The organism is Rickettsia akari str. Hartford, assembly GCF_000018205.1.
GTDB lineage: Bacteria > Pseudomonadota > Alphaproteobacteria > Rickettsiales > Rickettsiaceae > Rickettsia > Rickettsia akari.
On sequence record NC_009881.1, the window covers coordinates 403,700 to 519,042 of the forward strand.

The window sequence follows — 115,343 nt, forward strand, 5'->3', positions numbered from 1 at the left end:
CATTGCGATGCAAAACTGTCAGTTTTGACGAAGCAATCCAGTAAAAATTCTAATGTACAGAAATTTTTATTGTTTTTCTTGGTTGCCATGCAGTCTACGACTGTTCATGATGACGTGGTGGTATCCGCGCAACAACTCCGCAACTGTAAGCAGCGTGGCAATTTCATGAAATTAAAACTAGATTGCAGAAAAGCTTCGCTCTTTGCAATGCCAATTTTTAGTATCCATAATGGCAATGCATACGCATGAATGACATAATTCGCATTTAATAAATAATATGAATAATAACTTAATAGCCGCTTTAAAAGATTTAATTATTAATACCGGCAAGGTTGCACTAGATATAAAAAAGGCAGGAATATTGACTGATATTAAATCAGATGGGTCAGTAGTTACTAATGCCGATAAGGAAATTAGTAAAATAATTTATCAAACTTTACGAAGCTTAACCTCTCAAATAGCGATAGTATGTGAAGAGCAGCCGCTACCTATATTAAGCAGTGATACTTTTTGGTTAATCGATCCTATTGATGGGACACGGAGCTATGTAGACGGTAAAAGTACATATACGGTAAATATAGGGCTTATTGAAAACGGTTTTCCAACCATAGGCTTGATATATCACCCTGAAACGGCAAAGCTATATTATACCGATGTGAACGGTCGGTTAAAAATCGAACAGAATTCTAAAGAAATATTTGTTAATCATGAACCAAAACATGAAGAGCTTAATGCGGTAATAGGTTTTTATAATTCAAATAAAGCTACTAAAGAATTTTTAAGTAAGTATTCATTCGGTCAAATAAATGAAATAGGCAGTTCAATTAAATTATGCTTAATTGCTGAAGGGGCAGCTGATATATATCCACAATTCAGTCAAACTATGGAATGGGACATAGCTGCAGGTCATGCTTTAATTAAAGCCGGCGGCGGTAATATTTTAGATACACATGGACAAGAAATTACTTACGGTAAAGAAAATTTCGCTAATCCTAATTTTTTCGCTTGCGGTAAATATTGGTTGGAAAAGTATCCAGCCTGTAATACCTTGGCTTGACCACGGTATCCATTAGAAACATTTGTAGTAGTTCAATATTACTGGATACCGCGATCAAGTCGCGGTATGACAATACAGACTACTGAATCCATGCTTTCGCAGGAATGAGATCTTAAGCTAACTTCTTCAACTCATAAATCAACTCAAGTGCTGCTTTAGGGGATAATTGATCAGGGTCGATAGTTCTAAATTGTTCCTCTAATTTACTTCTTATAGTAGTTTGATTATGTTCAAGATTGAACAAGCGCAAATTATTTGATTCCGTTGATAAAATATTTTTTCCTTTACCGGTAGAAGTTTTCTCAAATTTAAGCAGAATCTGCTCAGCTCTGTTTATAACGCTAGCAGGGAGTCCTGCTAGAGCTGCAACATGAATACCGTAAGATCTATCAGCAGCACCTGATATAATATTATGTAAAAATAGAATATCTTTACCTGACTCCTCAATAGCAATAGTATAATTTTGCAAAGCCGGCAGGAAATTATTCATAACAGTAAGTTCATGATAGTGCGTAGCAAACAAGCAGCGACATTTTAGCTTATCATGGATATATTCAAGCACCGACCACGCTATAGATACACCGTCATAAGTGGATGTGCCTCTACCTACCTCATCCAGTATTATTAGTGAGTTTTTTGTAGATTGAGCAAGAATTGCTGAGGTTTCAAGCATCTCTGCCATAAAGGTTGATTGTCCCTTAATTAAGTCATCAGCAGCACCTATTCGGCTAAATATTTTATCGACTACCCCTATTTTGGCACTTTTAGCAGGCACAAACGAACCTATTTGAGCAATGATTGCAATAATGGCGTTTTGACGTAAAAAAGTACTTTTACCTGCCATATTAGGACCGGTAATTAACCAAATACGCTTAAGTTCCGATAAATGACAGTCATTATATACAAAGCTTTTGCTTTCTCGTTGTAGTACTTTCTCTACTACAGGATGCCGTCCTTTAACGATATCAAAGCTTAAATCATCGGTTAATTCAGGCTTAACATAATCATATTCATCAGCGATGTAAGCAAAATTACAAAATACGTCAAGCACGCTTAAGGAGCTTGCAAGCATTCGTAAATAGGCAGCTTTTTTGATTACTTGGCTACAAATATCGGCATATAATGCTTTTTCCAAGCTTATTACTAAGGTTTTAGCGTTGACTAACTCGCTTTCAAGCTTTTGTAGTTCAGTAGTAGTGTAACGGACATTATTAACCGTTGTTTGACGATGAATAAATTTGGGATCAAGGATTTTATTAACATTTTTAGCGGTAATATCGATAAAAAGCCCTATAACATTATTATGAGATATTTTTAAACTGTCTATGCCAGTTTCTTTGCGATATTGATCTTTTAGCTTTTCAATATGTAACTTTCTGTTATTAATTAAATCATGTAATTGAGCTACTTTCGGATGGTATTCATGTTTTATTATACCTCCGTCATTTAAATTATTTGGTACATCTGCTCTTATGCTCTCGTCTATTAAATGATATAATTCTGCATCGCCTGCGAGAGGTTTGATGATTTTTTCGATAAAATCAGGTAAATTAAAACCGTAAGCGTCAAAAAATACTCCTTTAATAATCGTTGCAGCTTCCAAGGTATATTTAATACTAAGTAAATCACAACCTGAACTTCTGTTCATTGTAATACGTGTTAGGCAGCGTTCTATATCACTAGTTTTTTTTAGAAGTTCTCTAATCCTTTGTACTATTTCTAAGTTAGAATAAAAGAACTCGGTAATATTTAAACGATGATTTATTTTAGCAATGTTGGTTAAAGGACTGGAAAGAAAATTATATAGTAAACGTCCACCTTGTTTAGTAACCGTATGATTGATGGTGTTTAGTAAACTTCCGTTCGAGCTGCCTTGCGAGTTTATTACAATTGCAAGGTTGTGTCTAGTAGAGAAATCAATAGTCATATAGCTATGAAAATTGATAATTCTAGGGATTGGTAAATGAGGGATGTTTTGTTTTTGCGTTAACGATAAATATTCTAAAATGCTGCCTATGACACAAATTTGACTGCTAGATATCTCACCGATTCCTTTAATATCTTTCATTTTATAAAAGTCTAAAATGATTTTTTTGCATTTATTAATCGCAAAACAACTATCAACCTGATATGTAATACGAAAATTTAATTGTTTGAAAATACTATCCGCAAGATTAGAAGATCTTAAATTTTCGCTAACTAGAATTTCACGAGGCTTTAAACGAGCCAGCTCATTCAGAATTTCCGCTTCCGGCACATTAACTACAAAAATTTCGGAAGTAGAAAGATCAACATAACAGATGCTAGCCGTTTCTTTATTTTGCGGTATTACGAGACTTGCTAAATAATTAGGTTCGGCTGAAGCAATTAAATTTTCTTCAATTATAGTTCCCGGAGTTATAATACGTGTAACGTCTCTAGTAACTACCGCTTTATAGCCGCCTCTATTTTTTGCATCTTCAGGGGTTTCAAGCTGGTCACAAATAGCAACCTTATAATTTGCTTCGATTAGTTTAGTTAAGTAATGCTCAAGAGCATGATAAGGCACTCCGCACATCGCAATTTCTTCTTCACCGTTTTTACCTCTTTTTGTTAAGGCAATACCTAAAACATTGCTGGCTAAGATTGCATCATCATAGAACATCTCATAAAAATCACCCATTCTAAATAGTAGTAAACAATCTAAATGAGCAAATTTAATGTCTAGATATTGTTGCATCATTTTCGTTGCAACATCGTAATTATATTTTTGTTTAAACTCTTGAATATTCATATTAAGCAGTATTATTCATATTATGGTTTATCGAATATATAATAATGTTTCATCAAGTTAAATATATATCTTTATAGGAAATTTAATTATAATGCTGCATTATTAAATTATTTCTGTTATTATTAATTTATACTGAAAATATTTACAATTAGATCATTATGAAAGCACAACTTGTATTTCTCAATCATAGAGTGTAAATGACAATTCCGAGTTATATTAGGGAGAAATGAAATTTATCTACAAGAAGTAAGTTAGAGCTGATAGTGCAAGATAATGCTTTTATGGTAATACCTATAAATAAATCAGTTGAAAACTTGAAACATATTTTACCAAAACCTAAAAAATACTATAACTATAGATGAAATGAATGAAATTATTAAAGATTCTTATGATAGGAATTGATACAAATATTCTCATTCGTTACTTAATCTGGGACGATAAAGTCCAAAGCATTCAAGCTATAGAATGAATAGAAAGATATTTCGGTCAAGACAATTCAATATTTATAAATAGTATAGTTATATGTGAATTAGTGTGGGTATTAGAAAAAGGCTATAAATATTCAAAAGGTCACATAATTTCGCTATTAAAGGCAATATTTAGTACAGTTGAATTTAGTTTCGAGAATCAACAAGTCTTATGGTTATCTGTTTTAGAATATGAAAATTATAAAACATATTTTTCTGATATATTATAATAGGTAAGCTGAATATATTTAATGATCGTAATTATACTGTTACTTTTGATAAAGCTGCAAGCGAATTAACAATGTTTAGGCTTGTGCCCGCTATTTGCTCTTAGAGGCTATTTAGAAATCATACGCAGAACCATAGCTGCAAAGAACTACATTATCGGTTAAAATTTGTTTACTAGAATAGCATCTTAATATCGTCAATATTAATAGCTTATAACGTGTCGCTTTTCCTTGTCCAAGACGCTCTAAACGTTTTAAATTAGATAATTTTTTATTATAGACTCAACAGTTCGTTCAGGAAAACCAAGTGCATTTACAGCGTCTTTACGACTAAATTCGTTAATTTATTTTGTATTAATCCAATTCCACATCATTAGTTATTTTGCAGATAACCAATACTCTATATTATCATTTTTAATTATTGATAATGCCATAGTACTTTATGATTTAACCACATTGAAAAAATCAACCAAGTGGTAATATCTTCTGATTTTGTCTTCCATGTAGCTTGAGTTTTATTAAGTGCAATGTAACAATCAATTTTCTTTGCTTCGATAATGTGTTCATGAGAAATAAATCACCATGCTTTAAAAGCAATAAATTAGTTAGTAATCTACTTGTTCTACCATTTCTGTCCTGAAATGAGTGAATGGCTCAATACTCGAAAATAAAATTAGCAATAATGATTACAGGGTGCTTAGTTTTACTATCACCCGTCCAATTGTACTAATCTATTAACTCCTGCATTTCGTTTTTTACTAAAGAAGGTGGAGTTGGATCAAATATTGTACCGACTACATTGCCATTAGGATCTTTTGCTTCTACACGATTTGGTCCAAATTTATAATTTCCTTTATGTCTTGCGTCTTTTTCACTATGAACCAACATATAATTGTGTAACTTTAATATAAATGATTCCGTAATACTAATTTCTGCATAATTATTCAAGATAAATTCAAGGTACTTTAAATATCCAACTATTTCCTGCTCCTCATGAGTCTTAAATTTTTTAACACTTAGATTTTTGTATAGACTTTCGACTTGCTAATCAGTAAGTTTATGACATTCAATACGATTGGAGGAGCCGGTTGAAATGATAATTACTGAACGTGTAAGATGATCTAGTGTGTAAAGTAAGATTTGTTCCGTAATATAGCAACTATTTGTTACTCCTTCAATTGCAGAAATTGTTGTATAAATTTCTGCAATTACTAGAGGATTAAGATTTAGTCTTTTATGTATATGAAAATCTTGTCGATTCATTTCATTATTTTTACATGAGTACTATGTGAAACATAATTAGATAATGTGAGTAACGTCAATATATTTTTATTTTATTTTTAACAATCTAACGTTATGTCTACCGCCTTCAAATTTAGTGGTTAAAAACTTATCTATAATATCAAACACTATTTTGTGATCTATGGTTTTTGCTCCGAGTATTAAGATATTAGCATCATTATGAGCTTTAGCGTTTTCAGCGGTTAACATATTATTGCACAAAGCTGCTCTTATTTCCGAGCTACGATTAGCGGCTATAGACATACCAATTCCTGTATCACTAATTAAAATACCGATAGGAGCTGATTTTTCAATAATAATATCTACTACTTTCTTAGCATAATCAGGATAATCGACGGTTTGCGTATTATTCGTTCCGCAGTCACAAACCTTTAAAGATTTCTGTTCTAAATAATTGATAATTTCAGACTTAAGCTCATAACCTGAGTGATCACTAGCTATGACAATATTATAAGTTTGCATAGTTAATTTTTTGATGGAAAATAATAACAAAAATTATATACTATGTCAGATTTGTTTTCTAATGTAAATAATAGTTTTGTTCAATATATGAAATATCCTGTTGTACTTAGTATCGTTATATGTTTTTGTTTAGTTGCTTGTGTTGAACAGCCGCCTGCTCCAATTGAGTATAAAGTAGGAGATGTAACTGCAAATAATAATTCTACCGCATTAGAACACGATGAGGGGTTGATAGTTCAAAGAACTATGGAAGACGATACCGTATCAGAAAAAGTTAGCGGTATACTCGAAGAACCAAAGGCGAAAATTATAGAATGTTATAATGATGATATTGAGATTCCTATATCTCGGAATGAATATGAAGAAGAGATAGAGCAGTCAAACTTTGTAAAACCGTTAAACGGTGTAATGCTTACCGAGTTTAAAGACGGTAAAAGTAAAGGGATAGATATTGCAGTTAAAGAATATAGCGACGTTAAATCGATAGCCGCAGGAACGGTAATATATTCAGGTTTTAATAAACAATTTGGTAATTTAGTAATAGTTAAGTTAGATAAAGACGATTTAGAAGTAGCATATGCGAGTTTAGATGATTTGTTACTTAAAAAAGGTGATAAAATTACTAAAAATAGTGTTATCGGACATGTAAAACATAAGTTATATTTTGCAATGCGTAGAAATAGAATAGCGGTTGATCCGAGTAAATATATAGAATTTTAAATGGAAGATATTATTATTCTTACTAAATACTGTGAACCTCAAAATGTTATAGTAAGAAGGAGTGGTAAGGCTAAAAATATAGCCATACGAATTACGCCTAAAGGTGCAGAGCTTGTATTGCCTCTTAAGTCAAAGTTAGAGAAAGGTTATAATTTTCTGTTAAGTAAAGAATATTCGGTTAGGCAAAAATTACGTCGTAATGTAACTGTGATACCAAAGTATGCAGATAAGATTTCTATTTTGGGTAAATCTTATGAAATAATACATATTGATTCGTCTAAAAATCAGATAAAACTAAATGATTCTACGTTAAAAGTATATTGTAGTACGGTACTAAAAAACTTAGTATAGCAGTATTTCTTAAAAAGACATTATTAGCAGAAATAAAAATAATAGTAGAGAATATATCTAAAAAACGTAATTTAACTTATTTCAATATTAGAATAATGGAACATGTTACTCGCTGGGGAAGCTGTTGTAGCAAAGGGAATCTTGCTTTTAATTGGCGAGTAGTTCTTGCTCCCTTTGTAGTACTGAAATATTTAGTAGCTCATGAAATGGCACATTTAAAAGAAATGAATCATAGTGAAAATTTTGGGGAGCTAGTTGAGGATATATATCCTGAATACCAACCGGCAAAATTATGGCTAAAAAGAAACGGTAAAAATTTATATAGTTATTTATCTTAGAGTTTATCAATTAAAATAAAAAGGTAAAATATATGCATCATTTAGTTACAAATGAAAAATCTAAATATATAAATAAGCTAATTGATGAAGTTACGCTATATCATCAACCAACTTTAATAAAAAGAAATAATGCTGTATTAATTTCTGAAGAAGATTGAGAAGATATACAAGCAATTTTACTAGTATCGTCAAATAAAAAATCAAGTTAGTCTTTACTTAAAGGCAAAAATACCCCTTACTCTGAGTGTAGTACAAAATTAGATTAGTTATAGTTTATACATTATATTGTACGCATGATGTGAAAAAGGATTTTAAGAAAATTATAAAATCAAATCATAAAGAGCTTTGCTTACAGTTTTTAGATTTAATAGCTCAAAATCCTTTTCAAACTCCACCTCCATATAAAAAGCTTTTAGGAGTACATTTAGGGATATATTCACGAAGAATTACAACATAGATTATTTTAGGAAGTTGATGAAAAAAAATAAAAGAATAAAAGTATTAAAAATGTGAAATCATTATTATGATAATTAAAGAATACAGAGGATAGAATGCACAACACCACGAAAAGAGTAACAGTTCCGGCACTTGAAGAAATCTTATACGAGCCTATAAAAGTGTTAGATCATGGCTTTATTAGAGTGATCGACTATATGGGGGATGATAGTGCTATAGTACAAGCGGCTCGTGTTTCTTACGGTAAGGGTACGAAGCAGTTGAACCAAGATAAAGGGCTGATAAACTATTTGCTTCGTCATTATCATACCACTCCTTTTGAGATGTGTGATATCAAGTTCCATATTAAACTACCAATATTTATTGCAAGACAATGGGTTAGGCATAGAACAGCTAGTGTTAACGAATATTCGGCAAGGTACTCTATTTTAGGCAACGAATTTTATTTACCAGAACCGGCAAATATTGCTTCCCAATCTGTCGTAAATAAACAATGTAGAGAATGTGATAGCTTACCGAAAGAAGTGGCCGAAAAGGTCCTTGCAATCTTAGAGGAAGATGCTAGACAGTGCTACGTGCATTATAAGGAGCTGATGAATGCTGATGAAGATGGTAATATGATAGATGAGAATACCACCGGAATAGCAAGAGAGCTTGCTCGTATGAATTTAACTTTAAATTATTATACGGAATGGTATTGGAAAATTAATTTACATAATTTGCTTCATTTCTTAAGATTGCGTGCTGACACTCACGCACAATATGAAATTAGAGTTTATGCCGAAAAAATGCTTGAGATAGTCAAAGCTTGGGTTCCTTTTACTTACGAAGCTTTTGAAGAATATCGTTTGCGAGGAGCAAATATTTCACGTAAAGGTTTATGCGTAATTAAAAGAATGATAAACGGTGAACAAGTGACTCATAAGAGTAGTGGTATGACTAAAAGAGAGTGGGAAGAATTAATGAAGATATTTTGTTAGTTCTATGTCACTCCCGCGTAGGCGGGAATCCACTGCTTTCCTTTGTGTCATCCAATGATTTATTCACGGGGTGACAACAAAAAATTTGGATTTCTGCTCCCGCAGGAATGATATATAATAACCATAACGGAATTTGATAAAAAGGAGTATTTTGAGTGAGAAATATTATATATTTTATACTATTACTATTATTTAGCTTTAAAGGTTATGCACTTGAAACAATAAATATTGAGCATGGGCAAGCTGCTCCTACGCCTATAGCAGTTAATAAATTTAATATCGATAGTTCTGCTGATTACGTACTGGGTAATGATGTGGTTAAAGTTATCTCTAATGATTTAAAGCTTTCGGGGGTATTCTGTCCTATTTCTTCTGCATCTTTTATAGAAGAGAGGACAGGAATAGAATATAAACCGCTTTTTGCTGCATGGCGTCAAATTAATGCTAGCCTTTTAGTAAATGGTGAAATTAAAAAACTAGAAAGCGGTAAGCTTAAAATTAGCTTTATATTATGGGATACATTGCTTGAAAAACAGCTTGCCGGCGAAATTCTTGAAGTACCAGAAAATTTATGGCGAAGAGCAGCACATAAAATTGCTGATAAAATTTATGAAAAAATTACCGGTGATGCCGGTTATTTTGACACCAAAATAGTGTATGTATCAGAAAGCACTTCTTTACCAAAAATAAAAAGAATTGCTTTGATGGATTATGACGGTGCTAATAATAAATATCTGACCAATGGAAGGTCACTAGTATTAACCCCAAGATTTGCTCGTTCAGCGGATAAGATTTTTTATGTTTCATACGCAACTAAAAGAAGAGCTCTTGTTTATGAAAAGGATTTAAAAACAGGTAAAGAAAGCGTAGTAGGTGACTTTTCTGGTATATCTTTTGCTCCTAGATTCTCACCGGACGGTAGAAAAGCCGTAATGTCAATAGCTAAAAACGGCTCAACTCATATTTACGAAATTGACCTTGCTACTAAACGGCTGCATAAATTAACTGACGGATTCGGTATTAATACCTCTCCTAGCTATTCACCGGACGGTAAAAAAATTGTATATAACTCCGATAGAAACGGTGTGCCTCAATTATATATCATGAATTCGGACGGAAGTGACGTTCAGCGTATTAGTTTCGGTGGAGGTTCTTACACTGCTCCTAGCTGGTCGCCTAGAGGAGACTATATAGCATTTACTAAGATTATTAGAGGAGCTGAAGGAAAAACTTTTAATATTGGAATTATGAAAGCATACCCCCAAGATGATGAGAATCGTGAAAGGATAATAACAAGCGGATATTTAGTCGAAAGCCCTTGTTGGTCACCTAACGGACGAGTCATTATGTTTGCTAAAGGTTGGCCGTCTGGAGCTAAAGCTCCGGGGAAAAACAAAATTTTTGCAATTGATCTAACAGGTCATAATGAAAGAGAAATTATAACACCGGAGGATGCTTCTGATCCTGAATGGTCAGGAGTGCTGAATTGATGTTACTTCTGTGAAAGCATTGTTACGTGGATCATTTTATGTCATTCCCGCTTCCGCGGGGATGACATAAAGTAGGTTTTTCGATCTATGCAGCCCAATGGCATATCAAGACACTGGATTACAATCCAATAAGGCTTAAGCTACTTCTCTACTATGGTTTAAAATAAACTTCTTTATTTTTTCAAAAGCAGTATTTTCTATTTGTCTAATACGTTCCTTAGAAATATTATACTCATTGCTTAAAATATCTAAAGTTGTAGGAGTATCCGTTAATTTACGCTCTGTTAAAATACGAAGTTCCCTATCGTTTAAAATCTTCATAGCATTAGCTAATAACTTCCTTTTACTGGTAAAATTTTGCTTATTAATAGCCATAGCTTCTGGAGTAGGGCGTGTTTCTGGTAATAGTTCTATCAGTTCTCCTGATGCTGCATCATCACTATTTATAGAGTTATTTAATGATAAATCAGGACCTGAAATTCTAGTATTCATCTCGGACACTTCATTAACCGAAACGCCTAATTCATCTGCTATTTTTGCAAAATCATCGGTAGTAATAGCCCTTGAGTATAAATTAGTAATTTTATGCTTAACTTTATTAAGACTAAAAAATAATTTTTTTTGTGCAGCCGTTGTTCCCATCTTTACTAATGACCAAGATTTTAATATATATTCTTGTATGGCTGCTTTAATCCACCACATCGCATATGTTGACAGGCGGAAACCAAGTTCGGGATTGAATTTTTTTACTGCCTGCATTAAACCTATATTACCTTCCGAAACCAATTCGGTAATAGGAATGCCGTAAGTCCTATAGCCGCTTGCAATTTTTGCCACAAGCTTAAGATGACTCGTGACTAATTTATGTGCAGCTTGTAAATCATTCTCTTCTAAATAGGATTTCGCTAATAAAAACTCTTCTTCTTGCGTAAGTGAAGGAATGTTATTAATTTTCTGTAAGTAGTTATAAAACCCTGACTCGCTAGAGATTGCTAATGCATTAATATTATTCGTCATACCAACCTTACTATTTTTCTTTATACTAACACATATATGATCTAAAATAAACTTTGTCTAGAGTATTTTTAAATAAAATCACATAATGTCTAAAAAATCCAATAAAAATCTAGCTTTTTCCTTGCTTGGATTAATAATGAGTATGGTGTTACTAAGTTTTGCTTCCGTACCTATCTATAATTTATTCTGTAAAGTGACAGGATATGGCGGTACTACTGCAAAAGAAACGGTGAGTGTATATTCTAAGGTAAAAGGCACTAAACCTATAATTATCGAGTTTGATGCTAATGTTGATAAAGATTTACCTTGGCGGTTTATTCCAAGGCAGCAAAGAGTGCAAATTGTTCCAGGGCAGAATACTCTAGTGTTCTATGAAATGGAGAATCTAAGCAATAACGATATAATAGGCACTTCCGTATATAATGTGACTCCCAATAAAGCAGGAAAATATTTCATAAAAATTCATTGTTTTTGTTTTGAAGAACAATTATTAAAAGCCGGAGAAAAAGTCTTAATGCCGGTTACATTTTATATAGATAAGGCTTTTGAGCTTGATCCTGAAATGCAAGACATTAAAGTACTTACCTTATCTTATAGCTTCTTTAAAGTAAGAGAGCTATATACTCGCTGAATTTGCAAAATTGGCAACGTCGTCTTGTAAGTCCTACGGTCCTAACGTATTCAGTATACGCTGCGGTCCTCGGCTTACAGCCTCCTTGCTCTTTTCCAAATTGAGCTTCGCATTACCAACTCTTCATTTACTTAAAGTATAGCTGTTACCTAGTTCGCTTGACCACAGTATGACAACGGAGCCTTTTGCAAGAGCCATGCAGACAAAGCCCATCATTGATGTTCTATAACCCACTTACGTAGCCTCACAATCGGCGGAGTGTTTATAAGAGCAGTGGAAGGTAAAACTTTACCGTTAGTATTAAAATGAATTATAGGATCTATACCGTATATGCTATACCATGGCTTTAATGGTGAGCTATTTGAATATTTACGGTGAAACCAAGATAATAAAGGTGCTGTTTCCGCATATTCTATTACTTTAACCGATTGTGGATTTTTGTGATATATAAGGCTAAGTACCGATTGGTCGGAATGATGCCATTTATATTCATCATAATTAGGATGAATATTATAATCTTTGCCTGAAAGAATTCTAATATCTTCACAATTTTTTAGCCATTTTTCAATAAAAGAACGAGAAAGCTTGGTATTACGCACAACAATAACGGCACTCCAAATATGATCGTCATTTCTGCATTCTTCGGTTAGACAATCCATTAAGGCAAAGGTTTCACCTTTAATAAAACTACCGTTTTTACGATCGCGATCATGTACTAGTAATATATCATTATCGCCTAAAAGATTTGTTAAACTACTGATATGCTTTTTAATAACAAAAGCCGAATCTAAATATACTATAATAGCTCCTTCTGGTGCTTTTTGCATTGTTTTAAGTATAATATAAGGTTTCCATATCCATAAACCAGCTCCTGCAAGCTCATTAAAAATTTTTTGATTTTTCTCTATAAACACTTGAGGTATATGCTTTTTCTTATAGTTCAATATGAAATCTATACCTTTATTAATTGCATAATGAGTGGTTACATTTTGATTACGATAAATATACTCCGGACCATCGGCATAGGAAACTAAATAGATAGGTTCTTTTATAGAATTATGAATAGATAAATCTACTTTTTGTAATGATAAATCATTAATAAAACCTTGATGTGCATATTCTAAGATAATAAGTAGAAAATAAATTAGAGCTAATGTAATAATCGTTTTATATAGTATTTTAAATAACATATGATTTTTGAGTTCTTTAGTCTATGTCATTGTAAGGAGGTATTGCCTATATGAGCGAAAAAACTGTGCGATATCATTCCCGCGTAAGCTGGAATAATATCGGAGTGTTAATCAATCTTACCAAGCAATTCTTTTGAGACAACGCCGATTATATCAATAATAGCAAATAATAGCATTTTAATATATTAAAAGATAGTGTTGTAATTTAATTATAAATTTAGTACAATTTGGTGTTTGTTTAAGGTTGATATGATTAATTTAGGTGATAAGCATTCTACTATAGTTGTTGCCATGTCCGGCGGGGTTGATAGTTCGGCAGTTGCCGCAATGCTGCACGAGCAGGGACATAATGTTATAGGTATCACCTTGCAGCTATATGATCACGGTATGGCAGTAGGGAAAAAAAATGCCTGTTGTGCCGGTCAGGATATTTACGATGCTAAAATGGTAGCAAATAAGCTAGGTATTCCACATTACGTACTTGATTATGAGAGTAAATTTAAAGAGTCGGTAATAGATAATTTCGTCGATAGCTATTTACAGGGCGAAACACCGTTGCCATGTGTGCAATGTAATAACTCGGTAAAGTTCAGGGATCTAATTAAAACGGCTAGAGAGCTTGGAGCATCTCAGCTTGCTACCGGTCATTATGTACGCAAAGTAAGCGGCGATAACGGAGTGGAGTTGCATACGGGACTTGATCCGGCAAAAGATCAAAGTTATTTTTTATTTACGACAACTAAAGAGCAATTGGAATATTTAAGTTTCCCTCTAGGATGGTTTACTAAGGATGAAACACGAAAGCTTGCTAGTAAATTTGGGCTTGAGGTAGCATATAAGCCCGACAGCCAAGATATTTGTTTCGTACCTGACGGAAATTATAAGAGCGTAATAAATACAATACGTCCAAATGCCAGTGAAAGCGGTAAGATTATTCACATAAACGGGTTTGCGCTAGGAGAGCATAGCGGTATAATTAACTACACTATAGGGCAACGTCGTGGGCTTGGTATAGCTTATAACGAGCCCTTATATGTAGTAAAGATTGATCCTAAGGACAATATAGTGTATGTAGGACCTGAGGCTGCATTACATGTGCAGGAATTTATAATTAAAGATGTGAATTGGCTTGCAGATGAGATTAAAGATAACAAAAAGCTAGAAGTAGCCGTTAAAATCCGCTCAACAAGACCGCCTCGTTTAGCCGCAATAAGTAAACTAGGTGATGATAAAATGAAGATCAGATTTTTATCAGCAGAAAAAGCCGTCGCCCCTGGGCAGGCATGTGTTATTTATGCTGGTGAAAGAGTACTCGGCGGCGGGTGGATTACTAGAGATATAAGGTAGATTATACATTGTTGTATGGCGGATGTAATTCCAACTACGCTGGAATGATAGATCACTCACTAAAACGGGAGAAACTAATGAGTTTTTTAAGGAAGAAAAGTTTTGAATCAGTAAAAGAGATAGGTAGCTCAAGCGGTCTTAGTAAGACGCTTGGAGCATTAGATTTAATATTACTAGGTCTTGGTGCAATGATTGGTACTGGCGTATTTGTCGTTACCGGTATAATTGCAGCTAAATATTCAGGACCTGCGGTAATGTTATCTTATGCGATTGCAGGTATTACCTGTATCTTTGTAGCACTTGTTTATACTGAACTTGCTGCAATGCTTCCAACTTCAGGAAGTATCTATACTTATTCCTATGTAGCATTCGGCGAAGTATTTGCTTGGATGATTGGTAGTGTTATAATATTGGAGCTAGGTGTTGCTGCAGGAATAGTAGCTGCAGGCTGGTCTGGCTACGTACAAGGAATATTAGCAGCAGGCGGAATCAATTTACCGAAAGAATTAACGACCGTACCGACAAACGGCGGTATAATAAATTTACCGGCATTTTTAATCTCGGTATTTATTGGATTTATTTTATATTTAGGGACTAAAGATAGTAAGCGACTGAATGCAATTTTAGTTTTCATAAAAATGGTTGCAATATTTGTATTTATACTCGCTGCTGCTCCTCATTTCGATGTTACTAACTGGAGTAACTTTATGCCTTTCGGCTTTAGTAATGTTCTAGTGGGTGCATCTATTTTATTTTTAGCTTTTACGGGATTTGGAACGATTGCAACTGCAGCTGAGGAATGTAAAAATCCAAAACGTGATATAATGATCGGTATTATCGGCTCGCTTGTTCTAACTACTATAGTTTATGTAACAATGGCAGGGCTTGTTACCGGTATTGCACATTTTGATCAATTAAATAACGACCAACCGCTTGCTTATGCTTTAACTATCAATAATAGCAAGATTGGCTCTGCTATCGTGGCAACCGGTGCGGTTTGCGGTATGATGACGGTGTTGATGATGAATATTTACGGTACTTCTCGTATTTTTTATGCTATTGCACGTGACGGTTTACTACCGAAAAGTTTTGCAAAGCTGCACCCAAAATATGACAGTCCGTATATTACAATTATAATATTTGCTTCTTTATCCGCTATCCTTGGAGGATTTTGTTCTACGGAATTATTAACGCAATTCACTTCAATGGGAGCATTAATTGATTATATAACAGTTACAATAATAGTAGTATTATTTAGAGTAAAGCTACCTGACGCTCAAAGACCTTTTAAATGTCCTTTAGTATTTATTATTGTACCGTTTATTTTAATTGCTTGTGCATATTTACTATTTATTCAAATATATGACGGTGAATTTAATATATTAATGGCAGGTCGTGCATTAATATATTGGTTTATTACGATATTTATTTTATATATTATAAGATCGTTTTTTATGACGAAGGAATGAAGTTAGTATTTTTCAGTGTCATCACGCGACTTGATCGTGGGATCCAGTCTTTTTTAATTTTTTTTGGATACCGTGTTCAAGCCACGGTATGACACCGAGCGGTTTTTTCGCTACATGCGAGATGACATTAATAAAACCATAAAATTAGCCAAATGACTGAAAAGCTGCAGCCACTTCGAGGAATTAAAGATCTATTGCCGGATGATTATAAAGTCCACGACTATATAATTAGCAAAGCAAGAGATGTTGGAGTATTGTACGGCTATAAGCAAATGAGTACTCCAATACTCGAGTATACCAAGGTTTTTAACCGTTCGATGGGTGAAAGTTCTGACGTAATAAGTAAAGAAATATATAGTTTTCTAGATAAAAGCAATGAATCTGTAGCTCTTAGACCTGAATTTACAGCCGGTATTATAAGAAGCTTCATCTCAAATGGTTTGCAGCACAAGCTACCTCTTAAACTTTTCTCTACCGGTCCTGTTTTTCGTTATGATAGACCGCAAGCAGGGCGTCAACGTCAATTTCACCAACTGAATTATGAATATATTGGAGCTAAAGGAGCTATTACTGATGCTGAAACTTTGAAGTTAGCGATAGACATACTTAAAGCACTCGCAATAGAGCAGGATACTCTCTTGGAGCTTAACTCTCTTGGATGTAGTGAATCAAGAAGTGCTTATAAACAAAAGCTGGTAGAATATCTAAGTGATTTTAAAGATCAATTATCGGAAGAAAGCAAAATAAGGATGATTAAAAATCCAATGCGAATACTTGATTCTAAAAGTGAAATTGATCAAAAAATAGTTGCTTATGCTCCGATTTTATCTGAATATTACACTGATGAATCCAAAGAATATTTTGATGAGTTAATAAAGTATCTCGACATTTTAGGTGTGAAATATAGCATAAATCCACGTTTGGTTAGAGGGCTTGATTATTACTGCCATACTGCTTTTGAATTCACTACAAACAAGCTTGGGAGTCAATCTACTATTCTTGCCGGTGGTCGATATGACGGGCTTAGCCGAATCATGGGTAATAATGATGATGTTCCGGCTATCGGTTTTGCTGCCGGTATTGAGCGTATTGCTTTGATGCGAGAATATGATATATCTGAAGTAAAGCCTGTATTTGTATTACCTATAGGCGACAATAATATTACTTACGCTTTAGAAATTGTAGATAAATTGCGTGCACAAAATATTGCTACTATTGTAGAACCCTTAGGTAAAATAGCTAAAAGGATGCAACGTGTTCTTAATGAAAATGCTAAATTTATTATTTTTATAGGTGATGAAGAACAAGAAAATAATAGCATCAAACTTAAAGATTTAGAAAAACAAGAAGAATATATAGTAGATTTTGCAAAAGCTTTTGAGTTATTGAAGAAGTATTAAATATTTATAACTTTTCTAAAACCTTTTCAATTATTCCTGAATTTAACCACGACATCTAAAAATATGATTATTATAAACGATTTAGCCATGAGTTATGGTACAAGAAGACTATTTACTGATGTAAATTTGTATATTAAAAATAATAAACGATATGGTTTAGTAGGTGCTAACGGAGCAGGTAAAACAACTTTTTTCAAAGTTTTAACTAAGGAAGGAGAGCCAGCTTTCGGTGATATTAATATACCTAAAAACTCTAAAGTAGGTTGTTTAAAACAAGATCAATTTCTTTATGAAAATACTAAAATTATAGATACGGTAATAGCAGTAAATAATGAGTTATGGAAAGCTTTACAGGAAAAAGAAGCGATATTAAAGCGGCAAGAATGTAGTGATGAAGATTGGTATAAGCCTGGTGAACTTGAATAGGTAATATACGATAATGATGGTTATACTGCTGAAATTGTTGCGGCTAACTTGCTTGTAGGTCTTGGTATAGCCGCAAAATATCATTATGAACCGCTTTCTGCGTTGTCATAGTATTATTGATTGGCTTAAAAAGCAATCTGAAAAGGCCACGGAAAATACTATTAGAAATACGCTTGGACAAGTATTATTCCGTAGTGATGAAGTAAATAAAAATATTTTAAATCTAAGCGGCGTGGAGTGTACAAGGTTATTACTTGCTAAAATGATGCTAGAAAAAAGTAATATTTTGGTTCTTAAATGAACCGACAAATCACCTTGATATAGAGTCACGCGAAGCTCTTAAAAAATCTCTAATTGATTTCGATGGTACGGTAATCTTAGTAACACATGATCATGATTTTGCAAAATATATAGTAACAAGCATTATTGCTCTTTCCCATAGGAAAAATATTGTTGATTTTAAAGGTAAATATGATGACTATATTGCGAAATACGGTAATGATTATTTAAGTTTTGCTATTAAATGATTCTAAGTTTTAGGATTGTCATCGCTAGGAGGCATTGTTGCGTGAACGCTGATGTCATTCCCGCGTAGGCGGGAATGACATTGAAGTGCTAAACTACCTTACAAAACAATGCCTATTCAAATCCTAATCCAGCGCAATATTTATTAAAATATCTGGTATCATGACTGATAACTTTAACTTTATCATTAGAATAAAGTGATTCAGATTCACTGTATATGGTTGTGCCGTCATCCATATAGCGAATAGAATAAGATGGGAGACCATATAATACATTCCCGTTCTTTTTCACTTAAGTAATGTAATATCACAATCAATGGCAGAAATAATGAAGGAATAAGCTGAACAAATCTCTCATAACAATGTGGATTCGTGAACAAATTACCATTAATAACAAAGTTTTTATAATAAGCTTTTAAATATTTATATGCACTAAAATGGTAAAAATTATTATTTAGAGTTATTCACTTAAGGAAAGCTTACCTTCTCTAAATCTTTGCTTATTACTTTTCAGCAATTGATGTTTTACCAATTTCGCATAAATTTTACAAAATTCATCGACCATATAGAATATTGTAGTATATTTACACATGTTATTAAACCTTTATTTTACTCCTTCAGTGTCCTATTATTTATATAAGGTTTAATAAGTCTTGCAACCTTCCTGCCTCTCTATTCCTTATCCATAATCGGGGTTATCAACACTCTTCCTAACAACAACGAAAATTTTGCACATAACCTAATGACAAAAGTACAATATGAATATATTATTTAATTTTAGAATAATTAAATAATATACATTCAATGAGTGCAGATACTAATATTAGCGATAGCTTAGAAATTGTTACGCAAGATCATTTATCACTTTTTGCTTTAATAAACTCCTCCGACATTATCGGTAAGTCAGTTATGTTGATGCTGCTTATTACTTCCATTTGGTCATGGGCTATTATTTTGGATAAAATATTTAAGCTAGCGCAAGTGCAGCGCAGAATGAAGGATTTTGAAAATGTATTTTGGTCCGGTGGAGTATTAGAGCAATTATATGACAGCATAAAAAGGTCGGTTAATAATCCGCTAGCTTTGATATTTGTCTCGGCTATGGATGAGTGTAAGAGTTTAAGTACTAAAGGGCTTTCCGATGCATTAAAAAACAACCATAAGGAGCGTATAACTGGTGCAATGTACCTAGCTCAAAATAGGGAAGTCGAAAAGCTTGAGAAGAATTTAAGCTTCCTCGCAACTGTTGGATCAAGTGCGCCGTTCGTAGGTTTATTCGGCACTGTTTGGGGAATTATGCACAGCTTCCAGTCGATTGCTACTTCTAAGAATACTTCTCTTGCAGTAGTAGCCCCAGGGATTGCTGAAGCGCTACTTGCAACAGCTATAGGTTTATTTGCTGCTATTCCGGCAGTAATTTTTTATAATTATCTGATTTCCCGCATTACTCTTATCAACAATAAGATTGAAGATTTTAGTAGCGAGCTAAATTCTATACTGTCTAAGGCAATTGATCAGGAGAAGATATAATGGCTATGAAGCTTGCTGGAACTAATAGAAAAAGCAAAAGAGCGGTCGTTAGCGAAATTAATGTTACGCCGCTTGTAGACGTAATGCTTGTGCTGCTAATTATTTTCATGATCACTTCTCCAATGCTTGTTTCAGGCGTGAATGTGGATTTACCTGAGACAAATTCAAGTCCGATTTCAGGACAGGATGAACCGCTAGTCGTCACTATCAGTAATAAAGGTGAAATTTACCTTCTTGAAACTCCTATAGAGAGAACACATTTAACCGACAAGCTTTCAAATATCACTAAAGAGAAAAAGGATGCTAGAATTTTTGTAAGAGGCGATAGAAATGTTTCTTATGGGCAGGTAGTAGAGATAGTTGCCAAAATTCATGCTGCCGGCTTTTCACGTGTAGCTCTTATTTCAAATATTAAAAATAATGAAAAGTAATCAAAATAGGGATAATTTTACGGTTTTCCTTAGCTTCTCTATTGTTCTGCATTTACTTCTTTTATATTGTTTGCTATTCGGTATGCCATCGCTTTTTGAAAAATTATCGGAAGAGAAAACTATAACTTTTGAGATGTTATCTGTTAGCGATAGACCAAATATCATAACCCAAACAAAGCAAAAAGAAGCTCCGATAGAAAACGAAGACGCTACAAAGTCTGAGCAGCGTAAGCCAAAAGAAGAACCGCAAGACTCGCCTAAAGCAGAAAAAGCAAAAGAGCCTGATGCTAAAACAATAGAAGAAAAGCCAAAAATAGAAGAGAAAAAACCTATAGAAGAACCAAAGCATGAAGAAGCGAAAGAAGCATTACTTGAGAAGAAAGACGAAGTAAAGGAAGAAAAGCCTAAAGAAGAGGAAAAAAAACAAACATACGAAAAGAAGAAAACTGAAGAGCACAAAGAGGAAGTGGTTGTTAACAAACTGGAAGAGACAGCAAAAGAGGTAAAGAAAAAAGAGCCTAAAACTGATGAGCTTGACTCTTTACTTAAGAATTTAGAGCAATCTTCGGAAGGGGATAATGTAAAATCTAATAAGCATAAAAGATCAAAAAAAGCTGATAATGCAAAAGAAGCTAAAGGAGTTGATACGGATGGGCTACCTCTTTCCGAAAGTGAAACATCTTTAATAAAAAGACAGATTGAAAGACATTGGAGTAATGTACCAGCAGGGGTTAGAGGTAATAATAAGGTAAAAGTCATTATTAGCATTACGCTAGATAAAGCAGGTAACGTTGAGCATGCAAAGGTAAAAGAAAAAATCTGTCCTAATATTACGGCTAGCGTTTGTGAAGCTTTAGCAGATAATGCAATTAGAGCAGTATGGCAAGCAAGCCCTATTGAAAATCTTGATCCTGCACGCTTTAACCATTGGAAAGAGATTAATGTTAGCTTTGATCCGAGTAAATTGTAGCATTATTGCATAGCTCGTCTTGTCATTCCTAGCTAAAAGTGGGCATGACATTAAGGACAATGTAATAATTGAAAAATATTATTCATTATGTTCGTGGTGAGTACTGATGAATTCAAGCCACATATCTTGTCGCTCATTATCAAAACAACAATAGCAGCAATAATCCTCTCAAGAATAATAAGCTTGATCACATTAACAATAGGATCAAAGCAGTATTACTAGAGCTTGTTAAATCATATTCTGAAGGTAATAAATCCGTTGGAATGTCTTTATTCATAAAACTTAGTTATTATGTTTACTATTTATAAATAAAAGAACTCTATAACTTTGTCTATTAACATTATATTTATTTCATAAAGTTTTAAGAGCATGATAAGTAAATAACCATAAATGGCATAGATTTATACCAAAATGGACTATCATAGAGTATAATATTTGTCCTGTTGTATAATATGCATAACCATAGAAGAATCAGATATAGTGCTTAACGCTATATATATTAGTCCGCATTGAAAATGTACGATCTAAATATTAAAGATGCTATAATAACAGCTAAAATCTGCGGTTTCCGTAAAAGATTTTGTAATGTTCTTTGTAAAAACTCTTGAAAGAATACTTCCTCAGCAATACAAACGAAAAAGAAATTATTAATTGCCAATATCGTTAATATGCTTGAGATTTTAGGCTCAAATAAGGCGTAACTGCTTATTAAAGATAGAACCATAATGATTACTATACATAGTAATAGAGAACGAGAAGTATATTTTATAGCATTCGTATGTTCTTGTTTTTCTAAAATATATAAATCACTGACAGAAAAAATTATTAAAGCCGGAATTATTTTATCAAAATTTGGATACATAGAAAAAATAGTCATAGCAAGTAGGTTAAAACATCTCGGAACTTTTTATGAAAAGCAAAATCGGTAAAACAAACTGAAATAGATATCAATAATAAGATTTTTAGTACTTTATTTAGCTGTAAATTAAAATAGGTATAGGTAATAGCAGCAAAAATAGATAAAGCCCTACAACTCCTATAATATTTATTATACCTTAATATAAAGCGGCTAAAATTGTAATGCCTATGCTTAAATATAACAGGTCTTTTATCACGACAAAATAAAGATATTAATATTGGTGTAATAAGAAAATATAGGTGATAGTTAAAGATGACATATAAACCTTTGTAAAAAACTATTTTTAATATATAATTACTTTTTAGCATTAAAAATAGAAAAATTATTAAATATAGATAGTTTCAATAGATAATAATTAGATTTTAAAAAGAAAATATAAAAGGTAATCATAAGAAAAACCAATAAAATAATAGATATAGAATTGGAAGATTTTATGAAAGATATAGAATATTGGGACAAAAATTTTTCAGGCTGTAAATATTCAGATAAATTAATCGAAAGGCTTTTATTATTAAATACCCAAGTAAAACAACCTATTGATATCAGAGAAGTGAAAAAAGGTATTTATTATGCTCGTAAATATCATGGTGAGCAAATGCGTCAATCGGGTGATCCTTATTATTCTCATCCAATCGCAGTAACAATTATGGTAGCAGAATTTGTAGCAAAAGAAGCGCCTAAACTCTTTACCTTTAGAATGCTACAAGCTGCATTACTTCACGACACTATTGAAGATACTGAACTTACTGAAGAAATGATAAGCAATATTTTTGATGAAGAAGTAGCAATGCATGTAGAAGGTCTCACTAGAATTAAAGCTTGTGGAAAAATAAGTAGTGCGAAAAGTCTTATTTTATTAATTAAACAAAAAAGATACGATACTGCTCTTATAAAACTTTTTGATAGAATACATAATTTACAAACTTTAGAAGCAAAATCGCCTGAAAAAGCTCATAAAATCATTAAAGAGACATTAAAAAGCTTTTTAGTGTTAAGCGAAATCCTTGAGATACCTTCAGTTTCAGAGCTTATATATACTGAATGCTATAAAAATAATTTAAAGTTTAATATAAATTCTACTCTTAATAAAATTATAAATTTTGATTCTTTTCCATTTTCTCAAAATAAGTTACTCCCATGAAGAAAGCTGTACCTACCGGAATGAAAATTAAAAATAATCCCCAATATCCTAGATAATTGGTAAGATAAACTAAACCAAATGAGGTTATAATATAAGTAAATAATTTTGCTATTGCACTTAGCATACTAGTATATGTAAATCTCTTAAAAACTGGAAAATATTTATAAAATATAGGAGCTGCCGGTACGTGATCAAATACGAATAATGCAGCTAAACATTGAAAAATAAAAATATATAAAGGAGTAGGGTTATAATTTAACATTATAGGGAAAAAAATGAGAGAGGTAAAAAATAGATATAATTTTACCTTTAGGATTTTTAAAGGATGGATTTTATAGCTAAGAAATGCAAGACCTATAATACCGAGTAAATCTATTATAGATACCCAAAAATTTTGATTTATAATTTGATATGGAGTAAATCCGAATTCTCTTTTTAATATATCAGCACAATATATATACACGAAATAAAAACACGGAGGTCTAGCACATTGGATAAAGAAATACCAAATAGAAGTGGCGTTTGGAACTTGTTGATCTATAATATCTTTGTCAATTTCTTCAAGCGTAATATTATTTTCTTGAAGTCTTAGTTTTAATTTATTTTTTTTATTTGAAAATGCCTCTGCTTCTTTTAAACTAGTCCTCGCAATAGTACCTACAAAAGCAATGGTTGCACCAACAAAAAATGCTATACGCCAACTTGGTTCATGCTGATAAATATTGTGATTAGTAAAAATTGATGCAATACCTAGTGCTACCGTCGTGCCTACGGCAGAAAATACGGTTATAATTGCTACTAATGGATATTGTATAGGAGGAGATGAATTTTCGGTTAAGTATAGCTCTGCACCTCGTGCCTCTGCAGTTGCCGACATACCTTGAATTATACGACATATAGTAAGAGTCCAAGAGGCTGTTATACCTATTTGTGCATATGTTGGCATACTACCTATAATCACACACGTAATAGCCATTAATAGGGTAGTTAAAACAACTACAATCTTACGTCCAAAATGATCGCCTATATACCCAAACATTAACGCTCCTATAGGTCTTAGCAAATAGGTAGAACAGAAAGAAAAGGCAGTAAGCAGCGAAAAAGTGAATTGATCATATTCCGGAAAAAATAAATTATTTAAAAGCACAGCCATATGCACATAAAGCATAAGGTCAAAATACTCCAGAAATGTACCTATAGAAAGTAATCCTACAGCTTGTTTTTGTTCTTTATTTAAACTTCTTTGTTCTTTTTCGTAGCCTAACATAACACTCATATATAATTCAGATTCAAGATAAGCTACACTTTTTTGGTTAAAAGTCAATAAAGGATTAAGAATCTTTAATAAATATTGTTACAAAATATCTAGATTATCTAAAGTGATCTAACATAAAATTTTTAAATTATCTATTTTTCTCTGAAAGCTTTAAATGCAGTATCAGTAATAGGATCAAGTAAATATCTAAGTAGTGTTCTAGTACCGGTTACGATTTGTACCTCAGCTTGCATACCTGGGTGTAATTCCAAATTTTTAACTTTAGCAACTTTATCAAATGCATCCATATCGATTTCAATTCTTGCAACATAATAATTATCTTGCTGTTGTCCCGGATGTTGTCTTTCATCTTGTACTATATCGGGCGATATGCTGACTACTTTACCGGTAAATGTTGGAGTTGTTCTTGATTTAAATGCGCTGAAACGTATTTTTGCAACTAATCCCTCATGTACTGAGTCAATGTTTTTTTGAGATACCTTTGCTTCTATTATTAATGGGTCATTAATTGGCGAAATTTCCATAATAGGTTGTCCGTGACTTATAACACCACCTATTGTATGATATTTTAAATTATTCACTATACCGTCAACGGGTGATCTTATTATCACACGATTAAGTGAATCCGTCAGGGAATTATATTTTTCTTTAAGAGATGCTGTTTGTACTTGAGCTTCGCGAAGCTCTGTTAAAGTCCGTTCAGTGTATTTATTTTGTTGATTTATAATTTTAATTTGAGTTTCGGTAATAGCATGGCGTATCCCTGCTATTTCGGCTTCAGTTGTTGCAACATCGCTTTTTGAAGCGGCAACTTTTGCCTCTTGGTCTAATAATGCTGCTTTTTGTACAAAGCCTTTTTCTTTTAACGTTCTTAAAGCTTTTAAACGGTCTTGATAAACTTCAGCAGTTTTTAAAGCGGCAACTTTTTTTGCCTCTAAACCTTCAATTTTTTTCTCAAGTTGAGCAATGTTTTGATATAATGCATCTTTCTCTGAGTTATATACTTCTTTTCTAGATCTAAATAAATTTTCCTGTGTATGAATTATTTTAGCTACTTCCGGTAAATTTATATCATGCATTAGAAAATCCGAGAATTCAATTTGTTCTAAATGATCACGTTCGGCAATTAAACGGTTTTCAGTTGCTAAAAAATTACGGTACTGACCAAGAACATTTTCATGTTCGCTTTTGATTCTAGTTTCTTCAAGTTCTATTAATTTATCGCCTTCTTTGACTTTATCACCTTGCTTAACGTAAATAGCATTAATTATTCCACCTTCATTATGTTGAATCGTTTTTTTATTTGTGCTTGGGATTACGATGCCGACAGCTACAGCACCACTATCAAGTGGAGCAAGAGCCGACCATAATCCGCCTATTAATACTAAAAAGATAATAACATAAATACCAAAAAGTATAGGTGACCTTGCAGCTTGGGCTACGTTATTACGATCTTTATCGGTTTTCTTGGTAATAAAATTAACAAATCTATCAAGTTTGACTAATAAGAATTCTATAGCATGAGAGGTTTTCTTTAATGTAGTATTTATTAAAGTCATACGTTTAGAATTGTGACCTTTAAGGTTTAACGCATCTTCCCTTAAGGATAATAATTGTTTCAATTGTTCCGGCGTAATTTGAGGTTTATTGTGTTTTAAATCCTGCATAATATTTAATCACTATTATATGTAGTCATTGTCTGTCTGCGTTGTTTTTGATGTCATTCCAGCATAGCTCGGTGAAATCCACTGTATTGTCACACCGTGGTTTGACAACGTGGTCCATAAAAACACTAATATTATTACTATTTTTAACTGGATGTCGTGATCAAGTTACGGCATGACATTATCTAGTATGCCATTATTAGTTATTAATATGAATTGTACCACTTTTTAAAGTTTTAAAGTGTTTTTGAATTTCTTCTCCCGTTCCGTAGACTGCAACTGCTCCATCCTGTAATATTAGAATTTTATCAACAATTGATAATACTGATGGTCTATGTGAAATTACAAGAACTGCTATTCCTTTAAGTTTTGCTTGTTTTAAGGCACTTGCAAGGGCAACTTCACCTGCTTCATCTAAATTAGCGTTAGGTTCATCTAAAATGATGAGTTTTGGATTGCCGTAAAAAGCTCTAGCAAGCCCGATACGTTGTCTTTGACCACCTGATAGATTAGAGCCTGCAGGACCGATATCAGAATCATAACCGTCAGGGAATCTTAATATCATTTCATGAGCTCCGGCTATTTTAGCTGCTTCAATAACTTTTTGCGGATCGGCATCTTCTGCCATTCTAGCTATATTTTGTTTAATACTACCGCTAAAAAGTTCTATTCCTTGAGGAAGATAACCGACATGTTTACCGAAATCTTCTCTATTCCAACGATAAATTTCAGCATTATCTAAACGTACGGAACCTGATGATTCTTTCCATACCCCGACTATGATTTTAGCTAAAGTTGATTTTCCTGTAGCCGAAGGACCGATAATTGCTAAAACTTCGCCCGGATGTATTGCAAAACTAACGCCTTTTAAGATATATTTCGGTACAGGAGGTTGTGGTAAATGTTTCGGTATAGGATGAGCATAATAAATATTTTCAACAGTAAGATGACCCTCAACGTGCGGAATTGGCATTGCTTCATCTCTAGAAGCATAAGTGTTAAATAAATTATTAATGTTTTTGTATGATTTAATAGCACCGCTCATACTTTTCCATAGCTCAATAGCATTATCGAAAGGAGCAAGAGCTCTACCGACTATGATTGAACTCATAATCATATTACCTGGAGTCATATCTGCACTGTGAGATTTTACAACAATGTAAGCACCGACTCCTGTAACAGACATTTGCATTATGTTACGGATAAACCTTGAAAAGTTAGAAATAACACCGTTACGATAGCTAGCAACTGATTGTTTATCAAGTGCTAATATGTTAAATTTATGCCAATTTTTTGTAACATTCTTCATCATTCCCATTGCTTCAATTGCTTCTGCATTTCTGTTTGCAATATCGGCTTGTATCATACCTTTTATCGAAAACTCGGTAGCTTCACCGAGCGTTTTATTAGTAGCGGCAGCGTTAAAGAAAGCGGTTGAAACTATGATAATTGCACCAAAAACGGTAATAAGACCGATATATGGATGAATTGAGAAAATAACGGCAATATAGATAATGCTCCAAGGGGCATCGAATAAAGTATTAATTCCAGTACTTGTTAGGAATGTTTTGACGGCTTGAAAATCACGTAATAATTGGCTAGAACCCATATTTGCTCGTGTTGCAGCCGCAGAAATTGAAGAAGCAAAAATTACGGGAGCTACTATTCTATCAAGCCATTCTCCTACTTTTATAAGTGTAAAAGAACGAGCAATTTGTAATAATCCGTAAACAAAATAAATATATGCAATTATTATCGATAAAAATAATAATGTTTGTAGATTACCGCTTCCAAGGACTCTATCAAGCACTTGTAGTGAGTAAAGAGGCGTAATTAACATTAGTAAGTTAATTACAAAAGCAAACCAAAAGACTATCCAAAAAGCTGTTCTACATTCGCCTAATGCTATTACTAGCGGGTTTTTTTTATTTAGATTATTATTTTTATTATCCATATTAGTTATATTATAAATAATCATTAATTAATGCTTCAGCAATTTGTACACTGTTTAAAGCTGCTCCTTTACGTAAGTTATCACATGTAATCCATAGATTTATCGTATTAGGTTTACTTACGTCATTTCTAATGCGTGAGACATATACGGCATCTTCGCCTACCACTTCAACGGGCGAGATATAAGCAATGTCATTATTATTAGAAATTGTAACAATCCCATCGGCCTCTTGCAATATTTCTTCAGCGATGTTAGCGTCCATTTTATTGTTAAATTCTATGTTAACCGATATAGAATGACCGATAAATACCGGTACTCGCACAGAAGTAACACTAGCTTTAAAGTGATTACCAATAATTTTGTTTAGTTCAAAAGCAATTTTTGCTTCTTCACTTGTATAGCCGTCTTTATTTAAATCACCTATATGAGGAAAAAGATTAAATGCAATCTGTTTTGGAAATTTTTTAGGATGATTCTCTCCAAAAACATATTTAGATTTTGTTTGCTCGTAGAGTTCATCCATTCCTGCTTTACCTGCTCCTGATACCGATTGATAAGTAGATATCACCACTCTTTTAATCTTTATTTCATTATCCAACGGTTTTAATACTACTGCAAGTGGAATCGCTATACAATTAGGATTAGCTATAATATTTTTAGCGGTAAAGTCTTTAAGTGTTGATAAATTAACCTCAGGTACAATTAAAGGCACTTGATCGTCAATTCTAAAAAGTGATGATTTGTCGATAACTACACAATTACTAGAAGTAGCTTGTGGTATAAATTTTTTTGACACTTTTGAACCTGCACAAAAAAAAGCAATATCGATATCATCAAAATTTAAATTAGTTAAACTACTGATTTGCAGTATTTTTTCTCCATAACTTATTTTCCGTCCGATAGAGTTATCTGAAGCTATAGCATGAATTTTATTAATGGGGCAATTACGCTCAGCTAAAATATTTAGAGTTTCACGCCCTACATTTCCTGTAGCTCCGATTACTGCAATATTGTACTTTTTAATCATTTTTATTTATTAATCCAATGAGTTTTTCGCCGCCGATAATATGAAAATGGAAATGCAAAACAGTCTGTCCCGATTTCTCGCCTTTATTAGTTATTAAACGATAGCCGTCTTTATCCAAACCTACTTCATTTGCTATATCAGCAATTTTAGCAAAAAAATGTTTTATTTCGTCTATTTGCGCTTTAGAGATAAAATCAGCGTAATCTATATATTCGTTTTTAGGTATAACGATAATATGTACAGGTGCTACGGGTGCTATATCTTTGAATGCTAACATTTGTTCGTCTTCATAAATTATTTCTGCCGGAAGATTTTTATTTATAATTTTTGCAAAAACATTTTCTTTGTTATACATCATTTGCTCCTAATACAAGGCGTTATTGTATGGCTGGCTTATGTCATTCCAGCGTGGATAGCGAAACCGTCGTTGCGAGGAGCAAAACGACGTGGCAATCAAGAAAAAGATTAAAAGAATTCTGTAAATCAGAATTTTTTATTGGATTGCTTCGTCGCATTAATGTGTAATTATTCTCGCAACAACGCCACGCGTGGAATAACATAAAGGATATTTTCTATTCATTAAATAAACACACTACGCTCCAAAAATTTCACTTCAGCTTCAATGCTAGAGTTGGCAATTATTATATATTCTAGTCGGTAATTATTTCTTGTTAAATAATTTTCTCCAATATCTGAAGTAAAAAAGCCGAAGCCTAATATTAAGACTATCTGCAATATACACTTGAACGCTTCGATATTAATCACCGTAACGATTACATTCGCTATTACGGTAATAGCAACAACTAACCACATTTTATGGTATAATGCCCAAAATATACTTACAAAAAGCAGCTATCCACGAAAAGCCTGCTTCAATAACAATAAAAATTATTATTTTTTTGTGTGGCGTTAATGTATATTGCGTATATATTCATTATTTAAGTTAAGTCTTGAAAATTCAAGAGACAATAATTAATTAAACCGGATTAGTCAAGTATACTCTGCTGATTTCAAGAATTGAATTTGTTATCAAATGGTGAATGCACGCATCTTATACTTAAAAGTAAGTATGTGAATCCATGAAGATAACAAATTCAATTCTTGAAATCAGCAGAGTATATACTAAGATAGAACTTCAAAAATTGGTGACAATGTTCTACAAGAGCTGTGGTACGAACTGTATTAAGTAATGGCTTCCATTCAGAGGACTTTGAACTCTTAGCTCTTTTTGAAGTTGTATCGAATAACTATTTATTTTATTTAGGAGTAACTCAATACCATATAGTACCTAATTAACAACTTAATATTAATAAATTTTATATTATGTCAGACAATTTAGCCTTACACGGCACAACAATACTTTGTTTAAAAAAGAACGAAGAAATAATTATAGCAGCAGATGGACAAGTCTCGCATGGTAATACCGTACTAAAATCTACAGCACGAAAACTTCGGACTATAGCAAATAATAAAATTATTGCCGGTTTTGCGGGTTCTACGGCTGATGGTCTTGCGTTATTTGAAAAACTTGAAGTAAAGATAGAGCAACATAAGCATAATCTACTTAGAAGTGCAGTTGAGCTTGCAAAAGATTGGCGTAACGATAAATATTTGAGACGTTTGGAAGCAATGATGATTGTTGGCGATCGTAGTCATATATTAATTTTAACTGGTAACGGTGATGTCGTAGAGCCTGAAAATAATGTTGCGGCAATAGGATCAGGTGGTTTATTTGCACTATCTGCTGCTCGTGCTTTAATGTCTTACGAGAATAATTTAACTGCTGAAGAAATTGCTTTAAAATCTATGAATATAGCTGCAGATCTATGTGTATTTTCTAATCATAATATTATAATGGAAAAAGTTGTATGAAAGCTACTAAAACTACTTATCAAAAAGACCATATGGGGCTTACACCTTCTCAAATAGTTAATGAACTTAATAGATTTATCGTAGGTCAAGAAAAGGCCAAAAAAGCTGTTGCTATTGCACTTAGAAACCGCTGTCGTCGTAAAAGAGTAGAAGGTAATTTACGTAATGAAATAGTACCGAAAAATATTTTAATGATTGGTTCAACCGGTGTCGGAAAAACGGAAATAGCAAGACGCCTTGCAAAGTTGACTTATTCTCCTTTCTATAAGATAGAAGCAACTAAATTTACTGAAGTCGGATATGTAGGGCGTGATGTAGAATCAATAATTCGTGATTTAGTTGAAATAGCTGTTAATACTGAAAAAACTTTAGCAAAAACAGAAGTAGATATTAATGCCCGTGAGCAAGCGATAGAGAGAATATTAGATAGTTTAGTAGGTAAAACTTCTAGTAGTGAGACTAGAGAAAAGTTCAAAGAAAAAATTTTAAACGGTGAACTTGATGATACAGAAATCGAAATTAGCGTAGCTGATACTACACCTGTCGGTGGTGGAAGTTTTGAAATACCGGGTATGCCAGGAGCATCTATGGGCGTTCTTAACCTCGGTGACGTGATTGGACGAGCTCTTGGCGGCAGTAAGACTAAAACAAAAAAAATGCTAGTTAAAGATGCTATGGCTATTATTATACCTGAGGAATCAGAAAAATTAATAGACCAAGAAAAAATTATTCAGCAAGCTATAAATTTAGCTGAAAATGACGGGATAGTTTTTATTGACGAAATTGATAAAATAGCTTCGACCGGTAGTTCCGGAGCAAAAAATGCCGAAATAAGTAGAGAGGGTGTACAAAGAGATTTGCTACCTTTGATAGAAGGAACAACGGTTAATACTAAATATGGACCGGTTAAAACAGATCATATATTATTTATTGCTTCAGGTGCTTTCCATATTGCTAAACCTTCTGATTTATTACCGGAGTTACAAGGAAGGTTACCGATTAGAGTAGAATTAAATTCGCTCACCAAAGATGATATGATTAAAATATTGCTTGAACCTGAAACTAGTTTAATAAAGCAATATTCGGCATTAATAGGTACTGAAGACGTGTATATTGCATTTACGGATTCTGCTATTGAGAAGATAGCGGATTATGCTATCACCGTTAATTTAGAAGTCGAAGATATAGGGGCTAGAAGGCTGCATACTATACTTGAGAATTTGCTTGAAGATATAAGCTTTGAAGCTAGTGAAATGAAAGGCAGAAAAATAACTATCGACGATAAATTCGTAGAAAATCAATTATCAAAAATAATAACTAATCTTGACTTAGCTAAGTTTGTCCTATAATATACTTTTTTAATCATTGATTGAGATAGAATTGTTGTGCATCTCTTTAATGTCATTCCAGTGTAGGATGGAATTCAGGGTAAAGCGAGCTTTTAGCTTTAAAAATCTACCGTATTCATACTTTTTTTACTTGATTCCCGCATACGCGGGAATGACATCGAGTGGGTTTCTTGATTCACGCAACAACATCTCATGAAAGCGGGGATGATAAAACAAGCCATGCAACAAACTATTGCTTTTGTAGGTATAACAGATAAATAAAGATTATAAATAATGACAAAAGTTTACTTTATAGCTGGTGAGACGTCAGGAGATTTTATTGGTGGACGCATAATTCAAAACTTAAAAAGTAATAAAGGAGTAGAGTTTACCGGCATCGGCGGTAAATGTATGGAGGAAGCTGGTAACTTTAAAAGCTTATTTCCTATTACTTGTATAAATTTAATGGGTTTTGTAGAGATTTTGCCTCATATTTTTAATCTTAAAAAATTAATTGATAAAACTGTGCAGGATATCATAAATAGTCAAGCTGATTTATTAATCACCATAGATTCACCGGGGTTTACTTATCGTGTGGCAAAGCAACTAAGAAAACTTTTACCAAAGCTGAAAATGATTCATATCGTTGCACCATCAGTTTGGGCATACAAAGATGGTAGAGCAGTAAAATACGCTAAAATTTATGATTGTTTATTTGCTTTACTACCGTTTGAACCTCCATATTTTACTAAAGTCGGTCTTGACTGTAGATATATAGGTCATCCGATTATGGAGCAAGAGTTTTATAGTGATAAAATAGCTTTACGTGAAGAGTTTAAAATAGACAAGAATGAGAGAGTTTTATGTGTTACTCTTGGAAGCAGGCAAGGAGAGATTCGAAAGCATTTACCGGTTTTTATTTCTTCTATTGAAGAAATATTCAAGAGTTGTAATAATCTTAAAGTTATATTTACTCTTGCAAATCCTGCTCATGAGGCAATAATAAAACCGTTTCTAGAAGATGTTCAGTTTCATTATTTATTTTCAAGTGCGAGACTTAAAGCTTATGCTGTTGCGGATGCAGCTTTAGCAAAATCCGGCACCAATACTTTAGAGATAGTAGCTTCCGGTACTCCTATGGTTGTGGCTTATCAAGTTAATCTTATAAGCTTTTTTATTATAAGGCTATTGATAAAAATCAAATATGTTACGTTGATAAATATTATAGCAGGTAGCGAAATAATTCCGGAATTTATCCAATTTAATTGCCGAGCTAGTCTTATTAGCAATACTCTTCAAGAGTTATTATTTAATTCTAAAAAAGCTTATAAGCAGGTCATAGAAAGTCAAAAAATTTTACAGACATTAGGGCTTAAATCAAATCGATCACCTTCTTATATAGCTGCAGAAATTATTAAACAGGAGTTCTTAGAATCTAAAATAAAGTTGTTAAAAGAGAATAGTACTTGAACCGGTGGTCCACAACATTTTCTGAATTACAATAAACATTAATATTAATATAATAACAAAATATATTTCCATGTTTTTTCTTATAGTATTAATTTGTTTCATTAAAATTTCTAAATCATTGGAAATTTTTTTGTATTCCTCATTGTTATCAGAACGCATTGTTGTCAAGAAACCGGATAAGTTTCCTAATTTATTTTGTAAAGCTTTTAACCTTTCAGTATGTTCTTCGTGTTTTAGATCGCTATTGTGATCTTGTATCATAATATATAATGCCCATTATAAGATCAGTATTAACGCCGGTAGTAATATGAACTATGAATAAAGATTTAGATTTTTTGTTTGTAATAAAAATTCTAACTTTTCATTTTTACAGGCGTATACTATTGTTATAGTATATTTGTTTTACACTACTCATTTGTTGCTCATTAGTCATCTAATTTTAATTACCAAATATTAAAACCATTGATTTACTTAGTAAAAACTATATGATCTAAATCTAGCAAATATTTAACTTCAACCGAACTTTGAGTTAATTTTACTATATGTTGTTTCAGATGTCAAGAGAAACCATATTTCATGGTAACAATATTTCTAAGTCTTATAAAAATAATAGTTATTATGTTAATAAACTTATTAAAAACTAAACTTTTTTTAGTTATAGTATCTCTAACTATATTTATTACTATGCTAAATTTTAGTATATTTTATATTTTTGTGCCTGGTAATTTGACTCAAAATATCACGATAACTATTGAACCTAAATTATCCGTAAATCAAATAGTTACAAAACTTTATTCTAATGGAGTCATAAAATATCCAAGAATTTTTAAGGTAATTGCTAAAATTTATTCTATAAAAAGACCTCTTAAAAGCGGTGAATATGTATTTACACGTAATATATCGCCTTTGCAAACTTTAAGAATATTAGCAAGCGGTAAATCTATCATACACAAGATAATTGTCCCGGAAGGTACGGTAGTTAGTGAGGTTATAAAGAAAATTAATGAAGAAAGTCGATTACTTGGAGAAATAAAAGGGATAATACCTGAAGGTTTTTTAATGCCATCAACGTATTTTTTCTCTTATGGAGATCAAAAAGAGCAGATAATCGATCAAATGAGAAATTTAATGTCTGCTAATTTAGATAAGGTAATGCAAAATCTTTCGCCGAATTCTCCGTTAAAAACTAGACTTGATGTATTAACTCTAGCTTCGATAATTGAAAAAGAAGCCGGATCAAATGCAGAAAAGCCTATAATAGCTGCAGTATTCATTAATCGTTTAAAGAAAAATATGAAGTTACAAGCCGATCCGACTACTATATATGCTTTGACTGAAGGAAAATTTAAATTAGCAAGAGCTTTAACAAAAAAAGACTTATTGCAAGAACTACCATATAATACTTATTATATAAAAGGTTTACCGCCAGGTCCGATTTCGTGTCCGTCGCTAAAATCTTTAGAAGCAGTGGTAAAACCTGCTAAAACGGATGCATTATTTTTTGTAGTTGATGGTAAAGGCGGGCATAATTTTTCTAACAATCTTAATGATCATAATAGATTTGTTGAAACTTATAGAAAAAGTTTGATTAAAATGCCTGAGCCGGAAATTGATCTTGACAAATAGATATACTTGTTTATCACAACATGTATTAATTAGATAAATATATATTATGAATAATACAGAATTTAGTAAAATAGCTGACATAACAATTGCATATATAACAGACACGATAGAAGAGCAAGACAAAGAAGCAAGTATAGATGTAGATTTACAAGGTGATATATTAAATCTTGATACTGATAAGGGTATATATGTAATAAATAAACAAAGTGCAGCCAAAGAAATTTGGTTATCGTCGCCGGTGAGTGGTCCTTGTCACTTTTTTTATGAACAAGGAAAATGGAAAAATAGAGTAGGGCTTGAGTTGATGGCTATTTTGACTGAAGAACTTGATATTGATTTTAATAATGTATGAAAGATTTTGAAACTACCGATAGTGCTGCAAAAATTTATGATTTAATAATAAAAAATGCCCCTGATGTTGCATCTATATTTATTGATGTTGACGATACTATTATTGCTCGTAAATCAAAAACTTTTAAGAGGCCTCCTTATAGTAAAATGATTGATAGCATTAAGGAAAATAAAAGTAATTATGATAATGATGAAGAAATTGTTAGTAATTGGCGATTGCAGCGAAAGGCAATATTAATTTATGAAGGCAGGTACAAATAAGCTCAAGGCACAGTTGCCACTTTGTGCTCTTACACAAATGAATACGGGAGAACTCGGCAATATTCCTTCTATACAAGATTGGAGATATAAAGAATTAAAAGAGCTGGGTATCGAGTTTTCAAATAATGAAAAATTAGCAATTTATAATTCAGTATGAAAAGATGATGCTATTTTTTATAAGGGTATATTCATAACCGGTAATCATTCAAATAGCGGTACTTTATTGAAATTTTCTGAAGAGCTAAATGCTAGTTTTCTTGTATTTATTGATGACAGTGCGAAATATGTGGAAGATGTAAGAGATTATTGTAAAAAGAATAACATCGGTTTTTAGGCATTTTATTTGACGTGCTTAAAAACTTAATAGGCGAACCTGATCCAAAACTTACCAAATTTCAAGAATCATATTTAATAGAAAACGCTAAATTGCTTGAAGATGAAGAAGCTTATAAATTAATTGTCAGGAATAATTATTAGATAGAATATATGTATACATAGATATCGTCATTGCGAGCAGCTATTGTTGCGTGGAGCGGTAAAACCTACTGTGTCACCTAGTTCGCTTGACCACGGGGGCCCAAAAATAATAAAAATACTAATAATTTTAGTATTTTTAACTGGATCCTGTGGTCACGCCACGGGGGATGATGTGGGTGAAACTGCTCCATGCAACAATGCCACGCAGAAATGGCATCAAGAGTCGTACAACAATCTAAATAATCTCTAAAATCCATGAGTTTTGTAAATGTACTGTCTAAAAAATTTTTTGATAATATTCATAATTCTAATTCCAACTCTAGTATTTGCAAATACTTATCGGTAAATAAATTATAAAATAACACCTTTGTCTAATATGGCTGTTTCAGCTATTAAAGTTGAAACGGAAATAATAGGCGATATAAGCGGTGCAGTTATTTTAGATTTACCATAATATTCGTGAAGCTTGGCAAGCGATATCAGATTATGGGCTTAGTAGTAAAAGCACGAAATTTAAAGCTACGCCGATTGAATTATATAATGCAGTTTATTCAGCGGGTGATTTACGTGTTTACAAAATTGTCGAGCAAAAACAATACTGTATATCTTTCTCTGCATGGTTAGTATGATCTTAAAGATGAAGAAATAGCTTCTTATATAAATAAAATTATCAAAGGATAAAAAGCATTTTTCCATTTATTTGTACAATGCTACCAAAGCTGCGGCAGATATACTACCTTGGCAACAGAACATGCTATTAATGTGATAGTGAATGGTGCAAGTGCTGTATGTTCTATTCAAGATGTTATTTCTGATGTAAGCACTAATTATTCTTTTATAGCTACATTTGCTCAAGCAACTGTAGCAAGCCTTGCCACTTTTGCTTATTACAATCCGCCTGTTATTATAGGTGTTTGTGCCTTAGGAGCAATTGCAATTTCGCCGTACGATTCTATCAAACGTGCAGAAAATACAATAAAAGCAGGGAGAGCTGTAGGATATGTAGCTTGTGAAATTGTGGAATGTTTAATGGCAGGAGCATCAGGTATAGTTTTGCTTATTGCTGATAATATCTACGGCGATACTGCAGAACTTGCCGGTGTATTAATACTAATATGATAGAGTATTATAGTTACAATATTGTCATCATGCTTTTATGTCATTCCTGCGAGAGCAGGAACCCATAATAAATCGAGCTTTTAAAAAGTTTTAAAGTAGTTGATCTCAGCTTTCGTGTGGATGACATAGAACAGGTTTTTCAAGACACGCAATAATGCTTTTAGTTAGGAATGACATAGAGAGTTACGCACTAGTTAATCGTTTTACTATCTCTTCCCTACTAATCAAAGGTAAAACATCTGCAATTTCCGGTCCTGATTCTCTGCCGGTTAAAGCAAGGCGAAGAGGTAGAAATAGCTCCTTACCTTTTCTGCCTGTTATATTTGTTATTTCTTTAGTCCAAATGCTCCAGCTATCTTTAGTAATTGCACCTTGCGGTAATAATTCTGCTGCTTGTTTTAAATATTCCTGATCTAAATTTAGACTTTCTACATTCGGAGTGTGATGACAAATTTCCCACCAGTCTTTTACATCACGTAATTTTTGCAAGTTAGGTCTTATCGATAACCAAAAATTTTCATCAATATACTCGGCATCTATTTCTTTAAGGTGGTCTTTTACTTCGTCAAAATCTAAACTTATTAATAATTTATGGTTTAATCTTTCTAAATCTTTTGGTTGATAAATAGTCGGGCTTTTAGAAAAACTGCTTATCTCAAATTGATTTATTAGCTTCTCCATTGATTTATAAGGCAAGATTTGTGCCGATGAACCAAGTAAGCTAAAAAAGCTAGCTATTGCCATAGCTTCGATCCCGATTTCTTTTCTAAGAGTTGTGATCTCAAACCCTCCCACTCGTTTAGAAATTTTCTCATCTTTATTGATTATTAAACTTAAATGTCCAAAAGTCGTAGGAGTATTATTTAAAGCCTCAAACATTTGAATTTGAATAGCTGTATTGCTAACGTGATCTTCACCCCTAATAATATGAGTAATATCATAATCAATATCGTCAATAACCGAGCATAACATATATGTCATACTACCGTCCGCTCTTATCACTATTGGATCGCTTAAAGCCTTGCCGTCATATTGAATTTCGCCTTTGATCATATCATGCCAGCTAATCGGTTCATGATTTACCAGAAATCTATAATGCGGGTTTCTTCCTTGTTCTATATATTTTTCTGTTTGTTCTTCTGTTAGATTTAAGCTAGCACGGTCATACATCGGCGGTAGACCTTTAGATAACTGAAATTTACGCTTTAATTCTAGTTCGTCTGGAGTCTCATAGCATGCATATAATCTTTTTTTATCTAATAATAGATTTTTGATTTCATCATATCTACTTAAACGACTTAATTGATTAAATGTCTGATCCCAATGAAGATTTAAAAATTTTAAATCGTCTTTTATAGCGTCTTTATATTCCTGTTTACTACGCTCTAAATCCGTATCGTCAAATCTTAAAATAAACTGCCCGTTATGTTTCTTTGCATATAGCCAGTTAAGCAATGCTACCCTGATATTTCCGACATGTAACATACCGGTCGGTGACGGAGCAAATCGTGTTATAACTTTTGTCATAAATAAGTAATTTTATTAATTGTCATCCTATTAAAGAACTATGTCATGCTGTGGTCAAGCCGGCATTGTTGCATCGCTCGAAAATTGTCATTGCGAGCGGTCGAAGACCGTGCGGCAATCCAGAACAATAATAAAACAATTCTGATTTAAAGAATTTTTTACTGGATTGCTTCGTCGAAACTTGCAGTTGCTTCTCGTAATGCTGGAAAACCGAGCTATGCAACAACGCTTGTCAAGCCACTGTATTATAACGATTACCCCTGTGTCGTTTCTAACTTCGCATTATTATCTTCAATTAGCTTCATCGCATCATCTAAGCTTAAATTTAGAAAATCATATTTTTTAGGTATAGAGATAAACTTACTCATATATTTTATGTAAGGACCGAATTTACCGTATCCTATCATAATTTCCTCGCCGCTATCTTTATGAATACCGATTTTAAGCGGTAGGCTTAGAAGCTTTAATGCAATCTCAAGTGTGATGTCGTTTTGATTCAAGATAGCAGGTATGGGGCTACGTTTTGGCTTTACTTTTCCTTCTTGTTCGCCGTGTTGAATATAAGGTCCGTAAGGTCCTTTTTTCAGATATATTTCTATCCCGTCTTTATCAGTGCCTAAAATTTTATTTCCATTAGGAATAGCGGAAAGTTCGGCTTCATTTTCGTTATTATCGTTACCGCTAACAATAGATTTTCTAAAAGTACATTCAGGGTAATTACTACATGCTAAAAATGCCCCGAACTTACCGAGCTTTAAGCTAAGCTCACCTGTTTTACATGAAGGACAAACTTTAGATTCTTTATTTTCACCGAATAAATGATAATCAAGTGCTTTCTGTACATAGCTAATAATCTCGGTTATTTTTTGTTCGTTTACCGATTTAATATTATTGTTAAAACCACTCCAAAAATTATTTAATGCGGCTTTCCACTCAAGCTTGCCCGCTGCTATTTCATCTAACTCGTTTTCAAGACCTGCAGTAAAATCATATTCTACATATTTTCTGAAAAACCCAACCAAAAATACCGTTACTAGACGTCCAAGCTCTTCAGGTATAAAACGCTTTTTTTCGAGCGTTACATATTTGCGATCTTGTAAAACCGATAAAATACTGGCATATGTCGAAGGGCGACCGATCCCAAGCTCTTCAAGTTTTTTCACTAAACTTGCCTCCGAATATCTTGGAGGTGGTTCAGTAAAATGCTGATTCGGAATAATTTCTTTAGTTTTAAGCGATTCTTGTTCTTTTAAAGGCGGTAGCATTTTATTTTCTTCTTCATCTTCATCGTCTACACTTTCACGATAAATTTTATAAAATCCATCAAAGGTGATAGTCGATCCGGTTGCTTTTGCTAAATATTCTTTATTTTCCGAAGCTAAACTTGCAACCACCAAATCCATTATCACATTTTCCATTTGGCAGGCTACAGTTCTTTTCCAAATCAACTCATAAAGCTTATAATAATCCTTTTCTAGCAGTTCTTTTAAGTTATCGGGAGTATAAGTGATATTTGTCGGTCTTATCGCCTCATGAGCTTCTTGAGCGTTTTTTACTTTGGATTTGTAAATTCTAGGGCTACTAGGTAAATATTTATTGCCATAGCTTGTATCAATTAACTTACGTATATCTGCTATTGCGTCATTTGATAATGTAACGCCGTCGGTTCTCATATAGGTAATAAGTCCTATAGTTTCCTTACCTATGTCAACGCCCTCATAAAGTTTTTGTGCTATTTGCATAGTCTTTTTAGCACTAAAACCTAATTTTCTTGCTGCTTCTTGTTGTAGTGATGAAGTAATAAAAGGAGGTTGCGGTGCACGTTTTTGTTGTTTCTTTTCTATCTTATCAACGTGAAATTTTTGAGATTTTAATTTTTCAGTTAAATCTTTGGCGTCTTTTGCGTTAATAATTGAAAATTTTTCTAATTTCTGATCGTTTACATGAGTCAATTGAGCAGTAAATAGTTCATTATTACTACTTTGTATTTTGATGCTAATATCCCAATATTCTTCTGACTTAAAACGCTCTATTTTATCTTCTCGCTCACATATTAATCGCAGAGCCACGGATTGTACACGTCCCGCCGATTTACATCCCGGTAACTTACGCCATAAAAGAGGCGAAAGGGTAAAGCCAACTAAATAGTCTAAAGCTCTTCTTGCTTGTTGGGCATTTACTAAATTAGTGTCAAGTTTCCTAGGGTTCTCAACGGCATGAATAATTGCTTTTTTAGTAATCTCATTAAAGGCTACTCTTTTGAAAAAATCATCGGATTTAACTTTATTCTTTTCTTTTATTACCTCTGCAACATGCCATGAGATAGATTCACCTTCACGATCAGGATCGGTTGCAAGATATACTGAATCAGCTTTTTTAGCATCTTTAACTATGGCATCTACATATTTACTGGCTTTATCGGAAATATCGTATTTCATTGCAAAATTTTCATCAGGCAATACCGAGCCTTTTTTTGAAGGTAAATCTCTGATGTGACCGAATGATGCAATGACCTTAAACTCATCACCTAAATATTTATTTATCGTTTTTGCCTTTGCTGGCGATTCTACTATTACTAATTTCATCTATTTATTATAAACTAATGATATTTTATTGCCGGTGTGAAGTATTGTTTTGCCGGCGAGTTCTAATTCTAATATTACGTATATATAATAGGAAGCGGTAATTCCGTTTCTTTTTGTAAATATTTAAAATCTATCGGTGCTGCTGATAGTAATTCCAATATAGCAGTAAGCTCCTTTAACATATCTCGTATTTACTGTTCCTAGCTCAACAAAATCCTTAAATAATCCATAATCTTTTTTCATAAATTTTTCATATTGCGGTAAATTAGCTACAATATCATCCACTGATTCCACTAAATATGCTCCCTCTCTAATCAACTTATTTGTACCTCGATACCTTGGATCTAAAGGAAAACCTGGAACTGCAAATATTTCCCTATTTTGTTCAAGTACAAATTTTGGAGTTATTAATGCACCGGATTTTAAGCTTGCTTCTACTATCCATAATGCTAGTCCCGATATTATCCTATTATGCTGTAGAAAATGTTTTCCAAGCGTGGTAGAGCCAACAGGTAACTCAGCTAATATTAACCCTTCTTCTGCTAAATTTTCAAATAGTTTTTTATTTTTCGGTGGATATATATGATCAATATCACCTGCAATAACTCCGATAGTTTGAGAAATTGCAGCTTGATGTATACTGATATTTATCCCTCTTGCGAGTCATGAAGCAGTTATATAACCGTCTTTTACCAAGTCATTTACAATTTTATGAGCGAAGCTTCTTCTGTTTGCAGAAGAATTTCTTGCACCTCCAATTGCAACGCATTTATTATTATTTAATAACTCTGTAGATCATAAATTTCAAGTAATGATTTTGAATATTCTGGCGCATTATAGGTGATGATTTTTGTATCATTTTTTTTAAGCAGGTCCATTTCTTTTGCAGCATCGCTTTTATTGAAAATTTTAATTTGTTTTGACTGTCCGCCTTGTAATGAAAAATCCGGAGCATTATCTATAGCAGTTCCTGCATCACCGAATAATTGAATTAAACTACAGAAAGTTTTAGGACCGATATTGTCACTCCTAATAAGACGTAAAATATTAATTGTTTCAATATCATAAGATATTTTAGGAGCAGAAAATAATTTTTTTAGCATTAGGTAAGTTTAATTAGTATTGTGCTGTGCAATCGAATCGTCATTGCAAGCGAATGTTAGTTCGTGTGGCAATTCAGAAAAATAATTATAACAAATTCTGTAAATCAGAATTTTTTACTGGATTGCTTCGTCGAATTACTGCATAATACTTCTTGTAATGACGAAAAAACCGATACACGCTGAATGACATCATCTACAGCTTCTCAGCATGTGAGCTTAAATAATGTGCTATACCTTCATGTGACGGGGTAATTGCTTCCTCACCTTTATGCCAGCCGGCAGGACAAACTTCACCGTGTTTTTGATGATGAGTTAAAGCATCGATTACTTTTAATGTATAATTAATATCACGACCGATAGGTAAGTCGTTAACTAGCATGTGACGCACTATGAAATCCTTATCAATTAAAAAAGTTCCACGCAAAGCAAAACAGTCTTCATTAAGTACGTTATATTTTGAAGAAATATCCTTTTTTATATCGGAAACCATTGGAAATTGTACTTGTCCAAGTCCGCCTTTATTATGCGGAGTATTTTTCCAAGCTAAATGGCTAAAATGGGAATCAACGCTAACCGCTACTACTTTAGTACGTCTTTCGGTAAATTCGCCAAGCTTATTGTGAAATGCTATAATTTCCGATGGACAAACAAAAGTAAAATCTAGGGGATAAAAAAATAACACTATATTATCCCCTGCAGCATAATCGCTAAGTTTAAACTTTTCGTCTATATTATTATTAGGCATAATAGCTTTAGCTGTAAAATCCGGAGCAGTTTTGCCGACAAATACTGACATATTCATAACCTTTTATTAATTAATAATCTGATATGATATATAAAACTCATTATTATTACAATAATAAATCTTTATAAATTGTTACTTATCTATTTTCTTTTCTGAAGAAGCTTTTAATTGGTTAAATATAGTTAACGCTCCTGTTATAAAACTACCCGGTTCTGAAAGATTTGCGGGTAAAATGACGGTGTTGGTATCCTTAGCCAAATTACCGAATGCACTAATATATTGCTCGGCTATTTTAAGAGCTACTGCATCGCTTCCTCCTGCTTTTTGTACGACAGCTGCGACAATCTCAATACTATTGGCCGTAGCGGTAGCGACTAAGCCTATTGCTTCAGCTTCACCTTTGGCTCTGTTAACTTGATCTGTATAAGAAGCTTCTGAATTCAGTACGATTTGTGCTTTTTCACCTTCTGCGTGGTTAATTTTTGCTTGTCTATTACCTTCCGATTCTAGAATTTGAGCTCTTTTTTGACGCTCTGCCGCTACCTGCAATTCCATAGCTTTAAGGATAGTTTGCGGAGGTTGAATATCTTTAATTTCATAACGCATACATTGTATGCCCCAATTTATAGCAGCCTGATTAATAGCTGTTACAATTGCTACGTTTAAAGTTTCGCGCTCTTCAAAAGTTCTATCTAAAGGGAGTTTACCGATTTCCGAACGCATAGTAGTTTGAGCAAGCTGTGTTATGGCATAGTAAGGATTATTAACACCGTAAGATGCTGCTATCGGATCAATTATTTTAACATATAAAACACCGTCTATAGATAATGTTACATTATCGTTTGAAATAGCTGTTTGAGCGGTAACGTCTATTGCTTCTTCTTTTAAAGTATGTTTGTATGCTACTCTCTGAATGACAGGGATGAGTAAATTTAAACCAGGCTGCAGTACTTTATCAAATTTGCCAAGTTTTTCTACTACCCATGCTTGCTGTTGAGGTACAACTTTAACCATTTGTATTATCACTAAAATCGCTATAATACTGAAAATTAATAATGCATATTCCATAACTCAATACCTTTTTATTAAACTTCTTACAAAATTCTACTTCTAGGGGTAATTTGTACGTCAACCCTACACTCGCATCCTCACGTACCAGTGTGTACGCCGTGGTGGCAAGTGCTTCCGTGTCTCCTTCAAATGCCGCTCTATAAGCTAATTTTGTAAGAAGTCCATCCTACTATATATTATTTTTGATTATAAGAAAAGAATTTAAATAACACGATACTTGGCATTGCTTAAAACCAGTGGTTTTATGATATAGTTTGGTCTGTCGCATTCCAACTGAGTATTGTTGCATTGATGCCCGCATCGTCATTGCGAGAAGCGAAGCGACGTGGCAATCCAGAAAAATAATTTAAAAAATTCTGATTTACAGAATTTTTTTTTCTTCCTTGCTTCGTCGAAATTTACAGTTTCTTCTCGCAATGACTAAAAAATCGATCCATGCAACAATGACATCAAAATTTTGACCAATTGTTTTAGTTATACTTAATTATATATTTTTTATCTATGAAATAAGTTTTGATTACTTTGAGTAACGGAAGAATATTTGAACATTCTTCAAGTTGTTCATTTATATTTTTATCTCATTTAAAGCACTATTCACATCTTTCTGTAATAAAGAAGTTTCAGCAGCTTTATTCTATTTTAGTGTTTTAAGTAAAATACTTTGTAAAAATCTATAATAATAGTCGTCTAGTTTAGGTATATCAGACATAATAATAAACCATATAATTCTTGAGTTCTCAATTTATATATAAATTTTTTAATAATGCAATAATTTTTAACTAGATTTACATATACTTAAGTTTTTATCTATTATGTCAGAATCTATATTTAAACAGTCAAGGATTGAATGAAATACATAATCATGGCTAATCTCGGTATTAGCATAATTTTTAATTGAAGATACTGATTTAGGATATTTAGTTTGAAAATCATCTGATACCCAAACTATAAGAGGTACGGTTATTTGTTCTGCAAGTAGTGGACCGCCGTGACCGTAATAACCATTTTCTCCGAGGGACTCGCCGTGATCGGATACATATAATAAAAATGCATTTTTATCTTTAAGCAAATCTATTAAATTAGATAAAAAAAAATCGGTATATAAAATAGAATTATCATAACTGTTCACTAACTCAAGCTTATCGCAATCGCTTGCATCTCCCTTAACCTTAATAGGACATGTAGGGGTAAAATACTCAAACTCTTTTGGATATCTTGCATTATAGTTCCAATGGCTGCCGGAAGTGTGAACTACTAAAAATTGCTTCTCTGAGTTTGTTATTATTTCTTTTATGAAAGGTAATATTTTTTCATCATGATCATTTAAAGAAAAGAGGGCAGAGCCGCCCGGTACTATAGTAAAATTAATGTCATTATATATATTACTGAGGTCAAAATTTGCAAAACTCCTCATTAAAGTTTGGGTACCAATCCAAGTAGTATGAAAGCCAAGATTTGTTAAAATTGATAAAAAGCTGTTTTCTTGTCTAGTCTTTTCAATTTGACTTGCAGGATAGCGTGAAAGTAACGACGGTACGGAAAGATAAGTAAGGTTAGAAGAGGATTTAGCTTTGAAGGAAGTTAGATTTGGGGTGGTTTTTAAGTAAGGGGTTGTATCTCGTTCATAACCGTTAATACCGAAATGGTCAAATCTTGCCGATTCGCCTATAACTAAAACTCCTATAATATCAGCGTCGGAGTTATCTATAAAATTATATTGTTTGCTAATATCTATATATGCATAATTTTTATCACCGAAAGTTCCAGCAAAATTAAGGTAGCTATTATGTAAATACTGAATGGGAAAATAATTTTTTAGTATCTTAAATGAAGGAGTAATAATATTATATACAAAAATAAGTAAGCAAGCGGCAGATAATAATTTTGTTACGCATGATTTAGAATTTTCGGCTGCAAATGATTTGAGAATATAAAAACAGGTAAAAAGGCAAAAAATTATCCATATTACTAACTTAATGCTGGTTAATTCATAGACTTCGTTTAAATCTGTTGAGAAAAAACTACCTATTACTTGTTTAGTAGGATTGATTTTGAAGAAATAAATGTAATAACTAGCAATAGCGGATGTCATAAATAAAAACCCTACGCCGGCTTTTAGTACTAATCTATGTACGCTAAGACCGAAAAATGTTATAAAAGAAAATATATAAATATAACAACAATCTTTTGATAATTCTAATATCCCTTTAAAGATTATTGCTTTATAATAATCAAATTTATAAATCAATATTGCGGTATTAAATAACAAACAATAAACAAACGCTAAAACCGCTGATAATTTAATTAATTTGATATCTATATGTTTTTGAATAGTTTTGAGCATAAATTAAGTAATATGAAATAAATAGTAGTGATACGAAGTTCAACGAGTATAATATAAGTAGACTTAATAACTACCATGATAATAAAAAACCTTCAAGCATTTTCTCGGCTTTTAATTCTGAACTCTCCGCTCATAGCTATTGATTACGGAAGCAAAAAATTAGGAATCGCATTATCTAATCAAGAACGTAGTATTGCTATGCCGTTAAATACTATAACTGAGATAAATAAAAAAATTGTTATTACTTCTTTGCTTAGTATAGTTGAAAAATATAAAGTTTGCGGTGTTGTAATAGGTATGCCGATTGATATGAGTGGAGCAGTAACGGAGCAAACAAATATGGTGATGAAATTTGCCGAAGAATTCACAAAATCTATAAACTTGCCTATATATTTACAGGATGAAAGACTAACTACAAAAGCTGCAAATAATTTCCTTAAATCATTTGGGATGAAAAGAAAAGACCGTGATAATAACGATGATGCAGTAGCTGCTAGTATGATTCTTGAAACTGTGCTTGACTCTATGAAAAATATTTAATTAGGCAAGAATTGATGAGTTGTTGCGTGTATCGAAAAACCTACTCAATGCCATCCCCGCAAAAGTGGTGATCCAGAACAATAACTTCAATATCGATATAGAAGTTGTATATTCGACAAAATAAGCCTATAAAAACTTGTTTTTATAGGCTTTACTGGATTCCCGCCTGCGATGGAATGACATAAAACAGTCAATGCAACAAAACCAAGAATTTATGACAAACAAATTACCTCCTATTTCACCGGAACAAATTTTACTAGAAGAATTTATGGAGCCTATGGGTATTAGTCAAAGCAAGCTTGCTAGTGATATTGATGTACCTGTTACTAGAATCAATAATATGATTAAACATCATCGTTCAATTCTCGCTGATACGGCACTGCGTTTAAGTAAAAATTAAGTATAATGATCCAGAATTAATAATATCGACTTTTTATTCGAATATAGCAAAAGCAGGAAACATACTAGAACAGTATCAAGATATTGGTTTACATAAAGAATGAAAGCTTATGAGAAAAGAAGAAGAGCTAAATTAATTAATTTGCTGATAATCTATATTTCTAGCTTTGCCAAAACCTTATTGTAAAGATATATTATTTATGATAAAACCGATTCGGTAAAAATAAATAAAATATACTATGAAAATATTAATTCTAGGTGTTACCGGTATGCTAGGTAATAGCATATTCAGATTTTTAAGCCGTGAAAAAAAATTTGATGTTTATGCGACAGCCCGAAATAATTCAGCTCGTTTTTACTTTTCTAAGGATTTATCCAATCAATTAATTACAAATGTAGATGTTGAGAACCACGATTCGTTAGTTGAGGTATTTTATAAAGTAAAACCCGATATAGTAATAAATTGTATAGGGATTGTAAAACAACTAGCTGATGCAAACGACCCGTTAAAAGCATTGCCAATAAATAGTTTGTTACCGCATAGGCTAGCTAATTTATGTAAATTAGCTAATTCAAGGTTAATCCATATTAGTACTGATTGTGTATTTTCAGGAAAAAAAGGTAATTATAAGGAAAGTGATTTTCCTGACTGTGATGATCTTTACGGTCGTTCTAAATTCCTTGGCGAAGTAGATTATCCGCATGCTATTACGCTGCGTACTTCCATTATAGGTCATGAGCTAGCAGGTAATAGAAGCTTAATCGATTGGTTTTTAAGTGCAGAAGGGCAAATCAAAGGTTTTGAAAAAGCTATTTATTCAGGATTTCCAACAGTAGAACTTGCAAGAATAATAATGGATTTTGTATTACCGAATAAAGAACTGCATGGGCTTTATCATGTTGCATCAAAACCAATTAATAAGTTAGAATTGTTAAGATTAGTAGCGGAAATATATAATAAAGCAATAGATATTATTCCGTCAGATGAGCTTGTAATAGATCGCTCAATGGATGGCACACGTTTTAATGAAGTTACGGGTTATAACCCGCCGCAGTGGTCTGAGCTTGTGAAGCGTATGTATGAGTTTGGGTAAATAGTCATTGCGAGAAGAATTACGTAGTAATTCGACGAAGTAATCCAGTTAAAAATTCTGATTTACAGAGTTTTTAACTGGATTGCCGCTTCAATGCTACGCACCTCCTAGCAATGACTGAGAAATCAAACTGTAATGATGGGGTAAATAATAACAAAATAGGTACTAAATATATAATGTTTGTAGATAAAACTTTAATGATTACAGGAGGCACTGGTTCGTTTGGTAATGCGGTGCTTTCTCGTTTTCTTAAATCCGATATTATTAACGATATTAAAGAAATTAGAATTTTCAGTAGAGACGAAAAAAAGCAAGAAGATATGCGTATTGCTTTAAGTAATCCGAAACTTAAATTCTATATCGGAGATGTGCGTAATTATAAAAGTATTGATGAGGCGATGCGTGGTGTAGATTATGTATTTCATGCTGCTGCTTTAAAGCAAGTTCCGACCTGTGAATTTTATCCGATGGAAGCAATCAATACTAACGTTTTAGGTGCTGAAAATGTGTTAAGTGCTGCTATTAATAATAAAGTAGCAAAAGTTATTGTATTGAGTACCGATAAGGCTGTATATCCAATTAATGCAATGGGATTATCTAAGGCATTAATGGAAAAGTTATCAATAGCAAAAGCTCGTATGTGTAGCCAAGGTGAAACTGTGCTTTGCGTTACTAGATACGGTAATGTTATGGCATCTCGCGGTTCAGTGATTCCTCTTTTTATTAATCAAATAAAACAGGGTAAGGAATTAACTATTACCGAGCCTTCAATGACACGTTTTTTAATGTCGCTTGTAGATTCCGTAGATTTGGTTTTATATGCGTTTGAGCATGGTCGTCAGGGTGATATTTTTGTACAAAAATCTCCAGCAAGTACAATTGAGATACTTGCAAAAGCGTTACAAGAGATATTCGGTAGTAAAAACAAAATACGTTTTATCGGTACACGTCATGGAGAGAAGCATTATGAATCGTTAGTATCATCCGAAGATATGGCAAAGGCAGATGATTTAGGTGGTTATTACCGTATTCCTATGGATGGGCGTGATCTTAATTATGCAAAATATTTTGTTGAAGGCGAAAAGAAAGTGGCACTTTTAGAGGATTACACTTCGCATAATACAAAACGTTTAAATTTAGAAGAAGTAAAAAAGTTGTTGCTGACTCTTGATTACATACAAGAGGAGCTAAAAAATGCTTAAGGTAATGACTATTGTCGGTACTCGTCCTGAACTGATTAAACTATGCTGCGTGATTTCCGAGTTTGATAAATATACTAATCATATCCTAGTTCACACCGGTCAAAATTATGCATATGAATTAAATCAGGTGTTTTTTGATGATATGGGTATTAGAAAACCCGATTATTTCTTAGAAGTAGCAGCAGATAATACAGCAAAATCTATTGGGCTTATTATCGAACAAGTTGACGCAGTCCTTGAGAAAGAAAAGCCCGATGCCGTTTTGTTTTACGGTGATACTAATTCCTGCTTATCGGCAATTGCTGCTAAACGTCGTAAAATTCCTATTTTCCATATGGAAGCAGGAAATCGTTGTTTTGATCAAAGAGTACCTGAAGAAATAAACCGTAAAATCATTGATCATATTAGTGATGTGAACATTACGTTAACCGAGCATGCAAGACGTTATTTAATTTCTGAAGGTTTACCGCCTGAGCTTATTTTTAAATCAGGCTCGCATATGCCTGAAGTTCTTGACCGTTTTATGCCTAAAATATTAAAGTCGGATATTTTAGATACATTATCATTACAAGCAAAGCAGTATTTCTTAATTAGCTCACATCGTGAGGAAAATGTTGACGTTAAAAATAATCTGCAAGAATTATTAAGTAGTTTACAAACGCTTATTAAAGAGTATAATTTCCCCGTAATCTTCTCAACACACCCAAGGACTAAAAAAAGACTTGAGGATTTAGGTGGTGGGAAAGAGCTTGGTGATAAAATAAGGTTTTTACCGGCTTTTAGTTTTACGGATTACGTCAAACTTCAGATGAATGCGTTTTGTATTTTATCCGATAGCGGTACTATTACTGAAGAAGCCTCTATACTTAATTTACCTGCTTTAAACATTCGAGAAGCACATGAGCGTCCTGAAGGTATGGACGCCGGAACGCTTATTATGTCGGGCTTTAATGCTGCACGGGTACTACAATCGGTGAAATCAATTACGGCAGAACACGAGAATAATAAAGATACGGAAGAAATATACTCAAATGATTTGGAGAATTGTAATGTAAAACGAGGAACGAGCACGCACAGCCTATACTTAATAGGTGGGCATGCGAGTTCTCCAAAGTTTTGCAGAGATAATTCTTCAAAGCAGAAGAGTATTGTGTCGGATTATGCTGCAGCAGGACTTGTATCAAAGAAAATATTGCGTATAGTTTTAAGTTATGTGGATTATGTTAACCGTACGGTGTGGTTTAAGAAGTAACATTATTCATTGTTATCATATCAACAACATGAAATTCTTTAAATTAATAAAACTTAACCTTGTATTTTTAAGTGTTTTTTTACTAATAACTCTTATATCTTCTTGTTGTTATTCCAAAGAAAATTCTTATAAAAAAATAGTTTTTCTTGTTAGTACAGAGACATTCGGCGGCAAAGGCGTATACGCGATGTATAATGAGATGAAAAAAATAGGTCATGATGTCAAAATTGTAATAGTACCTCATCCTCATCCAAATATTCAAGGAGGAATAGATACCGAGTTTATTAGTAAATTTGATATACAAGATGTGATATATCCATGCGGTAAGTATGCTTCTTATTCAAATGTTAATACAAAATGTGAAATTTCTGAATTAAAAAAGTATCAGCCGGATTTTATTTTTACGCAAAACCCTTACGAAAATTTTCAAGGCTATATATCAGAACCTTTTACGGCTGCTAATTTGTATAAGAGTTTTAGAGGAACTAAAACAAAAATTATGTATATAGTCTATGGTCCGCATATATTTCATCAAAAAAATATTGATGATGATAAGTTATCAAGTTTCATAGAGACGGTATTTGTTGATTCAGAAAGTACAAAGGATATATTTATGAGTAATTATAAATTTCCTAAGGATAGAGTTATTGTGTCAGGTTATCAACCATACTATGAAGTAAGACATTATAATATTAACGAAAAACCAAACTCGGAAACCATTTTATGGCTTCCTAGATGGGAATTATCGTTTAAAAATAGAGATTTATATGAAGGAGGTTCTACTTTCTTAAATTATCACTATTTTTTCTATAATTATGCATTACAACATCCTGATATTCATTTTATTATAAGACCGCATGTTACGCTATTTACCTATGCGGTCGGTAAAAATTACTTAAGCCAAAGTGATATGGATAATATCTTAAGTAGATTTAACTCTTTAAAGAATGTTACTGTTTCTGCACATGCATTCAGGTCGTTACTGGATGATATAATGGTGTCGGATATTGTAATAAGTGACGGTACTTCATCTCTTGCTGAAGTAGTAGTTGCCGATAAGCCTATAATTTACTTAAGTAATGGTTGGAATAATGAATTTAATAGCAATGCTCTATCTAAAGAATTAAAAAAATATATGTATTTTGCTTATGAGCCGCAAGATATTATTAACTATATAGAATTTATTAAGCAAAATCATTATTTACCTTATCATGAAAATAGTAGTGGTAGAAATCAATTTAAAAAGATGCTTGATCCTGTAGAAAACCCTGCTGCATTTATCGCCGAATATTTATTAAAGTGATAATAGTTTAAATAATTTATGTTAGAAGAAATTTATAATGATGGAGAAAGATTAATGCCTGGGGAAATTCATGATGTTTTAGAGGTAATGCGTCATAAAAGTAGTTATAAATTTTTTAAAAAAATTATAGAAGCCGATATACTTAATAGCCCATTAATGCCAAATCAAAAAATAAAAATTCTAGATATATGTTGTGGAATATGACATGGCGCTTTCATGCTTAGCGGTGTATTAGGAGTAGAAATTATCGCAATAGATATCAGTAAAGAATCTATAATTTATGCTGAACAAAATTGTGGAGCATCTAATATAAAATATATTAAATCTGATTTAATTAGTTTGATTAAAAAGTCAGAAGAATATGATGATATTGTATCACGACATGCACTTGAGCATATTGAAGATGGGTTAAATCTAGCACTTAATCTTAAATATAAAAACCGATTAATAGTCAATGTACATTTTAATGAACCGGAATAGCATATATATAATTTAGTTAATTGGATTACTGAAAAATACTTTACATCATATCAGAACAAAGAATTTGTATATGAAGAATTAGATGGCTTAACTAACGACACACATTCTGAAAAAAATCCTCCTAATTCTATAATCTGTATATCCAGTCACTCAGATTTTAAGCCTATAAAGCAATTATTTCACTATTCAATCTCAGCTTGGACACCAGAATTTTTAGAAAAGCTAGGTTTTCTAAAAATTCCAAGATATATTAAAACAATTGCTGCAAACTAGAAATGCATTTAAAAATAGCGAAGAGAAAAACTTAAACTATGAGATTAAATAATACTGTAACAGAGCCAAATAATGCCTTAGAAGAAATAAAAATGCTTAAAGTGAAGAAGCAAAATCTATTTTTCTAAAGCTCTATAGAAAATTTAAACAATAAAGGTATTGATAACTAAAGAGAGATATCATCCTGTGGTTTGTGATCTAGATCTAGGAAAATAACTTAAAATACTAATTTAGTATTTTTTAACTGGCTCTAGTTCCTAAACCACTGGATGATATCAAGCTTGTTATTATTCTCTTTCTTTAGTTAGCAATGCCACAATAAAACTAACATTTCATAAATTATTTCTAAAAGTTATGATAACTAAAAAAGATAAAACTTTAAATATTTATTGTCCTTTAGTTTCCATTATTATACCTGTCTATAATGGGGCTAATTATATGCGTGAAGCGATAGATAGTGCTTTAGCCCAAACATATGAAAATATTGAAATTGTAGTTGTTAATGATGGCTCTAAAGATAATGGGAAGACAGAAAATGTAGCATTATCATACGGTGATAAAATACGCTATTTTTATAAAGAAAACGGTGGTTGTGGTTCGGCTTTAAATTATGGTATAAAAAACATGAATGGGGAGTATTTTTCATGGCTTAGCCATGATGATATATATTATCCTAATAAAATTGAGCATCAAGTTAACATATTAAATAAATTAGATAATAAAGATACTATCATTTATGGCGGTTATGAATTAATTGATGAAAAAGGAAGTTCTTTACGTTATATTAAACCGGATAGTGTGCTACCTATAGATAAACTTAATATTTCTTTATTACCTTTATTACGAGGATTAATACATGGTTGTTCGTTATTAATGCCTGCTAAATATTTTCATGAAATTGGTATATTTAATGAAGCTTTACCGACAACGCAAGATTATGATTTATGGTTTAAAATTTTCCGTGTTGCCCCTATTCATTTTGATGAGTCTATCCTAATTAAATCTCGTTTTCATTCAGAGCAAGGTAGTAAAAAAATATCAAATCATAACGAAGAATGTAATGTATTATGGTCATCGTTTCTTCACGAGTTAACAGAAGAAGAAATGATCAAAATGGAAGGTTCTCCTTATTTATTTTTGACTCGTACAGCTACTTTTTTATCAAATAATACTCCATATAAAAAAGCTTGTGACTTAGCAAATACTATGGCTAAGCAAGTATTACATGATACTAAAGTTAGTGTGATTATACCGGTATATAACAGAATAAATTGGGCAATTGAAGCTATAGAAAGTGTACTTATTCAAACACACAAAAATTTTGAGATACTTATAATAGATGATGGATCGACTGATGATATATCAGAATTAATTGCAAGATGCAAAAAAGATAAAAGAATAAGATACTTTCATAAAAAAAATGAAGGACCTGCTGCTGCACGTAATTTAGGTATTAAAAATGCTATAGGAAAATATATTGCTTTCCTTGATTCGGATGATTTATTTTATAAGGATAAAATAGAAATCCAATTACAGTTTATGGAAGAAAATAACTGTATATTTTCTCATACTTCATATCAAAAAATAGATGAAAAAGCAAAATATATAGAATCTGTTCATTCTGGGTGTTTTAGTGGAAATGTTTTTCCTCAAGTTATACAAACTTGTCCAATAGCAATGCCGACAGTTATGGGAACTTGGACATTATTCCAAGAAAATTTATTTCCTGAAAATATAAGAAGTGGTGAAGATTGTTGTTTATGGATATCTATTGCTAGTAAAAACTCAATAGGCGGTATAGACAAAGAATTGTCTAAAGTACGAATTAGCGGTGGTACTAATACGTTTATGGACCCAAATAAATATTCAGTAGGTTTAATAAATATTACTTCTTATGTTCTTAATGATCGGTATTTAAGTAAATTTAGTCCGTTTACTATTAATTTATTATTAGCAGCTGTTACACAATTAAGATTATTAGAAAATAAAAATAAATACTATAAAAAAAGTAATATTTCTTCTTCTAACAATAATTATGTAATGCAAAAAATACGAACCTATTGCTTTGTAACAAAAATTTTGATTTTGTTAACTATTACTTCTATAAGGCAAGAAGGAATACGTGCAACAATCTCTAGAATACGTAGATGGCTTAGAAAGCATATATAAATAACTACTCCTCAAGTATCTTAACTTTTGAGCAGTCACCGATTTTAGTCATACCTTCGTTAACGACTAAGTAACCTTCTTTAATATCGTTAGAGGTAATTTCAATTAGACCTTCTGTACGTGTACCGATTTTACGTATAATTGTTTTACCGTATCACCGTCTATTTTATAAATAAAATTACCTTGATTATTTCGTTGAATACAACTTTTCAGGAACGGTTAGATTTTTATGAGGGTTAATTATAAGCATAACATCTACAAAGCTATTATACAGGATTTTTGTCCCCATAGGTAAAATAATTTTAGCTGTTCAAGTACCTTGATCCTATAAGTAATGTGATACTGCTCCGATTGTGCTTTTAATTTTTCCTGCAATTAAAACTTCAGTATTGATTCCAACTTTTCCGCTTAAAGACTCCGGCAATTCAATAAAAATGCTTTGTGAGTTTGCTGTTCCGGTAATGCTAAAAAGATAGTCGCCTATTTTTACTTTATCGCCTACCATAGACTTAATTATGCCTATTTTACCGGAGTAGGGTGCAGTAATTATCATGTCGTTATATGTTTTGAGAGCTTTGGCATAATTAAATTTTGCATCTTCAAGTTCGCTTTTTGACCTTTTATATGCCTCATTGCTTACAAATTTTTTAGCAAATAACACTTTTATATTATAATCTTCTTGTTTTATTTAATAAAGATGCGGCTCTAGACTTAGTGGTTTCTGCTATGTTTTTATCTATCACCAGCAATATATCCCATTTTTTACTATTGCTCCTTGATGTGCCGAGACTTTTTCAACTAATCCGGTAGCATTAGCGTAATAATCACTGCTATTATTATTTTGGCATTGTCCTACAATATTAAATATGTCGTAAAGTGCGGCAATTTGTACTTTAGTCGCTTTTACTCCTATAATTTTTTCTTTTTCCATTTTATTTGCCATAGTAGAAAGTGAGATAAGTAAGGTAAAAAGAACAATAAGCCTTGTAGGCATAATATCAGACCCTAAAGTGAATAGGTGTCATCTAGTTAGTTTGTCTGCAATAAAATACCTCCAAGTTATGACAAAGTATGCTTTTTAAGTTCCTCATCCGTTAACCATTTATATTCTTTTTCTAGAATTTCAAATCTCATCTTTTCTAATTGTGCATCAAGATCAGGTTCAGGAATGATAGCAGAACCAGTAAACTCAAATCCTTGATAGTTAATTTTTAGTTTTTTACAAGTTTCTTGTAATGATAATAAGTTTTCTTCTATATCATCGATAAATATTATTGATTGCGGATAATAATTTGTTTTGCGTAATACATATTCAAGTACGCTTCCTTTATCATATTCTGCAGTGTAAATTATGCCGTCTTTTAATGTAGGTTTACCGTAACCGGCATTAAAATCTTCTATTATTATCTCATCTTCTGACGGTGAAAATTCTTGAAAATTTACCTTTAATTCAGTGAGTTCACGAACTCTCCATTCAATCATATCTTCAATTACACCGAATTTACCGGTAGGAAGTTTAGTAAGCCCCATTGCCGGAATATTTTTTGCTTTAAGTAGAGCAAATATTTCCAAAATGTCTGAATTAACGAATCTCGCTTTTTTTTCTTTAAGAATAACGCTAAGTAATAATTCGCATTCTTTTTTAGTAAGTCTTTTTTCAATATCTTCCATTAATGCTTTTCTATAATCATGTGTTAACCTAGATTCATCGCTATCCATTACAATTACTCCATCTACGTCAAAAAGCACCAAGCTAGTATTATCTGCTTGCTCTATTGCTTGTATAACTTCTTTAAAATCATGAACTTTATTTATTTTGCTATACATATCTATCTTTTATTGATTGTTTAAAATCTAGATCACGTTATTACCCTTAGATATTACCAATGCGAATAATTTTATGTCATTCCCGCGTAGGCGTGAATCCAGTAAAACATCTGAAACACTTGTTTCGTATATGTTTATTTTATCAAATATGCAACTTAACTATATCAACATTAATGTTATTGGTCTTGATTCCCGTCTACGCGGGAATGACACAAAGCAAGTTGTCTAATTCATACAACACAGTTCTAAATAACTACGGGTATCTATATTTATTTTGTAACGTCACTTATAATTTCTTCTAAGGAATTTGTCATTATCTTTAAATCTTTTTCTCTAGACAAATTATGGTGACCGTCTTTAATTAGCTTCATTACTATTTGTTTACTAGTTATTTTTTCTAATAATTTTACTGAAACATTATAAGGCACGTCTTCATCTAACATGCCATGAATTAGATGTACCGGTATATTGATATCAATCTGTTTCTTTGTCAATAATAAATGTTTTTTTGCATCTTCTATCAATTTATAGCTCATCGGATATTTATGCTCACAATTTTTACTGTTTACTTCTAATATTCCCTCTTTTTGTATCTTATTTTGATCGTCTAACGATATATTTTGCCAAATATTTTCGGTAAAATCCGGAGCAGGGGCTACACACACAAGCCCTTTTATTTTATCGGGAAATTTTAAAGCTGTAAGAAGTGCTAGCCATCCTCCCATGCTCGAACCTACTAATATCGCCTCCTTATCAATTAATTTGTCTAAAATTAGTGATACTCCTTCTAACCAATCACTAATTGTTTGATCCTCAAATTGTTCCGATGCATTCCCATGACCGAAATTATCAAAAACAATAAAATTATAATTGTTTTTTTTACAATAATCTATTAAATAGATAGCCTTAGTTGATTGCATACTAGACATCAAGCCGTGTAAAAAAATTACAGATGGAATATTTGTATTAATTATTTTATAATTATCATAGACAATAAATTTGTCTTGTGTTTTATTATAAAGCTTGTGCATTTTAAATAATTATTTTAATAGATTGAGATTTAATGCCTTCATCAAAGTCAAGTAAACGATACAATAAATATACTGTTTTGCAAGTAGTTCCTGCTCTAGTCTCTGGAGGTGTTGAAAGAGGTACTATAGAAGTTGCAAAATATCTTAAAATGCTTGGTCATACTCCTATTATCATTTCAGCAGGCGGCACTCTAGTTAAAGAGTTAGATAAGGAAGATATATTACATATTGAGATGAATAGTAACAGTAAAAATCCTTTCGTAATTCTGAATAATGTCAAATTGATAGCAGAAATAATCAAGAAATATAATGTTGATATAGTTCATACAAGATCAAGGGCACCGGCATGGAGTTCATATCTAGCAACAAAATGGACTAACGCTAAATTTCTGACTACTTTTCATGGGGTTTACAATATTCCGAATAGTTTTAAAAAATATTATAATAGCATAATGCTAAAAGGTAAGAGAGTTATTGCAGTATCTAATTTCGTAAAACAGCATTTGCTTGCACACTATAACATTGATGCAGATAAAATAGTAGTAATTGAACGTGGAGTAAATTGTGATTATTTTGATCCTGCAAATTTAACGCCTGAAAAACTTAAAAAATGTCGTGATAAATATGATGCACCGAGCAACGTGCCTATAATATTAATGCCTTCTAGAATGACAAGCTGGAAAGGACATCTTGTTCTAGTAGAAGCATTAAGTAAGTTAAAACATAGAGATTTTTATTGTTTAATGGTCGGTGATATATCTCGACATCCCAATTTTACTAATAGAGTCAAAGAGCTTATAGCTACTCTAAAACTTCAAAATAAAATTCAAATTTTCGGTAATGATTCTGATATAATAAACCTATACGGGATTTCCGATATTATCGTTTCTGCTTCAATCGAGCCTGAAGCTTTCGGACGTACTATTATAGAAGGGCAGGCAATGAAGAAGCTTGTTATTGCAACTAATATAGGCGGGGCAGTAGAAACGATAAATAATAATATAACCGGTTTTCACGTAGAACCAAATAATGCCGAAGCGTTAGTACAGAAAATCGATTATTGTTTATCGATTTTAGGTACTGATACTGCTAGGAAAATTCAAGAAGCAGCAAGACATACGGTAATTAATAATTTCTCTCTTGATCTAATGCTAAGAAAAAACCTTGAAGTCTATAAAGAAATCTTCAACAACTCCCATAATTGAACATACTCATGATAAATGAAAAGTAGAGTATATAGGAGTAATAGTTATTCTCCTAATAAGTTTATTTCAGCATCAAATCTTCAAGATTTATATACTGATCATCAAAATTATTATAGTCATGAGATTTACCGTCATGATGCACTATAAACATTAGATTTTCCGGTAAAAATTCTTTTAAAGCTTGTTGTGCATTTTCTATAGATATTTTATCAAGATTGGCACACACCTCGTCTGAAATTAATATTTTAGTGTTTGACATTATAGCTTTAATGATTCCAATTTTTCTCTTTTGACCGCCACTTGGTGCATTTATTACATCATAATTTTTATCACTTAAGTGCGTAATTAATGTAGCTAGATCTAATTTTATAAATAATGTATTAATTTTTTCTTCTAATGATTGTTTATTACTTTTAATGATTAATCAAGACCTGAGGTTATTACTTCAAATAAAGTAGATTGAACCGATATGTAACTATTCTGATCAATAAATATTATTTTTGGATTTTGATAATGGGTAGGTATGGAAATTTCACCAACACTATGACATGGGTCAGCAATACAAGTTACTAAACTCTTTACAAAAGTGGTTTTGCCTTTCCCCGAGGGAGCTGCAAGAAGATAATGTACTCCTAATTTTAATACTAATTTTTCAAAACTCAAAATAGTTCTTTCGCCTATAATTAGATTATAATCAGAAACGACAAGTTCATCATTTGTATCATAGTAGACCATGTTATTCCTTTGATCCTCAGAGGAAATTGCCTCTATTAATTTTGTAATTCTTGCTTGTGATGTAGCTGCTCCACTAAAGATTATTTTTAATGAGGAACTTGTTAAGAATAATTTTAAAGTTTCATACCAAGGATTAAGTAGTAGAGCTTGCGCAAGTGTAATCTATCCATTTTTTACTTTATCAATATAGTAAAGTGATTTTATGCATTTCTCTGAGATATCTAATATAGTAATTCTAGTATTTTTTGTTCTATCTAAAAACAACATTTTCTTTGATATTTCTTTGTTAGCTTTAAGTTGCTTGGCATATTGATTGTGTACAAATTGAGCAGAATCAGTTAACAAGATATTTGAAGTGTTATAGGATATATTGCTTACTATAGAAGCTTTATTTTCGTTAATTTTCCCCGCTTCTTTCCTGTAAGCAATATCCAGTTGATATAATATTGTCAAACTCATTAAATATAATAGCTTATGGCACTAAATTCATTATATCTTGCGATGCCATAAGCTGTATAATTTTTTGAGTGGTAAAATTCCAATAGTAAAAGTATTATGAATATCAATAAATAAATTATTAGTAATAGCTTCTGTATCCTTTAATCCTAAAATTTTACTTTTATATTCCTCGTTTAGTAATAGTTCTAAAGCTTTTTGTTCCATTAAATCTTGAGTATTTCGTGTTAAAGAAGTTTTATATGATTGGAGTAGTGTGCTTATTATATTTTTTCCACACCATAAAATACTGATTTTTGCTCCTTGAGAAATAAGAGGTCCTATATCAGCATTATGGTCCTGTATTAGTAAGGTTAATGCAATTAATGTATTGCCGTCATTTCCGGTATAGTTAATAAAACTACTATTTATGCATGCTTCAATTAAATCTAAAACGTTTGTTATAAATATGATAAAATCCTTGCGTTACATCTTTAATTTAATTTTTTAAATCATTAGAAAGTATATTAGGATCAATTATCCTAATATTCGTGGTTAAGTTTGTTTGAATTTCTTTTAAATTTTCCTGATAATTTAAGCAATCAGTCCCATAATATTATTGCAGCTGTAGAAGTTAAATAAATTGGTACTGAATAATTAGGAACAGTTGTGATGAGATTTGTAGCGATAGGATAGACTAAACTTCCTTTAAATGTAGAAGAAGTAAGATAATGTTTCTAAAATCCCTTTCGGTTATTAAGAGTTCATCAGCAAGAGTTGCCGAAACAAAAAGCCTGCTTCCTTTTGTCCCATTTACAATAAAACCAGTTATACTGCTAATTATTAAATGCATTCCATATGCTAACTTCTTGGAAAAGTTAGAAGCAGCATTATTTTTATTAAAATTTTCTGTACTTATACTTTTTTCTGGATGTCCGCTTGCGCTGGAATGATATAATAGCATTTACCAGTCCACACAATAACACCTTGCGAGGAGCCGCAGGCGACGTGGTAGTACAGAACAAACAATAAAAAAATTCTGATTTACCGTTTTTCTTTAGCTCAGACATTAAATTCCTAACTAATCTATCTTTAATAAACGTTGCCGAATTAGGTGATAAGTTGTACTATAATATAAAGGAAAAATGTAGGTGTAGGGAAGAAAGTAAAAAGGCAGGTAAATAAAACCTACCATTTTGTAACTATTAACGAGAATATAACTCGATTACTAAATGAACTTCTGCTTCAAAAGGATATGGGACATCAGAAAGAGCAGGAACTCTTAAATATTTACCGGTTAATGAATGCACATCAAATGATAAATACCCCGGTGTTGTTTGACCTTGTTTTGAAACGGATTCTTGGATAAGCGGTATTTGTTTGACGGATTCTTTAATTGCTATAACATCACCTTCCTTTAGTCGTATGCTTGCTATATCGGCTTTCTTACCGTTTAATTTAATATGTCCGTGCGAAACTAACTGTCTTGCAGCAAAAATAGTTGGAGCTATATTCATTCTATAAACTACAGTATCAAGTCTACTTTCAAGTAACCCAATAAAGTTTTCACCGGTATTACCTTTCATTTTTTGAGCGAGTACAAAAAGATTTCTAAATTGTTTTTCAGTGACACGACCGTAGTGGCATTTTAACCTTTGCTTAGCTTTTAAATGTAAACCATAATCTGAAGTTTTAATCATGGCATTTTGTCCATGCTGCCCGGGACGATAATTTCGCGTATTGAAAGCATCCTTGCCATCACCCCATAGACTTACTCCAAGCCTTCTACTAGCTTTATATTTAGAACGAACAATTTTTGTCACTGAGAGTATCCTTAACTTTATATTTGAACTACGAGACAATGATATACATTTCTTATATCAAAGTCAATCATTGATTTTTACCTTAAAACTTTTTATATTTAATTAAAAAATATTTCATATGAGTTCTTTAGTAACGCAAATCGATTTAGATAAAATCAATCATTCACAAAGTACCGTTAAAGACTATATCTTACTTATGAAACCGCGTGTGATGTCGCTTGTAATGTTTACAGGTTTTGTAGGTATGTGGCTTGCTCCTTATTCTGTGCATCCTTTTATTGCTGTTATTGTGCTTGCTTGCATATCTCTTGGGGCAGGGAGTGCAGGGGCAATTAATATGTGGTACGATAGAGATATCGATAGCTTAATGAAACGTACTCAAAAAAGACCTCTCGTCAGAGGTGCTATAGAACCTGATGAGGCTTTATCTTTTGGTTTGATAACAGGATTTTTTGCAGTATTTTTTATGGCTTTATGTGTTAATTTACTTGCATCCTTTTTACTGCTATTCACTATTTTTTACTATATCTGTATTTATACTATTTGGTTAAAGCGTCGTTCTATACAAAATATTGTTATTGGCGGAGTATCGGGAGCATTACCTCCTGTGATAGGTTATGCAGCGGTAAGTAATACTATATCTCTAGAGTCAATTATATTATTTTTAATTATTTTTATTTGGACACCGCCGCATTCATGGGCTCTCGCTTTATTCTGTAACGATGATTATAAAAACTGTAAAGTACCGATGATGCCTACAGTAAAAGGGATTTTATATACTAAGGAACAGATTCTAATTTACAGCATTCTTTTATTTCTTGTTTCGTTAATGCCGTTTTTTATTGGAATGAATAATTTTATATATTTGATAATTGCCGGTATGCTTGGGTTAGTATTTCTATATTATTCCGGTTCTTTATTCTATGACACCCCTGATAACAAACAAGCTAAACGATTGTTTGCCTATTCGATATTTTATTTGTTTTTTATCTTTTTACTTTTGTCTTCAACTAGCACTATATCCAATATTAGCTAAGAGATAATAGTGTTGGGTTACTTTTATGGACGATAAAATTGAAACTCAACGTGAAGCAACATATCATAAGTTTATTTTCATGCAAGTGATTTTGTATTTATAATTCAACTGCGTTTACTACATAACTGTAATTTTTAAATTTTATGCTTGTGTTTCGTAATTTTGATAAGTAGAAAGAGTTAGAAGATACATCGGATTTGATTCCAAGTGAGTAACATGTCATGCAACACACTCCATCATTGGATAAAATTACTCTTAATACAGGCTTTATAATGTACAGTCTTGCCTCAATATGCACTTACTCTATTTTCCTGTACATTTGGTTATCAAATTAAAGCTTCATTCTCTAATCTATTTTCAGCAATATTTCTTTCATGCTGCTTATCGTTATACGTAAATATGTATTCCGCTTTTATAAACGGTTTATATTGGTTGTTTATGTATGGATCTAAATCTTCAAATAGCTTTTCATATTCGATAAGCCATCCTTCATAAGCAATAATAGGAGCAAAGTTTAGATGAACTTCGTAACATGCTTCAATAAAAATATTTAACGCTTTTACTCTTTGGATAATTGGACTCGTCTTTGGCTCTAATATCGCACTTATCCTCGCCGGCATCAAGCTAAATCTAATTCTTATTTTGCCGTCAGGATTAAAATTAAGCAGTTTAGGATTAACATATTTAGTAGCAAAAGTTGCTTTAGCACGTGGGTGTTCTTTAAAGAAATTAAATATCTTTAGCAAATTAGTGTGTTTCCAATGCAAACTTACATCGGTAGAACAACCTATATCATATTATGTCCAATATTTAGAATCTGTTTGATTGGAAATTTTAGTCGGTAAATTTGCTATATGTTTATCCAATATGTCAAGTATTTGATCTATATTTTCATTTATATATAATGTATCATAGTTATGACGCATAACATAACAATAACTATTTTTGCAACCTCCGCACAGCCATATATGAAGTTAGGCGTTATATAATCCGCTGATCTTACATTAGGACGTACGTGCAAAGTTTTCGTATTTTGGACTATTTTCTTAATCATACGATTTTAAATGAAAATTTATTTAAAATACTTACTTCGCTGTATAAGCTTCAGATTTATTTACTTATATTGAAATTACAGTTATAAATTAGCAATTATAAATATATCATAAATTATGGCAAAACCAAGCTATCTAAATTTTGATAATAAAAATTATAAATGGAACAATGATATTGATGATCGTAAATACCAAGAAAGCTATAGAGTAGATAAAGGTGAGCAAGGAGTATTAATGTGTCAACCATATAAAAATGAAATTTTGCCTTATTTAAAGTTTAAAACGCCTGAAATTGCTAAAGAAAGTAGTGAAAAAATATATGAAATATTTTTAAAATCCTTAGAGGATAATGATTTTATTGGAGCTGATATGGCTAGTAAATATTTGCAAATAGGTTTTACTAGAAGTAGACGTTATGCTAATTATAAAGGTGGGCAAAATATGACAAAGAACATGATTATAAGAAATTATAAAGAGGAGTGGGACCCAAAACAGTAAAAAGTGCCGATATATTTTTCAACAAATGGCAAGAGGTAGAAGATAATAAGAAATATAAAAAGATGAAAATAGAATGGAAAAAACAATATTGGTAGATATTCGCTAGTTAGTTTGTTTATATTATAGTAGATTAATAGAGGATAGATTATGAGTAAAGATGAAATTGTGGAGTTATTTAAAAAATGTATCAATTTACATAACAGATATTAATACCAAGAGGACAAAGATAATTTACGAAAATTCGTTGAAACTGATCATGAAGAACTTTCAAATTTTATTGAAATTTATAATAAAACTGAAAAATATAACAACAGGGAACCTGAAGTTTTTCATAGCTTAAGTTCTATTTTAATGGAAAAACACTAAGATAATGCAATTAAATCAGAAAGCTATTGAACTAGATCTAAGTAAAGCATACTACCACGAAGAGTTTTTTAATAAGTTATATGAAATAAATCTGTAGGAAGCACGCGCTTTTATCAAAAGGGGCTATAGGGTTAAATCCCAATAAAAAATCATTATATGAAGATTTTATTATTTTGTTGAAAAAGGCAAATTATGATGAAGAAGCAGCAAAAATTACTGAAGCAATTCAAGATTTCCCTAAAAACATACCTAATTTGCTATTAGATACTGAGGCAATAATAGAAGTTTATCAATTGAGGTATGGACTTAAATGCGAGTAGTTGGTATACCTAATTAAATATAGATGTCATTCTTAGCAACGGCAGGAATCCAGTTTTTTTTCTCTGTCATCCCGTGATTTATTCACGGGATCTAGAAAAAATAAAAGTTTGGACCTCGTTGTCAAGCCACGGGGTGACGTTAAGGATTACTAGATGCTAGCCTATGTGGGTATGACATTGAGCCACACAACAAAGCAAAATAAATGAGACTTATCTAAAAATATTTAGTTACACACACGGGATCACATAGAGGGATAATAAGTCAAACAACACCCGTGATTGTCATATCAAAACAGTTTTTTCAATCCTTTGTGTAGTAGTTTATTTACAGGATCTGCTTGTTTGTTTTCATGCTGAGAGCTACTTTGTTCCTCTGCATTTGTATCTTTTTTCTTGCTAAGACCTAAAGCATCTTTAATAATATTTTCAGGTTTTTTCTCACCGCTTTTTAGATCTTTAATAACGCTATTAAATACGTTGTTCACTAAATAAGTTTGAAGAGCCTGAATATCTAGCTTATGCTGCGGATTATTTATAAATCCGTATAATTTAACAGCTATAGGTGGTAAGTCCGCAATAGTAACGCTTGCACTAATATCCATCATATATTGCGGTAAGTTAATTTGACCGTTTGCCTTTGCTTTCGCAGGTGAAGCATCTAAACTACATTCATTTAAATTAAGTTTGCCTTGCGTTATATTTCCACTGGCAATTAAATTTTTGAAAGATGTGGACCCTCCGTTAAACGAACTGTTAATAAGTCGTAATACTCCTTCGGTATTTTTAGCATTACCCACCGCATCTGCGATTCGGTTTAAATCAAATCCGCTTATTTTCCCGTTATCGCTATTTACGTTAAATTGTCCATTTAGATTATTAACATATGTATAAATGCTATTACCGCGAGCAGTAAGATCGGCTTTAAAGCTTAGTCGCCCATCAGTTATTTTTATTTTACCTGATTGTGGAGTTAAACTTTTGAGGCAGGCATTTTTAAAATCGATTTTGATTGCAGCGTCTTGCTCTTTTCCTGAACTCACATAACCAGTGCTACTTAGTTCACCACCGTAAATGCTTGCATTAACTGAAGTAATATTTAACTGACCGCCGATGATATTTAATTTTGCTTTTAAATTATTTATGATTAATGAGTCGTTAGTTAATTTATCAATATTTGCGGATAATTGTCCTTCAATTTCATTTAAAAACCCCAAGTTAATAGGATTGTTTGACCAAGGAGAATTATTTTTAGCTGTAGCTATATTTTGATTAGCATGATTACTAGTTTGATTTAAAACAGGAGTAGGGCTGTGGCTTGCAAGAATTTTATCCAAATTAACTAACGGACTGTATAAGTTAAGATTGAAATTCGGTTTCTGGGCTGCTAAATTGATAGCACCTTTAATAGATATATTAGTATTAAAAGCAGATATTTTATTATTAATATGGAAAGTATCTTTAACTTTTTGTACTTCCCCGTTTAACTGCAATACTCCAATCTTGCTTAAATTACTTACTCCCATAAGAGACATAAACGACTCAAAATTATTAATTTTTAGATTATGAGAAATAGTTATATCTTGAGCCAAGTTTTTAAGCTCAATATCTCCGGTTAAATTACTATTTGCAACCGATAAACTAATATTTTGTAATTTTATTGTTTGAGAATTACTAATTACATTAGAAGTCAGCATAAGTTTTTGGTTAATAATAGGAGGTAATTTATCGATCTTTAGCTTTAAAGCATCAAGTATAGGTTTTAAACTATCAGCTTGTAGTATAATATTTGTCTTATCTAAATTAGAGCTAAGTTCGGTTATAATGTTACCTGGATTTACAATGATATTTGATTTTAGGTTATTACGCTCTATATCATAATTTGCATTTGCTAGTAATTCTATATTTGTATAATTAAGTCTAGCATCTTTAATAGTTACATTTTTATTATCGGCAGTAATTGCCGTAGTTAGCTCGTAGTCATTTTGTAAATAAGCAGGCATAGCTAAAGTTTTAGTATTACCTTTAATATTTGCTTTACCTATAAAAGAATTATTTTCACTATCAAAATTTCCTTCGATTTTAATTTTTTCACTGGCAAGATTAATATTAGCACTTAACGGAATTATTGGTCTGAGTTCTTCAATATTTCCATCTATATTAATCTGCTGCTGCAAAGCACTTAAAGCTAAAGTAAAATCTATAGGACCTTTAAGGCTTTTAATTTTAGTCTCTAAATTAATATCGTTCAATATTTTCTCACTATTTTTTTCTATATATATTACTTTACCGTCTATAATTTTAAAATGACTAATCAAAATTGGAAGTTCTAATTCACTTTTAGTATTAGTAGATTCTGCATAACTAAAATGATTTTTTTTAGGCTTATTATTAGATGTATCAAACAGCCAATTTTTTTGTCCGTTATTCAAGACTTCTAGATTTATAATCGGTTTTTGCAACTCTATAGAAGCTACTTCAATTGCTCCTCTAAAAAGAGGAAAAAGCCGCAATGATGCTTTAGCACTTTCAACGGAAACTAGATGAGGGTCTTTTGTACCGTTTATTGATGATAATTTAATTTCTGAGAGAGATATTGCGGGATTCGGTAGTAAAGATAATTTTATATTGCCGTTAATAGTTAAATCTCTATTTGTAACCTCTTTAACTTTATCTATTATTACTCCTTTATAATTATCTAAAGGAATAAAGAAAGGCATAACAACCAATAACAATATTATACTTGTAAATATAATAAGTGAGTATTTTAAATTTTTAGGCATAGAGTTTAACCTTCTGCTTATGTACATATATTGATTATAGTATCTAAGACTTAATTGTCAAATTCATATAATTTACTTAATTAAGTATTACCCGATGTCATCCCGCGACTTGATCGCGGGATCCAGTTTAGAATGCTACAATTGTTAGTATTTTTAGTTGTTGTTGAGATCCAGTAGTCAAGCCACGGGGTGACATCAAGTAGGTGTTCCGATCCATGCAACAATGCCCAGCTTTTTACGTGAATGACATAGAATTAGTTAATATCGGGATTGATTATATAGAATTAATTTTATGCTATACTTGGACCCAAATTAGTCAAAATGATATAATAGGAATAGAAATAAATCACATTTAAACCCTGCAGTAGAAGAGGAGATTATGGTAAGTATAGCACATAGTTTGGAGCTAAAAGGCATAGAAAAAGGAAGGCAAAAAGGAGTAAAGATCTGTGAAATGAAATTAGCAGAGATGGCAAAAAGAATGTTCAGAAAGAACAATCCTTTAGACGAAATTATTGAATTTACCGGTTTTACAAAAAAGAGTATTAAAGAATTACAAAAACAGCGTCAAAAATAAGAGACTGAAAAATTTAAGTATTCAAACTCCTCTTTGATAATTTAAAGTCACATAATCTTTAGTTATAACAGGAAAAAACTCTTTATTGAAAGGTAATAACTCAGTTGTTTGGTCTAAAAATTCTATTTCAATTATATCGCCGGCACCAAAGTTAAGAATATTTTTAATTTTGCCTATTTCTTTATGATTTGGGTCTAATACCGGTAAATGATTTAAATCCGCTATATAAAATTCATCTTCTGCCGGTTCCGGTAAGCTTGCTCTTAAGCAAAATATTTTATAGCCTTTTAAGTTTTCTGCTTCATTTCTAGTAGTTATATCATTAAATCTACAAATTAATTCTCCTTTGGCATTTTGGCTAATTAGCTGAATATGTATATCTTCTCTTGACTCATTTACTAAATTTTTTGCAAGTATTTTTGTAGCAGGTTCGGTAAAAGATTTTAAAATTACATGACCTTTAATTCCATGACATGATTTTATTACACCGACTAAAATTAAATTTTCTAAAGAATTCATTAATTTGCCTTTAAATTTTGACAATTATATATAATAATATATTCAAAAACTTTTTTATAGACATGATAAAAAAAATAGCTGCGGGCATCACAATTTGTTTCTCATTATTGTTATTTATAATTTGGGGTGCATTATCGTTTGTTAACTATGATTCGGTTACTAATAATTTTACCAGTCATTTAGGAATTGCAAAAGCAAATATTGGCAAAATAAAGATGAATAAATTTCCTTTGCCCTATTTAATTATTGAGACGATAAAGGAAGAAGGAGAATTAGATTTAGAGCAGATTAAAATGCATTTTTCGTTGTGGTCGCTTATAAAATTTAATCCTAAAATTAACAAAATAGACATATTAGATGCTAAATTTTATTCTAATTCTAATGTATTAAATATTTATAATAACGAAGAGTTAATAAAGAATTTCTTTAAATATAAATTACAAAATATAAATCTAAATGTTACTAATCTAAGTGTTATTAATAAACAAGATTATTCTATTTTAAATTTTAATAATTGTATATTAAAAAAAGAAAATGCTTTATCATCTAATTACATACTTAAAACTACAAGTAACTACATAGGGTGAAATTTCAGTTTCAATGAATAAAAGTGATGATATAGTGGATTTTAGTCTTGATATTGATAACAATGATTATGGTTTTAAGCTATCGCAAATTTATAAAGATTTTAAGCTTACTAGCGGTAGCGGTGAATATCAGATTAAAAATTTAGCATCGGTAATGTATAATATATTACCAGATTTAAACCATATTTTTAATAAATTTAATCAAAATGAGGGAGTAAACGTTAAATTTAATATTTCAAATAATGAAGATGAAATAGAGCTAAAAGACATAGTAATAGCTTCCTCTTTTATTACAGGTAATGGATTTGTTAACGTTGCTAAAAATGATAATATTACTACTAATGTGAAATTAGATTTTCCTAAAATAGATCTAAGTTCGTTAATTTCTCCAAATGCAGAGGTAACATTTAATACTTCTTCTTCAAATATTAGATTTATTTTTGCTGATAAATTACTTAAAGCAGACATAGCAATTAACGAAATAATTTTAAGTAGTAATGAAGCACTAGAAAAAATCGTTTTTTCTTCTAGCTTATCAAAGGATACTTTAAAGATCAATGAACTTTCAGGTAATATTAAGTCAGGTGGAGAATTTAAGCTTACAGGTAATGTAACACAGAATGCCGTTAGAAGTATGTTTGATGGACAGCTATATTTAAAGCACAATGATATAAATTCGTTACTGAATATTTTAGGATTTCACGATGTTACTATTAAAGAAGCTATTCCTTTTAGCTTGTCGTCGGATTTAAAACTCACTTTAATAGATTTATTTTTTAAAAATTTATTACTTAAAACAGATCATTTAACTTTATCGGGAAATTTCTCTAGTAAATTGATTGCTCGAACACCTCGTTTAGATGCTACGCTTAATATATCTTCGCTTGACTTAAGCAGTAGGACGTATCCGATAATTTCGCCTCTTATCGAATTTACAAAAAATTTAACTAAAGATATGAACACTTTAGATTATCCAAGTAAATTTATTCCTATTAGAACAATAGGATATTTAGCGAATTTAGATATTTTGATAGATAGTGTTAAGTATAACGATCATGTATTTGACAAAATGAATTTGCTTGCTAAAATCGTACCAGCTAATATAAAAATTAGTAATTTAGATTTTAAAACTGCGGGTAGCTATTTATCAACTAGCTGGAACTTGGATGCTTCGAGTGTATTACCGTCTTTGACAGTAGAAATTAAGGATGGTAATCTTACTACTGATTTATTATCACCGGCAGGAATGCTTAATTTAAGAAATAAATTAATAAATGAATATAGTTTAGATAAAGCTATATTGCAATTTTATGGGACATTATCAACATTATCACAGAATAATTTAATGTTGAAAAATGTTAAATTTTATGTAGCAAATAATAATAATCTATTACAATTTAATAATATTGAAGCAGAATTATTAGGCGGCAAGCTCCAAGGTAGCGGCAATATTTTATTGGAACCTTATTCTATAAATTTCGTATATGCTTTAAATACAATAGATTTGGATAAAGTTTCGGCTCTTATGCCTAAAATATTTACTGCAAGTAGCGGAAAAGTAAGTGTAAGCGGCAGTTTAGGGACTAACGGTAACACTCTTCAAAGCCAGCTATATAACCTTACTATAAAATCACAATTTGCTATAAACAATATAGAGATTAATAATTTTGCAATTGATTCTTTTATAGAAAAAATTAATACAGCCGATTATAAGATACAAAATTTAGATAAAGATATAAATAGTGCTATAACCACAGGACAAGAAAATGTTAGAGGTATAAGCGGTGATGTTGAACTACAAAAAGGTATTGCCATTTTAAAGCAAGTAAAATTTGCAACACAATATAGTAGAGGTGCGGCATCTCTTGCAGTTAATATATATAATTTTGATATGGATGCATCTAGCATTTTATCATTTTACGTACCGGCAAGGCTTGTTAAGTTAAATACCTTAAATACGAGTTCCGATAAAGATAGTTTGGCACATCTTAATATAAAAATGCAAGGGAGTATTTTTGCTCCTAAGACAACTTTTGATAGTAGTGAGATAAAAAAATTGCTTATACCACAAATAACTGACAACACCACTACAGATAACCATTAAAAAATAAAAATAAATGACTAATACTAAAACTTTAGAAGAAAATATTAGCTTTGAATCAGCTTTAAAAGAGCTTGAAGAAATTGTGAAAAAAATAGATAACGGACAAGAGAGTCTAGAGATGGCAGTTAATAGCTTTGAAAGAGGTATTTTACTTAAGAATCATTGTGAGAAAAAACTAAAAGAAGCTCGGTTAAAAATTGAAAAAATTACTAAGCTTGCTGATTCTACGGTGGTCTTAGAAGAGACGGAAGTATAGCTTGTAAGGCATTGCCTGCGTGAATACCAAGTCGTCATTGCGGGCAGGTATTGCCCACGTTGATACTGAATGTCGTCATTGCGAAGAGCGACGCAACGTGGCAATCTAGAAAATAATTAAAAAAATTCTTTAAATCAGAATTTTTAACTGGCTTGCTTCGTTAAAACTTACAGTTTTTTCTTGCAATTACGACCTTCAGTACCCACGCAACAATGCTTTGCGAGCAGCTGTATGCTGCGTAGCAATCTTATGAGATAATAACAAACTCCTGATATTTCGTACGTATAATTATTTCATAACTTTTCTTGCAATGACGAAAAAACTGATACACGCAAGCAGGTCTCTCGTGGGAATGGCATAATGTAAAAATTACGCTTAATCATAATTGACGTTATCTACACTGTTCCTAATATTGTTTTATTCATCATAATAAATATTGTTTTGATGAGTTTTTGTGCTGGATGTTTATACTTATTCCTAATAATTTTCAACAAGAAGAGCTTGGAAGTCTTGGCGGTTTTGGGTGTAGTCGGTAGTATGTATGCGGTATCAAACGGTTTTGTATTAATTTATTTACTCGGTAATTTAAATAAAGTACAAGAAGTGGTGGCAGCAGAATCTATAGTGTTGATGAGGATTGCAGATAATGTAGGTTGGTTTCCATATGAAATAAGACATGCAATTTATCTAGATATTAAAAATTATATCAAAGATGTAATGCACGTGAATGGCAATTAATGAAAGATGGCAAGAAAATCGTTCATGAAGCTCTTATTTTCCTCTAAGATATTAATAAGCAACTACAATCTTATAAAACAAGCGAGCAAATGCACTATTTACTAAGCAGGAAATAATTGAGTATATAAAAGAGCTTTATACCGTAAGGTATAACAGGATTAAAATGTCCTATTTTGCCTTAAATATTCAATATTGGATAGTTGTATGTATAATGACCGGTATTAATTTAATTTTTGTCTGTATGCTTGGCACCAAGCTTTATTTACATAAGATTTCGGTTAGTTTAGTTTGTATCACTTCATCATCAATGCTTTAATCAATATTACCTTATTAAGGCTATACAATTATATTGAGAGATTAAATTAGTGATATCTGTAACAACATAACGCCATAATTTATCCGTGCCTGGTAATACCGATACGGGTAGTAGTAGAGTAGGGGAGTTTTAAACCGATATCGCTGACAAAAAATTCGTTATTATTGATAAGATCGCATTTATTATGAGAGATATTAATTCCAAGATATTTGCATAATTTACCCGGACCGTTGAGATATACCTTTGATACTTCAAGATTTGGTACATCAAATTGCGGGATTCGCCTGTGCTCACGTATTATTATACGCTGTGCAGGCTCACCGTTTATTTGACTTCCAACTTTTGAAGTATCTGCGGTATATAAATCATTATGTGAAATAACATGTACACCTCTTATTAATGTTGCAGCATGGAAACACTCAGTCTCGGTTACGAAATTTAAACAATAATACATTCAGTAAATTAAATAGACATAGCTAAATCTGGCAGGACCAAACATTAAATCTGTTCTTGTGGCTCGTCCTCGTGGTGCATGGCAAACAGGATCATCCTGCCATATATAACTTTCAGTGTCTGTAATGATGGCTGTTTTATCTTGAAAATACAAGACTTTACCTTTACTAAGTTAGCATCTCTTGTAAACAACTCATGAGGTCATTGGATTAATTTATTCATGTTTTTGAAAAAAATATTTAAGTGTCTATGTCATTTTGTAGTAGTGAAGTTAGTAATTTCATATTCAGCTATATTATTTATATAAAAAGGATCTTCTCGTAATATATCTTAAGTTGACTTAGTTTTTCTATATTAGCTAAAATAATATCGCCAATTCTTGGAATATAGGACCTGATAAAATAAAATCTCCTTTGTCATAACATATATCTAAAATTTTCTATGTGCCGTAATAAATTTCCCAACGGAAGGAACGTATGCACCTTCATTGATCAATATTTTTGTTATACTTAAGATTTACAATAAACATAATTTATATTTTTTTATTTAGTGATTTATAATTTTTTATAGAGATTGGAACATTATCATATCCACCGTTGCAAAACGGTTGGCATTTGATGATTCTTTTAAAGGTAATCCACAAGCCTTTTGTGCTGCCGTATATTGTTATAGCTTCTTTGGCATATTCAGAACAGGATGGGTGAAATCGGCAATTATTGCCAAGTAGCGGGGAAATGAAATATTGATAAAACTTAACTATTAATAAAAGTATTTTACTCATTTTGCAACCTATCTATTAGTTTTTCCATTTTTTCTGGAGTCAGATCTTCATAATAATCGTCATTGATTTGTAAGACCGGAGCGTTAACGCATGCTCCTAAACACTCTATCTCGCTTAAAGTAAATTTTTGATCTTCCGTGGTTTCTTTGAGTTTTATACCTAATTTCTTTTTACAAATTTTCATTATATCATCACTACCGCGTAGCCAGCAAGGGGTAGTAGTACATACGTGAATATGATATTTACCAACTCGCTTTAAGTTAAACATAGTATAAAAAGTTGCAACTTCATAAGCGCGCATATAAGGCATTTCTAGCATATTTGCGACATATTCGATAGCAGGCACTGGTAGCCAACCTCCATTTTGACGTTGTGCTAAATCAAGCAGTGGTAATATAGCACTTCTTTTACCTTCTGGTGGATATTTTTTTATAATATCTTCTGCTAGATTTAAATTTTTCTTATCAAATGTAAAATTTGTAATTTTTGTATTCATATACTCCTAATATTATGAATAGTGTAGTAAACGAGTCTACCTATCTATCTCACCAAATACTATATCAAGCGTAGCTATAATAGTAATAACATCTGCCATTAAATGACCTTTAGACATAAAATCTAGTCCTTGCAAATGAGCAAAGCCGGGTGATTTAATACGACATCTATAAGGTATATTAACTCCTTGCGAGTATAAATATACACCAAACTCGCCTTTAGGAGCTTCTACTGCTTTATAAGTCTCACCGGCTGGGACGTCATATCCTGCCGTATAGAGCTTAAAATGATGAATCATCGCTTCCATAGATTCTTTCATTTTGGCTCTTGTCGGCGGTGTTAATTTAGGATCATTGGTTTTAACTGCACCTTTCGGCATTTTCTCTATACATTGCTTGATTATCTTAATAGATTCATACATTTCAAGCATACGCACGAAATATCTGTCGTAACAATCACCGTTTTTGCCGATTGGTACTTCAAATTCCATTTCATCGTAAACGTCATAAGGGTTTGACTTGCGTAAATCCCAAGCTATGCCCGAGCCTCTAAGCATCGGTCCTGAAAACCCCCAATCCATCGCCTCTTTTTGAGATACAACGCCGATATCTACTAGCCGCTGTTTCCATAATCTATTTTCATTTAATAGACTTTCAATATCATGAAGTTTAGGAGGAAACTGATCTATAAACTTATCTATATCTTCAAGTAAACCGTCAGGTAAATCTTCTGCAACGCCCCCAGGTCTAAAGTAGTTTGAATGCATACGAGAGCCGGAAACACGCTCGTAAAATTCCATAATCTTTTCTCGCTCTTCAAAAAGCCATAATAAAGGAGTAGTAGCACCGATATCTAAAGCTTGGCTGCCAATATTCAAAGTATGGTTCAAAATTCTTGTTAGTTCTGAGAATAGTACCCTAATAAACTGAGCTCTTCGTGGGACTTCGCATTCTAATAACGACTCAACTGCCAAAGCAAACGCATGTTCTTGGCACATTGGTGAAACATAATCAAGGCGATCAAAATATGGTATAGCCTGCAAATATGTTTTATGCTCAATAAGCTTTTCCGTACCACGATGTAGTAACCCAATATGAGGATCGGCGTTGTTTACTATTTCCCCATCCATCTCAAGAATTAACCTTAAAACTCCATGAGTTGCCGGATGCTGCGGACCAAGATTTAGAGTTATAGTTTTTGTGTTGTTAGTCATAGTATCCATCATTGAGAGAAGCAGTAGGTGTTGTTACACGGAGACCCAAACCGTCATTGCGAAGAGCGAAGCTACGCGGCAATCCAGTTAAATAATTTCATTATATAAGTCTTTCCAATTTACATTCATTTGCTCAATTAAATTAAGCTTTGTTGCTCTTGAGTCTGATTTAATTTGTTTTTCTCTAGTTATTGCAGAATCCATAGTTTCATGGATTTCATAAAATACTAGCATTATACAATTGTATTTTTACTGACCCCATTAGTTGTATTATTTTTGTGTTCATATATACGTTTGATAATATTAGAAGTTACTCCTACGTCAATAGTACCATTTCGTTTATTAGCAATATACATACAGCCAGTTGCTTCATAATTTTTCCTGGGTTGCCGCGTCGGGACTATGTCCCTCCTCGCAATGACAGTTTTGATGTCATGCTATTTTTGAGCTTCCGTTTTCTTGGGAATAACATAGGCTGCCTTCTCATCCCCCGGTAATACGTAAGTCTGGCTATGCCAGTGAGAGCTAAAATCAAACTCACGATATTCTATATCGCAATTAACCGGCTCATAAGCTACTTGCTTTAGCTGCTCATCATATTTAACTTGTGTATAACCTGTTAACGGGAAATCTTTACGTAATGGATGTCCATCAAATTCATAATCAGTTAGTATCCGTCTTTTATCGTCATTGCCATCGAAATTTACCCCGTACATATCGTAAACTTCACGCTCATACCAACAAGCTGTACTAAATATATTCATTGCCGAAGGTATAGTTTCTTCTTCAGATATATATACTTTTATTATAAGACGCTTATTTAATTTTAAGCTTAATAAGTTGTAAACTACTTCAAATCTTTTATCTCTTTTAGGAAAATCAGCTCCAAATAAATCAGTCAGTACGGTAAAACGTAATTCTGCCGATTCTTTTAAAGCTTTTAAAAATGGTAATAAAAAATTAAGCTCGACTTTATAAGCTAGGTAATCTTTAACCATGACCGGAGTTATTAAAATGCTAGATTTATCTGCAAGTTTTTCAATGAATTTGTCTAGCGTCATACTTAAAACCTGTAGTGCGTTTAATTTTTTTCTGTAATTGCATAAGTCCGTAAATTAATGCTTCAGCGGTAGGAGGGCAGCCAGGGACATATACGTCAACAGGTACGATTCTATCACAGCCACGCACTACCGAATAGGAGAAATGATAATAGCCGCCACCATTAGCACAGCTACCCATTGAAAGTACCCATTTAGGTACAGCCATCTGATCATATACTTTACGTAGAGCCGGTGCCATTTTGTTAGTAAGTGTTCCTGCAACTATCATAAGGTCGGACTGTCTTGGACTTGGTCTAAATAACATACCGAAGCGATCCATATCATACCTACTTGATGCTGCCTGCATCATCTCAACAGCGCAACAAGCAAGCCCAAAAGTCATAGGCCATAAGGAATGAGCTCTTGCCCAGCCTATAATGTCGTCAATTTTAGTGAGTAAGAACCCTCTATTAGAAATCTCATTATTTAATAATTCATCTTCTTGATAAAAACTGTGTTGCATAATTACCAGTCTAAAGCTCCTTTCTTCCATTCATATATGAATCCGATAGTAAGTACGAATAAGAAAAATATCATTGAGAAAAAGCCTATTTTACCTATCATATTAAGGCTAATAGCCCAAGGCACTAAAAATGCAATTTCAATGTCAAATATGATAAATAAAATGGCAACTAAGTAAAAGCGTATGTCAAATTTTGACCTTGCATCACTAAAAGGTTTAAAACCACACTCATAAGGCTCTAGCTTATCTTTATTATAGTGCTTTGTCGATAATAGATTAGGTAGAATCATTATTAAGCCGGAAACCAATACCGCAATACCGAAAAATACAGCAATCGGTAGATATTCTTGTAAAAGTTCTGAGTTTTGTAGCATATGTTTGTATTGTATGAGTATAAGTGCTGTTTATGTCATTCCCGCCTGCGCCGCTGGAATGACATAAAACATTTACTTCTATATGTATACCAAATAGCATCAATTATCAACGACAATATCAGGTTTAACTAGTAACTTCATTAAAACTGGTACCAAAATACCGCTTGATATCCACCATATTTGCCAAATATTATATGAAATCATACCGATAATATAGTAATTTATAAAACATGCATAGGAAATTGCTTTGAAATTATTATTTTCGATATTACTAATTTGTTTGAGATATTTATAAACTAAGCATAAAAATAATATTAAACCTATTGTACCGAGTTCAAGAGTAATTTGTAATATATTATTATGAGGGTGTAGAGGCAAAGGATGCCATTTTTCTCCATTGTGGTTGATCATTGCACTATTATTGACTTTGATATGTTTAGAAGAAGCAAAGCCATAGCCTAAAATCGGTTTTTCGATGATTTTATTTGCAACAAAATGCCAAATAAATAAACGATGAGCAGCGGAAGGTTGTGTAGCTAAATATTTTTTAGATAAATCTTGTGGTTCTATTTGTTTAGCTATAACTGGAAATAGTAACGTGCCGGTAATTAAACTTATTGCAATTAATTTGAAAAATATCGGCTTTATAACTCTTGCTAAAATAAATATTACTCCGCTTATACTAAAGCCTACAAAACTTGCTAAACTATCGGAAATACTTAATAAATAAAGCACTAATATATATAGCATTAATGCGTTTCTTCTTTTACAGCTAGAGAGTAAAATGATAATCGCTACCCAAGAAGTAATTGAAAGTAAAGCACAGCCTCGATCTAGCATATATAAGCCAAAACTAGTTTTGGACATTCTTGTTAAAAAACCATGAGAAGAATATTCAATGAAGAATAATAATATTGCCGTGAGAATTCCGAGTATTAAAGCTTTTTTGAACTGCAAGCGATTCCTGAAAGGAGCAGAATGACTAACTATAAATCCAAGAAATAAAAGTATGAAAACTTGAGCAAAAGTAACTAGGCTATTAATAGGATGAATGCCGAATAAACAAGATATAAAGCACCAAGCGACGAATAATAGTTCGGTTTTTATCGTCATTGCAAGGAAAAACTGTAAGCTTTGACGCAGCAATCTCAGGAGACCTGCTTTATGAGGTGGCCACGCTCCTTTTAGTTGCTCGTAATGACTATTAATACCTCGCAGAAATAACATTAACAAAAAAATTGTAACAGTAGCTGCAACCGATAAGCCTGCTACCATTCCAAGGCTTGGAATTAGGAATATTAAAGTTGCAGTTAAATAATTTATCATTTCAATTCAAAACAATCTTTCACAAAAATTTCGTAGATTGGGTGTTCAAATGTTGAAAGTGAAATGCTTGAAGAAGTCATCCATCCTTGAAAGAGTAAATTAGGATCTTCGTCTATTGTATATTCCGTTATGGTCATCAACAAATAATTATCTTCATTATACGGATCAAGGTTTTTTATACATTTATGCAATTTGATTTTTATATTACCGAAATATTTCTCTTCCCCGACTTTAAAATTAATTTCTTCAGAAGTAGCGGTAATTTTATTTAATGCAATAATTTTACCATTTGTATAATTCTTAAATTCAGAACTATCATTAATATTATCGTTTGGATTTAGAATAGGATGATTTTCATCAAGAGGGATAAATACATCATTTTCAATATCTTCAGTTGTAGTAACCGACTCTAAATTTTCTGCAAATACAGAAGAGTAAGCACATATGATCGCGATAAAAACAATTCGTAGTAACTTCATAAATAAACATATTATTTTTAAAATTATATACTATAGGGGATTAATCGCAATGATAATTTGTGATATATGTCATACCGTGGCTTGACCACTGTATCCAGGCTTTTTTAATTATTATTTTTATGGCCCACGTGGTCAAGCCACAGGGTGACAGTACATTATAATATGACACTATTATATGCTCCACTCTAAAGAATTCTTAAATTCTATTTTACGGCAGGATTTTCATAGCTTTATCATTAAGGTATTTAACACTATTAATCAGGGAGCAGAGTATTACCCAAGTAAACATATAAGAATAATTACCGATTATTTAAATGCCGTGCAAAGCTGTGATATTAATCGTTTAATAATCAATATACCGCCCAGGAGCTTAAAATCTATTTGTGTTAGTGTTGCTTGGCCTGCTTATCGATTTGGTGTTAACCCACCAAAAGGATTATTACTGCCAGCTATTCTCAAATACTGAGCATTAAACATTCACTAGATTGCCGATTTATTTTAAATGCAGATTGTTATAAGGAACTTTTTCCAGATACTATCCTTAGTAAAACCCATAATCACAAAAGTAAATTTTTAACGACAGCTAGCGGCTTTAGATTTGCAACATCGGTTGGAGGATTGGCAACAGGTGATGGCGGTGATATATTAATTATCGATGATCCTCATAATCATATACAAATTCATTTTTATAAAATAAGTAAGCAAGTTATAGATTGATTTGAGAAAACTTTTGTTAGTAGACTAAATAATCGTAATAAGGCAGCGATAGTTCTAGTTATACAGCTTCTTCAGATGATTTATCCGGTTATCTACTTAGTAGTAGCAATTCATGTCATCATTTGAAAATTCCAGCTATTAGCATTCAAGATTACTCCTTTAAATTAATGAATAAATGAATAAAGAATATCAATATCTTAGCGGTGAGATTTTAGATAGCTATACAGAACCTCATGATTACTTAGCAAAGTGTTAGAGCAGGAAATAGGTATCTATAATTAATAATGCTCAATATTTACAAGAATCTATAGCTAGTGACATCTTTGCTGAATATGGAGGATATTAGCTTTTATGCCACTCTACTTGAGAAGTTTGATTATTTTATGCAAAGGTGGGATACGGCAATTAAAATTTCTGAAGATTCTGATTATAGTGTTTGTACTATATTTGGGATTTTTGAGCAGAAATATTATCTAGTATCATGAGTACGGAAAAAATTAATTATCCTGAGCTTAAAAATATAACGTAAAAATTAGCTAGAGAATCTCAGACAAGATTTATATTAATCGAGGATAAACCAAGCGGTCAACAATTGATTCAAGATATAGGGTTGAGATGAGAATATTAGAGTGATTAGGATTAAGCTAAGGCTCGATAAAGTTACAAGATTCGCATCGGTAGTTCCTTTATTTCAATCAGCTAGTGTTCTAATACCAAAATAATTAAGCATAATTTTAAAGGAATTACTGAATTTTCTCATATTAAAAATGACGATATAGTGGATTCCGTTAGCCAGTTCGTGAATTTGATGAAGGATAAATCATTTAAATAGCCTGCAAGGATTAGGAGTTTTATATAAAAATAGTTGCTTTTTTGGATGAATGTTGGTATAGTATTACCGTGTTTTGAAAGTGTCATTGCGAGCGACCGTAGGGAGCGTGGCAATCTTATGAAATAATAACAAACTCCTGAGATTGCCATGTCAATGCTTTGCATCTCCTAGCAATGACGATACCTAGGCTGGGTAGCAAAGTGGTAATGCCGTGGACTGCAAATCCTCTATTCGTCGGTTCGATTCCGACCCTGGCCTCCATTATAGAAATTAAAAAATCTTATGGAATTTATTTCGCAATTCCTAGAAATGCTCTTAGCCGAGCGAGCATTATCAAAAAATTCTATACTTAGCTATAAGCGTGACCTATGCGATTTTCAAAACTATCTTGCTAAACAAAGATTATCCGCATTAAATATTACCACAGCAAATGTTAGAGATTGGATTGAGTATCTAGCAAATAATGATTTACAAGCACGCTCAATCAACAGAAAAATCTCAACTGTAAAAAACTACTATGAATTTTTAATTAGCGAAAATCATACTACCTTTAATCCGGTTCTTAACGTAGATTTACCGAAATACCAAAATAAACTTCCTGAAATACTGTCTATAGATCAGATTAAATCGCTACTTGAATATTGCTCGCAAGATAATTCTCCTGAAGGTATAAGGCTTAATGCGATGATTCATTTGCTTTATGCTAGTGGCCTTAGAGTCTCGGAGCTTGTGAGTCTTAAACTTAGCGATATTCTGACTAATAAAACATCTAAAGGAGAAGTAAGAAAAATATTTTCGGTACTTGGTAAAGGTAATAAGGAAAGAGTCATAGTAATAAATGAACAGGCAGTTATCTCTATTGCCAAATATCTTGCAATTAGAGATATTTTTGTGAATAAAGCTAAACCAAAAAATCTAATTTATTTATTTCCCTCATCAGCTTTAACAGGTTATATGACTAGGCAAAATTTTGCAATTCTGTTAAAATCTGCTGCTCTTTATGCCAATCTTAACCCTGAACATGTTTCTCCTCATATATTACGCCACAGCTTTGCAAGTCATTTACTTGAGGGCGGAGCAGACTTAAGAGTAATTCAAGATCTACTCGGCCATTCTGATATATCAACGACCCAAATATATACTCATCTTCAAACTCATCATCTAAAAAAAGCATTATTGCATCACCCTCTTAACACAAATTAATTTATATTAATCTTTTATAAAGTTCTTGTTAATATTTTTTAACTAAATATAATACGTCTTGTTAATTTAAGGAATAAATTATATGAAGCTAAAAGAAATGATGCTCGCTTGTATTAGTAACCCTGTAGAAATTGAAGGACAATATCCTAGATTCGCTCAAAAGAAAGAATTAGGATTAAATGTTTGTTCCGGGTTAGGTAAAATAAACTTAGAAAGAGAAGAATTATGTGATGAAGCATCACGTAGTTTAGTAAATTTGGTTATCCAAGCAATAGATAACAAAAATTTTGATTTGGGGATTTTACAAAAGATGCAGCAGGCTTTTAGCATTGCAAGTAAGCAAAAACAAAGAAAAGCTTTTATAAGTTTTTTAGATAAAGAGCTTAATCAAGAGCAATTACATAAACTCAGTCAAGCAATAATGGAAAATGCAAATGAATTAATGCCGGATGATGATCCTAATTTCGTTTGTCGTACTTCTAATAATAAAGTTTTTCAAGAAATATTATTATTGGAAGCAAAAGGAAACAATTTTTCTGTAGAAGTTGATAGAAAAGGAACGTTAAAAATTAACTTTCCTAGCAAGCTACTTGAACTTTACAAGTTATTAGTAGATAATTTTTATTTGAAAAATTTTGAAAAAGAGGAATTGCAGAAAAAATTATATCATGAATTGTTCCCTGATTGTCAAATTCCTTTTGAAGAACTCATTAAAAAAGAGGAATTGCAGAAAAAATTATATCATGAATTGTTCCCTGATTGTCAAATTCCTTTTGAAGAATTAATTGAAGAAGTAAGTTTTTTTGAAAATTTTATGCAATGCTTAAAAGAATTTTATATTAAAAATAGCTTAGCACAAAGCATAATGTTTTTACTTGTGAGTGAATATATTAGAGAAAGTGGTGTAAGTGAAGAATTACTTGAATTAGAGGTATTTAAAAAATTATTTGAAGAAAAAATGTCGTTATATGGAACTTCTGATGATTTTAAATTATCCGTGGTTCAGCATGTTTTAAATGATAAAAACGGTGTTTATATTAGCAATTTAACATCTTCAAATATATTAGAGCTAGTCACTCACACTCAACCAGATTGTGAGATAGTATCAATAGAAATTCTAGGAGAGAGCAAAAGTCCAGTATGACTTGCTAGATACTGCTTTAAAGTTTTGATTATAAATATAGTAAAAATCTCTAGCAATTAATTTAATCTGTCATTTATATTTAAATAATTCTAAGCGAGATTAATATTAAATATGGCTACAAAAAATAAAAAAACAACAATGAGTACTGAAACAAAAAATTTAGCAAATTTAGTTATCAAAGAAATAGGTAACGAAAATTTTAATTTTGATGTTTTGCAAAAGATGCAGGAGGCTTTTAGGACTGCAAGTAAGCAAAAACAGAGGGAAGCTTTTATAAGTGTTTTAGATAAAAAGCTTAATAAGGAGCAATTACATAAGCTCAATCAAGCAATAATGGAAAATGCAAATGAATTAATGCCGGATAATGATCCTAATTTTGTTTGTCGTACTTCTAATAATAAAGTTTTTCAAGAAATATTATTATTGGAAGCAAAACGCTCAGGCATGGAAGCAAAATTTAATGATAAAGGAGAATTACAATCTCTTGATGTAAAAGATATAACACATGAAATATTAGATCACTATCGTGTTTTACAAGAGAAATTTTATCATAAAAGAAATTCTAAAGATTTGATAGATAGTAGAATAGCTCAAAGTATTAATTTTTTATTATATGCTCCACTTTTTCGAGAATCAGAGATATATATAAAATTAGGTTTAAAAGCTGCTGAGATAGAGCGAGAAATACAAGATCCTAACGGTAAGTATGTTAAACAATTAGTAGATGCTAAAATAGGAACTAATATAAATTTAAATACCAAAGAAAATTTAGACAATAAAACAAATGAAGAAAAAGAAACTAAGATATCTTCAATCATTGAAAAAGCAATAACAAAACTTGAGAAAGACAAAAAAGTAAGTATCGAGTATAAGAAACGAAAAGACATAAAAAGGCATTTATCTAAATCATTAGAAGGAGCTTCTGATTATATCTTAACATTTAAAAAAAATGATTTAGTAGATATAATATATCAAGAATTAGATAAAAGGCAAACCTGGTGGTCAAAGATTGCTAATTATATAGGTATAAAATCATATTCTATTTCTAAAGAAAATCTTGAGAAAATAGGAAGAGTAATTAATAGTGAAATTAAAAATTCTCATACTCATTTAAATGGAGAAGTACAGGCACAGTTAAAACAAATCTCAAAAGAGTTAAATAGATTAAATAATCCTGTATTGACGTCAGAAGTGAAAAAGGTTCATGCAGAATCCAAAAAACTGCCTGTTCCTGCAAAACCGGAACATCTCAAAAAAAGAGCTCATGGATTGTGATGTCATGCCTGCGAAAGCAGGAATCCAGCATAAAGCGAGATTTTAATTTCAAAAATTTTCTGTGTTTATACTTTTTTTTGATTCCCGCTTTTAGCTAAGAATGACATAAAGAACCTTTACCGGTCCATGCAACAACGCCACGCTGGTATGACATCGAACGCGTTTAATGATATATGCAATGATAATTTATAATTTATGACTTCCCATAATATTGTAACCGCAATCTACATAATGAATTTCACCGGTAACACCTTGAGATAAATTACTAAATAAATATACTGCTGCTCCTCCTACATCTTCTTGGGTAGTATTACGTTTTAACGGTGCGTTTGTAGCGTGAGATTTAAGCATAGTACTAAAATCACCTATTGCACTAGATGCTAGAGTTTTGATAGGTCCTGCCGAAATAGCATTTACTCTAATATTATTTTTTCCCAAGTCGTTTGCTAGATATTTTACACTAGCCTCAAGTGCAGCTTTAGAAATCCCCATTACATTATAATTAGGTATAACTTTTTCAGCACCGTAGTAGGTTAACGTCACAATGCTTCCGCCGTCATGCATTAAGGCTTCTGCAGACCGTGAGAGTTCTAAAAGAGAGTAACATGATATATGTAAAGAATTATGAAAATTTTCTAAGCTAGTATCAACATAACGTCCTTTTAATTCATTTTTATCGGCAAAAGCCATACCGTGCAGTAAGAAATCGAAGCTATACCATTTTGCTTTTATATCATCAAATAAATTACTAATTGATTTTGGATTCGTAACATCAAGTTCGCTAACAAAATTACAACCTATTTCCTCAGCGAGTGGTTTAACTCGTTTTTCTAGTACTTCCGATTGGTACGTAAACCACAGCTCTGCTCCGTGTTTTTTAGTAAGCTGTGCAATCGCCCACGATATTGACATATTATTTGCAATGCCTGTAATTAAGCCTTTTTTTCCTTGTAGTAATCCTGTAGTCATTTATTTACTCATTATATTAAAACTTGCTGAAATGATAGCATGATGTATTATTTTGTAAACAAATATTATACAATCGATAAAAATGTATAAATCTAAAATCATATGTTTACTGTTAGGGATGTTAAGCGGTTTAGTGTTTGCTCCGACTTTCTTTATACCGGCATTATTAACGTTATCTTACTTATGTTATATAGTTCAAAAATCCAAAAATTGGAAAGAAGCCGTAAAATTTGGTTATGTATTCGGTTTTGGGCATTTTTTAAGTGGAATATATTGGGTAAGTATCGGTGTTAGCGTTTATATTGCGGATTTTTGGTGGGCAATTCCTTTTGCGTTATTTGGGCTACCTATAGTTTTAGCTTTCTTTATATCGGCAAGCTGCATGCTTAGTTTTTTTGCTAAAAATAATAAATATTACCAATTTATATTCTGTTTATGTTGGGTATTATTCGAGTGGATACGTTCATGGATTTTTACCGGTCTTCCTTGGAATTTGATCGGCTATGCTTTCTCGTTTTCAGATATTTTAATACAACCTTTAAGTATAATAGGGATATATGGACTTAGTTTTATAGTTATATATATTTCTACATCAGCTTATCCTTTATTTAGCAAGCAATTTACGCAGTTAAAAATATTAGTATCTAGTTCAGTCATAATATTAACCATAATAGTCATTCATGGAGCAGTAAGGCTAAGTAATAACCCTACAAATTTCACTGATTTAAAAGTAAGATTAGTACAGCCTTCAATACCTCAAACCGAAAAATGGAATGAAGAAGAATTTTGGCATAATTTAATGCTACATATTAATTTATCGGAAAATGCCGAACCAACCGATTTAATTATTTGGTCTGAAGCAGCATTAGTAGTACCTGATGATATACCGCAAGTTAAATCAGAATTATTAAAAATGCTAAATGCTACAAATGCTATTTTGATAACAGGAGGGATCTCGGATAATAAAAAACAAGGTGATGAGTTTGAACTTTACTCAGCTATGTATGCTCTTGATAAAAATGATCATAAATTATTTGAATATCATAAATCACATTTAGTACCTTTCGGTGAGTATATGCCTCTTAAAAAGATACTACCGTTTAAAAAACTAACTCACGGTTTAATTGATTATAAAGAAGGAGACGGAGGGTTTGTTTATCTTGAAAAATATAATCTTAAAATTAAACCTTTAATTTGTTATGAATCTATTTTTCCTGATTTTGTACGGACGAATAATGAAATAGCAGATGTAATAATTAATATTACAAATGATGCGTGGTATGGTAAATCAAGCGGTCCATATCAGCATTTTCATATTAGTAGAAATAGAGCCGTAGAGAGCGGTTTACCTATGATTAGAGTAGCCAATAACGGTATTTCAGCTATAGTAGATCCTTTTGGTAGAACAATCAACAAACTAAATCTAAATGAAATAAATTATACTCAAGGTTTAATTCCTAAAAAACTAACCTCTCCTACTATATTCTCGCAATTTGGTAATTCTACTATTCTATTATTCATCGTTTTTATACTTTTCATTAATTATTTATTAGCCTCAATTCTTGATAACTAAAGGGTTTTGCATTATTATATTAAACTTTTAATAAAGTTGCTTGATTCAATATAAAGTAATATATACTATATTTAAAGTTGAATAAACTTTATTAATAATTAATTTTATAATTAAAGCTTATTGTTAAAATGAATGAGTCAATAACACATCCGGACAAACTAGCAAGTGAACGTTTAAAAGAATGATGTCTTGCTGTAGGTATTAGACAAAAAGAATTAGGGTAAGCTTTAGATATTAGTGTGGACTGTTAAGTAGGTTATATGTTTTTGCAAAAGTTTTAAATACGCCTTTAAAGTATTTCTTTAATAGTTCTGAAGAAGAAAAGTTAAAAAGTGACCATGAAAATACTGCTAATAATAAAATTGAATATCTATTCAAAGAAATAGAAAGTTATTTCTTAAATAATACTACTAAAGAAGAATGGCAATATTAACATGACGTCTCTTTTGATTATAAAGCATTATCAATGACTATTGCAAGAGAACTTTTATCGTGAACTATAGCATTTACTAGAGTACAAAATCCAAATACTAGCAAAATAATAAATAGTGCAAACGGTATTAGAACAAGCAGAAAATACAGAGTTTAAGAAATGAATTTCTTGTTCATTTTGCAAGTCTTGCTTCATAAATACTGCATCGTCATTGCGAGCGGGTATTGCCTGCGTGGATATCTGAACTGTCATTGCAAGGAGCGACGCGACGTGATAATCCAGAAACAATAATAAAAAAATTCTGTAAATCAGAATTTTTAACTGTATTGCTTAGTCAATTACTCTGTAAATTCCTCGCAATGACAGACAATCGGTCCATGCAACAATGCCTTACGAGGAGTAGTAAAACCCACTGTGTCACCTAGTTCGCTTACCACGTGGATCCATAAAAACAATAAAAATACTAATAATTTTAGTATTTTTAACTAGCTCCCGTGGTCAAGCCCATAGTACTGGACATTTTTTTCAATAGCTCTATGTCATCCTAGCTAAAAGCGTGGATCCAGACTAAAAAATCTTTAATTTTCAAGATTTTTTATTACATAGGTTTTTTTAGAAGCTGTACTTTACTGGATTCCCTGCCTACGCGGGAATGACATAGAAAAAACTGTTTCGGTACTATAAGGTCAAGCCACGTGATGACAGAGGTACAATCGCTCTACGTAGCAACTTGATACAATCATAACTTTTCACAGAAGCACTAATAACATCGAGGTATAGGCTATCTCAGGCAATTCTTTTATATAATACTATTTATTGGTTATTGACATAATATTAAAATGGTGCTAGACCTTAAGGATTAAGATGCTATCTGTAAATAAGTTTAATTGGTAGTTAAAGAGCTTTTTTAGCAAAAATTGATAAGATTTTTGAAGAAATATTATTCGTATTGCAAATAAATCTTGCTGTTTGCAGGAACAAATAATTTAATTATCCTTGCAATGTATTTACAGATAGCCTCTAAGGTAGAGCTTTCTTGACTATTTAGCTTCTAGTCAAAGAAAGATGAGTTTTTTATCTTTACTTTATGTTTCTACAGTTAAAAATATTTATGATATCTTTAAAGCTTAATAGTTTAATACAAAATTGGCGTTGGCGTAGATAGTTTTTTGCGTTTATATTGTTTGATGCAAATTTAGATTTTGATTATTAAATTATAACTTATGACAGGATATTAAAATGTTTATCTCTAGTATTTTTCAAAAATTTTTTTCTTTTCTTTGTGTTTTATTTATCACAGCTGCAATTTATGCGGATCAAAAAAAAGTAGCAATTATTGTTCCACTTGAACATGCTGCAATGACCGAGATTATATTAGGAATTAAAGAGTCGCTAAAAGATATAGATGCAGAAATTATAGTTAAAAATGCTCATGCTGATTCTAATATTTTATTTGCTATTATAAAGCAAATAAGAGATCAGGATATTGATGTAATAATTCCAATAGGCACGACAGCCAGCCAAACTGTGATTTCTCATATAACAAATAAACCAATTGTTTGTGCTGCTGCTATGATTAATAGTAAAAACCTACCTTTAGTTACCGGTGTTAACGACGAGATAAAAATCACCGACACCCTTATTAAATTACCTTTTTTACAGAATATCACTTTAATTTATAGCAGTAGCGAGAAAGTTATACCTGAAGTAGAAATGTTAAAATTATATGCTGGAAAAAACAATATTTCTCTGCACACGGTAATGATACAAAATTTAAATGATATGCCGGTCGCTGTAAAAAATGCTCCTGAAAATACGCAGAGTTTTATAATTCTAAAAGATCACTTAATAGTCAGCGGAATGAATATTATAAAGCAAGAAGCATTTAAACGCCGCATTCCTATCATTGCTTCCGATGAAGGGTCGGTAATTAGCGGGGCAACTATTGCGGTAGGAGTACAAGAGAAGCAAATAGGGGTAGAAGCAGGTTTAATGGCAAAAAAAATCTTACAAGGAATAGAGCCGCAAGATATTCCATTTGTGGATATGCAAGACTTAACTTTATTTATTAACCTTAAATCATTTGTTAAACAAGATATTCTGACTAAGGAAAATTTATCCGTACTTCCTTTGACTAAAAAAGAACTTACAGAGTAGTAACATGAACATTTTAGTTACTGCTCTTGAGCAATCCTTAATAATGCTGCCGCTTATTTTAGGAATGTATATAAGTTATCGTATTCTAACACTTACCGATCTTACCGTAGACGGTACTTATGTACTAGGAGCTGCTGTATTTGCCCGCACTATTTCATTGGGGTTATTTCCTGCATTAATATTTGCCGTAATATCAGGAGGAATTATCGGCAGCATAGTGAGTTTTATGCAGAAAAATAACCGCATTAACGGGCTGATATCTGGAATACTTGCAAATTTTATGCTTTATTCCATGAACTTACAAATTATGCAGCGTCCTAATATATCGGTTCTCGGTATGCCAACTCTGTTATCTATATTAGATCTTGATAATTGGTTAATACCTTTAATAACAATTAATTGTCTTATTATATCTGCTGTTATAATTTTATTGAAAGGTAAGCTTGGTTTATTTCTTCGTGCTTTTGGTTTTAATAAAGATTTATTGATTAACTTAGGAAAACCTGCCGAGCTTTATCGCATGCTTGGGCTTAGTATAAGCAACTGCCTAGCTGCTTTAACTGGCACTTTATCGGCACAAATAAACGGTTTTGCCGATATTAATATGGGTTTTGGGGTGGCGCTAGTTGGTATCGGTGCAATTGTTATAGGGCGGCATATTTTAATCAATGCTAATAATTTCAATGCATTTAAAGAGATATTTTCTTGTTTTGTAGGTATATTATTTTACTTTATTGCTCTGAGCCTTTTACTCCAAATTGGCATCGATCCTATAAACCTTAAGCTTATTTTAGGGATAGTATTGTTTATTTCGCTCAGTACTGTGAGTAAGCAGTAATTGTGTGGATACTAGAGTCATTGTTGTGTACGACTCCATGTGTTGTTGCATTATTGATGTCATTCCAGCGTAGGCGGGAATGACATCAATATAAAAACGCTTTAAAAGACAAAATTATGAAACCTTATTTATATGCAGAAAATATAGAGTTCAAAGTGAGAGAAAGAACCGAGTCTATAATTGCTGAAACTACTTTAAATATTGCTAAAGAAGAGTTTATCGTAATATTAGGTCATAACGGGAGCGGCAAGTCTACTTTAGCTAAAATACTTGCCGGTTATTTGAAGCCTACTAGTGGGAAAGTATTTTTAGATCAAATCAGAATTGATAAAATACCTAAAGCTCAGAAAGCTCGTACGCTGGTTACACTAACACAAAAAGCTGAGGAGAGGCTATTTACCGAGCTAACGCTTGAGGAAAATATTATCATATGGGAAAGTAGATTCCCTAGTAATGAACGGTTAAGTTTTAGCGAGGTGCTAGAACTGACCGGTGCACCTCAGCGTTTTTTACCATTACTTTCACAGCCGCTTGGTAAATTTTCGGGCGGAGAAAAGCAGATTATATTGCTGGCATTTAGCATAGTTCATCCGCCTAAAATATTATTTCTAGACGAGCATACAGCAAATTTAGATCCGAAAGCTTCTTTGGAAGTGATGAAAAAAACAGCAGAGATTATAGAACAACATAAGATAACTTCCGTGATGATCACGCATAATTTGGAAGATGCCGTAAATTACGGCAAAAGGCTTATAGTACTTGATAGTGGTAAGGTAGTACTAGACTACCTAAAACCACCGGGTTTTTCTTTAAAAGAACTTAGAGAGATTTTACAATTCAATATTAATATCGACGGCTAAATTAGTGCCAAATTACATTTGAGACCTTTTTGATAACCATTGCTTCAAATGCAATTATGTCATCAACATTACCGTTGATAATTTTAACAGCAATAATTTCTCCCTTATCATTGATGATCATATGAAGCTTGAATCTAACAAACCAATCGACAGAACTACGTCCCATTTTTGCAATATTTATTAAAATATCTGGTATCATGACTGATAACTTTAACTTTATCATTAGAATAAAGTGATTCAGATTCACTGTATATGGTTGCGCCGTCATCCATATAGCGAATAGAATAAGATGGGAGACCATATAATACATTCCCGTTCTTTTTCACTTAAGTAATGTAATATCACAATCAATGGCAGAAATAATGAAGGAATAAGCTGAACAAATCTCTCATAACAATGTGGATTCGTGAACAAATTACCATTAATAACAAAGTTTTTATAATAAGCTTTTAAATATTTATATGCACTAAAATGGTAAAAATTATTATTTAGAGTTATTCACTTAAGGAAAGCTTACCTTCTCTAAATCTTTGCTTATTACTTTTCAGCAATTGATGTTTTACCAATTTCGCATAAATTTTACAAAATTCATCGACCATATAGAATATTGTAGTATATTTACACATGTTATTAAACCTTTATTTTACTCCTTCAGTGTCCTATTATTTATATAAGGTTTAATAAGTCTTGCAACCTTCCTGCCTCTCTATTCCTTATCCATAATCGGGGTTATATTAGAGTAAGTCAATGTTTGGTTTGCCTACATTGCTGTAGTTAAGATTTGTTTAATTTTTTCTGTATGTGCATAATCTAAAGGAGTTTTTCCTTGATCATCTGTAATATTAAAATTTGTACCTTGGGTAATTAAAAGCTTAATAGCCTTTACATTTCCTGTACGTACTTCATTGTGTAAAGAGGTGCTTCTATCTTTGAGGTAGCGTTAGTTATCTCTTGGATCCCGTGGTCAAGCAACGGGATGACACCGAATGGATTTCCTGGTCCACACAACAATACTTCTCCACGAAAGTGAAAATGAAATTGATTGCTGTTGCTTTAAAACTAAGATTTTTTTGGATAAAACCACACCAGGAGTAAACAGATTAGGAGACCGATATTTAAGAGTAGATTATACTCCGTCATAGAAATACCGCAGATTGTGATTGCGGGTTTCGTGCATGAAGTGATTGGCTGAGAGTAGAGCATTTGCTTGATGTGTTGTATAGACAAGCCTTTCGGGATACGGATCATCGATGAGCAAAGAGCACTCGGTTGTACTATCCCTCTTTCTACGAAGCTATGATATGTTGATAATATGCAAGAGCTAAGAATGGTTAGGAAAATGAATATGAGCGTATATTTGCTTAATTGTCTGATAATTAAAGCAGTTAAGCAAATTTTGATTAGCGTTAAATAGGGAAACCTTTCATAAACGCATAAAGGGCATGGTGTATAATGGAATATGTATTCGGCAATATAAGCGGTAGCAAGTGCTATTATAGAAATTGCAATTAGTCCTAAATGTAGAACTTTATAGCTATCTTTTCTGATGTAATTTATAATAGTAGTAAATGGCATCGTTTTTTAAGGTTATGGTTAAGTATATGAATTCAATGTCATATAGCTGCTTGACCGCTGTATCCGGAAAAACTAAAAAGACTGGATCCTGTGGTCAAGCCATGGGATGACATTAAAAAATTCAAGTGATATTTTACAAATTTACAAATAAATAAATTTAGTATATTGTCACTGATTATTAATTAAAGTGCAAGAAAAATAAATGTCAGAAATTTGGGAAGATGCTATTAAGTCAAACGCTTGGCCTTTTGTTGAGGCTAAGAAAATATTAGACAGCTTAAACGGTAAAACTCCTGAAAAAGGTTACTTATTATTTGAAACGGGGTACGGTCCTTCAGGTTTGCCTCATATAGGTACTTTTGGTGAAAATGCCCGTATAGTGATGGTGCAGAAAGCGTTTGAGCAATTATCCGATATTCCTACTAAGCTAATTTGCTTTTCTGATGATATGGACGGACTTCGTAAAGTTCCTAGTAATATCCCACATCCTGAAATGGTAGCTGGGTATATGGATATGCCGCTTACTTCTATCCCTGATCCGTTCGGTGAGTGTGAAAGTTATGGACATTATATGAACGCAAAGCTTCGCTCATTCCTTGATAAATTTGGCTTTAAGTATGAATTTTATAGCAGTACTAACTGTTATAAAGCCGGTATGTTTGATGAAATGCTGATAAGAGTGCTAGAGCAATATGACAAGATAATGGAGCTGATGCTACCGACCTTTAGAGAAGAGCGAAAGGCTACATATTCGCCTTTCATGCCTGTATGCCTGAAAACAGGTAAGGTACTGCAAGTACCTATAGAGAAATGGGATGCTAAAGTAGGTACTGTTACATATAAAGACGAAGCCGGTAATTATATAGAAGTACCGGTAACGGGAGGGCATTGTAAATTACAGTGGAAGCCGGATTTCGGTATGCGCTGGGCTGCTCTTAAAGTCGATTATGAAATGTACGGCAAAGACCATCTAGCAAATGCTCGACTTTATTCGGAAATTTGCCGAATCCTAGGAGGCAAGCCGCCAGTGCAGCTATGTTATGAGCTATTTTTAGATGAAAACGGTGAGAAAATATCAAAATCAAAAGGTAATAGTATTAGTGTTGATGATTGGCTTAAATATGCTCCCGTTGAAAGTATGGCATTATTTATGTACCAAAATCCGACTAGAGCTAAGCGTTTGTTTTTTGATGTAATTCCTAAAAATGTTGATGAATATATTACTTTTAATCAGAAATATCATTTAGAAGAGGATAGGGCAAAGCGTTTTGCAAATCCAGTTTATCACATACATCACGGGAATGTACCGAAAATTGAGACTTTTGGCATTACCTATGTATTGCTTTTAAATCTTACTTCTGTGTGTAATCCTTCCGATAAAACGGTACTTTGGGGATTTATTAGCAAATATGAGCCAAAAGCAACTCCAAATACTAGCCCTTATCTTGACCACTTAGCAGAATTTGCTATAAGATACTACAATGACTTTATTAAAGCACATAAATCATATTTAGCTCCTTCCGAAAAGCATAATGTTATTTTACGGGATATATTAGATATGTTATCTGATATATCTGATCAAACGGAGGCGGAAGGCATTCAGAAAGCAATATATGATATAGGAATGAGAGCAGGATATGAAAATCTGCGTGATTACTTTAAAGATTTATATCAGATATTGCTTGGGCAAAGCGAAGGTCCAAGACTCGGAACTTTTATAAAGCTTTACGGGGTGCAGGAAACGAAGAAGTTGGTCGCAGGTAAGTTGACCATGTTATCTAGAAAAAAATAAAAAAGACTGGATCCCGCGATCAAGTCGCGGGATGACACAGAAAATAAAAGCTATTAACAAATGAATGAAATTTTTTGTAGTACGTTACCTATTTTTTTAATTACGCTTCTTGGTAGTATTATCAAAAATAAATGGTTAACTTCAGAAGAATTTTGGCGTGGTATTGAGAAATTATCGTATTTTGTACTATTCCCTGCCATGCTTTTTAATTATGTATCTACTGCCGACTTAAGCGTTGCATCGATAATTAAGTTAGTAGTGGCTCTTGTTATTTCCACTATCCTTGTATCAATCGGCCTTATAATCTACCAAAAAAAATACAATATAGATACAGTCCAATTTACTTCCATGTTTCAAGGATCAATTCGTTATAATAGCTACATTTTTTTTGGCGTGAGTAGCCCTTTGCTTGGTCCTAGCGGGCTTTCGATTGTTGCTGTTATTTCCTCTTATATGATTATTTTTACCAATATTTTATCGGTAATGATTTTCGCTTATTACATCCCTAATAAATCCGTTACTAATACTATTAGAACTAACTTTGTTTTGATGATGAAATTAATTGTGCGTAATCCGTTAATTATTGCAAGTTTGGTAGGATTCGTTTTTAATTACTCAAATCTTGCATTACATTTAGTGCTTAAGAAAACGCTAGATAGCCTTTCTAATGCCGCTTTAGCTATTGGTATGTTAAATGTTGGATCAGGGCTTAATTTTACTATTAGACAAGAGCTTTTACATAATGTAGTGTTTACAAGCTTTATTAAATTAGTTGCATTTCCTCTAGTGAGCGTAATAGTATTATGGTTAATGTCAATTGAGGGGATAGATAGATCGGTTGGGATATTATATAGCTGTCTTCCATGTGCAAGTACGGCTTATGTTTTATCTCGTCAGCTTGACGGTGATCCTGACTCTATGGCATCGATTATAACATTGACTACTTTTTTCTCGGTAGTTACTATATCAATTATTATGCATGTGATGGGATAGGGATTTTGAATGTCATACCGCGACTTGATCTCGGTATCTCAGGACGTAGCCTGTGTGATACAAGACTATGTGATCAAGTGACGGGGTGACACAAGAAAAACAAACAAAACAGGAATTTCTAAAATGGATGAAATGAATAGAATAAATTATGCTGAGGCCCTTGAATATCATGAAAAAGATAAGCCTGGTAAAATTGCTATTACTGCTACAAAGTCTTTAGTTACTCAGCAAGATTTATCGCTTGCTTATTCGCCAGGTGTTGCAGCTCCTTGCCTTGAAATTGCTAAAAATTTAGAGGATGTATATAAATATACCGCTCGTGGTAATTTAGTTGCCGTAATCTCTAACGGTACTGCAGTACTTGGGCTTGGTAATTTAGGAGCGGCTGCTTCAAAACCGGTAATGGAAGGTAAAGCCGTACTATTCAAAAAATTTGCCGATATTGATGCAATTGACTTGGAAGTGAATACGGAAGACCCTGAAGAATTTATTAATGCTGTAAAATATCTTAGTTATAGCTTCGGCGGTATTAACCTCGAAGATATTAAAGCTCCTGAATGTTTTATTATAGAAGAAAAATTAAAATCTTTAATGGATATACCAGTCTTTCATGACGATCAGCATGGAACGGCGATTATTACCGCTGCAGGGCTAATAAATGCAGCATATCTTACTAATCGCAAGCTTGAAGATCTAAAAATAGTAGTAAATGGAGCAGGGGCCGCTGCTATTGCTTGCATTGATTTATTAATTGCTCTTGGAGCCGATAAATCAAAGATTATTTTATGTGATACTAAAGGTGTGGTGTACAAAGGACGCCTAGAAGGTATGAATAAATGGAAAGAGCTATATGCAAGCGATACCAAGTTTAGAACTTTAGCGGAAAGCTTAAATAATGCGGATGTATTTATAGGGTTATCGGTAAAAGGGGTGGTAACTAAAGAGATGGTGAAAAGGATGGCAAATAATCCGATTATTTTTGCTATGGCTAACCCTGATCCTGAAATTACTCCTGAAGATATAAAGTTTGTACGAGATGATGCAATTATAGCAACAGGGCGATCTGATTATAATAATCAGATTAATAATGTTATGGGATTTCCTTATATTTTTAGAGGAGCATTAGACGTAAGAGCCACGACCATTAATATGGAAATGAAAATAGCTGCAGCAAAAGCTATTGCAGATTTAGCACGTAGACCTGTACCGGAAGAGGTATCTAAAGCTTACTCAGGGCGTAAGATGGTTTTTTGTAAGGAATATATTATTCCCGTACCGTTTGATCCTCGTTTAATTACCGTAGTAGCAGCGGCAGTTGCTGTTGCTGCAATAGAAAGCGGTGTTGCTAAGGTTAAAGATTTGAGTATAGGTAAATATAGGAAAGAATTGGGTAGTAGATTAAACCCTACTGCTAACTATATGAATTTCTTAGCTGAAAAAATTCATAATGCACCGCTTAAGCGGATTGTTTTTGCTGAAGGTGAAGAAGAAGAAGTCATTTCTGCCGCCCTTATGATGCGAGACGAGAAATATGGTCATCCGATTATAATCGGTCGTGTTGAGCGGATTGAGGCTACGTTAAAAAAGATAGGTCAATATGTTAGCTTAGACGGAATTCAAATAATGAATGCATCTTTAACTGATAGTTTAGAGAAATATATTGATTATTTATATAAAAGACTTCAGAGAAAAGGCTATTTATATCGTGATTGTGCTAAACTTGTTGAAACAGATAAGGATATTTTTGCTGCTTGTATTGTAGCGTGCGGTGACGGTGATGCTCTTTTAACCGGTGTTACTAAAAGCTATATAGATAGTTTAGAGAATATCATGAAAGTAATTTCGCCAAAACATAATCGTAGAATCCTTGGCTATTCAATTATGATTGCTAAAGACAATAATATTATTATTTCTGATAATTGTATTACTGCATATCCAAACAGCTTAGAGCTTGCTCAAATCGCAACACAAACTGCAGAAATTGCTAAAAATATGGGTATTACCCCAAGAGTTGCATTTCTTTCTTGTTCCAGCTTCGGTAATGCTTCTAAGGCAACAACAGCTCGTATTTGTGAAGCAGTAAATATACTAGATAATTTTAGTAAAGACAAAAAAGAGCTGAGCGGCATGAAAGTAGATTTTGAATATGATGGAGAAATGTCGGTTAAGGTAGCTTTAGACGGTGATTTACGTAAATTATATAAATTTTGTAGATTATCAGGATCTGCAAATATATTAATTATGCCTGGTTTAAATTCAGCGTCTATTTCTACTGAATTATTACAAGAATTTTCATCCAATAGCTTCATAGGTCCTATAACAAACGGTTTTGAAAAACCCGTTCAAATACTTCAAGCTACAGCCACAGCTAATGAAATACTAAAAATAGCAACTTTTGCTTGCGTTGAGGCTATAAAAGAGGTTTAGGAGGCTATCTATAAATAAATTTTAACCGATAATTTAATTTTTTTTGCTGCGAATGATAAGTTTTTTTTGCAATACGAGTAATTATTCTTGCAAAAATCTTATCAATTAGCCTCTAAAAATTATATTGTTTGTTAATATCAATTTCTGAATAAAATCTTACAAGCCACAGTAATAGATAGTAAAATATTAATAAATTGTGTCTTTTGCTTGTGTTTAATCTATAAAAGGTCTTTAATGGCTAGATATTTAATTAACTTGGGATGGATAAAATGGACTCATTAGTACAAAACGAAGTAATAAAACTTTTTAATGATAAACCAAAAAGCGGAATTGTAAGAATTAAACAATGGTGTGCTGATAATAATAAAGATTTTGCAAAAGAAACTGCTCAATTTTTTTATGAGGAAAAAAGTAATCTAAATTTAGAGTTTGTAGGAGATTATCTTGGAACAGATGGCATCGATAATAAAACAGTATTAGAGAGTTTTACTAAGCAATTGAATTTTAAAGAAAAAGATTATTTAGAAAGTTTACGTGGGTTTTTACAATCATTTAAATTACCGGGCGAAGCTCAAAAAATAGATAGGTTAGTCGAAAGTTTTGGAACAAACTATTATGAACAAAATTTAAACGGTGAAATAAAAAGTAAGGATGCCGCGTATATACTAGCTTACCAAACGATTATGCTTAATACAGACTTGCATAATCCTAGTATTGTCAAACCAAAAAAAATGACTTTTGAGCAGTTAAAGAATAATTTAAAAGGTACTAACGAAAGTCAAAATTTTAATGATACTTTTTTGAAAAAGATGTATGACGGAATAAAAGCTAAGCCTTTCGTACTAAATTTTGTAGATAGTAGTCCTGGTTATGAGATATATAATATCAGTTCGCAAAATGATCAAACTTTTAAAAAATTAAATAAATTCTTAGAAGAAAAAAGCACTATTCAAGACGTATTTTCTAAATTACAAAATAATAATTTAACGGCAGAATTTAAGAACCCTAAAACATTGCTTAATAAGTTTACCGGTTATGAAGGAAGTGTAATAGTTAAAGATGAGAAAGGCGGTAAAGCAACAATTCAAGTCTATAAACCAAGTGTATTTTCAAGATGGTTTTTAGGAGAAAAGTCTAAAATCATAATTCAGCCTTTAAGTGAAGAAGGAAAGCAGCCTTCAGAACAATCATTAACATTAGCATCACAAATTACCGCAAGCTTTGAAACTAAAGTAACATCTGTGAAAGCAACTTATGATTATTTAAAAGAAGATTTAAAGAGTCGGTATGAGAATATTAGCAATCCTAAACAAGAATTAGAACGAGCTAGTTCTATTGCAGAACTACATAAAAATATTAAAGAAATTACAGAAATTGTACAGCAAACAAATCAACAAATACCTGAAAAACCTTTGGCTTCTAAAGAGATTTTTGAAGATCTCACACAAGCAGAGATAGGAATAAAGCCGGTAGAAATACTAATAAAGAGTTCATATCAACAAGTAAAAAAGCCAAAATTTAATTCTTTTATAGAAGAGTTAGCATGGAAGAGTGCACAAAGGAAGCAAAATGTTGATACTCCAATAAATCAAAATAAAGAACCTAAAATTCAAACAGATAATCATGCAAAAGTTTTAGAAGAATTAAAACAAAAACAGAAAGCATTAGAAGATAAAAAAAAGGGGCTTGAAGAAAAAAAATCTAATTCTAATATTACTAGAGAAGAAAGATGGAAAATTGTTGCAGAATTGGAATCTATTAATAATCAATTTCAAGCTATAGAAAAAGAATATAATATTATTAATAGTGCTTCAGATAGAGAAAAAAAGTTTGATAATAAAAATAACCCCTCATCGCCTACGAAAGGAGCACCGACAGCTGCAGATTTACAGCAACAAGGAGCATTAGCAGCTATAAAACGTATGAAAGAAGAGAAGATAAAGCAGCAGCAAGCAGAAGCTGCTAATCAAGCTTCACAAATTACTCCAACTATGTCTAGTGGTACTATACCGGTACCGCCTCCAATGCCTGGGAGTGGTATTCCTGTTCCACCTCCTCCTCCGTCAATTCCAAATATTGTAAAAAAAGAGGCGCAAGATATTGGTAAACAAATACCTCAGGAAGGAGATAAGCATAAAGAAGGATTGGTAAAAGCTATGGAAGCACAAAGAAAAAAAATAGAAAAGCAAAACTCAGGAAGAGGAATGTAATTATTATAGTATCATAATGGAAATTTCATTATAAAATAAACTATTAACGAATTAGAATGATTTTACAATATGTGGGTACCAAAGTATAGCAAGAGTGTATTAACGTGAAAGGTAGCGAAGAGAGATCTAGAGATTTATTTAGGAGTATTTGTATAGAACATGAAGTACAGATAATTTTAGGCAAAGTAGCTTGTGATCATGTTCATATGTTTATCTAGTATAGACCGCAAATAACACCTAGCAAACTTGTGCAGTATTGAAAATGCAGTAGCTCAAGAATATTATTGCAAGAATTTGCTTATTTGAGAAAGCAGTATTGGGGCAATCATTTTTGGGCTAGAGGTTATATGGCAGTTAATTTGGGTAATATTACTGATGAAATGATACAGCAGTATATTGATGAGCAAGAAGGTGAAACTATTAATGATGACCTATTTCTAATCGATTACACTTCTATTTATAACATCTCAGCTTATAGCTGAGAGTTGTTTAGTTGCAGTTTAGCACAAATTTTATCTGCAGTATATATAAGATATCCTGTAATTAATCTTAGAACTAATACTGGCTCTATCACCAAGCGATAAACCAAATTGTTCTGTTTCTTTCTCTAAGCATCCAATTTCTATCGCTTGATCAAAATCTAAGGCTACAATTTTATTTATTGAAGCTGCAATCATTTTTTTACTTTGAATAAAAGATATATTCAATTTTTGATCCAGTTCAGCCATTACTTCTGCTATATTTACTGTAGACATATATAGATAACGGTAATAATTCTTCAATCTTGTCACTACCGGTGTCTGAGTTAAATAATGCAAGTAAAGCAGATGAATCTAAAATATATTTATTCATTATTAAATTCCTTGCTTCTTGATTCCATGATAGAATCAACTAATGATATGTTATCTTTATTCTTAGATTTTACTAATGCTTGCAATTCTTTAATTTTATTTTTTAGAGGAATCAATGTTAATTCTTGACCAAGTATTAGCATTAACTGATCTCTTGAAGAAAGATGTAATTGATCACCAATTTTTGCAGGAATATTTATTTTGCCATTTTCAGATATAGTAACGTTATATTCTAAGTGCATATTTTTAAAATTGGTAAAAATTGAATATATACCGAAAAAATAGTACAATTAAAACTACAATAGTAAAATATATTAAATTAATTTTCTGTCACACAGCATAAAGAGTTTGTATCATATTATGTTGTCACCAAAAGCAAATATTATATGTCTAATTCAGCTTTTTTAGTTGCATTTTTTACAACGATTATCCGTTATTATGATTATGCTCTATTCGGTTTATCGGCTAGTATTCTTGCACAAAATTTCTTACCTGATATAGAGCAAGATAAACAACTACTCGGTTTTTTTGCAATTCTTAGTGCAGCCGTTATAGTGCGACCTTTAGGGTCTTTAATTTTTGGATTTATCGGAGATAAATACGGGCGTATTAAATCTATTAAGATATCAATGTTTATGAGTAGCATTTCTACCGGATTAATTGCTATTACTCCTTCCTTTGAGATGATAGGTATTTTTGCTACGGTAATATTAACATTATGTCGCATGTTTTTTTTAGCAAGCCTTGCCGGAGAAGTTGACGGAATAAAAATTTATGTAGCTGAAAAAACAGGAGATAATCGGAAAAATTTAAATATAGGAATAGTTTCATGCTGTAGCCAAATAGGTGCATTACTTGCGGCTATAGCTTATTATTATGTTAGTAATTCTAGTATATGGTATTTATGGCGTTTAAATTTCTTTATCGGTACAATATTTGGTTTATTTGCTATTTTGATAAGAAATTTTTTTAAAGAAAGTAGAGAATTTTTATATTATAAAAGTACTATAGAGCTAAATTTAGAAAGATTGCGACCAGATGAATTTAAGGAAGAGTATGCGGAGCGTACAAAAGTACGTGAGCACAGACGAATTCCGCAAAATTCGCTTGTATTAAGCTTTCTAAATGACGCTCGGCAAATTATCAAAGATAATACACTATCCTTTATAATAGCATTACTAATAAACGGTGCTATTGGAGGAGTGTATCACTTTTTAGTAATTTTCTTGGGAGTTTTGTTAACAAAAATAGCTTTTGTAAATCATCCTGAAATAAGATTTATGAATATAGCTCTTACTACTACCTATGGAATATCAGCCGTCTTTGCAGGGCTGCTTGCTGATAAAATAAACCCTTTAAAACAGATTACATTGACTGTATTTGCTAGCATTATTGTTGCTTTAGGAATGCAAATAATGTTATATAAACAAACATTTAATATGCTCTGTCCCGTTATATTAATAGGGCTTGCAGCATTTTATGCAGTACCGCTACAAGTTATTGTTCAATCTTTGTTTAAGACTAATATTAAAATGAGGCTTTATAGTCTATCTCATTCTTTTGGAGGTATTATTCTATCCTCCACTACTCCTTTCTTTAGTATGTTGTTGTGGCAAAATTTTAAGTCACTATCTCTAACTTTAAGCTTGTTCATATTTTTGCTTATAATATTAATGAGTACAGTGTTAGTTTTACGTAAGATGTTATCCTTGCATTAATACTAAATCGTCATTGTGAGCAACTAAAGGTTTTATTACATGGCTTAATTTCATCTCTGTCATCTCGTGGTTTAACCCACTGGATCCAGTTAAAAATACTAAAATTATTAGTATTTTTTATTGTTTTTGCTGGAATGACATAAATGCGCAATGCAACAGACTCAAAAACAAGAATAAAATCAATTTTCTTAGATAACTCTTCCGTCTTTACTGTGACCTGTAGGTTTTATGCTAGGGCTGCTTGAAGATTTGGAGCTTGGCTATGCTTGTGTCCCAATTTGCTTCGCTTTTTTTTGCTAAGTTTTCAAATCTGTCTTTTAAGTTTTTTGTATTGCCTTCTTTTATATGTGTATCTTCACTAGCTTCTATATAATTCTTAGTGTGCCTTTTAGGTGCATTATCTTTAGATTGAGCTTGCTTAGAATGTTCTATTGCAAATTTTGTACGAGGTCTTATTAGTTCATTCTCTTTCTCTGTGCCTTTGTGTTTGTCTTCCTCTCATTTATCCCATGCTGCCGGTGATGTCCAGTATCTTGTTATTTTACTATCACAGCCTTTTTCAAATTTGTTTATTAAATTTTTGGTGCTATTTTCTTTAATTTCTTCAGCTCGATTTTCAAACTCAAAATTTTTCTTAGGAGTTATATAGTCAGATTGAGTATTTTCATGTTGTTTTTCTACAGTCTGTTTCTTTTGCTCCTGTAGATATTTTAGGCTGCTCTTTGGTTGATTGCTCAATGTGTTTCAGAGATATATTTTTAGATAATTCATAAGTAACAGATTCTAAACTAGATAAATTGTTGTGAACTTTTTCTATATTGGAATTTAAATATTCTATTTTTGGTCTTTATATTCTATTATATTTTTTAATGTGGTATTAATTTCTACAAAAGATTCTTTAATCTTTTTATGAAACTTATCATCACTATTACTTATCTTACTACAATTAGTAGAAATTTTTTGAAGCTTATCTAATATATCGTTCATTCTCTCATCTTTTTGAGAAGTCAATACCATACTTGCTAAAAATTCGCTTCTTCCTAAATTTCTATTAACATTACTTAAATATAGATGTAATCTTGTGTAAATTTATCTATCTCTTCTTTAAATATCTTTTAGAACTTTATTGTATCACCGAATATAGGGTAAGTATTCCAGATTAAACAAGTTACGTATTTTAGGTAATACATTATCAATATTAACATGTTTCGGTAATGTATCTATAGATAATTTTTCATTTTGTAGCTCAGATATATAATCATCTACTGCTTCTTTTAATTTATCTAAAACGGTACTATTTTGCGAAGGAGGTAGCATTCCGGTGTCATCCTACTCTAAATCGGTATCAGTAGTTAACATGCCGGGATCATCCCACTCTAAAGCTATATTATCGCTTCTACGCTCCTCACGAGGATCCGTTAGCTTATAGTAGTTTTTATTTAACAAACGAGGATCACGTGAATTTTCGCGCTTTTCATATTCCTGAATTTCTTCAAATATACCTAGTGTTTTATAAATATTATCTATTTCTTTTTGAGTAAGTCTTTCATTAGTTACTTCTTTTTGTTTGATAGATTTGTGTAATGCTTTTGTTGCCGTTAACTTATCTTTTGTTGTATTTGAATTTGATAAAATTTTCGCTTGTGCTAAATCAAGAGCTGCAATTAAATTAGTAGAGCCGCTTTTTCCAAATGTGGTAGATAATTCTTCTTGACTTGAACCGATTCCTGAATCAACAGAAGAAGATCTAGCAACATTATTAGATTTAGGATTAATATTTGCTTGTTGTACATAAGCTTTGCCTGCATCTATTAATATTTTATCAGTGAATTGTTCTAGTGCATTGAATGAGTTTTCTAGTTTTACAAAAAGTGCTGTTGAGGAATGTACTATTGCCGGTGATGACTTAGGTATAGAATCTTCAGGTATAGTTTCTAAAGAAGGAGAATATTTACTTATTTCTTTCTGTATTACTGATTCATTTTGCCTTATTAAATTTGATATATTTTTAAATTTATTTGCTAATTCTGTAGACAATATATCAATCTGGTTATTGTTATTACTTCCGGCATATAAGACTAGAGCCTCCTTTATATTTCGCAAGGTATTATCTGCATGATCTATTAATAACATCTTATATTGCAAATCTAATTTGTTTGAATTATTAGTATTACGGAAGTAATTTTTATTTACTGCTATATTTTTGCTGAATATCTTTTTAGAAGCTTCTATAAATTCTTTTTCCACTTTCTCTTTTTTATTTTTTAACTCTTCAAATAAATTGTGTAGACCGTCTGAAAAATCTCCAGCATTATCAAGGTATAAAAATTGACTTCTTATAATCTCTTGTGCTTTTTGATTGGAAGCTTATTGAACTTTTTGTTTCTCTTGCATTGCTCTTAGAATGATATTTTTATTTAAGGAATTAATCAGATCATAAACATTTTTCATTTCATCTAATTTTTCTCTAGGTGCTTTTATTTTTTGTAATCTTTCTCTTAATTCTTAAAATTTATTACATTCATGTTGTTCAAGAAAAATTTCTTCTGTTTTTGCATTTTTAGTATTAGGGCTTCCTCCGCTACTCAAGATTTTATTTCTAGCTGCCTGTAATCTAGATGGTTGATGAGAGTTGATATTATTAATCAAATCTAAAATTTCTTTTGATGCCTTATGAAATTCTTCATTATTAGTTGGATTTTTGATTGTTTCTTGAACTGCTTCTCTTAACTTTATTATTTCTTCTTTAATGCTCAGCTCTACTCTTTGTTGACCGCGTGTTATAGCTTGTTCGTTTTCTTGTGAGGTAAGTACTTTTTGATCTTGCTGTATATTTAAGCTCTTTTTCCCTACTTACTGAACAATTTCTTCCATCAATTGCAATGGATTCATATTGCTCTTTATTTCTACTTCTTTCTCATTAGTGACCGGTAATGAATTACTTAGTCTTAATAATTCTGAAAAATCTGAAAGGGATATTAAGAAATCAAGTTGAGCCTTTGTTTTTCTACCTTTTCCGTCTGCTTTAAAGCCTTCAACTTTACTAATACTAATAGCTAGATTTTTAAAATAAATTTCTTTACTAGCACATTGTATATTATTATCATTTGTTACTTTGAAGTTAGTTTGTTGCTGAGAAACATACGGTCCGGGCTTTCTAGTTATTTATTAGAGCTTCTATAAAATTAGTTATACGTGTTATAGCTAGTTTATCTGTTTCTAAAATATTATTAAATTAGTATTTTTTATTAAATAAGGATTTCTTATTAGCTGATCTAATTCATTCTTATGTTTCATAGTTTCCTGCTATTAATAAAAATATACTAAAATGTAATACCATTTATGTTAAATTAACAATTTTATTGTATCGTCTCAATGAGTGTTTTAACTCCCTCAACTGATTTGTCGAATAATGTTTTTTCTTCTTTAGTTAATTGTAGTTCTACTACTTTTATGACACCTTCTTTACCTATAATAATAGGTACTCCGACATATAAATCATGAACCCCATATTCACCTTGTAGATAAGCGGCACAAGTTAGCATTTGACGTTTATCTTTTAAATATGCTTCAAGCATTTCTATTGCTGAGGCTGCGGGTGCATAATAAGCAGAACCTGTTTTAAGTAATGCAACAATATCGCCGCCGCCGTTCCTAGTACGATCGATTATTTTTTCAATATTTTCATTACTTGATAAGCCCATTTTTATCAAGTCAGGTATCGGTATGCCTGATATTGTAGAATATCTTGCAAGAGGTACCATAGCATCACCATGACCGCCGAGAACCGTGCTATTAACATTGCTCACCGATACTTTAAACTCTTCGGCAAGAAAAAGATTAAATCTTGATGAGTCAAGTACGCCTGCCATACCTATGACTTGATTATGAGGTAATCCGCTTGCTTTAAGCATGACATATACCATAACATCAAGCGGATTGGTAATTACTATTACAAAAGCATCAGGAGCGTATTTTTTAACGTTCTCTGCAACATTTTTCATAATACCGGTATTAATACTAATTAAATCGTCTCTACTCATCCCTGGTTTCCTTGGTAAACCGGCAGTAATAATTATTGCATCAGACCCTTCAATATCTTTATAGTCGTTTGTACCTGTTATTTTGATATCAGACCCGGCTATTGTACTGGCTTGCATGAGATCCAATGCTTTTCCTTGCGGTACTCCTTCAGCAACATCAAATAATACGATATCACCGAGTTCTCTAAGGCTAATTAGGTGAGCAAGCGTACCACCTATGTTACCGCTACCTATTAATGAGATTTTTGGATTTTTTTTCATTACTCCCTCTACAAATATTAAATATGCCTGTTACTATATTACAAATAGATTCAAGAAAAAAGAATTTTTAAATTGACATTATTAAAAGCCGAATCGAAAATACCATGAAACATGTAGTTTTAATAAAATAACTAAAAAACGAAGATAACTAGGCCTAAAATTTCTAAGTGAATAAATGTTTTTAAATCTTGTGTGGGAAAGGGGCGTAATACAAAAGAATGTAAAACCGTTCCAGAGGTGTTTCACGATTTATGCGTTAGTATTAACAATAGCCTTAATAGTAAGAACAGAGTAAAGATGTAAGCTTTGATACGGTAGACAGACCAGAAAACAAAAGTACTCTACATCATGTAACTGACTTAGCAGACCTTAAAGAGTTACTTCAAAAAAATATTTATCCTAAGATACAAGATGAGAATGGTTATACTGCTTTAGCGGTTACAGGTAATTTTAAGAAAGCCCAAATGTTACTTGAATAAGGTGCTACGGTGAATGACTATAAACAGATGAGTGAAGTATTATATTACTGTGGCTGTAACTAAGTAGAAAATAAAATTATTCTTTTACTATTAATGTATAATAATGCTAATACTAATTACAGAACTTTAAAAAATAAATATGAAAAAGCAAATGATGGTAGCTAAGCTGTTTCAAAAATAATATTCAATTACATTGCAAATCAAGAGAGTGATAGTTTAAAAGCTAAACTTGTTACTCTACTTGTCAAAATCTAGGGTGTGAATTCGAAGATTACTCGGAAGTAGCTCAAGAAAATGCATTATATAAATGCTTGGATGAGGCTTTTGATTTACTTGATCAAGGATTAATAGGATAGGATGCTCAAAATACAGCATTTTGGTCAACTATTACGTGGATCGATTTCACGATTGTCCCTAGTGGTTAAGTTGACCTTGTTGTGTTGTTTGATTTCATTCCTGCGTAGATTGGTTTTCTTTTCATTGCGAGAAGGTATTGTTGCGTAGAACGATAAAACCTACTGTGTCGCCCCGTGGCTCGACCACGGGGTCCATAAAAACAATAAAAAATACTAATAGTTTTAGTATTGCTGACTGGATCACGTGGCCAAGCCATGGGATGACAGAGGTACGACTGATCTATGCAACAACACCAGCTTTATCACGGAGTGATAGAGGTACAATTGATATACGCAACAAGCGCGCTTGCAATTACAATTTAGTATTCACGCTTGCAATGTCTTGCAGGATGATCCACAAAATTATCAACGTTTGATCATCTTATTATAGTGTGCCGATAAAACTTTCACTCCATATAGCCATAATAGACATACGATAATAAAACTAAACATCAATAAACCTGCTATGTCGTTATGTACGGCGTTCGGGAACATACTAAAGGATATGAATTGAATAATAGCACCTATTGATTTACCGATTTTAGTACCCATAACATCAACAGCAGCTTTACCTTTAGTCTTGATTTCACTATCGAGAGGAATATATACCATTTCTTTAGTAGCATCGAAAAGTGAATATTTTACGGATTTAGAAAGTACATGCCAAAGTCCGCCGATAAAAACTATAACGACAAGCGGTGAACTATAGCCGAGAGTATTTATGATATTTCCTAGGTGATTTTCAAACACCGTGAATGAAAAGAACATAACGCCTGCTCCAAACATCATAATCGGTGTTATAATAGCTCCCCAAAACCATCCGCATATTCTAATTAAACTACTTCCTAAAAACGCACTAACTAACGTGAGTACTCCCGTCCAAAAAAACACTTCACCGTGATAGGATATAAAATCCTTTGTAGCAGGATAGAGTTGTTTTACTTTTGACATCCATAATCCTTCTATGAGGCTAATGCTCATAGAATAAGACATTACAAGAAGACAAATAAAACCGAGATATCTAGAAGTGAATATTACTTTTGCACTTTCGATCAAGCTTAATTTTAATATATCCGTTCTTTGGTTTTTAAATTTAATATTTTTATCTGCTTCTACTACTGATTTATCAATAAGTTTATGAAGAGCTAGGCAAATTAATCCGGATATTAAAATAACCGTAATAAATGATTTCAAAAGGATTTCGTTTGTATCGTTTAGATAAGAAAATAAAGGTAATAAGAAATGCTCACTCTTAGCAAAATAAATAATTACGGTTCCTGATATGAGTAAATTCGTTTGTCCGAATAAAGTAAAAAATGAGTAAAATCTTGGTGCTTCTTCGACTTTAGTAATTTTATTTGCAAGCTGCCAATATAAAAGAGTAAAGACTATAACTGGCCATAATTCTCCCATAATATAGAATAATACTAAACTCCACTGTCCCCAAATTATTAAAAACCATTTTAAGTGAGGAAGAACAGTGATATAGTGCTTAATTAATTCAGGATCAGGATGAAAAAAATCTTTGTACGGAAATAAAATAAAACCAAAAATTGCGAAGAAAAATAAAAAAGTACCGGTAATTATCCTAAACACTTGCTCTGTTGTCATAATATTACAGAGTTTAGAATAAAGAATAACAAATAAAATTCCCATCGGCATTTCGCCCCAAAGTTTGATAAAACTCAATACTTCCGAGCTAATTAAGGTAACAACAAAACTATCTTTAATACTACGAACTAAGTTTTGATTAAGTAGAATAAAAAACATTAGTAAAGCCATCGGGATGAACTTGGTTAATTCATACGATCTAATTGGCCACACTACATGCCTAAATTTACTGTTTCTGGCTTTATTCCAAATTGTGAAGTTAGAATCCACGGCATCCATTGATTTAGTATGAGCTTATTTTTTTTAAGTACCGGATAGTTTTTATTATATGTCATTCCTGCTTGCGCGCATGACATAGAGTAAGACACTTCTTGAGTTGAACCCATGGGGATGAAATATAATGCTTTAAATCTTACAAAAACATAACATTTTTAAAAACCGTCCGGCTATATTATTTTTATGCAACCTAGACTATAATAAAAACTATGTCAAGATCTTTTATGATAGTCTCATATATTGTTGTTAATTACACTTGTTATACTCAATCGCTGCGTTAATAAACTGAATAAATAACGGATGAGCCTCAAAAGGTTTAGATTTAAATTCTGGATGAAATTGTACTCCTATGAACCAACGAAGTACCGGTAGTTCAATTATTTCTACAATCTCTTCATCTTTTGAAAAACCGCTAAATACTACTCCATGTTTTTCAAAAATATTTTGAAATTCATTATTAAATTTATATCTATGACGATGTCTCTCATTTATTTCAAGGCTTTTATAAGCATTAGCTGCAATGGTATTTGGAACCAAACTACAAGGATAAGAGCCGAGCCTCATAGTCTTTTTTACATTTTCAATTGTTATTTTTGAGTATTCATAGTTTTTATTTATTTTCTTAATAATTTTGGTACCGGCTACTTTAAATTCTTCTGTTACTGCATCTTTAATACCGATTAAGTTCTGAGCTATTTCGATCGTCGCAAGCTGCATACCGAAACATATTCCAAAAAAAGGTATGTTATTAGTGCGAGCATATGTTATTGCTATAATTTTTCCTTTAGTTGCACGTTCTTCAAATCCGCCTGGTACTAAAAGCCCGTCTATATTTAATAATTTTTTATTAATATTCTTTTCAGTTAGATTTTTAGCATTTATCCATACTAAATCAATTTTGTATTTGTAATAAATACCTGCATGATCAAGTGCCTCGATTACTGATTTATAAGCATCTTTTAATTTATGATATTTAGCTATTATAGCGATTCTTACTTTTGAATTAGAATCTTTTAGCCTACCAATTATATCATACCATTTATCTAATTTAGACGGTACGACATCAATATTAAAAAATTTTAATACTTTATTGTCAAGACCTGAATTATGATACGCAATCGGTACTAAATATATTTTTTTGATCTATTGCCGGAATAACATACTCAGATTCTATATTACAAAATAAAGCTATTTTATCTATGTCGCTTTTTGAAATGTTACGTTCTGCACGACAGATTAGTATATTAGGTGTAATACCTATAGCACTTAATGCTTTAACTGAGTGTTGTGTAGGTTTTGTTTTTAATTCACGAGCGGTTTTAACATAAGGTAATAATGTTAAATGAATAAATAAGCAATTTTCGCTTTTTAATTTGTTACCGATTTGCCTTATAGCTTCAAAAAACGGTAGACCTTCAATATCACCGGCTGTACCGCCTATTTCACAAATAACAAAATCAAAATCCTTGGTGTTTGAAAGTATAAAATCTTTTATTATATGTGTAACATGTGGGATGATTTGAACAGTAACGCCGGTGTAATTTCCTAAACGTTTATCTTTAAGTAATTTTGAGTATATTGCTCCTGTCGTAATGCTATCAAACTTGCACGAGGAAACTCCGGTAAAACGTTCATAATGTCCAAGATCTAGATTGGTTTCTGCTCCGTCATCCGTTACATATACTTCCCCATGTTCGTGAGGATTCATAGTTCCAGAGTCGACGTTAAGATAAGGGTCTAGTTTTCGTACGCAAACTTTAAATCCTTTCGCTTGTAACAGCATAGCAAGAGATGCAGCCGTTATACCTTTACCGAGTGCTGAAACAACGCCGCCGGTAACAAAAATAAAACGTACCATTATTTATTATAAACCTAGTTTACTAATATTTTCGTAAAATTTTACTGCTTTTTTTAAGTCTTCTTCCGTATCTACGGAAATAGGGACATTCTCAACTAAACATGTACCTATAGTCATGCCGTTTTCAAGGACACGTAATTGTTCCAAACGTTCTGTTTTTTCTAAAAAAGTTGGCTTAAGAGATACAAATTTTTCTAAAGCGTTTTTGCGAAAACCATACATGCCTACATGATATAAAAATTCTTCTGCACCGTTTGGAATAAGACTACGCGAAAAATACAATGCTTTCCCCGCCGAGTCAACCGCTACGGTCACATTACTACTAGCTTCCACTGATTCCCTATCTACCTTTACTACCGGTGTAACAATATCGTATTCGCTGTTTTTTAAATATTCTATAATTTTCAAAACAGAGCTAGGTTCAATAAAAGGCATATCTCCCTGTACATTAACTATGTAGTTAATGTTTTGATTATTTGGAATTAATTTAAAAGCTTCATAAGTACGGTCAGTACCGGTTGGGATAGCACTATCTGTGAATATTACTTTCCCTCTGACTTTTTTAATAATATTTGATATCTCTTCCGAGTCGGTCGCAACATATGTATGCTCAAGGTTAGCTTGATTTATTTGTTTGAATACACGCTCGATTAAAGTTATAGAGCCGATAAGCTGCAGCGGTTTTTGTTTAAGCCTAGTTGAACTTAGCCTTGAGGGGATAATTATAGCAACGTCCTGATGCTGCATAAACTTCCTATATATTAAATTAAAAAATAATTGTTGACAGCTTAGCCTTTTTCGGCGATAAAGTAAAATATAATTTTGAATATATTTGTACACTTAAGAAGCGCCATTCCGTGGCGCACGCAAAAACATGAATATATTTAAGAGCTTGTAGCTCAGTCGGTAGAGCATTTGACTTTTAATCAAAGGGTCCCGGGTTCGAATCCCGGCGAGCTCACCATACTGCTACACTGTGGGTTTGTAGCTCAGCTGGTTAGAGCACACGCCTGATAAGCGTGAGGTCGGAAGTTCAAGTCTTCTCAAACCTACCATTCAATCGACTAAAATCTGTATTACGTATTTAAAGAAGAATAAGAAATATTAGATTAATCAGTAATTTATTTGTATCGATAACATTTTTTCTCGATGAGGTTTTTTAGAGATAGGAAGAGTTTAGAAGGGAGATTATCAAGAGCAAACCACTGCCAGTTTTCTACCTTATAAGGCTCAAGGTTCTGTAATTCATGCTCTTTAACAATGAGCTTTAAGGAAAATAGAGATATAGTGCTTTTGCTCTTTTTCGAAGGCATCGTTAGTCACCGCTATAAATTGTGTGTGTTCGATGATTAGATTTGTTTCTTCTAAAACTTTACGGATAGCACATTTTTCAAATGTTTCTCCAAATTCTAAATGTCCACCGAGTAGTATAACTGTAATACGTTTACCTAGTAACATCTCATTTTGCTATTAAAAACTATAGCACCTATAACGACACGTGTGTGGTTAGTCATATATTAAGTAGCGCCGAATAAATAATAAAGTCGATATACGAAGTTCTATCTATTAACTTATTAGTAGCTTACGTTAATTTCCAAATCAAATAAAAAATATTGCTTATTTAAATACCATGAGCTATTTGTAGATTACATTTAATACTTACCTGTAGTTATGAATTCTACCAATCAATCACAAAATAATAGCTTAACTCTCTCATGGATTAAGCTTGGTATAGTGTCTTTAGGGCTTGCCGGTTTATATTCAATTATTTTGGTGGTACTACGTACCCCGCAATTATCGCGTTTTTTCCCGAATCCGCATATTTTCAAATCTG

The 115,343-nt window shown here is 32.0% G+C and carries 105 protein-coding genes, 3 tRNA genes and 15 pseudogenes (1 of these 123 cut by a window edge); 61 read left to right on the top strand and 62 right to left on the bottom strand.

All coding sequences use genetic code 11. The annotated features are described in order from the left end of the window. The first annotated feature begins 277 nt into the window (after positions 1-277). Positions 278-1,057 carry a 3'(2'),5'-bisphosphate nucleotidase CysQ gene (locus A1C_RS02005; RefSeq protein WP_012149380.1) on the top strand — a complete coding sequence of 260 codons (780 nt, stop codon included), beginning with the start codon at positions 278-280 and terminating at the stop codon, positions 1,055-1,057. A gap of 112 nt (positions 1,058-1,169) precedes the next feature. On the opposite strand, the gene mutS is transcribed toward A1C_RS02005, so the two are convergent. From mutS to rpiB, 3 genes are all read right to left on the bottom strand, one after another. Next, positions 1,170-3,830, bottom strand: coding sequence for a DNA mismatch repair protein MutS (gene mutS / locus A1C_RS02010; protein WP_012149381.1), 2,661 nt, complete (start codon positions 3,828-3,830; stop codon positions 1,170-1,172). Between the two features lie 1,420 nt (positions 3,831-5,250). Next, entirely contained in the window at positions 5,251-5,412 is a 162-nt protein-coding gene (locus A1C_RS08435) for a hypothetical protein (RefSeq protein ID WP_232279064.1), read from the bottom strand. A 441-nt stretch (positions 5,413-5,853) separates the two neighbouring features. Beyond that, on the bottom strand, positions 5,854-6,288 hold the full coding sequence (gene rpiB, locus A1C_RS02020; RefSeq protein ID WP_012149383.1) for a ribose 5-phosphate isomerase B: 435 nt from the start codon (positions 6,286-6,288) through the stop codon (positions 5,854-5,856). A 51-nt stretch (positions 6,289-6,339) separates the two neighbouring features. Here rpiB and A1C_RS02025 point away from each other — a divergent pair, with 51 nt between their 5' ends. The 6 genes and pseudogenes from A1C_RS02025 to tolB all read left to right on the top strand — a co-directional run bounded on the left by A1C_RS02025 (position 6,340) and on the right by tolB (position 10,623). Beyond that, a complete protein-coding gene (locus A1C_RS02025) occupies positions 6,340-7,008 on the top strand; it encodes a murein hydrolase activator EnvC family protein (protein ID WP_041816821.1) in 669 nt (222 codons plus the stop codon). After that, positions 7,009-7,697 (top strand): annotated as a pseudogene (locus A1C_RS02030) (M48 family metallopeptidase). It abuts the gene before it with no gap. A 32-nt stretch (positions 7,698-7,729) separates the two neighbouring features. Next, positions 7,730-7,855, top strand: a complete 126-nt coding sequence (locus A1C_RS09070; RefSeq protein WP_012149385.1) for an antitoxin of toxin-antitoxin stability system — start codon at positions 7,730-7,732, stop codon at positions 7,853-7,855. A 140-nt stretch (positions 7,856-7,995) separates the two neighbouring features. After that, positions 7,996-8,154, top strand: coding sequence for a type II toxin-antitoxin system RelE/ParE family toxin (locus A1C_RS07630; protein ID WP_012149386.1), 159 nt, complete (start codon positions 7,996-7,998; stop codon positions 8,152-8,154). A gap of 94 nt (positions 8,155-8,248) precedes the next feature. Next, complete coding sequence (gene thyX, locus A1C_RS02045; protein ID WP_012149387.1) at positions 8,249-9,133, top strand: FAD-dependent thymidylate synthase; 885 nt, start codon at positions 8,249-8,251, stop codon at positions 9,131-9,133. Between the two features lie 155 nt (positions 9,134-9,288). Continuing rightward, on the top strand, positions 9,289-10,623 hold the full coding sequence (tolB, locus tag A1C_RS02050) for a Tol-Pal system beta propeller repeat protein TolB (protein ID WP_012149388.1): 1,335 nt from the start codon (positions 9,289-9,291) through the stop codon (positions 10,621-10,623). 135 nt (positions 10,624-10,758) lie between these two features. Here the strand turns inward: tolB and rpoH are convergent, their stop codons facing one another. After that, positions 10,759-11,640 (bottom strand): RNA polymerase sigma factor RpoH, encoded by an 882-nt coding sequence (gene rpoH, locus A1C_RS02055; RefSeq protein WP_012149389.1) that lies wholly within the window; start codon positions 11,638-11,640, stop codon positions 10,759-10,761. Positions 11,641-11,725: 85 nt separating this feature from the next. Between rpoH and A1C_RS02060 the strand changes: the two genes are divergently transcribed. Then, positions 11,726-12,271: a cytochrome c oxidase assembly protein gene (locus tag A1C_RS02060; RefSeq protein ID WP_012149390.1), complete on the top strand. Its 546-nt coding sequence runs from the start codon at positions 11,726-11,728 to the stop codon at positions 12,269-12,271. A 212-nt stretch (positions 12,272-12,483) separates the two neighbouring features. Here A1C_RS02060 and A1C_RS02065 read toward each other — a convergent pair whose 3' ends face one another. Beyond that, positions 12,484-13,461 carry a hypothetical protein gene (locus A1C_RS02065; protein ID WP_012149391.1) on the bottom strand — a complete coding sequence of 326 codons (978 nt, stop codon included), beginning with the start codon at positions 13,459-13,461 and terminating at the stop codon, positions 12,484-12,486. 249 nt (positions 13,462-13,710) lie between these two features. On the opposite strand from A1C_RS02065, the gene mnmA reads away from it, so the two are divergent. The 8 genes from mnmA to A1C_RS02110 all read left to right on the top strand — a co-directional run bounded on the left by mnmA (position 13,711) and on the right by A1C_RS02110 (position 21,558). Beyond that, positions 13,711-14,808, top strand: coding sequence for a tRNA 2-thiouridine(34) synthase MnmA (gene mnmA / locus A1C_RS02070; protein WP_012149392.1), 1,098 nt, complete (start codon positions 13,711-13,713; stop codon positions 14,806-14,808). A 77-nt stretch (positions 14,809-14,885) separates the two neighbouring features. Continuing rightward, positions 14,886-16,277: an amino acid permease gene (locus tag A1C_RS02075; protein WP_012149393.1), complete on the top strand. Its 1,392-nt coding sequence runs from the start codon at positions 14,886-14,888 to the stop codon at positions 16,275-16,277. A gap of 152 nt (positions 16,278-16,429) precedes the next feature. Further along, positions 16,430-17,677, top strand: a complete 1,248-nt coding sequence (gene hisS / locus A1C_RS02080; protein WP_012149394.1) for a histidine--tRNA ligase — start codon at positions 16,430-16,432, stop codon at positions 17,675-17,677. A 63-nt stretch (positions 17,678-17,740) separates the two neighbouring features. Then, the gene (locus A1C_RS02085; RefSeq protein WP_012149395.1) at positions 17,741-18,103 is read left to right on the top strand and encodes an ATP-binding cassette domain-containing protein; all 363 of its coding nucleotides are present in this window, start codon (positions 17,741-17,743) and stop codon (positions 18,101-18,103) included. A gap of 85 nt (positions 18,104-18,188) precedes the next feature. Then, positions 18,189-18,404, top strand: a complete 216-nt coding sequence (locus A1C_RS02090; RefSeq protein WP_012149396.1) for an ATP-binding cassette domain-containing protein — start codon at positions 18,189-18,191, stop codon at positions 18,402-18,404. A 1,027-nt stretch (positions 18,405-19,431) separates the two neighbouring features. After that, complete coding sequence (tolQ, locus tag A1C_RS02100; protein ID WP_012149397.1) at positions 19,432-20,157, top strand: protein TolQ; 726 nt, start codon at positions 19,432-19,434, stop codon at positions 20,155-20,157. After that, positions 20,157-20,588, top strand: a complete 432-nt coding sequence (tolR, locus tag A1C_RS02105; RefSeq protein WP_012149398.1) for a protein TolR — start codon at positions 20,157-20,159, stop codon at positions 20,586-20,588. The genes tolQ and tolR overlap by 1 nt, the downstream gene beginning before the upstream one ends. Then, the gene (locus A1C_RS02110) at positions 20,578-21,558 is read left to right on the top strand and encodes an energy transducer TonB (protein ID WP_012149399.1); all 981 of its coding nucleotides are present in this window, start codon (positions 20,578-20,580) and stop codon (positions 21,556-21,558) included. The genes tolR and A1C_RS02110 overlap by 11 nt, the downstream gene beginning before the upstream one ends. Before the next feature lie 499 nt (positions 21,559-22,057). Here A1C_RS02110 and A1C_RS02115 read toward each other — a convergent pair whose 3' ends face one another. After that, complete coding sequence (locus A1C_RS02115) at positions 22,058-22,420, bottom strand: CPBP family glutamic-type intramembrane protease (RefSeq protein ID WP_041816756.1); 363 nt, start codon at positions 22,418-22,420, stop codon at positions 22,058-22,060. Positions 22,421-22,910: 490 nt separating this feature from the next. Between A1C_RS02115 and A1C_RS02120 the strand changes: the two genes are divergently transcribed. Continuing rightward, the gene (locus A1C_RS02120) at positions 22,911-23,618 is read left to right on the top strand and encodes an HD domain-containing protein (RefSeq protein ID WP_041816757.1); all 708 of its coding nucleotides are present in this window, start codon (positions 22,911-22,913) and stop codon (positions 23,616-23,618) included. On the opposite strand, the gene A1C_RS02125 is transcribed toward A1C_RS02120, so the two are convergent. From A1C_RS02125 to A1C_RS02150, 6 genes and pseudogenes are all read right to left on the bottom strand, one after another. Next, positions 23,569-24,885, bottom strand: coding sequence for an MFS transporter (locus A1C_RS02125; RefSeq protein ID WP_041816823.1), 1,317 nt, complete (start codon positions 24,883-24,885; stop codon positions 23,569-23,571). The two genes, A1C_RS02120 and A1C_RS02125, sit on opposite strands and share 50 nt — an antisense overlap. Before the next feature lie 140 nt (positions 24,886-25,025). Next, positions 25,026-26,561 (bottom strand): HlyD family type I secretion periplasmic adaptor subunit, encoded by a 1,536-nt coding sequence (locus tag A1C_RS02130; protein WP_012149403.1) that lies wholly within the window; start codon positions 26,559-26,561, stop codon positions 25,026-25,028. A 196-nt stretch (positions 26,562-26,757) separates the two neighbouring features. After that, a complete protein-coding gene (locus A1C_RS02135) occupies positions 26,758-28,512 on the bottom strand; it encodes a type I secretion system permease/ATPase (protein WP_041816824.1) in 1,755 nt (584 codons plus the stop codon). 10 nt (positions 28,513-28,522) lie between these two features. Continuing rightward, the gene (gene asd, locus A1C_RS02140; protein WP_012149405.1) at positions 28,523-29,539 is read right to left on the bottom strand and encodes an aspartate-semialdehyde dehydrogenase; all 1,017 of its coding nucleotides are present in this window, start codon (positions 29,537-29,539) and stop codon (positions 28,523-28,525) included. Next, a complete protein-coding gene (locus tag A1C_RS02145; RefSeq protein ID WP_012149406.1) occupies positions 29,532-29,894 on the bottom strand; it encodes an HIT domain-containing protein in 363 nt (120 codons plus the stop codon). Before A1C_RS02145 ends, asd begins: the two co-directional genes overlap by 8 nt. Positions 29,895-30,118: 224 nt before the next feature. Beyond that, positions 30,119-30,474, bottom strand: a pseudogene (locus A1C_RS02150) (DUF2628 domain-containing protein). Between the two features lie 388 nt (positions 30,475-30,862). Between A1C_RS02150 and hslV the strand changes: the two are divergent. The 3 genes from hslV to lpxB all read left to right on the top strand — a co-directional run bounded on the left by hslV (position 30,863) and on the right by lpxB (position 34,209). Beyond that, a complete protein-coding gene (hslV, locus tag A1C_RS02155) occupies positions 30,863-31,411 on the top strand; it encodes an ATP-dependent protease subunit HslV (protein ID WP_012149408.1) in 549 nt (182 codons plus the stop codon). After that, positions 31,408-32,760, top strand: coding sequence for an ATP-dependent protease ATPase subunit HslU (gene hslU, locus A1C_RS02160; protein WP_012149409.1), 1,353 nt, complete (start codon positions 31,408-31,410; stop codon positions 32,758-32,760). The genes hslV and hslU overlap by 4 nt, the downstream gene beginning before the upstream one ends. A gap of 273 nt (positions 32,761-33,033) precedes the next feature. Continuing rightward, positions 33,034-34,209: a lipid-A-disaccharide synthase gene (gene lpxB, locus A1C_RS02165; protein WP_012149411.1), complete on the top strand. Its 1,176-nt coding sequence runs from the start codon at positions 33,034-33,036 to the stop codon at positions 34,207-34,209. Here the strand turns inward: lpxB and A1C_RS02170 are convergent. Further along, positions 34,189-34,470 (bottom strand): hypothetical protein, encoded by a 282-nt coding sequence (locus A1C_RS02170; protein ID WP_012149412.1) that lies wholly within the window; start codon positions 34,468-34,470, stop codon positions 34,189-34,191. The two genes, lpxB and A1C_RS02170, sit on opposite strands and share 21 nt — an antisense overlap. Before the next feature lie 357 nt (positions 34,471-34,827). Between A1C_RS02170 and mltG the strand changes: the two genes are divergently transcribed. From mltG to A1C_RS08050, 6 genes are all read left to right on the top strand, one after another. Further along, entirely contained in the window at positions 34,828-35,835 is a 1,008-nt protein-coding gene (mltG, locus tag A1C_RS02175; protein WP_041816758.1) for an endolytic transglycosylase MltG, read from the top strand. A 46-nt stretch (positions 35,836-35,881) separates the two neighbouring features. Further along, complete coding sequence (cyaY, locus tag A1C_RS02180) at positions 35,882-36,187, top strand: iron donor protein CyaY (protein WP_012149414.1); 306 nt, start codon at positions 35,882-35,884, stop codon at positions 36,185-36,187. Next, the gene (locus A1C_RS08440) at positions 36,184-36,447 is read left to right on the top strand and encodes a hypothetical protein (RefSeq protein ID WP_232279065.1); all 264 of its coding nucleotides are present in this window, start codon (positions 36,184-36,186) and stop codon (positions 36,445-36,447) included. Before cyaY ends, A1C_RS08440 begins: the two co-directional genes overlap by 4 nt. A gap of 223 nt (positions 36,448-36,670) precedes the next feature. Continuing rightward, a complete protein-coding gene (locus A1C_RS08445) occupies positions 36,671-36,781 on the top strand; it encodes a DUF2608 domain-containing protein (RefSeq protein WP_012149415.1) in 111 nt (36 codons plus the stop codon). A gap of 14 nt (positions 36,782-36,795) precedes the next feature. Continuing rightward, positions 36,796-36,924, top strand: a complete 129-nt coding sequence (locus A1C_RS09075; protein WP_012149416.1) for a hypothetical protein — start codon at positions 36,796-36,798, stop codon at positions 36,922-36,924. 738 nt (positions 36,925-37,662) lie between these two features. Further along, positions 37,663-38,043 (top strand): hypothetical protein, encoded by a 381-nt coding sequence (locus A1C_RS08050; RefSeq protein ID WP_012149419.1) that lies wholly within the window; start codon positions 37,663-37,665, stop codon positions 38,041-38,043. 183 nt (positions 38,044-38,226) lie between these two features. On the opposite strand, the gene gltX is transcribed toward A1C_RS08050, so the two are convergent. From gltX to A1C_RS02220, 10 genes and pseudogenes are all read right to left on the bottom strand, one after another. Continuing rightward, on the bottom strand, positions 38,227-39,570 hold the full coding sequence (gene gltX, locus A1C_RS02195) for a glutamate--tRNA ligase (RefSeq protein ID WP_012149420.1): 1,344 nt from the start codon (positions 39,568-39,570) through the stop codon (positions 38,227-38,229). Positions 39,571-39,824: 254 nt separating this feature from the next. Beyond that, entirely contained in the window at positions 39,825-42,155 is a 2,331-nt protein-coding gene (gene topA, locus A1C_RS02200; RefSeq protein ID WP_012149421.1) for a type I DNA topoisomerase, read from the bottom strand. Positions 42,156-42,278: 123 nt separating this feature from the next. Continuing rightward, positions 42,279-42,449 (bottom strand): hypothetical protein, encoded by a 171-nt coding sequence (locus A1C_RS08450; protein WP_232279066.1) that lies wholly within the window; start codon positions 42,447-42,449, stop codon positions 42,279-42,281. 54 nt (positions 42,450-42,503) lie between these two features. Further along, positions 42,504-42,806 (bottom strand): annotated as a pseudogene (locus tag A1C_RS08455) (DNA-processing protein DprA); the annotation flags it as partial. Between the two features lie 128 nt (positions 42,807-42,934). Beyond that, the gene (locus tag A1C_RS06675; RefSeq protein ID WP_012149423.1) at positions 42,935-43,258 is read right to left on the bottom strand and encodes a DNA processing protein DprA; all 324 of its coding nucleotides are present in this window, start codon (positions 43,256-43,258) and stop codon (positions 42,935-42,937) included. Positions 43,259-43,451: 193 nt separating this feature from the next. Then, a complete protein-coding gene (locus tag A1C_RS02210; protein ID WP_012149424.1) occupies positions 43,452-44,054 on the bottom strand; it encodes a peroxiredoxin in 603 nt (200 codons plus the stop codon). 81 nt (positions 44,055-44,135) lie between these two features. Next, a complete protein-coding gene (locus A1C_RS02215; RefSeq protein ID WP_012149425.1) occupies positions 44,136-45,071 on the bottom strand; it encodes an SPFH domain-containing protein in 936 nt (311 codons plus the stop codon). A gap of 16 nt (positions 45,072-45,087) precedes the next feature. Further along, positions 45,088-45,231: pseudogene (locus tag A1C_RS08460) on the bottom strand (palindromic element RPE1 domain-containing protein); the annotation flags it as partial. A gap of 313 nt (positions 45,232-45,544) precedes the next feature. Then, a pseudogene (locus A1C_RS06685) lies at positions 45,545-45,783 on the bottom strand (hypothetical protein). A gap of 66 nt (positions 45,784-45,849) precedes the next feature. Then, a complete protein-coding gene (locus A1C_RS02220) occupies positions 45,850-47,418 on the bottom strand; it encodes a phosphoethanolamine transferase (RefSeq protein ID WP_012149426.1) in 1,569 nt (522 codons plus the stop codon). Between the two features lie 75 nt (positions 47,419-47,493). Here A1C_RS02220 and ruvX point away from each other — a divergent pair, with 75 nt between their 5' ends. The 8 genes and pseudogenes from ruvX (at position 47,494) to A1C_RS02260 (ending at position 56,130) form a co-directional block, all read left to right on the top strand. Then, positions 47,494-47,958 carry a Holliday junction resolvase RuvX gene (gene ruvX, locus A1C_RS02225; protein WP_012149427.1) on the top strand — a complete coding sequence of 155 codons (465 nt, stop codon included), beginning with the start codon at positions 47,494-47,496 and terminating at the stop codon, positions 47,956-47,958. Between the two features lie 277 nt (positions 47,959-48,235). Continuing rightward, positions 48,236-48,358, top strand: coding sequence for a helix-turn-helix transcriptional regulator (locus tag A1C_RS09220; RefSeq protein WP_052290664.1), 123 nt, complete (start codon positions 48,236-48,238; stop codon positions 48,356-48,358). Positions 48,359-48,596: 238 nt separating this feature from the next. Continuing rightward, a complete protein-coding gene (locus A1C_RS02235; RefSeq protein ID WP_012149429.1) occupies positions 48,597-49,451 on the top strand; it encodes a dTDP-4-dehydrorhamnose reductase family protein in 855 nt (284 codons plus the stop codon). 176 nt (positions 49,452-49,627) lie between these two features. Then, the gene (capD, locus tag A1C_RS02240; RefSeq protein ID WP_012149430.1) at positions 49,628-50,653 is read left to right on the top strand and encodes a UDP-glucose 4-epimerase; all 1,026 of its coding nucleotides are present in this window, start codon (positions 49,628-49,630) and stop codon (positions 50,651-50,653) included. After that, on the top strand, positions 50,646-51,905 hold the full coding sequence (wecB, locus tag A1C_RS02245; RefSeq protein ID WP_012149431.1) for a non-hydrolyzing UDP-N-acetylglucosamine 2-epimerase: 1,260 nt from the start codon (positions 50,646-50,648) through the stop codon (positions 51,903-51,905). Before capD ends, wecB begins: the two co-directional genes overlap by 8 nt. Then, positions 51,865-53,208 (top strand): hypothetical protein, encoded by a 1,344-nt coding sequence (locus tag A1C_RS02250; protein WP_041816759.1) that lies wholly within the window; start codon positions 51,865-51,867, stop codon positions 53,206-53,208. Before wecB ends, A1C_RS02250 begins: the two co-directional genes overlap by 41 nt. An 18-nt stretch (positions 53,209-53,226) precedes the next feature. Next, positions 53,227-53,688, top strand: a pseudogene (locus tag A1C_RS07640) (class I SAM-dependent methyltransferase). Between the two features lie 627 nt (positions 53,689-54,315). Then, a complete protein-coding gene (locus tag A1C_RS02260; protein ID WP_012149435.1) occupies positions 54,316-56,130 on the top strand; it encodes a glycosyltransferase family 2 protein in 1,815 nt (604 codons plus the stop codon). Positions 56,131-56,134: 4 nt separating this feature from the next. Here A1C_RS02260 and A1C_RS02265 read toward each other — a convergent pair. From A1C_RS02265 to A1C_RS02275, 3 genes and pseudogenes are all read right to left on the bottom strand, one after another. Continuing rightward, positions 56,135-57,124, bottom strand: a pseudogene (locus A1C_RS02265) (efflux RND transporter periplasmic adaptor subunit). 65 nt (positions 57,125-57,189) lie between these two features. Further along, positions 57,190-57,957 carry a DUF2608 domain-containing protein gene (locus A1C_RS02270; RefSeq protein ID WP_012149436.1) on the bottom strand — a complete coding sequence of 256 codons (768 nt, stop codon included), beginning with the start codon at positions 57,955-57,957 and terminating at the stop codon, positions 57,190-57,192. A 269-nt stretch (positions 57,958-58,226) separates the two neighbouring features. Further along, the gene (locus A1C_RS02275) at positions 58,227-58,988 is read right to left on the bottom strand and encodes an alpha/beta hydrolase (RefSeq protein WP_012149437.1); all 762 of its coding nucleotides are present in this window, start codon (positions 58,986-58,988) and stop codon (positions 58,227-58,229) included. A 32-nt stretch (positions 58,989-59,020) separates the two neighbouring features. Between A1C_RS02275 and A1C_RS02280 the strand changes: the two genes are divergently transcribed. Beyond that, a complete protein-coding gene (locus A1C_RS02280) occupies positions 59,021-60,193 on the top strand; it encodes a glycosyltransferase family 4 protein (RefSeq protein WP_012149438.1) in 1,173 nt (390 codons plus the stop codon). A gap of 61 nt (positions 60,194-60,254) precedes the next feature. Here the strand turns inward: A1C_RS02280 and A1C_RS08465 are convergent, their stop codons facing one another. From A1C_RS08465 to rpsD, 6 genes are all read right to left on the bottom strand, one after another. Then, positions 60,255-60,452 carry a P-loop NTPase family protein gene (locus A1C_RS08465; protein WP_012149439.1) on the bottom strand — a complete coding sequence of 66 codons (198 nt, stop codon included), beginning with the start codon at positions 60,450-60,452 and terminating at the stop codon, positions 60,255-60,257. A gap of 161 nt (positions 60,453-60,613) precedes the next feature. Next, positions 60,614-60,928: a P-loop NTPase family protein gene (locus A1C_RS02290; protein ID WP_012149440.1), complete on the bottom strand. Its 315-nt coding sequence runs from the start codon at positions 60,926-60,928 to the stop codon at positions 60,614-60,616. 162 nt (positions 60,929-61,090) lie between these two features. Then, on the bottom strand, positions 61,091-61,387 hold the full coding sequence (locus A1C_RS08470; RefSeq protein WP_012149441.1) for a hypothetical protein: 297 nt from the start codon (positions 61,385-61,387) through the stop codon (positions 61,091-61,093). A 30-nt stretch (positions 61,388-61,417) separates the two neighbouring features. Beyond that, positions 61,418-61,591 (bottom strand): hypothetical protein, encoded by a 174-nt coding sequence (locus A1C_RS08475; protein WP_012149442.1) that lies wholly within the window; start codon positions 61,589-61,591, stop codon positions 61,418-61,420. Positions 61,592-62,060: 469 nt separating this feature from the next. After that, a complete protein-coding gene (locus A1C_RS08480; protein ID WP_012149443.1) occupies positions 62,061-62,327 on the bottom strand; it encodes a hypothetical protein in 267 nt (88 codons plus the stop codon). Positions 62,328-62,568: 241 nt separating this feature from the next. Continuing rightward, a complete protein-coding gene (gene rpsD / locus A1C_RS02310) occupies positions 62,569-63,186 on the bottom strand; it encodes a 30S ribosomal protein S4 (protein WP_012149444.1) in 618 nt (205 codons plus the stop codon). A gap of 118 nt (positions 63,187-63,304) precedes the next feature. Here rpsD and cyoE point away from each other — a divergent pair, with 118 nt between their 5' ends. Further along, a complete protein-coding gene (cyoE, locus tag A1C_RS02315; RefSeq protein WP_012149445.1) occupies positions 63,305-64,222 on the top strand; it encodes a heme o synthase in 918 nt (305 codons plus the stop codon). A 326-nt stretch (positions 64,223-64,548) separates the two neighbouring features. On the opposite strand, the gene A1C_RS02320 is transcribed toward cyoE, so the two are convergent. Continuing rightward, complete coding sequence (locus tag A1C_RS02320) at positions 64,549-64,968, bottom strand: spore photoproduct lyase family protein (protein ID WP_012149446.1); 420 nt, start codon at positions 64,966-64,968, stop codon at positions 64,549-64,551. 423 nt (positions 64,969-65,391) lie between these two features. Here A1C_RS02320 and A1C_RS02325 point away from each other — a divergent pair, with 423 nt between their 5' ends. Then, positions 65,392-65,772, top strand: a complete 381-nt coding sequence (locus A1C_RS02325; RefSeq protein ID WP_012149448.1) for a DUF4385 family protein — start codon at positions 65,392-65,394, stop codon at positions 65,770-65,772. A 539-nt stretch (positions 65,773-66,311) separates the two neighbouring features. Continuing rightward, complete coding sequence (locus A1C_RS07655; protein WP_157211890.1) at positions 66,312-66,458, top strand: hypothetical protein; 147 nt, start codon at positions 66,312-66,314, stop codon at positions 66,456-66,458. Between the two features lie 287 nt (positions 66,459-66,745). Here A1C_RS07655 and A1C_RS02335 read toward each other — a convergent pair whose 3' ends face one another. Beyond that, the gene (locus tag A1C_RS02335; RefSeq protein WP_012149451.1) at positions 66,746-69,238 is read right to left on the bottom strand and encodes an AsmA family protein; all 2,493 of its coding nucleotides are present in this window, start codon (positions 69,236-69,238) and stop codon (positions 66,746-66,748) included. Positions 69,239-69,453: 215 nt separating this feature from the next. Here A1C_RS02335 and A1C_RS08485 point away from each other — a divergent pair, with 215 nt between their 5' ends. Beyond that, on the top strand, positions 69,454-69,594 hold the full coding sequence (locus A1C_RS08485) for a hypothetical protein (protein WP_232279068.1): 141 nt from the start codon (positions 69,454-69,456) through the stop codon (positions 69,592-69,594). A gap of 23 nt (positions 69,595-69,617) precedes the next feature. Continuing rightward, positions 69,618-69,815: a hypothetical protein gene (locus A1C_RS02340; RefSeq protein ID WP_012149452.1), complete on the top strand. Its 198-nt coding sequence runs from the start codon at positions 69,618-69,620 to the stop codon at positions 69,813-69,815. Between the two features lie 21 nt (positions 69,816-69,836). On the opposite strand, the gene rimM is transcribed toward A1C_RS02340, so the two are convergent. Further along, entirely contained in the window at positions 69,837-70,334 is a 498-nt protein-coding gene (gene rimM / locus A1C_RS02345) for a ribosome maturation factor RimM (protein ID WP_012149453.1), read from the bottom strand. Between the two features lie 62 nt (positions 70,335-70,396). On the opposite strand from rimM, the pseudogene A1C_RS02350 reads away from it, so the two are divergent. The 3 genes and pseudogenes from A1C_RS02350 to A1C_RS08490 all read left to right on the top strand — a co-directional run bounded on the left by A1C_RS02350 (position 70,397) and on the right by A1C_RS08490 (position 74,019). Then, positions 70,397-73,025, top strand: a pseudogene (locus tag A1C_RS02350) (exodeoxyribonuclease 7 small subunit). Between the two features lie 13 nt (positions 73,026-73,038). Next, complete coding sequence (locus A1C_RS02355; RefSeq protein ID WP_012149454.1) at positions 73,039-73,281, top strand: exodeoxyribonuclease VII small subunit; 243 nt, start codon at positions 73,039-73,041, stop codon at positions 73,279-73,281. A gap of 510 nt (positions 73,282-73,791) precedes the next feature. Next, complete coding sequence (locus A1C_RS08490) at positions 73,792-74,019, top strand: hypothetical protein (RefSeq protein WP_232279069.1); 228 nt, start codon at positions 73,792-73,794, stop codon at positions 74,017-74,019. Positions 74,020-74,341: 322 nt separating this feature from the next. Here A1C_RS08490 and A1C_RS02365 read toward each other — a convergent pair. From A1C_RS02365 to A1C_RS02405, 10 genes and pseudogenes are all read right to left on the bottom strand, one after another. Next, a pseudogene (locus A1C_RS02365) lies at positions 74,342-74,980 on the bottom strand (DNA-3-methyladenine glycosylase). A 340-nt stretch (positions 74,981-75,320) separates the two neighbouring features. Continuing rightward, a complete protein-coding gene (yidD, locus tag A1C_RS06715; RefSeq protein WP_012149457.1) occupies positions 75,321-75,569 on the bottom strand; it encodes a membrane protein insertion efficiency factor YidD in 249 nt (82 codons plus the stop codon). Further along, positions 75,562-76,065, bottom strand: a complete 504-nt coding sequence (nuoE, locus tag A1C_RS02370) for an NADH-quinone oxidoreductase subunit NuoE (RefSeq protein WP_012149458.1) — start codon at positions 76,063-76,065, stop codon at positions 75,562-75,564. The genes yidD and nuoE overlap by 8 nt, the downstream gene beginning before the upstream one ends. Positions 76,066-76,101: 36 nt before the next feature. Then, on the bottom strand, positions 76,102-77,277 hold the full coding sequence (gene nuoD, locus A1C_RS02375) for an NADH dehydrogenase (quinone) subunit D (protein WP_041816829.1): 1,176 nt from the start codon (positions 77,275-77,277) through the stop codon (positions 76,102-76,104). A gap of 87 nt (positions 77,278-77,364) precedes the next feature. Next, positions 77,365-77,511, bottom strand: a complete 147-nt coding sequence (locus A1C_RS08495) for a GIY-YIG nuclease family protein (RefSeq protein WP_012149460.1) — start codon at positions 77,509-77,511, stop codon at positions 77,365-77,367. A gap of 203 nt (positions 77,512-77,714) precedes the next feature. Further along, a complete protein-coding gene (locus A1C_RS02385; protein ID WP_012149462.1) occupies positions 77,715-78,338 on the bottom strand; it encodes an NADH-quinone oxidoreductase subunit C in 624 nt (207 codons plus the stop codon). Next, complete coding sequence (locus tag A1C_RS02390; RefSeq protein WP_012149463.1) at positions 78,316-78,840, bottom strand: NuoB/complex I 20 kDa subunit family protein; 525 nt, start codon at positions 78,838-78,840, stop codon at positions 78,316-78,318. Before A1C_RS02390 ends, A1C_RS02385 begins: the two co-directional genes overlap by 23 nt. 2 nt (positions 78,841-78,842) lie before the next feature. After that, complete coding sequence (locus tag A1C_RS02395) at positions 78,843-79,214, bottom strand: NADH-quinone oxidoreductase subunit A (RefSeq protein ID WP_012149464.1); 372 nt, start codon at positions 79,212-79,214, stop codon at positions 78,843-78,845. Between the two features lie 99 nt (positions 79,215-79,313). Further along, a complete protein-coding gene (locus tag A1C_RS02400; RefSeq protein ID WP_012149465.1) occupies positions 79,314-80,540 on the bottom strand; it encodes an O-antigen ligase family protein in 1,227 nt (408 codons plus the stop codon). Beyond that, positions 80,537-81,019 carry a DUF2155 domain-containing protein gene (locus tag A1C_RS02405; RefSeq protein WP_012149466.1) on the bottom strand — a complete coding sequence of 161 codons (483 nt, stop codon included), beginning with the start codon at positions 81,017-81,019 and terminating at the stop codon, positions 80,537-80,539. Before A1C_RS02405 ends, A1C_RS02400 begins: the two co-directional genes overlap by 4 nt. Positions 81,020-81,194: 175 nt before the next feature. Between A1C_RS02405 and A1C_RS08500 the strand changes: the two genes are divergently transcribed. From A1C_RS08500 to A1C_RS02435, 5 genes are all read left to right on the top strand, one after another. Then, the gene (locus A1C_RS08500) at positions 81,195-81,485 is read left to right on the top strand and encodes a hypothetical protein (RefSeq protein ID WP_012149467.1); all 291 of its coding nucleotides are present in this window, start codon (positions 81,195-81,197) and stop codon (positions 81,483-81,485) included. Between the two features lie 1,269 nt (positions 81,486-82,754). Then, positions 82,755-82,829: transfer RNA gene (locus A1C_RS02420), tRNA-Cys, on the top strand. 21 nt (positions 82,830-82,850) lie between these two features. Next, entirely contained in the window at positions 82,851-83,771 is a 921-nt protein-coding gene (locus A1C_RS02425) for a site-specific tyrosine recombinase XerD (RefSeq protein ID WP_012149470.1), read from the top strand. Between the two features lie 82 nt (positions 83,772-83,853). Further along, positions 83,854-84,915, top strand: a complete 1,062-nt coding sequence (locus A1C_RS02430) for a DUF5410 family protein (RefSeq protein WP_012149471.1) — start codon at positions 83,854-83,856, stop codon at positions 84,913-84,915. A gap of 111 nt (positions 84,916-85,026) precedes the next feature. Continuing rightward, on the top strand, positions 85,027-86,190 hold the full coding sequence (locus A1C_RS02435) for a DUF5410 domain-containing protein (RefSeq protein WP_012149472.1): 1,164 nt from the start codon (positions 85,027-85,029) through the stop codon (positions 86,188-86,190). A gap of 186 nt (positions 86,191-86,376) precedes the next feature. Here the strand turns inward: A1C_RS02435 and fabI are convergent, their stop codons facing one another. Further along, positions 86,377-87,159: an enoyl-ACP reductase FabI gene (fabI, locus tag A1C_RS02440; RefSeq protein WP_012149473.1), complete on the bottom strand. Its 783-nt coding sequence runs from the start codon at positions 87,157-87,159 to the stop codon at positions 86,377-86,379. A gap of 82 nt (positions 87,160-87,241) precedes the next feature. Between fabI and lnt the strand changes: the two genes are divergently transcribed. The 4 genes from lnt (at position 87,242) to A1C_RS02460 (ending at position 93,020) form a co-directional block, all read left to right on the top strand. Further along, the gene (lnt, locus tag A1C_RS02445; protein ID WP_012149474.1) at positions 87,242-88,732 is read left to right on the top strand and encodes an apolipoprotein N-acyltransferase; all 1,491 of its coding nucleotides are present in this window, start codon (positions 87,242-87,244) and stop codon (positions 88,730-88,732) included. Positions 88,733-90,404: 1,672 nt separating this feature from the next. Further along, a complete protein-coding gene (locus A1C_RS02450; RefSeq protein ID WP_012149475.1) occupies positions 90,405-91,322 on the top strand; it encodes an ABC transporter substrate binding protein in 918 nt (305 codons plus the stop codon). Positions 91,323-91,326: 4 nt separating this feature from the next. Next, the gene (locus A1C_RS02455) at positions 91,327-92,160 is read left to right on the top strand and encodes an ABC transporter permease (RefSeq protein WP_012149476.1); all 834 of its coding nucleotides are present in this window, start codon (positions 91,327-91,329) and stop codon (positions 92,158-92,160) included. A gap of 116 nt (positions 92,161-92,276) precedes the next feature. After that, the gene (locus A1C_RS02460) at positions 92,277-93,020 is read left to right on the top strand and encodes an ATP-binding cassette domain-containing protein (RefSeq protein WP_012149477.1); all 744 of its coding nucleotides are present in this window, start codon (positions 92,277-92,279) and stop codon (positions 93,018-93,020) included. 1 nt (position 93,021) lies between these two features. On the opposite strand, the gene A1C_RS06730 is transcribed toward A1C_RS02460, so the two are convergent. The 3 genes and pseudogenes from A1C_RS06730 to A1C_RS06735 form a co-directional block, all read right to left on the bottom strand. Beyond that, complete coding sequence (locus A1C_RS06730; protein WP_198282957.1) at positions 93,022-93,219, bottom strand: transposase; 198 nt, start codon at positions 93,217-93,219, stop codon at positions 93,022-93,024. Between the two features lie 561 nt (positions 93,220-93,780). After that, positions 93,781-93,936 (bottom strand): annotated as a pseudogene (locus A1C_RS09410) (hypothetical protein); the annotation flags it as partial. 143 nt (positions 93,937-94,079) lie between these two features. Then, the gene (locus A1C_RS06735; protein WP_012149479.1) at positions 94,080-94,595 is read right to left on the bottom strand and encodes a disulfide bond formation protein B; all 516 of its coding nucleotides are present in this window, start codon (positions 94,593-94,595) and stop codon (positions 94,080-94,082) included. 202 nt (positions 94,596-94,797) lie between these two features. Between A1C_RS06735 and A1C_RS02470 the strand changes: the two genes are divergently transcribed. The 5 genes and pseudogenes from A1C_RS02470 to tnpA all read left to right on the top strand — a co-directional run bounded on the left by A1C_RS02470 (position 94,798) and on the right by tnpA (position 102,499). Then, positions 94,798-96,387, top strand: coding sequence for a lysine--tRNA ligase (locus A1C_RS02470; protein ID WP_012149480.1), 1,590 nt, complete (start codon positions 94,798-94,800; stop codon positions 96,385-96,387). A gap of 60 nt (positions 96,388-96,447) precedes the next feature. Continuing rightward, positions 96,448-97,380: an AEC family transporter gene (locus A1C_RS02475; protein ID WP_012149481.1), complete on the top strand. Its 933-nt coding sequence runs from the start codon at positions 96,448-96,450 to the stop codon at positions 97,378-97,380. 123 nt (positions 97,381-97,503) lie between these two features. Beyond that, positions 97,504-99,807, top strand: a complete 2,304-nt coding sequence (locus A1C_RS02480) for an NADP-dependent malic enzyme (RefSeq protein ID WP_012149482.1) — start codon at positions 97,504-97,506, stop codon at positions 99,805-99,807. A 269-nt stretch (positions 99,808-100,076) separates the two neighbouring features. Continuing rightward, on the top strand, positions 100,077-102,017 hold the full coding sequence (ralF, locus tag A1C_RS02485; RefSeq protein WP_041816762.1) for a T4SS guanine nucleotide exchange effector RalF: 1,941 nt from the start codon (positions 100,077-100,079) through the stop codon (positions 102,015-102,017). A 69-nt stretch (positions 102,018-102,086) separates the two neighbouring features. Then, positions 102,087-102,499, top strand: a pseudogene (tnpA, locus tag A1C_RS09670) (IS200/IS605 family transposase). Here tnpA and A1C_RS06745 read toward each other — a convergent pair. Then, a pseudogene (locus A1C_RS06745) lies at positions 102,490-102,869 on the bottom strand (PIN domain-containing protein). The pseudogenes tnpA and A1C_RS06745 overlap by 10 nt on opposite strands. Next, a complete protein-coding gene (locus A1C_RS02500; protein ID WP_041816763.1) occupies positions 102,862-103,110 on the bottom strand; it encodes an AbrB/MazE/SpoVT family DNA-binding domain-containing protein in 249 nt (82 codons plus the stop codon). Before A1C_RS02500 ends, A1C_RS06745 begins: the two are co-directional and overlap by 8 nt. Before the next feature lie 144 nt (positions 103,111-103,254). On the opposite strand from A1C_RS02500, the gene A1C_RS02505 reads away from it, so the two are divergent. After that, complete coding sequence (locus A1C_RS02505) at positions 103,255-104,586, top strand: MFS transporter (protein ID WP_012149487.1); 1,332 nt, start codon at positions 103,255-103,257, stop codon at positions 104,584-104,586. A 188-nt stretch (positions 104,587-104,774) separates the two neighbouring features. On the opposite strand, the pseudogene A1C_RS08510 reads toward A1C_RS02505, so the two are convergent. The 10 genes and pseudogenes from A1C_RS08510 to A1C_RS02550 form a co-directional block, all read right to left on the bottom strand. After that, positions 104,775-104,955, bottom strand: a pseudogene (locus tag A1C_RS08510) (hypothetical protein). Positions 104,956-105,084: 129 nt separating this feature from the next. After that, on the bottom strand, positions 105,085-105,324 hold the full coding sequence (locus A1C_RS02510) for a hypothetical protein (protein ID WP_012149488.1): 240 nt from the start codon (positions 105,322-105,324) through the stop codon (positions 105,085-105,087). A gap of 96 nt (positions 105,325-105,420) precedes the next feature. Further along, a complete protein-coding gene (locus A1C_RS08065; RefSeq protein WP_012149489.1) occupies positions 105,421-105,603 on the bottom strand; it encodes a hypothetical protein in 183 nt (60 codons plus the stop codon). 114 nt (positions 105,604-105,717) lie between these two features. Continuing rightward, on the bottom strand, positions 105,718-105,903 hold the full coding sequence (locus A1C_RS08515; protein ID WP_088123979.1) for a hypothetical protein: 186 nt from the start codon (positions 105,901-105,903) through the stop codon (positions 105,718-105,720). A 12-nt stretch (positions 105,904-105,915) separates the two neighbouring features. After that, on the bottom strand, positions 105,916-106,833 hold the full coding sequence (locus A1C_RS08520; protein WP_232279071.1) for a hypothetical protein: 918 nt from the start codon (positions 106,831-106,833) through the stop codon (positions 105,916-105,918). A 258-nt stretch (positions 106,834-107,091) separates the two neighbouring features. Next, a complete protein-coding gene (locus A1C_RS08525) occupies positions 107,092-107,235 on the bottom strand; it encodes a hypothetical protein (RefSeq protein WP_232279072.1) in 144 nt (47 codons plus the stop codon). Between the two features lie 710 nt (positions 107,236-107,945). Further along, the gene (mdh, locus tag A1C_RS02535; protein ID WP_012149490.1) at positions 107,946-108,890 is read right to left on the bottom strand and encodes a malate dehydrogenase; all 945 of its coding nucleotides are present in this window, start codon (positions 108,888-108,890) and stop codon (positions 107,946-107,948) included. Positions 108,891-110,130: 1,240 nt separating this feature from the next. Then, positions 110,131-111,654: a nucleotide exchange transporter Tlc2 gene (gene tlc2 / locus A1C_RS02540; protein WP_012149491.1), complete on the bottom strand. Its 1,524-nt coding sequence runs from the start codon at positions 111,652-111,654 to the stop codon at positions 110,131-110,133. A gap of 243 nt (positions 111,655-111,897) precedes the next feature. Continuing rightward, positions 111,898-113,509 (bottom strand): annotated as a pseudogene (locus A1C_RS02545) (CTP synthase). Between the two features lie 6 nt (positions 113,510-113,515). Further along, positions 113,516-114,256, bottom strand: coding sequence for a 3-deoxy-manno-octulosonate cytidylyltransferase (locus tag A1C_RS02550; RefSeq protein WP_012149494.1), 741 nt, complete (start codon positions 114,254-114,256; stop codon positions 113,516-113,518). Positions 114,257-114,397: 141 nt separating this feature from the next. On the opposite strand from A1C_RS02550, the gene A1C_RS02555 reads away from it, so the two are divergent. Next, positions 114,398-114,473: transfer RNA gene (locus tag A1C_RS02555), tRNA-Lys, on the top strand. Positions 114,474-114,487: 14 nt separating this feature from the next. Continuing rightward, positions 114,488-114,564, top strand: a tRNA-Ile gene (locus A1C_RS02560). Positions 114,565-114,717: 153 nt separating this feature from the next. On the opposite strand, the pseudogene A1C_RS08075 reads toward A1C_RS02560, so the two are convergent. Further along, positions 114,718-115,023 (bottom strand): annotated as a pseudogene (locus tag A1C_RS08075) (nucleotide triphosphate diphosphatase NUDT15); the annotation flags it as partial. A 157-nt stretch (positions 115,024-115,180) separates the two neighbouring features. Here A1C_RS08075 and A1C_RS09655 point away from each other — a divergent pair. Then, on the top strand, positions 115,181-115,343 hold the beginning of the coding sequence (locus A1C_RS09655) for a cbb3-type cytochrome c oxidase subunit I (protein ID WP_012149496.1). 1,388 nt of this gene lie beyond the right edge of the window; only the first 163 of its 1,551 coding nucleotides appear in the window; its start codon is at positions 115,181-115,183; the stop codon falls past the right edge of the window.

Excerpts from the sequence above, each read along its gene's own strand:
- A1C_RS02005 (WP_012149380.1), top strand. The coding sequence starts at position 278 with ATGAATAATAACTTAATAGCCGCTTTAAAAGATTTAATTATTAATACC.
- mutS (WP_012149381.1), bottom strand. The coding sequence starts at position 3,830 with ATGAATATTCAAGAGTTTAAACAAAAATATAATTACGATGTTGCAACG.
- A1C_RS08435 (WP_232279064.1), bottom strand. The coding sequence starts at position 5,412 with ATGTTGGTTCATAGTGAAAAAGACGCAAGACATAAAGGAAATTATAAA.
- rpiB (WP_012149383.1), bottom strand. The coding sequence starts at position 6,288 with ATGCAAACTTATAATATTGTCATAGCTAGTGATCACTCAGGTTATGAG.
- A1C_RS09070 (WP_012149385.1), top strand. The coding sequence starts at position 7,730 with ATGCATCATTTAGTTACAAATGAAAAATCTAAATATATAAATAAGCTA.
- thyX (WP_012149387.1), top strand. The coding sequence starts at position 8,249 with ATGCACAACACCACGAAAAGAGTAACAGTTCCGGCACTTGAAGAAATC.
- rpoH (WP_012149389.1), bottom strand. The coding sequence starts at position 11,640 with ATGACGAATAATATTAATGCATTAGCAATCTCTAGCGAGTCAGGGTTT.
- A1C_RS02060 (WP_012149390.1), top strand. The coding sequence starts at position 11,726 with ATGTCTAAAAAATCCAATAAAAATCTAGCTTTTTCCTTGCTTGGATTA.
- A1C_RS02065 (WP_012149391.1), bottom strand. The coding sequence starts at position 13,461 with ATGTTATTTAAAATACTATATAAAACGATTATTACATTAGCTCTAATT.
- mnmA (WP_012149392.1), top strand. The coding sequence starts at position 13,711 with ATGATTAATTTAGGTGATAAGCATTCTACTATAGTTGTTGCCATGTCC.
- A1C_RS02075 (WP_012149393.1), top strand. The coding sequence starts at position 14,886 with ATGAGTTTTTTAAGGAAGAAAAGTTTTGAATCAGTAAAAGAGATAGGT.
- hisS (WP_012149394.1), top strand. The coding sequence starts at position 16,430 with ATGACTGAAAAGCTGCAGCCACTTCGAGGAATTAAAGATCTATTGCCG.
- A1C_RS02085 (WP_012149395.1), top strand. The coding sequence starts at position 17,741 with ATGATTATTATAAACGATTTAGCCATGAGTTATGGTACAAGAAGACTA.
- A1C_RS02090 (WP_012149396.1), top strand. The coding sequence starts at position 18,189 with ATGAACCGCTTTCTGCGTTGTCATAGTATTATTGATTGGCTTAAAAAG.
- tolQ (WP_012149397.1), top strand. The coding sequence starts at position 19,432 with ATGAGTGCAGATACTAATATTAGCGATAGCTTAGAAATTGTTACGCAA.
- tolR (WP_012149398.1), top strand. The coding sequence starts at position 20,157 with ATGGCTATGAAGCTTGCTGGAACTAATAGAAAAAGCAAAAGAGCGGTC.
- A1C_RS02110 (WP_012149399.1), top strand. The coding sequence starts at position 20,578 with ATGAAAAGTAATCAAAATAGGGATAATTTTACGGTTTTCCTTAGCTTC.
- A1C_RS02115 (WP_041816756.1), bottom strand. The coding sequence starts at position 22,420 with ATGTATCCAAATTTTGATAAAATAATTCCGGCTTTAATAATTTTTTCT.
- A1C_RS02120 (WP_041816757.1), top strand. The coding sequence starts at position 22,911 with ATGAAAGATATAGAATATTGGGACAAAAATTTTTCAGGCTGTAAATAT.
- A1C_RS02125 (WP_041816823.1), bottom strand. The coding sequence starts at position 24,885 with ATGTTAGGCTACGAAAAAGAACAAAGAAGTTTAAATAAAGAACAAAAA.
- A1C_RS02130 (WP_012149403.1), bottom strand. The coding sequence starts at position 26,561 with ATGCAGGATTTAAAACACAATAAACCTCAAATTACGCCGGAACAATTG.
- A1C_RS02135 (WP_041816824.1), bottom strand. The coding sequence starts at position 28,512 with ATGGATAATAAAAATAATAATCTAAATAAAAAAAACCCGCTAGTAATA.
- asd (WP_012149405.1), bottom strand. The coding sequence starts at position 29,539 with ATGATTAAAAAGTACAATATTGCAGTAATCGGAGCTACAGGAAATGTA.
- A1C_RS02145 (WP_012149406.1), bottom strand. The coding sequence starts at position 29,894 with ATGTATAACAAAGAAAATGTTTTTGCAAAAATTATAAATAAAAATCTT.
- hslV (WP_012149408.1), top strand. The coding sequence starts at position 30,863 with ATGTCAGACAATTTAGCCTTACACGGCACAACAATACTTTGTTTAAAA.
- hslU (WP_012149409.1), top strand. The coding sequence starts at position 31,408 with ATGAAAGCTACTAAAACTACTTATCAAAAAGACCATATGGGGCTTACA.
- lpxB (WP_012149411.1), top strand. The coding sequence starts at position 33,034 with ATGACAAAAGTTTACTTTATAGCTGGTGAGACGTCAGGAGATTTTATT.
- A1C_RS02170 (WP_012149412.1), bottom strand. The coding sequence starts at position 34,470 with ATGATACAAGATCACAATAGCGATCTAAAACACGAAGAACATACTGAA.
- mltG (WP_041816758.1), top strand. The coding sequence starts at position 34,828 with ATGTTAATAAACTTATTAAAAACTAAACTTTTTTTAGTTATAGTATCT.
- cyaY (WP_012149414.1), top strand. The coding sequence starts at position 35,882 with ATGAATAATACAGAATTTAGTAAAATAGCTGACATAACAATTGCATAT.
- A1C_RS08440 (WP_232279065.1), top strand. The coding sequence starts at position 36,184 with ATGAAAGATTTTGAAACTACCGATAGTGCTGCAAAAATTTATGATTTA.
- gltX (WP_012149420.1), bottom strand. The coding sequence starts at position 39,570 with ATGACAAAAGTTATAACACGATTTGCTCCGTCACCGACCGGTATGTTA.
- topA (WP_012149421.1), bottom strand. The coding sequence starts at position 42,155 with ATGAAATTAGTAATAGTAGAATCGCCAGCAAAGGCAAAAACGATAAAT.
- A1C_RS06675 (WP_012149423.1), bottom strand. The coding sequence starts at position 43,258 with ATGCTAAAAAAATTATTTTCTGCTCCTAAAATATCTTATGATATTGAA.
- A1C_RS02210 (WP_012149424.1), bottom strand. The coding sequence starts at position 44,054 with ATGTCAGTATTTGTCGGCAAAACTGCTCCGGATTTTACAGCTAAAGCT.
- A1C_RS02215 (WP_012149425.1), bottom strand. The coding sequence starts at position 45,071 with ATGGAATATGCATTATTAATTTTCAGTATTATAGCGATTTTAGTGATA.
- A1C_RS02220 (WP_012149426.1), bottom strand. The coding sequence starts at position 47,418 with ATGCTCAAAACTATTCAAAAACATATAGATATCAAATTAATTAAATTA.
- ruvX (WP_012149427.1), top strand. The coding sequence starts at position 47,494 with ATGATAATAAAAAACCTTCAAGCATTTTCTCGGCTTTTAATTCTGAAC.
- A1C_RS09220 (WP_052290664.1), top strand. The coding sequence starts at position 48,236 with ATGGGTATTAGTCAAAGCAAGCTTGCTAGTGATATTGATGTACCTGTT.
- A1C_RS02235 (WP_012149429.1), top strand. The coding sequence starts at position 48,597 with ATGAAAATATTAATTCTAGGTGTTACCGGTATGCTAGGTAATAGCATA.
- capD (WP_012149430.1), top strand. The coding sequence starts at position 49,628 with ATGTTTGTAGATAAAACTTTAATGATTACAGGAGGCACTGGTTCGTTT.
- wecB (WP_012149431.1), top strand. The coding sequence starts at position 50,646 with ATGCTTAAGGTAATGACTATTGTCGGTACTCGTCCTGAACTGATTAAA.
- A1C_RS02250 (WP_041816759.1), top strand. The coding sequence starts at position 51,865 with ATGTGGATTATGTTAACCGTACGGTGTGGTTTAAGAAGTAACATTATT.
- A1C_RS02260 (WP_012149435.1), top strand. The coding sequence starts at position 54,316 with ATGATAACTAAAAAAGATAAAACTTTAAATATTTATTGTCCTTTAGTT.
- A1C_RS02270 (WP_012149436.1), bottom strand. The coding sequence starts at position 57,957 with ATGTATAGCAAAATAAATAAAGTTCATGATTTTAAAGAAGTTATACAA.
- A1C_RS02275 (WP_012149437.1), bottom strand. The coding sequence starts at position 58,988 with ATGCACAAGCTTTATAATAAAACACAAGACAAATTTATTGTCTATGAT.
- A1C_RS02280 (WP_012149438.1), top strand. The coding sequence starts at position 59,021 with ATGCCTTCATCAAAGTCAAGTAAACGATACAATAAATATACTGTTTTG.
- A1C_RS08465 (WP_012149439.1), bottom strand. The coding sequence starts at position 60,452 with ATGTCAAACACTAAAATATTAATTTCAGACGAGGTGTGTGCCAATCTT.
- A1C_RS02290 (WP_012149440.1), bottom strand. The coding sequence starts at position 60,928 with ATGGTCTACTATGATACAAATGATGAACTTGTCGTTTCTGATTATAAT.
- A1C_RS08470 (WP_012149441.1), bottom strand. The coding sequence starts at position 61,387 with ATGAGTTTGACAATATTATATCAACTGGATATTGCTTACAGGAAAGAA.
- A1C_RS08475 (WP_012149442.1), bottom strand. The coding sequence starts at position 61,591 with ATGGAACAAAAAGCTTTAGAACTATTACTAAACGAGGAATATAAAAGT.
- A1C_RS08480 (WP_012149443.1), bottom strand. The coding sequence starts at position 62,327 with ATGCTATTATATCATTCCAGCGCAAGCGGACATCCAGAAAAAAGTATA.
- cyoE (WP_012149445.1), top strand. The coding sequence starts at position 63,305 with ATGAGTTCTTTAGTAACGCAAATCGATTTAGATAAAATCAATCATTCA.
- A1C_RS02325 (WP_012149448.1), top strand. The coding sequence starts at position 65,392 with ATGGCAAAACCAAGCTATCTAAATTTTGATAATAAAAATTATAAATGG.
- A1C_RS02335 (WP_012149451.1), bottom strand. The coding sequence starts at position 69,238 with ATGCCTAAAAATTTAAAATACTCACTTATTATATTTACAAGTATAATA.
- A1C_RS08485 (WP_232279068.1), top strand. The coding sequence starts at position 69,454 with ATGCAACAATGCCCAGCTTTTTACGTGAATGACATAGAATTAGTTAAT.
- A1C_RS02340 (WP_012149452.1), top strand. The coding sequence starts at position 69,618 with ATGGTAAGTATAGCACATAGTTTGGAGCTAAAAGGCATAGAAAAAGGA.
- rimM (WP_012149453.1), bottom strand. The coding sequence starts at position 70,334 with ATGAATTCTTTAGAAAATTTAATTTTAGTCGGTGTAATAAAATCATGT.
- A1C_RS02355 (WP_012149454.1), top strand. The coding sequence starts at position 73,039 with ATGACTAATACTAAAACTTTAGAAGAAAATATTAGCTTTGAATCAGCT.
- yidD (WP_012149457.1), bottom strand. The coding sequence starts at position 75,569 with ATGAGTAAAATACTTTTATTAATAGTTAAGTTTTATCAATATTTCATT.
- nuoE (WP_012149458.1), bottom strand. The coding sequence starts at position 76,065 with ATGAATACAAAAATTACAAATTTTACATTTGATAAGAAAAATTTAAAT.
- nuoD (WP_041816829.1), bottom strand. The coding sequence starts at position 77,277 with ATGACTAACAACACAAAAACTATAACTCTAAATCTTGGTCCGCAGCAT.
- A1C_RS08495 (WP_012149460.1), bottom strand. The coding sequence starts at position 77,511 with ATGCTAGTATTTTATGAAATCCATGAAACTATGGATTCTGCAATAACT.
- A1C_RS02385 (WP_012149462.1), bottom strand. The coding sequence starts at position 78,338 with ATGACGCTAGACAAATTCATTGAAAAACTTGCAGATAAATCTAGCATT.
- A1C_RS02390 (WP_012149463.1), bottom strand. The coding sequence starts at position 78,840 with ATGCAACACAGTTTTTATCAAGAAGATGAATTATTAAATAATGAGATT.
- A1C_RS02395 (WP_012149464.1), bottom strand. The coding sequence starts at position 79,214 with ATGCTACAAAACTCAGAACTTTTACAAGAATATCTACCGATTGCTGTA.
- A1C_RS02400 (WP_012149465.1), bottom strand. The coding sequence starts at position 80,540 with ATGATAAATTATTTAACTGCAACTTTAATATTCCTAATTCCAAGCCTT.
- A1C_RS02405 (WP_012149466.1), bottom strand. The coding sequence starts at position 81,019 with ATGAAGTTACTACGAATTGTTTTTATCGCGATCATATGTGCTTACTCT.
- A1C_RS08500 (WP_012149467.1), top strand. The coding sequence starts at position 81,195 with ATGCTCCACTCTAAAGAATTCTTAAATTCTATTTTACGGCAGGATTTT.
- A1C_RS02425 (WP_012149470.1), top strand. The coding sequence starts at position 82,851 with ATGGAATTTATTTCGCAATTCCTAGAAATGCTCTTAGCCGAGCGAGCA.
- A1C_RS02430 (WP_012149471.1), top strand. The coding sequence starts at position 83,854 with ATGAAGCTAAAAGAAATGATGCTCGCTTGTATTAGTAACCCTGTAGAA.
- A1C_RS02435 (WP_012149472.1), top strand. The coding sequence starts at position 85,027 with ATGGCTACAAAAAATAAAAAAACAACAATGAGTACTGAAACAAAAAAT.
- fabI (WP_012149473.1), bottom strand. The coding sequence starts at position 87,159 with ATGACTACAGGATTACTACAAGGAAAAAAAGGCTTAATTACAGGCATT.
- lnt (WP_012149474.1), top strand. The coding sequence starts at position 87,242 with ATGTATAAATCTAAAATCATATGTTTACTGTTAGGGATGTTAAGCGGT.
- A1C_RS02450 (WP_012149475.1), top strand. The coding sequence starts at position 90,405 with ATGTTTATCTCTAGTATTTTTCAAAAATTTTTTTCTTTTCTTTGTGTT.
- A1C_RS02455 (WP_012149476.1), top strand. The coding sequence starts at position 91,327 with ATGAACATTTTAGTTACTGCTCTTGAGCAATCCTTAATAATGCTGCCG.
- A1C_RS02460 (WP_012149477.1), top strand. The coding sequence starts at position 92,277 with ATGAAACCTTATTTATATGCAGAAAATATAGAGTTCAAAGTGAGAGAA.
- A1C_RS06730 (WP_198282957.1), bottom strand. The coding sequence starts at position 93,219 with ATGATACCAGATATTTTAATAAATATTGCAAAAATGGGACGTAGTTCT.
- A1C_RS06735 (WP_012149479.1), bottom strand. The coding sequence starts at position 94,595 with ATGCCATTTACTACTATTATAAATTACATCAGAAAAGATAGCTATAAA.
- A1C_RS02470 (WP_012149480.1), top strand. The coding sequence starts at position 94,798 with ATGTCAGAAATTTGGGAAGATGCTATTAAGTCAAACGCTTGGCCTTTT.
- A1C_RS02475 (WP_012149481.1), top strand. The coding sequence starts at position 96,448 with ATGAATGAAATTTTTTGTAGTACGTTACCTATTTTTTTAATTACGCTT.
- A1C_RS02480 (WP_012149482.1), top strand. The coding sequence starts at position 97,504 with ATGGATGAAATGAATAGAATAAATTATGCTGAGGCCCTTGAATATCAT.
- ralF (WP_041816762.1), top strand. The coding sequence starts at position 100,077 with ATGGACTCATTAGTACAAAACGAAGTAATAAAACTTTTTAATGATAAA.
- A1C_RS02500 (WP_041816763.1), bottom strand. The coding sequence starts at position 103,110 with ATGCACTTAGAATATAACGTTACTATATCTGAAAATGGCAAAATAAAT.
- A1C_RS02505 (WP_012149487.1), top strand. The coding sequence starts at position 103,255 with ATGTCTAATTCAGCTTTTTTAGTTGCATTTTTTACAACGATTATCCGT.
- A1C_RS08065 (WP_012149489.1), bottom strand. The coding sequence starts at position 105,603 with ATGGTATTGACTTCTCAAAAAGATGAGAGAATGAACGATATATTAGAT.
- A1C_RS08515 (WP_088123979.1), bottom strand. The coding sequence starts at position 105,903 with ATGCTACCTCCTTCGCAAAATAGTACCGTTTTAGATAAATTAAAAGAA.
- mdh (WP_012149490.1), bottom strand. The coding sequence starts at position 108,890 with ATGAAAAAAAATCCAAAAATCTCATTAATAGGTAGCGGTAACATAGGT.
- tlc2 (WP_012149491.1), bottom strand. The coding sequence starts at position 111,654 with ATGGATGCCGTGGATTCTAACTTCACAATTTGGAATAAAGCCAGAAAC.
- A1C_RS02550 (WP_012149494.1), bottom strand. The coding sequence starts at position 114,256 with ATGCAGCATCAGGACGTTGCTATAATTATCCCCTCAAGGCTAAGTTCA.